Source organism: Methanospirillum hungatei JF-1, from assembly GCF_000013445.1.
Lineage (GTDB): Archaea > Halobacteriota > Methanomicrobia > Methanomicrobiales > Methanospirillaceae > Methanospirillum > Methanospirillum hungatei.
The window spans coordinates 1,208,724-1,324,066 of sequence record NC_007796.1 but is presented as its reverse complement, the minus strand read 5'-3'; the positions used below and the strand labels follow the sequence as shown (position 1 = coordinate 1,324,066).

101 protein-coding genes, 1 tRNA gene, 3 rRNA genes and 3 riboswitches (1 of these 108 only partly in view) are annotated in these 115,343 nt (G+C 45.7%); of the genes, 66 read left to right on the top strand and 39 right to left on the bottom strand.

All coding sequences use genetic code 11. The features are described from left to right. Together MHUN_RS18180 and MHUN_RS17295 are read left to right on the top strand one after the other, a co-directional pair. Window positions 1–1,748: the 3' portion of a PKD domain-containing protein gene (locus MHUN_RS18180; protein ID WP_011448190.1), read on the top strand. It extends 1,288 nt beyond the left edge of the window; the window shows 1,748 of its 3,036 coding nt (coding positions 1,289–3,036); the start codon falls outside the window, past its left edge; the stop codon is at window positions 1,746–1,748. A gap of 262 nt (window positions 1,749–2,010) precedes the next feature. Next, window positions 2,011–5,580, top strand: a complete 3,570-nt coding sequence (locus MHUN_RS17295) for a PKD domain-containing protein (RefSeq protein ID WP_011448189.1) — start codon at window positions 2,011–2,013, stop codon at window positions 5,578–5,580. Between the two features lie 14 nt (window positions 5,581–5,594). Here MHUN_RS17295 and uvrB read toward each other — a convergent pair whose 3' ends face one another. The 4 genes from uvrB to MHUN_RS06080 form a co-directional block, all read right to left on the bottom strand. After that, window positions 5,595–7,523: an excinuclease ABC subunit UvrB gene (gene uvrB / locus MHUN_RS06095; RefSeq protein ID WP_011448188.1), complete on the bottom strand. Its 1,929-nt coding sequence runs from the start codon at window positions 7,521–7,523 to the stop codon at window positions 5,595–5,597. After that, entirely contained in the window at window positions 7,520–9,082 is a 1,563-nt protein-coding gene (gene uvrC, locus MHUN_RS06090; RefSeq protein WP_011448187.1) for an excinuclease ABC subunit UvrC, read from the bottom strand. Before uvrC ends, uvrB begins: the two co-directional genes overlap by 4 nt. 1 nt (window position 9,083) lies before the next feature. Next, window positions 9,084–11,945, bottom strand: a complete 2,862-nt coding sequence (gene uvrA / locus MHUN_RS06085) for an excinuclease ABC subunit UvrA (protein ID WP_011448186.1) — start codon at window positions 11,943–11,945, stop codon at window positions 9,084–9,086. A gap of 212 nt (window positions 11,946–12,157) precedes the next feature. Next, a complete protein-coding gene (locus MHUN_RS06080; protein WP_011448185.1) occupies window positions 12,158–12,784 on the bottom strand; it encodes a hypothetical protein in 627 nt (208 codons plus the stop codon). Between the two features lie 92 nt (window positions 12,785–12,876). On the opposite strand from MHUN_RS06080, the gene MHUN_RS06075 reads away from it, so the two are divergent. After that, complete coding sequence (locus MHUN_RS06075; protein ID WP_011448184.1) at window positions 12,877–14,502, top strand: putative manganese-dependent inorganic diphosphatase; 1,626 nt, start codon at window positions 12,877–12,879, stop codon at window positions 14,500–14,502. A 3-nt stretch (window positions 14,503–14,505) separates the two neighbouring features. Here MHUN_RS06075 and MHUN_RS06070 read toward each other — a convergent pair whose 3' ends face one another. From MHUN_RS06070 to MHUN_RS06060, 3 genes are read right to left on the bottom strand one after another with little or no spacing between them, the layout of a single operon-like run. Further along, window positions 14,506–15,858, bottom strand: a complete 1,353-nt coding sequence (locus MHUN_RS06070) for a cobyrinate a,c-diamide synthase (protein ID WP_011448183.1) — start codon at window positions 15,856–15,858, stop codon at window positions 14,506–14,508. Window positions 15,859–15,865: 7 nt separating this feature from the next. After that, the gene (locus tag MHUN_RS06065) at window positions 15,866–18,322 is read right to left on the bottom strand and encodes a DNA-directed DNA polymerase (protein WP_011448182.1); all 2,457 of its coding nucleotides are present in this window, start codon (window positions 18,320–18,322) and stop codon (window positions 15,866–15,868) included. A 10-nt stretch (window positions 18,323–18,332) separates the two neighbouring features. Continuing rightward, window positions 18,333–19,205 carry a malate dehydrogenase gene (locus MHUN_RS06060; RefSeq protein WP_011448181.1) on the bottom strand — a complete coding sequence of 291 codons (873 nt, stop codon included), beginning with the start codon at window positions 19,203–19,205 and terminating at the stop codon, window positions 18,333–18,335. A gap of 56 nt (window positions 19,206–19,261) precedes the next feature. On the opposite strand from MHUN_RS06060, the gene MHUN_RS06055 reads away from it, so the two are divergent. The 10 genes from MHUN_RS06055 to MHUN_RS06010 all read left to right on the top strand — a co-directional run bounded on the left by MHUN_RS06055 (window position 19,262) and on the right by MHUN_RS06010 (window position 29,050). Continuing rightward, entirely contained in the window at window positions 19,262–20,149 is an 888-nt protein-coding gene (locus MHUN_RS06055) for a dihydroorotate dehydrogenase (RefSeq protein ID WP_011448180.1), read from the top strand. Continuing rightward, entirely contained in the window at window positions 20,142–20,903 is a 762-nt protein-coding gene (locus MHUN_RS06050; RefSeq protein ID WP_011448179.1) for a dihydroorotate dehydrogenase electron transfer subunit, read from the top strand. Before MHUN_RS06055 ends, MHUN_RS06050 begins: the two co-directional genes overlap by 8 nt. Before the next feature lie 619 nt (window positions 20,904–21,522). Beyond that, window positions 21,523–22,988, top strand: a 16S ribosomal RNA gene (locus MHUN_RS06045). Between the two features lie 68 nt (window positions 22,989–23,056). After that, window positions 23,057–23,129: transfer RNA gene (locus MHUN_RS06040), tRNA-Ala, on the top strand. A 150-nt stretch (window positions 23,130–23,279) separates the two neighbouring features. Further along, window positions 23,280–26,202, top strand: a 23S ribosomal RNA gene (locus MHUN_RS06035). Window positions 26,203–26,351: 149 nt separating this feature from the next. Further along, window positions 26,352–26,473 (top strand): 5S ribosomal RNA (gene rrf / locus MHUN_RS06030). The 16S, 23S and 5S rRNA genes sit together here with 1 tRNA gene alongside, the layout of an rRNA operon. Before the next feature lie 83 nt (window positions 26,474–26,556). Then, a complete protein-coding gene (locus MHUN_RS06025) occupies window positions 26,557–26,787 on the top strand; it encodes a hypothetical protein (protein ID WP_048067322.1) in 231 nt (76 codons plus the stop codon). Between the two features lie 74 nt (window positions 26,788–26,861). Then, complete coding sequence (locus MHUN_RS06020; protein ID WP_011448178.1) at window positions 26,862–27,302, top strand: phosphate-starvation-inducible PsiE family protein; 441 nt, start codon at window positions 26,862–26,864, stop codon at window positions 27,300–27,302. Between the two features lie 77 nt (window positions 27,303–27,379). Next, entirely contained in the window at window positions 27,380–28,030 is a 651-nt protein-coding gene (locus MHUN_RS06015) for a chemotaxis protein CheC (RefSeq protein ID WP_158498175.1), read from the top strand. A 288-nt stretch (window positions 28,031–28,318) separates the two neighbouring features. Further along, entirely contained in the window at window positions 28,319–29,050 is a 732-nt protein-coding gene (locus tag MHUN_RS06010) for a nucleoside 2-deoxyribosyltransferase (RefSeq protein ID WP_239441574.1), read from the top strand. A 115-nt stretch (window positions 29,051–29,165) separates the two neighbouring features. On the opposite strand, the gene thiC is transcribed toward MHUN_RS06010, so the two are convergent. Next, entirely contained in the window at window positions 29,166–30,377 is a 1,212-nt protein-coding gene (thiC, locus tag MHUN_RS06005) for a phosphomethylpyrimidine synthase ThiC (RefSeq protein WP_011448175.1), read from the bottom strand. A gap of 459 nt (window positions 30,378–30,836) precedes the next feature. Here thiC and MHUN_RS06000 point away from each other — a divergent pair, with 459 nt between their 5' ends. Beyond that, window positions 30,837–32,396, top strand: coding sequence for a beta-ribofuranosylaminobenzene 5'-phosphate synthase (locus tag MHUN_RS06000; protein ID WP_011448174.1), 1,560 nt, complete (start codon window positions 30,837–30,839; stop codon window positions 32,394–32,396). Window positions 32,397–32,405: 9 nt separating this feature from the next. Here MHUN_RS06000 and MHUN_RS05995 read toward each other — a convergent pair whose 3' ends face one another. Then, window positions 32,406–33,428, bottom strand: coding sequence for a PAS domain S-box protein (locus MHUN_RS05995; RefSeq protein ID WP_011448173.1), 1,023 nt, complete (start codon window positions 33,426–33,428; stop codon window positions 32,406–32,408). Window positions 33,429–33,560: 132 nt separating this feature from the next. On the opposite strand from MHUN_RS05995, the gene MHUN_RS17290 reads away from it, so the two are divergent. Further along, window positions 33,561–33,965: an STAS domain-containing protein gene (locus MHUN_RS17290; RefSeq protein WP_011448172.1), complete on the top strand. Its 405-nt coding sequence runs from the start codon at window positions 33,561–33,563 to the stop codon at window positions 33,963–33,965. A 24-nt stretch (window positions 33,966–33,989) separates the two neighbouring features. Here MHUN_RS17290 and MHUN_RS05985 read toward each other — a convergent pair whose 3' ends face one another. Next, window positions 33,990–35,468 (bottom strand): RNB domain-containing ribonuclease, encoded by a 1,479-nt coding sequence (locus MHUN_RS05985; RefSeq protein ID WP_011448171.1) that lies wholly within the window; start codon window positions 35,466–35,468, stop codon window positions 33,990–33,992. A 97-nt stretch (window positions 35,469–35,565) separates the two neighbouring features. Between MHUN_RS05985 and MHUN_RS05980 the strand changes: the two genes are divergently transcribed. Next, window positions 35,566–36,135, top strand: a complete 570-nt coding sequence (locus tag MHUN_RS05980) for a flavin reductase family protein (RefSeq protein ID WP_011448170.1) — start codon at window positions 35,566–35,568, stop codon at window positions 36,133–36,135. A gap of 44 nt (window positions 36,136–36,179) precedes the next feature. Here MHUN_RS05980 and MHUN_RS19870 read toward each other — a convergent pair whose 3' ends face one another. After that, window positions 36,180–37,184, bottom strand: a complete 1,005-nt coding sequence (locus MHUN_RS19870) for an adenine deaminase C-terminal domain-containing protein (protein ID WP_338040843.1) — start codon at window positions 37,182–37,184, stop codon at window positions 36,180–36,182. Beyond that, a complete protein-coding gene (locus MHUN_RS19865; RefSeq protein WP_338040842.1) occupies window positions 37,121–37,849 on the bottom strand; it encodes an amidohydrolase family protein in 729 nt (242 codons plus the stop codon). Before MHUN_RS19865 ends, MHUN_RS19870 begins: the two co-directional genes overlap by 64 nt. Before the next feature lie 415 nt (window positions 37,850–38,264). Between MHUN_RS19865 and MHUN_RS05970 the strand changes: the two genes are divergently transcribed. After that, window positions 38,265–38,714 carry a hypothetical protein gene (locus MHUN_RS05970; RefSeq protein WP_011448169.1) on the top strand — a complete coding sequence of 150 codons (450 nt, stop codon included), beginning with the start codon at window positions 38,265–38,267 and terminating at the stop codon, window positions 38,712–38,714. A 16-nt stretch (window positions 38,715–38,730) separates the two neighbouring features. Here the strand turns inward: MHUN_RS05970 and ppdK are convergent, their stop codons facing one another. From ppdK to MHUN_RS05945, 5 genes are all read right to left on the bottom strand, one after another. After that, window positions 38,731–41,481 carry a pyruvate, phosphate dikinase gene (ppdK, locus tag MHUN_RS05965; RefSeq protein ID WP_011448168.1) on the bottom strand — a complete coding sequence of 917 codons (2,751 nt, stop codon included), beginning with the start codon at window positions 41,479–41,481 and terminating at the stop codon, window positions 38,731–38,733. Window positions 41,482–41,738: 257 nt separating this feature from the next. Further along, entirely contained in the window at window positions 41,739–42,512 is a 774-nt protein-coding gene (gene thiD, locus MHUN_RS05960; RefSeq protein ID WP_011448167.1) for a bifunctional hydroxymethylpyrimidine kinase/phosphomethylpyrimidine kinase, read from the bottom strand. A 47-nt stretch (window positions 42,513–42,559) separates the two neighbouring features. Continuing rightward, entirely contained in the window at window positions 42,560–43,996 is a 1,437-nt protein-coding gene (proS, locus tag MHUN_RS05955; protein WP_011448166.1) for a proline--tRNA ligase, read from the bottom strand. 10 nt (window positions 43,997–44,006) lie between these two features. Beyond that, a complete protein-coding gene (locus MHUN_RS05950) occupies window positions 44,007–44,576 on the bottom strand; it encodes a stage II sporulation protein M (RefSeq protein ID WP_011448165.1) in 570 nt (189 codons plus the stop codon). Beyond that, window positions 44,569–45,414 (bottom strand): DUF63 family protein, encoded by an 846-nt coding sequence (locus MHUN_RS05945; RefSeq protein WP_011448164.1) that lies wholly within the window; start codon window positions 45,412–45,414, stop codon window positions 44,569–44,571. Before MHUN_RS05945 ends, MHUN_RS05950 begins: the two co-directional genes overlap by 8 nt. Window positions 45,415–45,428: 14 nt before the next feature. Here MHUN_RS05945 and MHUN_RS05940 point away from each other — a divergent pair, with 14 nt between their 5' ends. The 15 genes from MHUN_RS05940 (at window position 45,429) to MHUN_RS05875 (ending at window position 56,288) form a co-directional block, all read left to right on the top strand. Then, window positions 45,429–46,508: an NAD(P)-dependent glycerol-1-phosphate dehydrogenase gene (locus tag MHUN_RS05940; RefSeq protein WP_011448163.1), complete on the top strand. Its 1,080-nt coding sequence runs from the start codon at window positions 45,429–45,431 to the stop codon at window positions 46,506–46,508. A gap of 4 nt (window positions 46,509–46,512) precedes the next feature. Continuing rightward, window positions 46,513–46,986: a UPF0179 family protein gene (locus MHUN_RS05935; protein ID WP_011448162.1), complete on the top strand. Its 474-nt coding sequence runs from the start codon at window positions 46,513–46,515 to the stop codon at window positions 46,984–46,986. A gap of 163 nt (window positions 46,987–47,149) precedes the next feature. After that, window positions 47,150–47,416, top strand: coding sequence for a UPF0058 family protein (locus tag MHUN_RS05930; RefSeq protein ID WP_143709381.1), 267 nt, complete (start codon window positions 47,150–47,152; stop codon window positions 47,414–47,416). A gap of 4 nt (window positions 47,417–47,420) precedes the next feature. Further along, on the top strand, window positions 47,421–48,989 hold the full coding sequence (locus MHUN_RS05925) for a tRNA uridine(34) 5-carboxymethylaminomethyl modification radical SAM/GNAT enzyme Elp3 (protein WP_011448160.1): 1,569 nt from the start codon (window positions 47,421–47,423) through the stop codon (window positions 48,987–48,989). 3 nt (window positions 48,990–48,992) lie between these two features. Then, window positions 48,993–50,159, top strand: a complete 1,167-nt coding sequence (gene priS, locus MHUN_RS05920; RefSeq protein ID WP_011448159.1) for a DNA primase catalytic subunit PriS — start codon at window positions 48,993–48,995, stop codon at window positions 50,157–50,159. Then, a complete protein-coding gene (locus MHUN_RS05915; RefSeq protein ID WP_011448158.1) occupies window positions 50,149–50,829 on the top strand; it encodes a hypothetical protein in 681 nt (226 codons plus the stop codon). Before priS ends, MHUN_RS05915 begins: the two co-directional genes overlap by 11 nt. Before the next feature lie 38 nt (window positions 50,830–50,867). Continuing rightward, window positions 50,868–51,146 (top strand): 50S ribosomal protein L44e, encoded by a 279-nt coding sequence (locus tag MHUN_RS05910; RefSeq protein ID WP_011448157.1) that lies wholly within the window; start codon window positions 50,868–50,870, stop codon window positions 51,144–51,146. Window positions 51,147–51,151: 5 nt separating this feature from the next. Continuing rightward, a complete protein-coding gene (locus tag MHUN_RS05905) occupies window positions 51,152–51,340 on the top strand; it encodes a 30S ribosomal protein S27e (protein ID WP_011448156.1) in 189 nt (62 codons plus the stop codon). A 7-nt stretch (window positions 51,341–51,347) separates the two neighbouring features. Beyond that, entirely contained in the window at window positions 51,348–52,142 is a 795-nt protein-coding gene (locus tag MHUN_RS05900; RefSeq protein WP_011448155.1) for a translation initiation factor IF-2 subunit alpha, read from the top strand. Continuing rightward, window positions 52,139–52,288, top strand: a complete 150-nt coding sequence (locus MHUN_RS18175) for an RNA-protein complex protein Nop10 (RefSeq protein WP_011448154.1) — start codon at window positions 52,139–52,141, stop codon at window positions 52,286–52,288. Before MHUN_RS05900 ends, MHUN_RS18175 begins: the two co-directional genes overlap by 4 nt. A 66-nt stretch (window positions 52,289–52,354) precedes the next feature. Next, a complete protein-coding gene (locus MHUN_RS05895) occupies window positions 52,355–53,110 on the top strand; it encodes a proteasome assembly chaperone family protein (RefSeq protein ID WP_011448153.1) in 756 nt (251 codons plus the stop codon). Between the two features lie 44 nt (window positions 53,111–53,154). After that, on the top strand, window positions 53,155–54,255 hold the full coding sequence (locus MHUN_RS05890; RefSeq protein ID WP_239441573.1) for an endonuclease Q family protein: 1,101 nt from the start codon (window positions 53,155–53,157) through the stop codon (window positions 54,253–54,255). Between the two features lie 26 nt (window positions 54,256–54,281). After that, window positions 54,282–54,455, top strand: a complete 174-nt coding sequence (locus MHUN_RS05885) for a 4Fe-4S binding protein (protein WP_011448151.1) — start codon at window positions 54,282–54,284, stop codon at window positions 54,453–54,455. Continuing rightward, window positions 54,452–55,660, top strand: a complete 1,209-nt coding sequence (locus MHUN_RS05880; protein ID WP_011448150.1) for an NAD(P)/FAD-dependent oxidoreductase — start codon at window positions 54,452–54,454, stop codon at window positions 55,658–55,660. Before MHUN_RS05885 ends, MHUN_RS05880 begins: the two co-directional genes overlap by 4 nt. A 52-nt stretch (window positions 55,661–55,712) precedes the next feature. Next, window positions 55,713–56,288 (top strand): TIGR00296 family protein, encoded by a 576-nt coding sequence (locus MHUN_RS05875; protein WP_011448149.1) that lies wholly within the window; start codon window positions 55,713–55,715, stop codon window positions 56,286–56,288. 186 nt (window positions 56,289–56,474) lie between these two features. On the opposite strand, the gene MHUN_RS05870 is transcribed toward MHUN_RS05875, so the two are convergent. Beyond that, on the bottom strand, window positions 56,475–58,178 hold the full coding sequence (locus MHUN_RS05870) for an ATP-binding protein (RefSeq protein ID WP_011448148.1): 1,704 nt from the start codon (window positions 58,176–58,178) through the stop codon (window positions 56,475–56,477). A 311-nt stretch (window positions 58,179–58,489) separates the two neighbouring features. Here MHUN_RS05870 and tgtA point away from each other — a divergent pair, with 311 nt between their 5' ends. The 6 genes from tgtA to MHUN_RS05840 all read left to right on the top strand — a co-directional run bounded on the left by tgtA (window position 58,490) and on the right by MHUN_RS05840 (window position 65,347). Further along, window positions 58,490–59,959 (top strand): tRNA guanosine(15) transglycosylase TgtA, encoded by a 1,470-nt coding sequence (tgtA, locus tag MHUN_RS05865; protein ID WP_011448147.1) that lies wholly within the window; start codon window positions 58,490–58,492, stop codon window positions 59,957–59,959. Next, the gene (gene arcS / locus MHUN_RS05860; protein ID WP_011448146.1) at window positions 59,946–61,586 is read left to right on the top strand and encodes an archaeosine synthase subunit alpha; all 1,641 of its coding nucleotides are present in this window, start codon (window positions 59,946–59,948) and stop codon (window positions 61,584–61,586) included. Before tgtA ends, arcS begins: the two co-directional genes overlap by 14 nt. A gap of 38 nt (window positions 61,587–61,624) precedes the next feature. Then, window positions 61,625–62,464 (top strand): sulfide/dihydroorotate dehydrogenase-like FAD/NAD-binding protein, encoded by an 840-nt coding sequence (locus MHUN_RS05855; protein ID WP_011448145.1) that lies wholly within the window; start codon window positions 61,625–61,627, stop codon window positions 62,462–62,464. After that, entirely contained in the window at window positions 62,465–63,808 is a 1,344-nt protein-coding gene (gene gltA / locus MHUN_RS05850; RefSeq protein ID WP_011448144.1) for an NADPH-dependent glutamate synthase, read from the top strand. Between the two features lie 3 nt (window positions 63,809–63,811). Continuing rightward, window positions 63,812–64,267 (top strand): ribonuclease III domain-containing protein, encoded by a 456-nt coding sequence (locus MHUN_RS05845; RefSeq protein WP_011448143.1) that lies wholly within the window; start codon window positions 63,812–63,814, stop codon window positions 64,265–64,267. Window positions 64,268–64,333: 66 nt separating this feature from the next. Further along, window positions 64,334–65,347, top strand: coding sequence for a lysylphosphatidylglycerol synthase transmembrane domain-containing protein (locus tag MHUN_RS05840; protein ID WP_011448142.1), 1,014 nt, complete (start codon window positions 64,334–64,336; stop codon window positions 65,345–65,347). 74 nt (window positions 65,348–65,421) lie between these two features. On the opposite strand, the gene MHUN_RS05835 is transcribed toward MHUN_RS05840, so the two are convergent. The 3 genes from MHUN_RS05835 to purD all read right to left on the bottom strand — a co-directional run bounded on the left by MHUN_RS05835 (window position 65,422) and on the right by purD (window position 68,132). After that, the gene (locus tag MHUN_RS05835) at window positions 65,422–65,739 is read right to left on the bottom strand and encodes a nucleotidyltransferase domain-containing protein (RefSeq protein WP_011448141.1); all 318 of its coding nucleotides are present in this window, start codon (window positions 65,737–65,739) and stop codon (window positions 65,422–65,424) included. 189 nt (window positions 65,740–65,928) lie between these two features. Further along, window positions 65,929–66,837, bottom strand: coding sequence for an ornithine carbamoyltransferase (argF, locus tag MHUN_RS05830; protein WP_011448140.1), 909 nt, complete (start codon window positions 66,835–66,837; stop codon window positions 65,929–65,931). After that, window positions 66,834–68,132, bottom strand: coding sequence for a phosphoribosylamine--glycine ligase (gene purD, locus MHUN_RS05825; RefSeq protein ID WP_011448139.1), 1,299 nt, complete (start codon window positions 68,130–68,132; stop codon window positions 66,834–66,836). Before purD ends, argF begins: the two co-directional genes overlap by 4 nt. 346 nt (window positions 68,133–68,478) lie before the next feature. Between purD and MHUN_RS05820 the strand changes: the two genes are divergently transcribed. Together MHUN_RS05820 and MHUN_RS17285 are read left to right on the top strand one after the other, a co-directional pair. After that, window positions 68,479–70,032: an ATP-binding protein gene (locus MHUN_RS05820; RefSeq protein WP_011448138.1), complete on the top strand. Its 1,554-nt coding sequence runs from the start codon at window positions 68,479–68,481 to the stop codon at window positions 70,030–70,032. A gap of 40 nt (window positions 70,033–70,072) precedes the next feature. After that, window positions 70,073–70,876 carry a class I SAM-dependent methyltransferase gene (locus tag MHUN_RS17285; protein WP_011448137.1) on the top strand — a complete coding sequence of 268 codons (804 nt, stop codon included), beginning with the start codon at window positions 70,073–70,075 and terminating at the stop codon, window positions 70,874–70,876. Window positions 70,877–70,891: 15 nt separating this feature from the next. Here the strand turns inward: MHUN_RS17285 and MHUN_RS05810 are convergent, their stop codons facing one another. The 3 genes from MHUN_RS05810 to MHUN_RS05800 are packed head-to-tail and all read right to left on the bottom strand — an operon-like array spanning window position 70,892 to window position 73,519. Beyond that, entirely contained in the window at window positions 70,892–72,457 is a 1,566-nt protein-coding gene (locus MHUN_RS05810; protein ID WP_011448136.1) for an NHL repeat-containing protein, read from the bottom strand. Between the two features lie 49 nt (window positions 72,458–72,506). After that, window positions 72,507–73,025 carry an orotate phosphoribosyltransferase gene (pyrE, locus tag MHUN_RS05805; protein WP_011448135.1) on the bottom strand — a complete coding sequence of 173 codons (519 nt, stop codon included), beginning with the start codon at window positions 73,023–73,025 and terminating at the stop codon, window positions 72,507–72,509. Then, window positions 73,019–73,519 (bottom strand): CDP-2,3-bis-(O-geranylgeranyl)-sn-glycerol synthase, encoded by a 501-nt coding sequence (locus tag MHUN_RS05800; protein ID WP_048067819.1) that lies wholly within the window; start codon window positions 73,517–73,519, stop codon window positions 73,019–73,021. Before MHUN_RS05800 ends, pyrE begins: the two co-directional genes overlap by 7 nt. 113 nt (window positions 73,520–73,632) lie before the next feature. Between MHUN_RS05800 and tes the strand changes: the two genes are divergently transcribed. Next, the gene (gene tes, locus MHUN_RS05795) at window positions 73,633–75,120 is read left to right on the top strand and encodes a tetraether lipid synthase Tes (RefSeq protein WP_011448133.1); all 1,488 of its coding nucleotides are present in this window, start codon (window positions 73,633–73,635) and stop codon (window positions 75,118–75,120) included. 20 nt (window positions 75,121–75,140) lie between these two features. Further along, entirely contained in the window at window positions 75,141–75,929 is a 789-nt protein-coding gene (locus tag MHUN_RS05790; protein WP_011448132.1) for an ATP-grasp domain-containing protein, read from the top strand. Between the two features lie 6 nt (window positions 75,930–75,935). Here MHUN_RS05790 and MHUN_RS05785 read toward each other — a convergent pair whose 3' ends face one another. From MHUN_RS05785 to MHUN_RS05775, 3 genes are all read right to left on the bottom strand, one after another. After that, window positions 75,936–76,220, bottom strand: a complete 285-nt coding sequence (locus MHUN_RS05785; protein ID WP_011448131.1) for a UPF0058 family protein — start codon at window positions 76,218–76,220, stop codon at window positions 75,936–75,938. Window positions 76,221–76,277: 57 nt separating this feature from the next. Next, on the bottom strand, window positions 76,278–77,600 hold the full coding sequence (gene dnaG, locus MHUN_RS05780) for a DNA primase DnaG (protein ID WP_011448130.1): 1,323 nt from the start codon (window positions 77,598–77,600) through the stop codon (window positions 76,278–76,280). Window positions 77,601–77,702: 102 nt separating this feature from the next. Next, window positions 77,703–78,056, bottom strand: a complete 354-nt coding sequence (locus tag MHUN_RS05775) for a DUF167 domain-containing protein (protein WP_011448129.1) — start codon at window positions 78,054–78,056, stop codon at window positions 77,703–77,705. A gap of 223 nt (window positions 78,057–78,279) precedes the next feature. Between MHUN_RS05775 and eno the strand changes: the two genes are divergently transcribed. Next, the gene (gene eno, locus MHUN_RS05770) at window positions 78,280–79,560 is read left to right on the top strand and encodes a phosphopyruvate hydratase (protein WP_011448128.1); all 1,281 of its coding nucleotides are present in this window, start codon (window positions 78,280–78,282) and stop codon (window positions 79,558–79,560) included. Between the two features lies 1 nt (window position 79,561). Then, window positions 79,562–79,624, top strand: a riboswitch (Fluoride riboswitch). Between the two features lie 10 nt (window positions 79,625–79,634). Here the strand turns inward: eno and MHUN_RS05765 are convergent. The 3 genes from MHUN_RS05765 to MHUN_RS05755 are packed head-to-tail and all read right to left on the bottom strand — an operon-like array spanning window position 79,635 to window position 80,731. Continuing rightward, a complete protein-coding gene (locus MHUN_RS05765; RefSeq protein ID WP_011448127.1) occupies window positions 79,635–79,958 on the bottom strand; it encodes a DUF190 domain-containing protein in 324 nt (107 codons plus the stop codon). Next, the gene (gene crcB, locus MHUN_RS05760; protein WP_011448126.1) at window positions 79,959–80,321 is read right to left on the bottom strand and encodes a fluoride efflux transporter CrcB; all 363 of its coding nucleotides are present in this window, start codon (window positions 80,319–80,321) and stop codon (window positions 79,959–79,961) included. Further along, entirely contained in the window at window positions 80,309–80,731 is a 423-nt protein-coding gene (locus MHUN_RS05755; RefSeq protein ID WP_011448125.1) for a CrcB family protein, read from the bottom strand. The genes crcB and MHUN_RS05755 overlap by 13 nt, the downstream gene beginning before the upstream one ends. Window positions 80,732–80,761: 30 nt before the next feature. On the opposite strand from MHUN_RS05755, the gene MHUN_RS05750 reads away from it, so the two are divergent. Beyond that, a complete protein-coding gene (locus tag MHUN_RS05750; RefSeq protein WP_011448124.1) occupies window positions 80,762–81,220 on the top strand; it encodes a hypothetical protein in 459 nt (152 codons plus the stop codon). 94 nt (window positions 81,221–81,314) lie between these two features. Next, window positions 81,315–83,309, top strand: coding sequence for a dynamin family protein (locus MHUN_RS05745; RefSeq protein WP_011448123.1), 1,995 nt, complete (start codon window positions 81,315–81,317; stop codon window positions 83,307–83,309). A gap of 378 nt (window positions 83,310–83,687) precedes the next feature. Here the strand turns inward: MHUN_RS05745 and MHUN_RS18955 are convergent, their stop codons facing one another. The 4 genes from MHUN_RS18955 to MHUN_RS05725 form a co-directional block, all read right to left on the bottom strand. Then, window positions 83,688–83,858: a hypothetical protein gene (locus MHUN_RS18955; RefSeq protein ID WP_158498173.1), complete on the bottom strand. Its 171-nt coding sequence runs from the start codon at window positions 83,856–83,858 to the stop codon at window positions 83,688–83,690. Further along, window positions 83,855–85,621 carry a dynamin family protein gene (locus tag MHUN_RS05740; protein ID WP_011448122.1) on the bottom strand — a complete coding sequence of 589 codons (1,767 nt, stop codon included), beginning with the start codon at window positions 85,619–85,621 and terminating at the stop codon, window positions 83,855–83,857. Before MHUN_RS05740 ends, MHUN_RS18955 begins: the two co-directional genes overlap by 4 nt. A gap of 47 nt (window positions 85,622–85,668) precedes the next feature. Continuing rightward, a riboswitch (Fluoride riboswitch) is annotated at window positions 85,669–85,729 on the bottom strand. Between the two features lie 436 nt (window positions 85,730–86,165). After that, window positions 86,166–87,008, bottom strand: a complete 843-nt coding sequence (locus MHUN_RS05730; RefSeq protein WP_011448120.1) for a prenyltransferase/squalene oxidase repeat-containing protein — start codon at window positions 87,006–87,008, stop codon at window positions 86,166–86,168. A 5-nt stretch (window positions 87,009–87,013) separates the two neighbouring features. Further along, window positions 87,014–87,073: riboswitch (Fluoride riboswitch) on the bottom strand. Window positions 87,074–87,172: 99 nt separating this feature from the next. After that, a complete protein-coding gene (locus MHUN_RS05725) occupies window positions 87,173–88,357 on the bottom strand; it encodes an MFS transporter (RefSeq protein ID WP_011448119.1) in 1,185 nt (394 codons plus the stop codon). 374 nt (window positions 88,358–88,731) lie between these two features. Between MHUN_RS05725 and MHUN_RS05720 the strand changes: the two genes are divergently transcribed. The 19 genes from MHUN_RS05720 to MHUN_RS05630 all read left to right on the top strand — a co-directional run bounded on the left by MHUN_RS05720 (window position 88,732) and on the right by MHUN_RS05630 (window position 111,306). Next, window positions 88,732–88,959 (top strand): hypothetical protein, encoded by a 228-nt coding sequence (locus tag MHUN_RS05720; protein WP_048067320.1) that lies wholly within the window; start codon window positions 88,732–88,734, stop codon window positions 88,957–88,959. Then, entirely contained in the window at window positions 88,956–89,300 is a 345-nt protein-coding gene (locus MHUN_RS05715) for a hypothetical protein (RefSeq protein WP_011448118.1), read from the top strand. Before MHUN_RS05720 ends, MHUN_RS05715 begins: the two co-directional genes overlap by 4 nt. Then, window positions 89,297–92,515, top strand: a complete 3,219-nt coding sequence (locus tag MHUN_RS05710) for a hypothetical protein (protein ID WP_011448117.1) — start codon at window positions 89,297–89,299, stop codon at window positions 92,513–92,515. Before MHUN_RS05715 ends, MHUN_RS05710 begins: the two co-directional genes overlap by 4 nt. Then, complete coding sequence (locus MHUN_RS05705; protein WP_011448116.1) at window positions 92,512–93,075, top strand: hypothetical protein; 564 nt, start codon at window positions 92,512–92,514, stop codon at window positions 93,073–93,075. Before MHUN_RS05710 ends, MHUN_RS05705 begins: the two co-directional genes overlap by 4 nt. 107 nt (window positions 93,076–93,182) lie before the next feature. After that, window positions 93,183–93,686 carry a hypothetical protein gene (locus MHUN_RS05700; protein WP_011448115.1) on the top strand — a complete coding sequence of 168 codons (504 nt, stop codon included), beginning with the start codon at window positions 93,183–93,185 and terminating at the stop codon, window positions 93,684–93,686. A gap of 25 nt (window positions 93,687–93,711) precedes the next feature. After that, window positions 93,712–94,272 carry a hypothetical protein gene (locus MHUN_RS05695; RefSeq protein WP_011448114.1) on the top strand — a complete coding sequence of 187 codons (561 nt, stop codon included), beginning with the start codon at window positions 93,712–93,714 and terminating at the stop codon, window positions 94,270–94,272. Beyond that, window positions 94,262–94,447: a hypothetical protein gene (locus tag MHUN_RS05690; protein WP_048067318.1), complete on the top strand. Its 186-nt coding sequence runs from the start codon at window positions 94,262–94,264 to the stop codon at window positions 94,445–94,447. Before MHUN_RS05695 ends, MHUN_RS05690 begins: the two co-directional genes overlap by 11 nt. Beyond that, entirely contained in the window at window positions 94,447–94,737 is a 291-nt protein-coding gene (locus tag MHUN_RS05685; protein ID WP_011448113.1) for a hypothetical protein, read from the top strand. Before MHUN_RS05690 ends, MHUN_RS05685 begins: the two co-directional genes overlap by 1 nt. An 811-nt stretch (window positions 94,738–95,548) precedes the next feature. Further along, window positions 95,549–96,229 carry a hypothetical protein gene (locus MHUN_RS05675; RefSeq protein ID WP_048067316.1) on the top strand — a complete coding sequence of 227 codons (681 nt, stop codon included), beginning with the start codon at window positions 95,549–95,551 and terminating at the stop codon, window positions 96,227–96,229. Further along, on the top strand, window positions 96,226–96,780 hold the full coding sequence (locus MHUN_RS05670) for a BREX protein BrxB domain-containing protein (RefSeq protein WP_011448111.1): 555 nt from the start codon (window positions 96,226–96,228) through the stop codon (window positions 96,778–96,780). The genes MHUN_RS05675 and MHUN_RS05670 overlap by 4 nt, the downstream gene beginning before the upstream one ends. Before the next feature lie 7 nt (window positions 96,781–96,787). Then, window positions 96,788–100,267 carry a BREX system P-loop protein BrxC gene (gene brxC, locus MHUN_RS05665; RefSeq protein ID WP_052288823.1) on the top strand — a complete coding sequence of 1,160 codons (3,480 nt, stop codon included), beginning with the start codon at window positions 96,788–96,790 and terminating at the stop codon, window positions 100,265–100,267. A gap of 75 nt (window positions 100,268–100,342) precedes the next feature. Continuing rightward, the gene (locus MHUN_RS05660) at window positions 100,343–100,609 is read left to right on the top strand and encodes a UPF0175 family protein (protein ID WP_011448109.1); all 267 of its coding nucleotides are present in this window, start codon (window positions 100,343–100,345) and stop codon (window positions 100,607–100,609) included. Next, window positions 100,575–100,718, top strand: a complete 144-nt coding sequence (locus MHUN_RS18950) for a hypothetical protein (protein ID WP_158498172.1) — start codon at window positions 100,575–100,577, stop codon at window positions 100,716–100,718. The genes MHUN_RS05660 and MHUN_RS18950 overlap by 35 nt, the downstream gene beginning before the upstream one ends. Before the next feature lie 57 nt (window positions 100,719–100,775). Further along, window positions 100,776–104,099: an Eco57I restriction-modification methylase domain-containing protein gene (locus MHUN_RS05655; RefSeq protein ID WP_011448108.1), complete on the top strand. Its 3,324-nt coding sequence runs from the start codon at window positions 100,776–100,778 to the stop codon at window positions 104,097–104,099. After that, window positions 104,096–105,205 carry an AAA family ATPase gene (locus tag MHUN_RS05650; protein ID WP_011448107.1) on the top strand — a complete coding sequence of 370 codons (1,110 nt, stop codon included), beginning with the start codon at window positions 104,096–104,098 and terminating at the stop codon, window positions 105,203–105,205. The genes MHUN_RS05655 and MHUN_RS05650 overlap by 4 nt, the downstream gene beginning before the upstream one ends. A 4-nt stretch (window positions 105,206–105,209) precedes the next feature. Next, entirely contained in the window at window positions 105,210–105,890 is a 681-nt protein-coding gene (locus MHUN_RS05645; protein WP_011448106.1) for a DUF4276 family protein, read from the top strand. A 1-nt stretch (window position 105,891) separates the two neighbouring features. Further along, window positions 105,892–108,201 carry a BREX-1 system phosphatase PglZ type B gene (gene pglZ, locus MHUN_RS05640; RefSeq protein WP_011448105.1) on the top strand — a complete coding sequence of 770 codons (2,310 nt, stop codon included), beginning with the start codon at window positions 105,892–105,894 and terminating at the stop codon, window positions 108,199–108,201. Window positions 108,202–108,206: 5 nt separating this feature from the next. Beyond that, entirely contained in the window at window positions 108,207–110,252 is a 2,046-nt protein-coding gene (brxL, locus tag MHUN_RS05635; RefSeq protein WP_011448104.1) for a BREX system Lon protease-like protein BrxL, read from the top strand. 502 nt (window positions 110,253–110,754) lie between these two features. Next, complete coding sequence (locus MHUN_RS05630; RefSeq protein WP_011448103.1) at window positions 110,755–111,306, top strand: hypothetical protein; 552 nt, start codon at window positions 110,755–110,757, stop codon at window positions 111,304–111,306. Window positions 111,307–111,493: 187 nt separating this feature from the next. Here the strand turns inward: MHUN_RS05630 and MHUN_RS18615 are convergent, their stop codons facing one another. Continuing rightward, window positions 111,494–111,682 (bottom strand): hypothetical protein, encoded by a 189-nt coding sequence (locus MHUN_RS18615; protein ID WP_143709377.1) that lies wholly within the window; start codon window positions 111,680–111,682, stop codon window positions 111,494–111,496. Between the two features lie 263 nt (window positions 111,683–111,945). Between MHUN_RS18615 and MHUN_RS05625 the strand changes: the two genes are divergently transcribed. Then, on the top strand, window positions 111,946–112,698 hold the full coding sequence (locus MHUN_RS05625; protein ID WP_011448102.1) for a class I SAM-dependent methyltransferase: 753 nt from the start codon (window positions 111,946–111,948) through the stop codon (window positions 112,696–112,698). Between the two features lie 208 nt (window positions 112,699–112,906). Here the strand turns inward: MHUN_RS05625 and MHUN_RS05620 are convergent, their stop codons facing one another. After that, entirely contained in the window at window positions 112,907–113,149 is a 243-nt protein-coding gene (locus MHUN_RS05620; RefSeq protein ID WP_011448101.1) for an MTH865 family protein, read from the bottom strand. A 5-nt stretch (window positions 113,150–113,154) separates the two neighbouring features. Further along, a complete protein-coding gene (locus tag MHUN_RS18945) occupies window positions 113,155–113,313 on the bottom strand; it encodes a hypothetical protein (protein WP_158498171.1) in 159 nt (52 codons plus the stop codon). 130 nt (window positions 113,314–113,443) lie between these two features. Between MHUN_RS18945 and MHUN_RS05615 the strand changes: the two genes are divergently transcribed. Next, window positions 113,444–114,202 carry a winged helix-turn-helix domain-containing protein gene (locus MHUN_RS05615; RefSeq protein ID WP_011448100.1) on the top strand — a complete coding sequence of 253 codons (759 nt, stop codon included), beginning with the start codon at window positions 113,444–113,446 and terminating at the stop codon, window positions 114,200–114,202. Window positions 114,203–114,243: 41 nt separating this feature from the next. Here MHUN_RS05615 and MHUN_RS19860 read toward each other — a convergent pair whose 3' ends face one another. Then, window positions 114,244–114,669 carry a serine hydrolase gene (locus MHUN_RS19860; RefSeq protein WP_052288821.1) on the bottom strand — a complete coding sequence of 142 codons (426 nt, stop codon included), beginning with the start codon at window positions 114,667–114,669 and terminating at the stop codon, window positions 114,244–114,246. Further along, window positions 114,641–115,228: a serine hydrolase domain-containing protein gene (locus MHUN_RS19855; protein WP_324435218.1), complete on the bottom strand. Its 588-nt coding sequence runs from the start codon at window positions 115,226–115,228 to the stop codon at window positions 114,641–114,643. Before MHUN_RS19855 ends, MHUN_RS19860 begins: the two co-directional genes overlap by 29 nt. Between the last annotated feature and the right edge of the window lie 115 nt (window positions 115,229–115,343).

The following is a 115,343-nucleotide window of genomic DNA, read 5'->3' as shown; positions in this document are numbered from 1 at the left end:
ACACAACCGGTGAATCAATTCCAGTAAATTTCACATCAAATTCAACCGATGTATTTGGTGCAACGTATTACCACTGGGACTTTGGTAATGGTGGCAGTTCAATCCAGCCAAATGCAAAGACAACCTACAATAGTCCTGGTAATTATACGGTTAATTTTACCGTAGGGAATAGTTGTAATCAATATAATTCAACACAAAAAATTATTACAATAATTGAAAGACCAATTGCAAATTTTGATTATTCACCAAAATATGGAACCTTCCCATTACAAGTCCAATTTACCGATCTTACGACCGATTCTCCTGACCAGTATGAATGGAATTTTGGTGATGGATCATCAACAGTGACTGATAAAAACCCTGTTCATACCTTTAACAATCCTGGAACATATCTAATTACTCAGGTTGTAAGAAACACTACAGTGTATCCAATCTGGACGAATACTCTAACAAAGAACATTATACTATCTGAAGGGTTTAATGTTTCTTTTAGTACAAACAAATCCAGGGGAGTGTCTCCGTTCACAGTTCAATTCACTGATTTATCACAACCTTCAGCCTGGATTACGAACTGGTCATGGAACTTTGGTGATAATACACCCGTAAGTACTCAGAAAAATCCTATTCACACCTTTTATGGGGCTAATAATTATACAATTAACCTTACAGTCTGGAATACAACAACTGGGGCAAGAGGTTCAGCAGAAAACACTATTGAGGTTGTAGAACCAATTTACCCTGACTTTATGCCAAACAGGACTGCTAGAATGAATATTTATGAGGGTGTCCAATTTACTGATCTTTCTATGGGTAATGTGTCTGATTGGTTCTGGGACTTTGGTGATGGGAACACCTCTGATCAGCAGAATCCTGTAAATATTTTCCCTGAATTTAAAGAGTACCTGGTGAACCTCACGGTTTACAACTGGTACTATGAAGATATTCAAAGTGTTAACTATACGCTAAATGTTACTGAGATGCGGGCACCGGTGGCAGATTTCTGTGCTGATCCAACAACGGTTAATACACAGGATTATGTTTACTTTACCTCTCATGTTCAGGGACCTGACATTTCGTCATATTTCTGGGACTTTGGTGATGGTCAGACTTCGAATGGCACAAATCCATCTCATCAGTATCAGTTACCAGGAAAATACACTGTGTCTTTAAAAGTAACAAATCCATTTGGAGAAGATACTGCTGTAAAAACTGATTATATTAGTGTCAGAGGGTTGATACCCAGTTTCATCTCTATTCCATCCGGATGGGCAGTTGTTAATACTCCAGTCACTTTTATTGACACTTCAAAAGGCAGTCCCGTACAATGGCATTGGAACTTTGGTGATGGTACACTTGAAAATTTACCGACGAATATGACAACTCATACATATCAGGATATTGGAACTTTTACGGTAAATCTCACTGTGACTAACTGGCAACCAGTAACTGCATCGACCTCACAACAGATTACCATCGTTAATAAAACCGTCCCGCAGGGTGTTGATTTCGAAGTTCCTGAATTACAATACAGTGGCAAAGCTCCATTTGACGTTCAGTTTGAAGACAAGACTCCGGCCCAGTCAAATGTTATCGAATGGTTCTGGGAATTCGGAGATGGCACGAACTCATTTGAGCAGGCACCAACTCACCGGTACGAGAAACCCGGACAATATACAGTCACTCTCACCGTGCGCAATGAAAATGGAACGAATGAGAAACGTCGTGTTGCATACGTCGTCGTTTTATAATCGTCCAAACTCTATCTTTTTTAAAATAATTTAATAAATCTGTTTTTTTATACTTCGTCGGTAATATTTTTTCAATTGAGAAATGAGTTTTTATTCCCGAGGCGAATGAAAAATTGAATGTATATAGGACGTATTTCCATACCTATATATATGATGAACAATATAACCCTGATTAATTCCTGTTGCGAGGTGCACCCGTATGGGGAATGCGTTTTAAAAAAACAGGGCATTCACGTATGGAAGGGAAGGGGACGATCAAATTATGGGAAAGGTTCAGATAATTCCGTTCATTGCAGTGGCATGTATATTCATGCTTCTCGTGACCGGATCTATGGCCGCTCCATCAAAGGGGGTTATCTATGTTGATTCTCATCCGGATGGGGCTGAGATTTATCTCACCAATACTTCAGTATCGCCTGATAATCTGACAGTTCACGATACTGCTGGTATTACACCGCGGGAGTTTTTTGTTGACCCAGGGACCTACCGGCTGTTTCTGAAGAAATATGGGTATATTACCTGGTGGAATGAATCATTCACTGTTACTCCGGGATCCTATCAGGATTTCAATGTAACACTTACTGAAACCAATCCACAATACGGGGCAATACATATTGACACCCATCCACCAGGGGCAAATCTTGTTCTTCAGCGGTTTATTCCAAATGTTACCAGTGTGATATACAGTTCCACACCGGCATCGGTTGAGTCTCTTCCACCTGGAACTTATAATTATACGGTGACAAAGGATGGGTACTATCCATATTCGAATACAACTGAAGTCACAGCTGGTGATGTGACTGAAATTTATGTCCCTCTCGTACCGATTCCAGACTCTGGAATTGTAACGTTTAAGAGTGAGCCTAACAGTGCAAGGGTCATTATTGCCGGCGGTAATTTCTCTGATATGGAAGCAGGTCTTGAAACCGAGATCGAGGAATATCTTGAATCATATGAAGGGACTGCTGATGAGGCTTCTGTACAAATCAAGAGTATGGTCGGGGCAGAGACCATTCCGCCAATAAAATTTGTTGCAGGTCTTGTGGGAACCACTCCATTTGAAATGGAGCTTCATGAGGGTGAATATCTGTATAAATACTTCCTTGATGGGTACTCCATGAAAGAGGAGGTTGGTTTCTTCAATATCTCGGTAGGCGAGAAAAAAACCGTAGTGGAGACGTTAATCCCAGACCAGGAATTTGTTCAGGTATACTTTGAGACAAACGTGGATGATGAGGGGGGAGCAAATGTTCGTGTCGATGGTGAACTGGTTAACACCACTCCATGCTGGGTATACCTCCCGTCACAGCAGATCGTGAATGTTTCCTTTGATCAGATGCCTCTGTATGCAGCAAAGAATGTTACTGTTGATACAACTCTGTTTGAAGGCAGACCTTCAAAATGGGGAGATATCATTCAGCTTGAGCTGATGACATACTATCTTACTGCAACAGCTGATGCTCATAGTACAATCACTCCCTCTGGTGTTATTGCGGTAAAAGCAGGAAATACTCAGCCATTTAATCTGACTGGAGAAAAGCCGGCATGGCTGGTTGGAAATCTTACGGTCGTAAGAGATGGCTATGACCCGATCACCTATCCATACAGTCAGTATGAGGTAGAGTATCTGCATTCCAAAGTGTTAGAGAATGCAACGCTTACCGTTACATCTGAAAAGAAGAAAGTTGCGGTAAATGCAACTGCAGGAAAAGGAGGATCCGTAAACTATCCGGGCATTACTCTGTATGAATTTGAAACTCCAAGTTACCAGTATAATTTCACTGCAGATGAGGGCTATGTGTTTAAAGAACTCTGGGTCGACGGGGAGAAAAAATACAATGATAAATGGGATTTCCCTGCATCACAGATGATCCATAACCATACTCTGCTTGGTCTCTTCAGACCTACCCACGTCCTTATTACACCGGTTGCAACAACCGGGGGTAGTATTCTTGATGGAGCATCAGAGGCAACACCATACTGGATAGAATACCTTGGATGTTCACATCAGCATGAAGTAGTTGCAGATCCGGGGTATCGGTTTACTCATGCAAACTTTACTTCTACCGATGCAGAAGAGATCCTCTCGTCTGAATCAGACAAGATTTATATCGGTTCGGTCTGTGACATTGACAAAAACACTACCATTACAGCACACTTTGAACCATTGAACTACAGTGTGAACTCGCGATCTGAAGATGAGACAAAAGGAATAATTGTTCCTGCCCTGTCTAATTACACTGCCGGATATGGAGAGGAACTTTCTTTTACTTCCAATCCGTTTGCAGGATATCAATTATCAGATATCACTGATAATGGAATTTCAAAAGGAGCGGTGAACCCGTACAATATAACTGTCACAGAGGATCACGATATTGTTGCACATTTTCAGTCTGACGTCCTGACCATCGAGGCGGTCGCTGGTGAGGGCGGTATAATTGAGCCTGAAGGCATCGTGAATGTCACCTTTGGCGATAGCCAGTGCTTCAACATCACCGCACATACGAACTACTATATCTCATCAGTAGTAATAGACGGGGAGGATACCGGAAACCAGACCAGTCCCTATCAGTACTGCTTTAACAATGTAACCAAGGACCACAACATCTCTGCATACTTTACACAGTATGCATATACCATCACACCGTCTGCAGGGGTAGGGGGCACTATTGATCCATCCACTCCGCAGGTGGTTCCAATTGGCGATTCAGCTACCTTCACCATTACTCCGAACGGATGTTACACCATCAAGGATGTTTTGGTAGATGGTGAGAGTCAGGGTGCAATTTCTACCTATACCTTTGAAAATGTGACTGAGGATCATACCATTCATGCAGATTTCCAAATAAAAACCTATGAGATTCTGGTGAATCAGAGTGAAGGCGGAGTGATTGATCCTGCCGGTGATGATGGAATTGTTACGGTCAATTGTGGCAGCACTCAGTGCTTTAACATCACACCTGATGAAGGAAATGTTGTCTATGATGTGATTGTTGACAACAGTTCAGTCGGAGTGTATGATCAGTACTGCTTTACTAACATTACTGATAATCACACGATAGAGGCAGTATTTGTCATTCCACCTGAACCTGACTTTGAAGCTGACCGGACCCGTGTTCCTCCAAAGTATCCCGTAACTTTCAAGGACTTTACCAGAAATAATCCAACAGACTGGCTCTGGGACTTTGGCGATGGTGAAATTACCACCACACGTGAACCTGTGCATTATTTCGCAGAGGTTGGCAATTACACCGTTACGCTGACCGCTTACAATGCCGCTGCCAAGGATGGAGTGAATAAGACGAAAGAGCATTACATCGAGGTCACTACAAACCCGATAGCCGGATTTACAGCAAAATCCAAGGGAGGTATCGTACCACCGGGTGTTGAGATCGAGTTTATCGATACCTCATTGAATACCAATGGAGTAGCGTATGGATGGATCTTTGGAGATGGTCCGAAAGGAGCGATTTCTAAGAATGCAACCCATGTATACAACGCACCGGGTGTTTATCAGGTAACTCACCAGGTTGAAAAACCGTTTATCGCTAAGGACTATGCATATGAGACCATAACTATATTGCAAAAACCAGAGGCTGACTTTATCGCTCATCCGGTTTCAGGAAAACCACCTCTCACGGTCCAGTTCGAGGATCGCTCACTGGGATTCCCGACCTCATGGCTCTGGGACTTTGGTGACTCAGTTAAGTCATATGATCAGAACCCGGTCCATATATACTCAGAATCTGGAAATTACACCGTGAGCCTGAGTGTCTTTAGTGATGAAGGAAGTTCGGTAAAAACAAAAGACGGATTTATTACCGTCCAGTAATTTTTTTATCGTCCCTATTCCATTTCTTTTCTAAGAGCAGTTAATTGGTCCCTCAGTCGTATTGCTTCTTCAAAATCAAGTCTCTGGGCTGCAGATCTCATCTGCGACTCCAGATTGATTATGAGATTTGGCAGGGCTGATTTTGGAACCTTCTTCTTCTTTCCGAGATCAATCTCCTGATCACGAACCGGCTTTTGAATGGTCTTCGGGGTTATTCCATGAGATGTATTATATTCAATCTGAAGTGCCCGTCTCCGCTCAGTCTCATCTATTGCCTTTTGCATGGATCCGGTAACCGTATCGGCATACAGGACAACAAAAGCATCGGAGTTTCGTGCCGCACGCCCGATAATCTGGATGAGACTACGCGCATCTCGTAAAAACCCTTCCTTGTCAGCATCAAGAATTCCGATAAATCCGACTTCTGGAATATCAAGCCCCTCACGAAGTAGATTAATTCCGACCAGAACATCAAAGCTGCCGAGCCTGAGTTCTCGTATGATCTCTGTTCGTTCCAGGGTATCAATATCAGAATGGAGATACCGGGTCTTTACTCCATGTGACAGGAGATATTCGGTTAGTTCCTCTGCAAGCCGCTTTGTCAGGGTTGTTATCAGGATACGATCTCCTCGTTCGATAGTCCTTTGGATCTCGAATTTAATATTCTCCATCTGTCCCTGAATTGGTCTGACTTCTACAACCGGATCAACCAGTCCGGTTGGCCTGATAATCTGTTCGACTACCTGTGTTGAATGATCAAGTTCATAATCACCAGGCGTTGCAGATACACAGATGACATTCTTCAGGTATTGTTCAAACTCGAAAAACCTAAGTGGCCGGTTATCAAATGCAGATGGGAGCCTGAATCCATACTCTACAAGAGGAGTCTTTCTTGACCGATCACCGTGAAACATGGCCCTGACCTGGGGAAGTGTCTGGTGACTCTCATCAATGAATATTAAAAACCGTTCCGGGAAATAATCCAAAAGACAATATGGTTTCTCTCCGGGTTTTCTCCCGTCAAAGAAACGAGAATAATTTTCAATTCCTTTGCATGATCCTGTCTCACGGATCATCTCGATATCATACATGGTCCGCTGACGGAGCCGGTGTGATTCAAGCATCCCCAGATGGGGAAGTCTCTCATTCAATTCCTTTTCTATCTCAAGAAGTGCCTTCTCCTTTTGCGATTCATCAATGACATAGTGACTGGCAGGATAGACATAGACATGTCTCAATCGCTCGACCGGGTTTCCGGTGGTTCTGTTTATTTCGGTGATTCGTTCTACTTCGTCTCCAAAGAGTTCAATCCTGATGATGTTATTGTAATAACTGGGGACAAGGTCGATAATGTCCCCTTTTACTCTGAACCTTCCCGGGATGATCTCTATCTCATTTCGTTCGTACAGATTGTCAACGAGGCGGCTGATAATCTCCCGCCTGCTAATTTTCTGGCCTACACCAAGATCAAAACCCATTCGTTTATAGGTATCTGGCCGCCCAAGACCGTAGATACAGGATACTGATGCGATAACAATCACATCATTCCGGCTCAGAAGAGATGCAGTCGCTGAGAGCCGCATCATCTCTATCTTTGGATTTATCTGGGCATCCTTCTCAATATACTGGTCTTTCTTGGGTATGTATGACTCAGGCTGGTAATAATCATAGTAGGAAACAAAATATTCTACACGGTTATTCGGAAAAAAATCCCGAAATTCGTGGTACAACTGGGCTGCCAGTGTTTTATTATGAGCGATGACAAGGGTAGGGATTTGGAGTTGTTCGATGACATTTGCCATCGTGAATGTCTTCCCAGACCCGGTTACTCCAAGTAAGGTCTGAAATGAGGATCCAGATTTAAAACCTTCTACCAGCTGTCTGATGGCATCCGGTTGGGAACCGGTAGGTTTAAAATTTGAAACCAGTTGAAATTCTGTCATTCCTTTATACTCTTTTGTCTGAGTTTTTTCTGGTAGGTAATCGCAAACCGGTGTGCCTCATCCCTGATCTCCTGGATGAGGAGTGATGCAGGGCTTTTCTTTTGTATCGAAAGGGGAGTATTTCTTCCTGGAATATAGATCTCCTCTTCACGTTTTGCTATGGATATGATGGGTATGGGAAGGGAGAGTTCTTCAAGGATGGCATGTGCAGATTTTAATTGTCCCGGTCCCCCGTCTACAACAATGAGATCAGGCATCGGGCTCTTCTCACGAAGGAGCCGGGAGTATCGCCGCTTCACCACTTCAGCCATGGCAGCATAATCATCAGAAGGACCAGCACTATTTATTTTATATCGTCGATAATTTCTTTTATCCGGTTTTCCATCCCTGAATGAGACCATGGATGCAACCGTTCCGGTACCCCGGAGATGGGAGATGTCAAAACATTCAATGACCTCCGGAGCTGTATCCATGTGCAACGCTTCGCCCAGTTCTGCAAGTCTCATCTTCCCGGTGAAGAAGGAGACTTCCAGGTTTTTATAGGCAAGATCCAGAAGATGTTTTTTTTCCCCCTGTTTCGGGATAGTAAGAGTAACATGGCTTCCCCTGATGTGTGTCAGATATTCCTCCATCCCTGATCCGGGAAGTGAGGGGAGTATCAGTTCGTTGGGTGGTTTTGTTGATGAGTAATACTGGAGAATAAATTCATCAAGGAAATCTTCTGTTTCCGGGAAAACAAACTCTTCTTTACTGGTCAGTGATCCGCGTTCAACATGAAAGAGGATGAGGTATACGGTATCTCCGGATACGAGGTAATTGATGATATGTTCATCAGATTTTTTCTGCCGTTGAACATACTGTCGTTCTGAAAGATTCTCAATCGCAGCAATCCGGTCTCTGATAACAAGCGCTTTTTCATACTCTTCTGCAGCTGCAAAAGTTTCCATTTCTTTCCGGAGATCATAGATGAGATCCTGGCTCTTTCCTTTCAGGAGATAATCTGCACTCTTCACCAGGTATTGATATTCAGGTTCTGATATTTTTCCGGTACATGGGGCAGCACAGGTTCCAAGGTGAGAACGGAGACATGCCCGCTTTGTCATCTTTTTACAGGTCCGGAGGTGAAATGTCTGCTTGACAAATTTCAGAATCTGATCGCGTTCTGCGGCAGAGACAAATGGTCCGTATAACGTCCCGGTTTTCTTAACTGTTCTGTCCCTGGCAATACCGATTCGGGGAAAAGGATCATTTGATATCTGGATAAATGCGTAACTTTTCGCATCTTTCAGGTCGATGTTGTATTTCGGCTGGTATTTTTTTATCAGATTGTTTTCAAGAATGAGTGCTTCGACTTCAGATGAGGTGACGATAACATCGATGTCCCTGATGAGAGAGACAAGAATATCAATACGGGGCGTAATACTTTTTTTCTGAAAATAACTTGATACCCGTTTCTTCAGGTTCTTCGCTTTCCCGACGTACAGGATAGTCCCTGTCTCATCTTTAAATTGGTAACATCCCGGTTCTTCAGGGATGGTGGTAAGATCAATACTCACCATATCATCCACTTGTCTGCTCAGATTTTTTACGTGGGGTTCGTTTCTTCTTATCTGGAGGTGATGAAGGGAGGAGTTTGGCAAGGAACATGCCGGTATAACTGGCTGGGTTGCCTGCTACCTCTTCAGGTGTCCCGGTTGCGATGATCTCTCCACCGGCATCTCCCCCTTCAGGACCAAGATCGATGATATAATCTGCAGATTTGATAACATCGAGGTTATGTTCGATTACAATTACCGTGTTTCCTTTTGCAACCAGTTCTGAAAAGACCTGGATGAGTTTTCTGACATCATGGAAATGCAGGCCGGTTGTCGGTTCGTCAAGAAGATAGACCGTCTGCCCGGTTGCCCGTTTTGAAAGCTCCCTGGTAAGTTTGATACGCTGCGCCTCACCACCGGAGAGGGTTGTAGCACTCTGTCCAAGCTTGATGTATCCCAGTCCTACGTCAATAAGAGTCTGCAATTTATTTCTGATCTTCGGGATGGCTGAGAAGAGTTCGATTGCCTCATCCACACTCATCGCCAGGACGTCGGCAATGGATTTGTCTTTATATTTGACCTCAAGGGTCTCCCGGTTATACCTGGTCCCTTTACACTCTTCACATTCAATATAGACATCAGGAAGAAAGTTCATCTCAATTTTTATGAGGCCGTCTCCCTGACATGCCTCACACCTGCCTCCCTTGACATTAAATGAGAATCGTCCGGATTTGTATCCCCTCATCTTTGCTTCTTTTGTCTCTGCAAAGATATTCCGAATCTCATCGAAGACCTTCGTATAGGTGGCCGGGTTTGACCGGGGAGTTCTCCCGATGGGTGACTGGTCGATGACAATAACCTTGTCGATGGGTTCATCACAGGTGACAGATGTATGTTTTCCTGCTTCAACTCTGGAATGATAGACCATCTTTTGCAGGGCCGGATAGAGCGTGTCATAAATGAGAGATGATTTCCCTGATCCGGATACACCGGTGATGAGGGTTAAGGTACCCATTGGTATTCGGGCGGTGATGTTCTTCAGGTTATTTTCCTGACACCCGGTGATGGATATATACCGATCATGAATCCTCCTCTTCTCCGGGATTTCGATCTGCATCCGTCCGGAGAGGTACGCACCGGTAAGTGACCGCTCATTCTGTTCGATCTCGTGGGGTGTCCCTTCGGCGATGATCTCACCACCATTAAGGCCGGCACCGGGCCCCATATCGATAACCCAGTCTGCCGCCCGTATGGTATCTTCATCATGTTCGACTACAATCAGAGTGTTTCCAAGATCGCGGAGTTGCCTGAGGGTGTCGATGAGCCGGTTATTATCCCGTTGATGCAGTCCGATGGATGGTTCATCAAGCACATAGAGCACCCCCATGAGGTTGGCACCAATCTGGGTAGCAAGACGTATCCGCTGTGCTTCACCACCAGAGAGTGTGCCTGCACTTCGTGAAAGAGTCAGGTATCCAAGACCAACCCGTTCGAGGAAGGTAAGTCTGGAAAGTATCTCTTTCAGTATCTGCCTGGCAATTTCTGTCTCTTTCTCTGACAGTTCCAGGTTGTTGAAGAATGCAATACTTGCAGTAATAGAGAGATCGGTCAGGTCGATGATGGATTTGTCTTTTATTCTGACCGCGAGAATTTTATCCTTCAGTCTTTTTCCCTTGCACGTCTGACAGGGAGTAATTTTCATGAACTTTTCAAGTTCACGTTTCCGGTATTCTGAATTGGTCTGACTGTACAGACGTTCTGCCTGGGGGAGCAGCCCTTCCCAGGTTCCCTTATGCGACCACTCTCCTTCACCCTGTTTGTAACTCATATGAAACGAGATCTTTTCATTGGAACCGTACATCAGAGCATTGTATTGTTTTTCGTTCAGATCTTTAATCGGGGTATTGACCGTAAAGCCAAAATGTTTTGCAACGGCTCCGACAAATTGGGACCGGTATCCATCAAGGAAATTCCGGTAGGTTGCGATTGCACCTTCGGCTATGGATTTTTCTTTTTCAGGGATAATGAGATCAGGATCAAAGTCCATTCTGATCCCAAGCCCCTTACAGTCCGGACAGGCACCAAATGGGCTGTTAAAGGAGAACATTCGTGGCTGGAGTTCTTCAAAGGTGATGCCACAGATCGGACAGGCCATTTTAGATGAATACGTCCGATCTTCCCCGTCTTCACAGGTGATGATGATAAGTCCCTCGGATCTGGCAGATGCCTGTTCACATGCCTCAACAAGCCGTGAGTGATCTGATACATCGAGCCGGTCGATAACGAGATCGATGTCATGCATCTTGTACCGTTCCAGGGTGATCTCATCATCCGTCCGGTATATCTCTCCATTCACCCTGACCCGTGCAAATCCTTCCTTATTCAGATCCTTGAAGAGCTGCTGGTATGTCCCCTTTTTTTTCCTGATAAGGGGTGCAAGGATGGTTATCTGCCCGGTGCATTCCTCTTCAATCCGTTCGGCTATACGCTCAGGTGACTGTCCCATGATGGGAAGGTTATGTTCAGGACAATAGGGGATACCAATCCGTGCGTAGAGTAACCGCAGATAGTCATAGATCTCGGTTACCGTTCCGACCGTTGACCGGGGATTTTTCGAGGTTGATTTCTGTTCAATTGATATGGCCGGTGACAATCCTTCAATTGCTTCCACATCCGGCTTATTCATGAGGCCTAGGAACTGGCGGGCATATGAGGAGAGTGATTCAACATACCGCCGTTGTCCTTCAGCATAGAGGGTGTCAAATGCGAGGGTTGATTTTCCTGAACCGGATAATCCAGTGATGACGATAAACTGGTCACGGGGAATAGTGACAGAGATGTTCTTCAGGTTATGTTCCCTGGCACCTTTGATGATGATATTTTTCATGATTCGAGTAAATTAGGAGAAATTTTAGTATACCGTTCAATGAGAGAATGACCTGAAATGCTTGAGTGTGATCGCATATATGTTACCATTCGATCACTCAAATGGCTTACCTGTCTTTCTGATGGAAAGAGCAACCAAATATAAATCCAGGTTAGATTCAGGTGAAGAAGTACCGTAAGGTTACTAAAAAAAAGAAAATTTGGTGCAGGATGTCATTTCTCTTTTGTAGTTCCCAATATCTCTTCTTTCAGATGACTAAACTCCTGCTTTGAAATATCTCCTTCTTTATACATCTTCACTATTTTATCTAGCTCCTGTATTCTTTCCTGAAGGTGTGCTTCTCGTGGATTTATGGACGTTTTTTCATCCTTTTTTGCCTCAATCTGGGGAGACATGACCATGAGCAGTGCTCCAAGGCCGATGAGAATCCAGGCAATAGGAATAGAGAGTTCGGTATTCTGCATCATCTGGGACATAACCGGGTCCATCTGTCCTCCCATTGATGGTGCAAGCCCTCCGGAGAGAAGCATCTGAACGGCATATCCAATTGTTGTTGCAGAATATGCATCATATGCTAAAAGAAGAAAAGCAAGCCCGCCGGTCAGGTATAAGAATTTTATTTTTTCGGCATATATCAGAAAGCCTGCTACAATCGCAAGAACGATATACAGATAGCCTGATGGTGTCGGGCAATAGAGGCATGTCACTCTCCCGATAATGGGAAGATCAACATACATCGTAATCCCACCAATCAAAAGGGCTATGGCACCGATATATCCGATAAGTTTCTGAATGACTCCTGTGGCCCTGGTAATATCAATCTCTTCATTCAGGTTCATGATTATGCCTTGTAAGGAATATTCATTCAGGGCAATTTAAAGGATCGGTAATTGATATCTAACGTTAGCACGCATCTCTCTACATATATTTTATGAGCCCTACGTATATTATCGGCCATCGGCAACCGGATACGGACAGCATTGCCAGTTCTGTTGCGTATGCGTCATTGCTCAATCAGATTCATTCAGGCACGTATGTAGCTGCACGATGCGGTGACCTGAATGCTGAAACTCAATACGCTCTCGATATTGCAGGAGTTGAGCCCCCGGTTCTTATTGAAAATGTTGAACCATCAGTCGGAGATATTCCGTTTTTGTATACACAAAAAGCACCCATGAATATTCCGGCAATCGATGTTGCATTGCTCATGGATGATTATGATATCAGGAACATTCCGATAGTTGATGATGAAAACCGGTTTTTAGGTCTGGTAAGTGAACACGGTCTGGCGCGAGCATATGTCAGTCCTCATGCAAGCCTTCCACTAAAAGTCGGGCCCATTACCCTTGAAGCACTTGCAAGAATCCTCAAGGCCGAGATAGTTCATGCAGCACATGACGAGATACATGGAAATGCCTCAATTGTTATAGATGCGCTTCATATCTCTCTTGCCAGACTAGGCCCTCATGATGTTGCCATCATTGGTGATAATGAACCTTCCCAGATTGCGCTTGTAGCAGAGGGGATTTGTGCACTCATCATTGCAGAAGGTGCACACCTGGGAGAACGCGTCAGGGAGAGCGCAAAAAAAATGGGAGTATCTCTTCTGAAAACATCTCTGGATGCGTTCAGTGTGGGAAGATTGCTCCATCTCTCCGGACCGGTTGAGACCATCATGGCAACTGATGCAGAAACTCTTCACAAAGATGATCTCCTCTCAACCGCTGCTCATATAGTCTCGAACTCACCATATCGTACTGCCTGCGTTACTGATGAAGATGGACATTTCATTGGTATGCTCTCCAGGAATTCTTTTCTTGAAGACGTTCATAAATCGGTTATCCTGGTTGATCACAATGAGTATACTCAGGCGGTTGAAGGTATAGAGACTGCAGAGATCATTGAGATAATTGATCATCACCGGCTTGGAACGATTGCAACCCTTCAGCCCATCAGGTTCAGGAATGAACCGGTGGGGTCGACCTCAACGATAATCGCCATGAGGTACCGGGAAGAACAGGTAGTCCCGGACAAAGCCATTGCAACCATGCTCCTTGCCGGTATCCTCTCAGACACTCTTGTTTTGAAGATGTCCACAACGACCGACCGTGACCGGGAAGCAGTTGCGTATCTCTCAGAGATTGCTCATATTGACCCTGAAGAATTTGGGACTGAGCTCATCAATAAGGGAATGAACCTTGATGGATTTCCAATTGAAGATCTGATTGTCCGGGATATCAAAGATTTCACTCTTCAGGATCGGACTGTATCGATTGCACAGATTATGACGGGATCTCGTGAATTTGCTGATTCGAACGCAAAAAATATCCAGAATGCTCTTACTCAGTACCAGACCAGCCACGGGTATGATATCAGCATTGTCCTGGTTACGGATGTCATCGGTCAGAGAAGTTTCCTCTTTGCTGCAGGTGATTATGGTCTCTTAACAAAACTCGGATATCATAATCAGCCGGTGATTCTTGAAGGGGTTATGTCCAGAAAAAAGGATTTCTTCCCTTCATTCGGGCAACGGTTCAGACAGGTAATGCAGAGTTGATCTCTAACTTTTTCTCCAGGCCATAGCTGCCTTTACTATCGCATCTGAAAACCGTTTTGAGAACCAGCTGTGGGTATAACAACCGACAGTTTCATGCACATACATCCCATCGTGTCCATTCTGGATTCCTTTCCCCCTGGTCAGACTGATAGCATATTGTGCATCTCTATCCGGGGTGACAAATGAGTAATGAAACTCATGTCCTCGTATCTCAATTCCCTCTGGCGTGAGTGATGTGCCACCTGTCGTTTTTCCTTCGCTATACCCTAATGCCTGAAATCGCTGTGCCATCTCCGCCTGGGCTGGAAGCACTCCGGCCCAGCGATATGTTCGCTCTCCGTCAAGTCCTTCAGTGAGGTACAAGAGCCCCCCACACTCTCCATAGACCGGAAGTCCGTTGTCACAGGCAACACGAATTTCCTCACGAGCCGGACCGGTTTCAAGCTGATCTGCATGAAGTTCCGGGTATCCTCCACCTAAATAGAGAGCATCCACATCAGGCAGATGTTCTTGCATCGGGCTGAAATATGTGAGTCTTGCACCTGAACATTCCAGCATTTCGAGGTTATGCTGATAGTAGAAACAAAATGCAGGATCCCGGGCAACTCCGATTATTACCTGGCCGGACGTTATATCCAGTTCTTTCGCCTGAGTGGTAAGCGGGGGAGCAGAGGATGCAAGTGCGATGATCTCAGGAATATTGCAGGAATCCTCAATGATGGATACTGGTTCTTCTGTCGTGGTTTCATCACCCATAACAAGACCCAGGTGACGGCTCCGGGTATGGAATGAAGGATCCTTGGGGACAAACCCAAATTGTGAAATCTTCGCTCCGGCTTTGAGCAGTTCGGCATGACGTGGACTACCGACCTTGTTGAGAATGACCCCTGCAAGTGTTGAATCCGGTTCATAATTCTGAAAGCCGGATGCAATGGCATGAACACTATGTGCCATACCATCCACCGGGATTACCAGGAGGAGGGGGGCTTTGAGGAGCTTTGCTATATGCGCAGTACTTCCGAATGTAGAGTCTAGTCCGTCATACATCCCCATGACCCCTTCTATGACTGCGATATCTGCACCAGCACATCCTGAGTAGAAAGATTCAATCACTCCGTCCTCCCCGGCCATTACGACATCGAGATTTCTCGAAACTCTGTCACAGATTCGGGTATGATGACTGGGATCGATAAAGTCAGGTCCGATTTTATACGGTTGTACAACAAGTCCGCGTTTTTTCAATGCTGCCATCAGGCCACGGGTGATTGTCGTCTTTCCACAACCGCTCTGGATTCCTGCGATAACAATACGGGGAATGTTAAACCGGATCTCCTCTCCATCCTGGTAATACTGCATAGTCCTCCTAAAAAAAATCAGAAAGGGTGGTCCGGGTTGGATCCACGTCTGACCAGCTCCATCCTATTGGTTCGAGAATCCGGGATATTGGTGACTTGATGGTCTTTTCCAGCATCAGTTCAAGGTCTGGGACAAAAGCATCAGGAACCTGATCGCCATATTCAAAACAGAGGACATCAGTCTTTGGATAGCCACCGTTCACGGATTTAATATAAATCCTCTTTGGTTTGCTCCCCTTGCCAAAGTTGGTTCCCAGGTAAGTATTCGAATATGTAGCCCCCCGGACATGCGCATCGTCCGTCCCGTAGTCTTTCAGTTCTTTGCCAAGACCTCCGGGAATTCCGATCTCATCAAGTGAATATCCTCCGGAACGGTATGTTTTGATGATATCTCCAAGGTATTTTTTAATCTCTGGTAAGTCTGCACCTTGCAATATCTTGTTCATGACCTCTTTCATGACTTTTCTGGTAAGGAGCGGGGAATCTGATCGTTTCGCTTCAAATCCGACCATATCTGTCTCATCAACAGACTTTCCTTCTTTCCAGATGAGATTGCCTGCATATCGCTTCTTCTTTCCTCCCTGGAAGAACCTGCGATAGACTTTTTCAAATTTTATTGAGAAATAATGTTTTTCTGCATGCAGAACTTCCCGGGCAAAGGTATTGTAACTCTCATTTAACACCGCTTCAATCTCCCTGGCTTTGGTGATCGTCTCTTCAAGAGATGTTGCCGGTATTTGGATCATGCAGGAGTCGGTATCGCCATATATGACACTATATCCCATATTTTCGATAGTGTTCCGGGTATGTTCGATGATCGCCCTGCCCACTGAAGTAACTGCAGATCCAATCTCCCGATCATAGAGCCTGAATCGTGAATACCCGCTCACTCCATAATACGTATTCATGATGACCTTGATAACATTCTGCTGCATGTCATAGAGCTGGTATTCCTGTGAGCCAAAGGGGTATTCATTCCTTTTGTTCTTCTTTAGATCCCGTTCCTGCAAAAGCTCACTGATGATACTCCGGGTAAGGCCATCAGGTTTTGAACGAAATTTAATTCCGTTTGGTGCGATGAGATCACCATTCGGGTCTTTTGTCTCAGGCGAGGCATTGATGGTCATCATCGCCATCGGATACAGGGATTTCAGATCAAGGACCACCACGTTCTCCCGTATACCTGAACTTGGTTCAAAAACCGTAGCACCTTCGAATTCATCTCCCGGGCTATAGCCTTTTGATGGCAGGATGAATTTTCCATGTGCTTTACGGAGAATATAGATGTCTATGACATTTGAGGAGTTTAATGTCCGGTCAAGAGGACATCCGACATATCGTGCAATCTCCTGGTAAAACTCAATAATGTTATTCTTCTGGTTAATTTTAACACAGAGCTCTACATCTTTGAAGTTGTATTCGACCAGTTCATGTGGAGCCTCATTCCACATCCGGGCTGTCATGCCTGGCTGGTAATGGAATGCTTTGACATCACCAACTTCACGCTCTCCGACAGCATCCAGACGATATGAGTCCAGTTTTGATGACTGCATCTTCTTATATCCGGCAAGCAGGTCAAAATCTACTCTCCCTCTGACTCCTGAACGCTCACTCATGCCAGGTAACCGGGCCATGCTGTCAGGGGGGAGATTCAGAGCACGGATTCTGCCAAAGATAAAAGGGAGATCAAAATCGGTAAAGTTCCAGCCGGAAAGGATATCCGGGTTGTTTTCTCTGATGTATGAGGAAAAACCTGTGAGAAGCGACTTTTCATCATCAAAAACTCTGATGGTATGAATATCACCACGAAAGCATCCGTTATGTAGCGTGTTTCTGCAGAGATTCTCTTCATTGATTGATCTTTCAGAATTCTGGAGAAGAAATGTTGTGTAGTGATCGGAAAATGAGTCCCAGGCAGTAATGCATATGATGCGATCACGATCAGGGTTTGGAAGACCTCCTTTATCGTCTTCACATTCGATATCAAGAAGGCAGTATCTGGTTGGTGCATGGACTTCCGCCGGTTTTACATCGGTATATGGGACGATGGATGCACCGGCCGGGACGGATATTCCTCCGGTAATTCCTGCATCAATAAGATAACGGGTAGCAAAAGGGATGTCTGCTTCAAAATGGGTGTAATTCCCTCTTACCTCTCTGACATCGGTGGGTCTTCGGGTGTAAAGTCTGCGCAGTTCTTCACCATGGATTGATGTGTATGGGGTAGGATCAATCTTGATAACCTGGTCAGGATGATTTCTAGTAACTTGCGATGCGAGGATGTATAAATATGGAAAAAATCCGGTAACCTGTATCTCCTTGAAATCCCCTGTTTCAGTACGACCGAATATATGTATGATGGGTCCGTCTGCTGCGGTTGAGTATTCAACCTGGCATATACTGAGTAATATCCTCTTATTCTGATCTTTTTCTGCCGGCGATTGTTGTTCACCCGGAGATATCATGTGCTGAGAATCAGGAGTCAATTGCTATCCTCCTGCAAAGATCTGATACAAAAGTAGCTGCATCCTGAAAATGTTCTTTTTCCCAAAGATCGAGATCCCACTCTTCTATTGAAAGAATACCCTCTCTTCCGATTATTACGGGAACCCCCAGAGAACAACCGGTAACATCATATTCTCCCTCAAGAATGGCAGAGCATATAAGGTTAGTTTTTGCATCTGTAATTATTGATTCAATAAGATGCCATATGTGATATACCGGGGCATATTCAGTCGCGCCCTTTCCTTTTATGATCTCCATACTTGCATTCCGAAGCGTTACTAAAATGTCATCTCTTATGGGAATCTCTACATCAAGTCCGGTTTTACTGAATATTGGAACCTGATGTTCACCATGTTCACCAAGGATTATCCCGTCATCTCTGATGGATCGAAGTGAAAGCTCATATTGGAATCGTGCGCTGTCCAACTGGCCTCCAAATCCTATGATGCGGTTTTTCAAAATCCCAAGGGACTTCCAGAGATAATATGTCAGAATGTCTGCCGGGTTGGTTACGACGATTATTATCCCTTTATAGTCAGGAATGAGTGTTGCTAGTTCTGATGCAACCGGTACATTACAATCCAGCAATGCAGCTCTTGTTTTGATATTCTGGTTTCTTGGAAGGCCGGCAGCATAGAGAATGATATCACATGCGACAATGTCTTCCGGGCGAATCGATGTCGTCACCGGACATCGCATATGTTCGATGTCAAGTCGTTGCGCCTCGAGGAGTGCCTGATTACAATCATACAAAACAAGATGATTAATAAGGCCACTGGATACGGCTCGGGCAGCAACTCCGCCTCCAATGCGCCCGGTACCGAATACTGCAAGGCTGGTCATCCCATACTCGTAGGAACGAAGAATAGATAATTACCATCATCCCCATCTCTCTCATCATGATTAGGCTGAGTCAGGAACCTGTAAAGCTCGCAGGTGTGCCTGTCAGAAATCACCTGGTTCTCGCAGCTGGCGTACTAGGGACCTGTGCTTCCTCTCTTCGCAGGATATTACGCCAGGGGGCAGGAGCAGTTGTGACGAAATCAATTGGTCCAGAGCCGAGGTATGGGCATGCGGGGCCATGTGTTGTCGTTCTGGAAGACGGGATTATGAATGCAATGGGTCTTCCAAATCCCTCCAGAGAATTCATACAGGAACTGTCTTCATTTGATGGTGATCCTGTCATTGTGAGTATATTTGGAGGTAATCCTGAGGAATTTCATGAGGTGGCCGGTTGGTTTGCAGAGAAGGCTCAGGCGTTTGAACTGAATGTGAGTTGCCCGCATGCTGCCGGATTTGGTGCACAGATTGGGACTAATCCAGATGTGGTGAAAGCCTGCACTGAAGCAGTAAAGGTGTGGAAAAAACCAGTCTGGGTCAAATTAACACCAAATGTAACTGATATTACTGCTATTGGCAGGGCGGCAGAAGAAGGGGGAGCTGATGCAATTGTTGCCATTAATACCGTTCGCGCTATGCGGATCTCTACAGGTCTTAAAAGACCGGTTCTTGGGAATAAATATGGGGGCCTCTCCGGAAAAGCGGTTTTTCCCATTGCTGTCCGTTGTGTGTATGAGCTCTATGAGGCCTGTTCTATTCCGATTATCGGGTGTGGTGGTGTTTCCTGCGCTGAGGATGTCATTGAGATGATGATGGCCGGTGCAGAAGGTGTTGAGATAGGAAGTGCTGTTGTTCAGGATCCTGAAATTTTCAGGCATATCTGCGAGGAATTATATGCTCCTGACGGTATTTCTTCAAGTGAAATTGTGGGGTGCGCCCATGAGTGATGGTCTTCCGGTCCCGGTGACGATCACCCGTGTGGTACAGGAGAGTCCTGGAGTCAGTACTATCTTTTTCGATCATATTTTCTCTGCTAATCCCGGCCAGTTTGTCATGGTCTGGGTTGTGGGCACCGATGAGATTCCAATGGCTTTGTCATACCCCAATGCAGTTACCGTTCAGCGCGTAGGTGAGGCAACATCAGCGTTAGTATCCATGAAACCTGGAGACAAAATCGGCATACGGGGGCCATTTGGGAATGGGTTTGCCCTTCAGGGAAGAATTCTTGCCATTGCAGGGGGAGTTGGGACAGCTCCCCTTCTCCGGATCGGGCTTGAGTATCCTGATGTTACCTTCCTTCTTGGTGCCAGAACAGCTGATGAACTGATCTTCCTGAGTATTCTTTCATCTGCGTGTGATGTCCGTGTTGCGACCGATGATGGATCTGCCGGTTTTCATGGGTATGTTGCTGGTTTGCTTGATGAAATCGATCTTGATGAATATGAGACCATTGTAGTCTGTGGTCCTGATCCGATGATGCGTTCTGTGTTGTCTGTTCTTGATAACCGGAATGCCATTGGAAAATCACAGTTCAGCATGCATCGGTATATGAAATGCGGGGTTGGATTATGTGGGTCATGTTGTATCGACCCGGATGGTGTATGCGTTTGTAAAGACGGACCGGTTTTTTCAGGACGAATGCTGCTAAAGAGTGAGCTTGGGAATTATCATAGAAATGCAGCCGGTTTAAAAGAAAAATAAGAATTTGTAGATTATTTTCAATTCTGATTTTTTGTTCTGCATGAATACAGGGTTTTGTTTAAAGCAAAAATGTTTAAATATCACTCCGATGCTTTATTTCTCCAAAATCTGTCTATTAATTTTCAATTACGAATAAGAAACCTTATACGTTCACTGATACAAAAGGAGTATGTAATACCACAAAGAGAGGTATGGTGTAATCTACACCAAGCTGATATGTTAGTATTCATGTCTGCTACTCCTCGCATCAACACAACGCCATACCTTCTTTGTAGGTCTTTTTTGAGAATGTTTAGTATTGTTATACGGTTGTATTAGTTTCTGACGGCCTGTTATCATCATCAGAATCATTTCGACAACTACAAATACTCATGATTACAACTTTGTTATCCCACACGCTTCCTGAAACATCAGGAGTCGGCGGCCTGGGAATGATTGTTCGGGAAGGGCGATACGAAAGTATATAACCTTCAGCGAGCAACGTAAGAGGCCGTTTTAATGGAGACCCGACGAATGCACTGTGGTGCAGTATCGGTTCTGACATAGGAATACTGGTAATGTGGATATCTGTCTGCATCTGCCAATACTTTAAGAGATACAGTGTGCGAGAAAAATAGAAATTCTGGTTGATCCTGCCAGAGGCCACTGCTATCGGGGTTTGACTAAGCCATGCGAGTCGAGAGGTGCAAGACCTCGGCGTACTGCTCAGTAACACGTGGACAATCTGCCCTGAAGAGGAGGATAATCCCGGGAAACTGGGGGTAATACTCCATAGTTCGTGCTGACTGGAATGTTATGCGAACGAAAGATCCGTCGCTTCAGGATGAGTCTGCGGCCGATTAGGTAGTTGTTGGGGTAACGGCCCAACAAGCCTGTCATCGGTACGGGTTGTGGGAGCAAGAGCCCGGAGATGGATTCTGAGACACGAATCCAGGCCCTACGGGGCGCAGCAGGCGCGAAAACTTTACCATGCGGGCAACCGTGATAAGGAAACCCCGAGTGCCAGCACAGGCTGGCTGTCCACCAGTGTAAATAACTGGTGAAGAAAGGGCCGGGCAAGACCGGTGCCAGCCGCCGCGGTAATACCGGCGGCTCGAGTGGTGGCCGCTATTACTGGGCTTAAAGGGTCCGTAGCTGGATATACAAGTCCCTTGAGAAATCCGCCGGCTTAACCGGTGGGCGTTCAGGGGAAACTGTATTTCTAGGGACCGGGAGAGGTGAGAGGTACTGCCGGGGTAGGAGTGAAATCCTGTAATCCCGGTGGGACCACCTATGGCGAAGGCATCTCACCAGAACGGGTCCGACAGTGAGGGACGAAAGCTGGGGGAGCAAACCGGATTAGATACCCGGGTAGTCCCAGCTGTAAACGATGCGCGTTAGGTGTGTCAGTGACCACGTGTCACTGAGGTGCCGAAGGGAAACCGTGAAACGCGCCGCCTGGGGAGTACGGTCGCAAGGCTGAAACTTAAAGGAATTGGCGGGGGAGCACCACAACGGGTGGAGCCTGCGGTTTAATCGGACTCAACGCCGGAAATCTCACCGGATAAGACAGCTGCATGATAGTCGGGATGAAGACTCTACTTGACTAGCTGAGAGGAGGTGCATGGCCGTCGTCAGTTCGTACTGTGAAGCATCCTGTTTAGTCAGGCAACGAGCGAGACCCACGCGAGCAGTTGCCAGCTTGACCTTCGGGTTGATGGGGACACTGCTCGGACCGCCTCTGCTAAAGGGGAGGAAGGAATGGGCAACGGTAGGTCAGCATGCCCCGAATTATCCGGGCTACACGCGGGCTACAATGGACAGGACAATGGGTTTCGACACCGAGAGGTGAGGATAATCTCCTAAACCTGTCCGAAGTTCGGATTGCGGGTTGTAACTCACCCGCATGAAGCTGGAATCCGTAGTAATCGCGTTTCAACATAGCGCGGTGAATATGTCCCTGCTCCTTGCACACACCGCCCGTCAAACCACCCGAGTGAGGTCTTGATGAGGATGTATCAGTGATATGTTCGAATCTGGGTTTTGCAAGGGGGGTTAAGTCGTAACAAGGTAGCCGTAGGGGAATCTGCGGCTGGATCACCTCCTAACGAAATGAAAGTTGTGGCAGATGGAGACAGACCATAGAGTTATCAGTGTTCCGGAATGGAATCAGAGGGCTCGTAGCTCAGCTGGAAGAGCGCGGCGTTTGCAACGCCGAGGCCTGGGGTTCAAATCCCCACGGGTCCACTGGTATTTTTCGATGCACCCGGTCTGGCGACAGAACCGGGGAAGGGCTTGAGACCCCGTGAAACCGGGGCGATGATACGCTGTGTAGAGGAGATGCGTAGAGAAAATCACTAGGCGTTTCTGGACGTTACATGGGTTTGAAGAAACTACAAAAAGACGTTCTTACGCCTGTCAGTGGATGGCTCGGTTCGGGTGCCGACGAAGGGCGTGCCAAGCTGCGATAAGCTCCGGGTAGACGCATGGAGTCATTGAACCGGAGATCCCCGAATAGGACATCCAGATGCATAAAGCATCATTCCGCCATCGGAAAGGGAACGCCCCGAATTGAAACATCTTAGTAGGGGCAGGAGAAGAAACCAACCGGGATGTCGTTAGTAGAGGCGATCGAACACGACAGAGTTCAAACCGAATCCTTCGGGAGATGTGGTGTATGGACCGCGGCATAAGATTTGCATTCAGAACTGAAGTTGCCTGGAACGGTATACCAGAGAGGGTGACAGTCCCGTATGTGTATGCATGCAGACTTTAGCGGTATCCTGAGTAGCGTGGGTCGGAATTCCCGCGTGAATGTGGGGGTCATCAACCTCCAAAACTAAATACTCCCCGAAACCGATAGCGTAGTAGTAGCGTGAGCGAAAGCTGAAAAGCAACCCTGGAAAGGTGTTGAAAAGTGCCTGAAACTGACAGGTTATCGCGTGATACGGCACGAAAGGATCTTCAAAGCGAAGGAACGAGTTGCGAGACTCAAGTACGGGTTTTGTTGCCGGTGTCGTATCGTACGTTTTGAAGAACGGGCCAGAGAGTTTATTCTGTTGGCGACGGTTAATTTCTATGAAAGAAGCCAGAGGGAAACCAACAAGTCCGCAGCCGTAAGGTCAGGGACGACGTACTACCAGTGCGTGGAGTCAGCAGGATAAGACCCGAATCCCGGCGATCTATGCGTGGGCAGGTTGAAGCGTGCCGAAAGGTGCGTGGAGGACCGCAAGCGGTTTTGATATGCAAATCATTCGCGTGACCTGCGTATAGGAGTGAAAGATTAATCGAGCCGGGCATCAGCTGGTTCCTCTCGAAACATGCCGTAGCATGACCTGATCTGAGATCGACAGTGAGGTAGAGCACTGATTGGGGAAGCTGGGGAAGAAATTCCTCACTCTCCTGTCAAACTCCAAATTCCCTGTCATCAGAGACGATCGGAAGTCCGCATTACGGGGTAAGCTTGTAATGCGTAAGGGAGACAACCCAGACCGTGGTTAATGTCCCTCAGTGCAGGCTCAGTGTAAACACTGAAAGTAGTCCTGGGTCAAAGACAACTGGGAGGTGAGCTTAGAAGCAGCTACCCTTTAAAAAGTGCGTAACAGCTTACCAGTCAAGATTCAGGGCGCTGAAAATGGACGGGGCTTAAGCCTGCCACAGATACCACGGACCATACGCAAGTATGATGGCGTAGAGAGGCGTCCTGCATGGGCGGAAGCAGGGTTGCAAGATCCTGTGGACCGTGCAGGAATGAAAATTCTGGCAGTAGTAGAAGCTTAAGATTGGTGAGAATCCAATCCGCCGCAGGGGCTAGGTTTCCTCGACAATGTTCGTCAGTCGAGGGTTAGTCGGTCCTAAGACGTACCGTAATTCGAGTACGCCGAAAGGGAAACAGGTTAATATTCCTGTACCTGTATCAAACAATCCTGACGCTTTCGGATAGGCATTGCGGAGTCATCGCTCCGTCTAAGCCGGATATGAAATTGGAGTACCGTAATGGTGAGAATTTTTCAAAACGGTGATGGGGTAACAATGCTGATTCCAGGAGCCCGTGAAAAGGGTGATACGGTCCGTACCGAGAACTGACACAGGTGCCCCTCGCTGAGAAGGCGAAGGCGTGTCGGGAGTAAATGTGTTAAGGGAACTCGGCAAATTAGCCCTGTAACTTTGGGATAAGGGGTGCCTGCCCAGCGATTGGGCAGGTCGCAGTGACAAGATCGCTCCGACTGTCTAATAACAACATAGCAGACTGCAACTCCGAAAGGACTCGTATAGTCTGTGATTCCTGCCCAGTGCGAGTATCTGAACACCGGGTTCAACCGGACGAAGGACTCGTAAACGGCGGGGGTAACTATGACCCTCTTAAGGTAGCGTAGTACCTTGTCGCTTAATTGGCGACTTGCATGAATGGAATAACGAGAGCGATACTGTCCCTAACACATACCCGTTGAACCTTTTGTACTAGTGCAGAGACTAGTGACTCCTTATGGGAAGTGAAGACCCCGTGGAGCTTTACTGCAGCCTGTCGTTGGGTTACGGTATTACCTGCGCAGGGTAGATGGGAGACGTCGATCCAACCCTTGTGGGGGTTGGTTAGTCACCGATGAGACACCATCCTGGTTTTATTGTAATTCTAACTGATTTATCAGGACATCGATAGGTAGGCAGTTTGGGTGGGGCGCCACACCCTCGAAAAAATATCAAGGGTGCCCTAAGGTCAACTCAAGCGGGTCAGAAACCCGCTGAAGAGTGTCAAGAGCAAAAGTTGGCCTGACGCGATTTCGCATAGCAAGAAATCGCGAGAGGAAACTCGGGTCTAACGAACCAATACGCCCTGTTGATGAGGGCTATTGACTACAGAAAAGCTACCCCGGGGATAACAGAGTCGTCGCCGGCAAGAGCACATATCGACCCGGCGGCTTGCTACCTCGATGTCGGTTCTTTCCATCCTGGCTGTGCAGCAGCAGCCAAGGGTGAGGTTGTTCGCCTATTAAAGGGGATCGTGAGCTGGGTTTAGACCGTCGTGAGACAGGTCGGTTACTATCTATAAGGAGTGTTGGAAGTCTGAAGGCAAGAATGAAATAGTACGAGAGGAACTTTCATTCGGCGCCACTGGTCTACCGGTTGTCTGACAAGGCAACGCCGGGCAGCTACGCGCCAAGAGATAAAAGCTGAAAGCATCTAAGCTTGAAACTCAGCCTGAACAAGAGACTTCATTAAAGACACGGGTAAAAGACCCGGTTGATAGGTTCGGGATGTACGCACGAAGGCAACGACGTGTTCAGTCCGCGAATACTAATCGTCTTAATAACGTCAATTCATGTTTCTCAAACCCAGACGAAATCCTTAAACGCTGGTGTAATTATATCTCGCATCTTCCACACATCCAAGCCAGGCCAAGTGGCTGAGCAGTCACGCGGTTGACAGCAGGTCAACTCAATTCCGGTTCGAACCCGGAGTTTGGCTATCAATAGCGGCCACAGCAGGTGTGTCACACCCGTTCCCATTCCGAACACGGAAGTTAAGACACCTCACGTGGATGACGGTACTGAGGTACGCGAGTCCTCGGGAAATCATCCTCGCTGCTATTGTTCAACGAGAGACTCTTTTGTATAAATTAAAAAATTATTCAGATAGTTTTTTTTGAAAAGATAATCCATTGTACCGATATTACATGGTTGCCATCAGAAATGTTGAAGAATATGAATGGCTTGTGTATCTTTTTGATGGTGTAACCCTAGTTTTCGTTGGATTATTTCTTATTGGTACATTACTTGGTTCCGCCAGTGATGAGAGAACCTTACCAACAATGGTTGCCTCTTTAGCTTGTATTGTTATGTCAATATATTTCTTTGCGGAGGCGATATTTGCACGTAATAAGAAAAAATTCACTTTACAGGTATAAAATGGTTCGGGATTTCTTCTCCTTATAATATATTTATCAAAAGATATTTCTTATATTATAATTCATTATGTGATATGCCTGAATTGTCAGAAGAACGTGCAAATCAGTTAGTCAATACCTTTTCTACGATTTCTATTGCAGTATATGTAGGTGTAGCGATATTACTTTCAATAATCGCAATATTATCATTGATTGAATCCTTTCTGGAAGTTTTAGTAATTTTGGCAACTATGCATTGGGAAGAAGGGATCATACAGGTGATTTATTCGATTCTTTTTACTATCATTATCATTGAATTATTTGAAACTGTAACTGTTTATTTAAAGACAAAAAGAGTTCCAGTACGGGCTCTTCTCATTGTTGCATTAACTGCCTTAATAAGGCATATAATTGTCATAAACATAAGTGAAACGGAAGTATACCACTATCTTGGATTATCAGTAATAATGGCCGTTCTCATTGCAGGGGTTTATTTGTTAAAAGAAGATATTCACTCAGGTAATTTAATAAATTAGAAAATTAATGGATTACTTTCATTTTTACGGTCAATCAGATATACTAAGAGCAATAAAGTTTCAGTATTGAGATGAAAATGAGTTCAAAAATAATTACTGATGGAACAGAAATCCTGACCACTGAACAGGCAGATGAATTATGGGAATTGGGAGACAGCGGAGCACAAAATGCTGCAATTGCTCTCTCTTCTCTTATAGGAGTACCTGTTTCAATTTCAGTTCAGAAAATTATCATGGTAAAGTTGGAAAATCTTCAGAATTATCTTGATGATTCCGTTGCTTCTATGGTTGTTTTCCAGGTTCGTGGTCAGGTTTCAGGAAATGGCTCGATAATTCTTCATGTTCCAAAAAAGTCCATACTCCGGTTATCATCGATAATGCTTGGAGCTCCAGATGAAGATCGGGAAATAAATGAAATGGATATGAGTATGCTTCATGAAATTGGAAATATTATGACTTCTTCCTACCTTGATGCATGTGCAAATCTCTTATCTCTCATGCTCATTCCCTCACCTCCATCTATGGTAATTGACATGCCTCATGCAGTAATTCAGTCTGTTATTGCTGGTCAGGAATTTGATGAAGAACTGGATCAGATTCTTTTGTTCAAAACGGACATGCATTGCGCGGAGTTTGATCTGGAAGCGGGTTTACTTCTTTTGCCTTCAAAGTCACTTCTCCATGAATTACTCGAACGTTTTAGAAAAATGCGAACCACCAATACATAAGGCTCTTAATTTTTTTGTAAAACTCTCAAATAAAGGGTATAAAATGCCAGAAAGATAAGAACTGTCCCTGAATACTGATGTAATAATTAATTTCACCATCAATTTTTTCTCATATGTGCACAGGGATTATATCTATTCATTTGTGATGATTAGTACAGGATGTATCTTCTTTTATGTCCCTGCATAAAAAATCCAGAACTTCGTGCACGAGGAATCACTCATCAAAAAGATTTAGATGCATTTTCTCAGGTTTTATTCCGATGTGAAACGTTTAAAATACCTGTGAAAATGCTTCCTTGTGCAGAGACGATGTACCTGGGGCCTGATCATGAGCCAGGGCATTATCTTGGTCGATTGGATAATCCGGATTTTTCAGATCTTATATGCAGACTTGAAACCAATGTCCGCGAAGATTGGAAAAGTGATGGTCGTCCATATGCGATCATTGGAGTTGATTCATCTCCGGTTTGTGGGGTGCGAAATACCTGGTATGGATCGGTTCATGGCTCTAACGGAAAGATACCTGGTAGAGGGTTCTTTCTAAAACGTTTTTCAGATATAATGGCCTTTGATGTCTTTGAAGCAGCCTGTTGGAAAGTTTATCTTGCTGCACCTTTATTTTCCGAAGCTGAGTGTGATTTCAATAGAAAAGTAGCGGATATATTAACTGGTTATGCTATGCAGGTTCATCTTCCCCAGGATTGTGGAGATTCGGAACATTCACGGGAATTATCTATTCAAAGAGAAATATTTGAAAAAAATGTACAAGCTATTCACAATGCTGATATTGTTGTTGCTGTGATAGACGGTGCTGATGCAGATTCTGGAACTTCCTGGGAGATTGGATATGCATTTGGACTTGGGAAAAAAATAATTGCACTTCGGACAGATTTCAGACATGTAGGTCACAATGAGATGGTAAATTTAATGCTTGAGCAGTCATCTGTAGTTGTGAATAATATACCATCGCTCATTCAAGCCTTACCCTGTCCCATTCCAATTCGACCCTTAAAAGAATAGAATGTATGAGATTTTATATACCTGTTCATTCGAAAAAAATAAAATGACAGAGTTTTGGATTGTGTGAATTGATTGTAGACTTCATCAGGATATTGTTGACGATTTGAACTCATGTCTATTCATCAGTTCTTCTACAATAGGTCTGAATCATTTTTAGTGCACAGAAAGATCCACACATGGAACAATTTGTATCCATAGGAATACCCCGTCCTGCTTCCTCCGGGTCCAGAGCAAATGCTGCCTGTTCCTCAAAATTCATTTGCGCTCTTTTCTCAGCGATATGTTTGTCCTTTTCAGACAATCCATATTTCATTGAATCTCCAATATGAGCAGCAATCCGGAATGCAATAAGTCCTTCTTTGACCTCATCAGGAGTCGGAAGACTTTTATGTTCTGCCCTAGTGATGTAACAGAGATAATCTGCTCCGGCTCCTGCTGCGAATGTTGCGCCAATCGCACCGGTAATATGATCATATCCCATGCCAACATCCGCTGGAAGTGGTCCTGCTACAAAGAGTGGAAAATCTGTCTTATCTTTGTAGTACCTTATATTTTCTGCGATTTTATCGGCTCTGATATGTCCTCCGGCTCCTTCAATAATTACCTGAACTCCTTTCTCATGAGCCTGCTGTGCCAGCAGGATATTCTCGTTTATCTCCAGAACCTGTGCACTATCCCGGTTATCATGGATACAACCTGTTCTCATGGTATTTCCGAGTGAAAGGACGACATCTTTCGATTTTAGTATAGTGAGAATCTCATCAAAATGTGTAATATAGGGATTTTCCTGATTATTTTTTAGCATAAATGAACTCATCATTGCGCCTCCTTTGGAAACAACTCCCATTATGCGGGAACTCTGTTTCATTGCCTTTATGGTCTGTCTAGAGGGACAATGAAGGACCATTGATGAAATATCTTCTTTGATTTGTTCTTTCAGGTTCTCTATTATGAGATCATCAGTGAGATAATCAAGGGTATTTTCTGCAACCGCCTGGTAGAGAGGGACTGTGGTCATGGGGAGTGATGTGACATCACGTATTGATTGTCTGATTTCTGGTATGTCTCCAGCGGTTGACAAGTCCGTAATAGTGTCTGCACCATAAAGTTCAGCAATTTTCGCTTTTTGAATCTCTTCTTCTGGGACACAATGACCAGATGAGGTACCAAGGTTTACATTTATTTTTGTCCTGAGTCCTGTTCCGATTGCAATTCCCATATTACCACGGTACATGATTGCAATGGATCCGGTTTCTATTCCTTTCCGGATTAATTCATAAGGCTGATGTTCAATTTCGGCTATATTTTTAATTATTGTGTTATTCATTTTTTTATCTGGAGTTTGTTTAGATTCATCATCATACAGAGCTTATAGGTGAACCATATCTATTTGTTGTTGGTGCACATAATGTTCCTGTTATCCTTTTGACCATTCTTCTATTCAGGATCGATGACAAATATTGAAATCTTATGATGAACCCCCCATGATGATAATATGATTCTAATGAGCCTTTTCTACTGATGAAAATTGTAATTACATTTTCATATGAAAGAGCCGAAACACTTATGGTGCACCAGGTTACAATTCTATTGGTGCACTATCTGTCTCACAGCGAAACATGCATCTAGGATAGTCTCTTCTGTACAGATCTGTTCTGGTAACCCCGGAATAATCGTACAGATTTCGGATGCAGTTTGATGAGTCTATTTTTATGAAACTTTTTTATTCTTATCATAGGAATCTGATACATTTTTCTATACACATCACTCTGATATTGGTGTAATAATGACACAGGGATCGGTCCTGGAACTTATCCAGCAGATAGAAAATGAATCATGCGTACTGACAAAACCTGAACGTGCTCTTCTCATAACAGATGGATCTGTCACCCGGCTTTTAGAGGCATTTATAAATGCGCCTGTTGGTGTTAAAACTATTCAGCAGAACATTGTTCCAGCATCAGAAAAAATTGCAGAGTATCTTGAGATTCTACCCGGTGAAGATGTGAATTTTCGGGAAGTCTATCTCTATAATAAAAATAATGACCGTCTGTTGATACGTGCCATTTCATATGCACCATTGAAACATCTTCCACCCGGGGCAATGACCCGGCTTATGAACGAAGATGAGCCAATTGGTTTCATCATGCGTGATGAAAAGATGGAGTCACGGAGAGAAATCCTGTCAATACAAAAGAAATTACTTCCTTCTGAATGCCAGATCCCAAATAAAAGAACCTGTCATTGTCTGAGTAGATCATACCGGATAATTCATAATTCACGTCCTATATTTTATATTGAGGAACAAATTCCCTCCTCCCTTTTTATTGATGATTCTACTGTCAGAGTGGTCACACCTTCCCGCCTTCATATCGGACTTCTTGACATGAATGGTTCCGGAGGCAGGGTTGATGGTGGTGCAGGAATTACTCTGAAAGATCCCGGTTTTATCATTGAAATATCAGAGTCAGATACATTTTCTCTGACATCACAAGAACCAGGGGTATCATATCAGGTGCAGCCAATCCTTGAAAAATTAATCGCCAATGGATTATCAATACCTCCAGTACATATTGATATTCAGCAATCCATTCCCTTTCACTATGGTCTTGGGAGCGGGACCCAGGCAGCACTTGGAATAGCGGCAGGAATAGGAGTATTTTCTGAACAAAATATGAGTGCAGATGAACTGATTGCTATTTCTGGAAGAGGGGGAACATCTGGGATTGGAACAAGAGCTTTTTTCATGGGAGGATTCCTTGTTGATGCCGGTCACCGGTTTGGGCCAGGTAGAAAAAAGGATTCGTTTGCACCATCAGCCTTATCTTCTGGTGCAGGTCCTGCTCCCCTGGTCGGCCGGTATGATATTCCGAACGATTGGAATTTTGTACTGGCAATACCAGAAGGATTCGCAGAAATCCATGGCCAGTTTGAACATGATGTATTTCAGACCTTCTGTCCTGTCCCACAACATGAGGTCCAGGCTCTTTCTCACATTCTTCTCATGAAACTGATCCCTTCAGTGGTTGAAGAAGATTTGGAACAGTTTGGGGAGGCAATAAATGAATTTCAGAATTATGGCTTTAAGAAATGTGAACTACGTCTTCAGCCCCCGGTAATCAGGGAAATTATGGATGCCATGATTGATGCCGGTGCAGCCGGGGCTGGTATGAGTTCATTTGGACCGGTTGTGTATGGGGTATGTGATTCGCATATGAATGCAGTTCGGTCAGCTGCTCAGAAGATCATGAACCAAGAGAATGGTGGAAGAACAATATGCACCAAAGGAAAAAATAATGGGGCAGAAATAGAAAGAAACGGATACAAATTACAGATAAATCATTGATTCTCAATTTCATGTATCTGCCTGAAAATATCGGACAAGAAATTTCCTGACTTTTTCTGATTCAATAAATCCTTTATCAAGTTCATCAACCAGAGAATCAATGATATGTACCTGTTCAGCAATTCTGGTGCTTTCAGGAGTTTCAGAGAATGATGCAAGTGTCAGGATAACACTTAATGGATTACGAATCCGATCATTTAAAATTGCAAACTGTTCAATATTCCTATTGATCTGTTCAAATGCATTCATCTGGAGTTGCCTGATTTTAACCCGATCTGAAATATCCCTTGAGATCTGAATTATGAATTCTTCGTTTCGGATTTTTACAACAAGAGCTGTTATCTCGACAGGAATGATCGTTCCATCTTTTGTAACTTCTGAAAATTCTGCGGTCTGAACTGGTGAAATTCTAAAATTTTTAATGAATGATAAAAAACGTCCAAACTCTTCAGGGGGGAGAATGTCTGCAGGCGATAGCCTCATAAGTTCCGCCTGGGTGTATCCCAGCCTTTTTACCGATGATGAATTAGCTTCAATAAAGTGCCCCGGATAAAATGATTCATCAACTGGATACATGGCGACAGAGTCAAAAAGATTTTCAAAAATAATTCTGAATCGCTCCTCTATCCTGATTAAGAGTTCTTCAGTCTTTTTCCATCTGGTGATTCTCCGGAAATACCCCATTTTCCAATGGTAATCAGAATCATTCTTCTCCAGAATGGAAAATTCTACAGACTGTCCCTTTCCAGGTCCGGAAAAAATATAAAGATCTTGGTCTTTCAGGGTGGAAGAAATAAGGTGATATCCATTCGGTGAGATACTATCTGCGTTTTTTATCACCGGAAGAACAACTTCCTCAATGAATTCATCAAATTGTCTGCCGACATAATTCTCTCTGGTGACTGGAAATAACTGAGAAATACCTTTGTTCAGGTGACAGATGATATCTAATGTGTTTAGAATTACAATACCATCCTCTATCCCGGAGGTGAGCTCATACCAGATCTGATATAAACTCTCTGATGAATCCATATGTGATCAACCATTTGTGACTGAATCTATTTATGGAATATCTATTCCATCCTTCGATATATAATACGATTCCATGATTTCTCATACCTGCATCTTTATATCTCCATTCTCGTATATGGGTACGGATATAATATGGCATCACCTGACGTCGAGACAGATCTTATCTATACATTAAAAAAGGAAGCAGGTTCTGCTCTCCCCATTGATATCTGGTATGAGGGAGAAATGTGGATTTTTCATCCGATAGGTTCTATCGATACCACGACATCATCTGACCTTGAAGGAACATTGATAGAAGGAATTAATCAGGGAATGCGTTGGATTATTCTGGATCTGACCGACGTGCGATATATATCAAGTGCAGGTATTCGTGTTTTTATTGCTGCAGCCAAGACTCTGAAGGAAAAGAAAGGTGAGCTTCTGTTTTCTACCCCAAATAAAAATGTATCTGATATACTCCGGTTATCAGGGTTGTTCAAAATTTTTAAAGTTTATCCGGATAATGCAGCAGCAATTCGGTCATTCACCGTCAAATAAAAAATGGTCGAAAATATTTTTTCTCTATACTTTTCCAGCATCATGCAGGTATTCAAAATCGATATGGCCATTATACGGATCGGTCTTTAATAATTTCACCATCACTTTCTGCCCCACTTTAAGACCAGATTCTCTTCGCATTACTCTTCCTTCTGCCGGGGGGCGGATAAGTCTGACATATGTTCCTTTTTCTGATGCACCGGTTACAAATCCCTCAAAAGTCTCTCCAATCCTTGGTTTTAAAAGAACTGCCGCGGCAGATTTTCTCATAAACCGTTCAACCTTATTTGCTGCCTTTTCCCGACCGGAGAGCCATTCTGCTTTTTCCTCAAGTTCCCTGACATGATAAGGGGATTTGGTTCCCAGAAGAACAGACTTGATTAGCCGCTGGATGATAAGATCAACATATCTCCGGTTTGGAGCGGTGCCATGCGTGTAATCGGTGACTGCAAGAGCAAAGTGTCCGATAGGAGTCTTACCAGGAATAAAAGGGACATATTCTCCTGAACCCATGAGTTTTACAACCGTAAGAGAGAGATCTGGAAATCGCTCAGGATCTACTTCACGCTGTTTTATCAGGAAAGATGAGAGTGATTTTGCATCCGGATTGAATGGAAGTTTCTCTCCGAATTTCGCAGCAACAAGCCGAATCTCCTCCCAGTACTTGGGAACCCTGACGACCCTTTGTATCATGGGCAGACCGGCGTTCTCAAGAAAAGCCACCATCGTTCCATTTGCTGCGACCATAAACTCTTCAATAAGACAACGGGCAGCATTTTGTTCCTGGATTACCAGGTCAGTAACTGTTTCACCATCAGAGACCACGTGAGCCTCAAGAGTTTCAAGGTCCAGGGCGCCTTGTCTTCTTCGATGAGATCGAAGGCGTACTGCAACTTCATTTTGTAGTTCCAGTTGCTTTTTCAAACCATCTGTCTCTGCAACCCGTGATGGAACCGAAATCTTACCTTCCAGCCAGTCTCCGATCTCTTCATACACGAGTTTCGCCTTATTCCGAACCACTCCCCGGTAAATATCTCCTGGTCTGACTTCTCCATCTGGAAGAACCATGTATTCAATAATAATTGCATAACAGTCCTGACCTGGAAGAAGTGAGGTAATCCCTTTACAAAGCCGGTCGGGGAGCATATGAAAGGTTACAATCCCTGGATAAACCGATGTTCCATTATGTCCTGCATGGTTATCGATTGAGGAATTCTTGGTCACATAATGATCAACATCTGAAATGGCCACTTTCACATGAATCTCACCATGTTCTCCTTCTTTCACAAACTCAATCTGATCAAGGTCTTCTGAATCCGCATTATCAATAGAGCTCCAGAGAAGCCCTCGGAGGTCTTTGACTCCTTTTTTGATTTTTATATGATGTTCTGGGGATAAGTGATTCGTGTCATGGATGACTTCACGGGGAAACCGGGGAGTAAACCCATACCTCTCCATAGTTTCCCATGCGATAGATTTCAGATCAACATGTTGATGTTTCATGGTATAGTCCTGATAGAGGAATCATACCCGGCCGTTAATATCTGTTCGCATTTATACCAGGGTATCAGTTTTCTGTATTCACATCCCATTATCTGGTATGAAACAATCAATCGGGAAGAAACCTGCAATCATTCCAACTCCTGTTCTCATTATCGGAACGTATGATACCACCGGAAAAGCAAATGGTATGACTGCAGCATGGGGCGGAGTCTGTAGTTCAGATCCCCTAAGCATCTCATTTTCCGTACAGCGGACCCGCCATACTTATCAGGCTCTGATAGAAAAGAAAGATTGTACTATCTGCATACCTTCAACAGCCCATGTAAAAGAGGCTGATTATTTTGGTGTATCATCAGGAAGAGACCGGGATAAATTTTCTGATACCGGTCTTACTCCGGTTCGTGCCCCTTCGGTAAATGCCCCTTATGTTGATGAATTTCCCCTCGTTATCGAATGTCGGATCACACACGTAGTTGATGTCGGAGTACATGATCTCTTTGTTGCTGAGGTTGTGGATGTTCTTATTGATGACTCATATCTGACAGCAGATGGGAAGCCTGATCTGCAGGAAGCACCTTTCTTCTTTTATAACCCCCTTGACCGGTCATATTATAAAACCGGTGATTATTTGATGAAGGGATTTTCAACCGGTAATCTCTTCAAATAACGTTTTCTGAAAAATTTGGAGCACTCGACTTCGTAATAAAGTGATCAGGGTTTTCCTGATTCTTCTTCATCAATAAAGACAGGTACAGTGGAAAACCGGTTTACATCAAAAACTCCCCTGGTTGTTACCCGTAATTCTGGAATTACTGATAATGCCAGAAATGAGAGGTACATGAAGGGATCTCGTATCGCACCACAGGCTGTTGTAAGGTGATGAATACTCTCTAAAGCACTACATACATCTTCATACGGCAATTCTGACATTAATCCAGCCAAAGAGAGAGGTAAACATGCCTCCTCATCTCCATCCCGTACAACCATAGCTCCCGTATTCTTTATCACGGAAGCAATCGCTGAGATGATTTCACTATCACTTGTACCAACTGCGATGATATTATGGGAATCATGTGAAACACTTGATGCCATTGCTCCCCGGGTAAGTCTAAGACCTTGAACCAGACCCACGCCGATAATATCCGGATAATAGCGTGAAACAACGACAATTTTTAATATGTCTCTTTTCAGATCAGGAATGTCTTCACTTGACAGATGAAGGTACTCTGCCTTCGTTCCAATCTGTCCTTCCTGTATCCGGACAACCCGTGCGATGCCTGTTCCGGTTATCCTGATATCCTCCATAGAGGGGGTTTTTGCATGGAATGGCCAGTTTTTTATCGTATGATTTTTTTCAGATCTGAATTGTTCTGGCAATACGAGTTTCCCGTTTTTATATGTGGAATGGACAGTGCATTTCTTTAAATCTTCAATAACACAGAAATCAGCAATACGACCTGGACTTATGGCACCTCTGTCATACAAACGAAACCGTTCTGCGGGTGAGAGCGTTGCCATTCTGTATGCAAGTTCCGGTTCACATCCAAATTCAATTGCTTTTCTGATACAATCGTCAATATGGCCGGATGTTACCAACATATCAGCATGGCGATCATCGGTGCAGAAACTACAGCGTGATGATGAACATCCGTTTACCAGAGGGATGAGCGTCTGCAGATTTCGTTCAGTCGAGCCTTCCCTGATAAAGAGGAACATCCCTTTTGTAGTTTTTCTTTCCCTTCGTTCAATACCGTGGTTTCATGATCGCTTTGAAGTCCGGTGGTAATATACTGATCCAGCATTGGCCCGGTCAGAAAAGGTGCATGTCCGTCACGGATGGGAGTCATAGTAAGTTTATCCATAACAAGGGGATCTTTTGACAAAACGCCGGGTACGTTCATCATTTCTCCAAGGCCCAGTACCTCATTTTTACCGATAAAGGGCCGAAGCAGATCAGCCGTGAGTGTCATTGCACATTCGTCAAGTGGGGTGGCGGGTACACAGGACGGCAGCATAACCATGATATCCAATGGCTGATCTGCATGTGCCTGAAGCATATATTCAATCCCTGCAGTTCCACTTACATTCGCAATTTCATGAGGATCTGCAATAACCGTGGTTGTTCCGTGCTTCATAACCAGCCGTGCATATTCATACGGGGTAAGCAATGAACTTTCAATATGGACATGAGCATCGATAAAACCAGGGCAGACATAGGAGGATTTGAGGTCTACCTCTTCTTTTCCTGTATATCCCGGACCTGTACCGATTATTATCCCATTTCTGACAGCAAAATCCTCATATACCCATTCACAGGTATATGGGTTGAACATAATCCCATTTTTAAATACTACGTCTGCTGATTCTTCCCATGTGGTCATAGAATAAGTAGTTCCCCCTGGATAGAAATACTGGTCATTACGTGGAATTAGATATTGCGATGTTTTTGTCATTAAGAATTCAGTGTGATCCCGACAATCATGGAATATGCGTAACTTTCAGAAATAATTCATAACGTTTGCTTATTACTGTGAGCTCATTGATGTTCATGCCTTGGAATAATCCTTTTTTATTTCGGTTTTTCCAAAATATTTTTATGCCACAATTCGCAGCAGATTTTCATTATGAGATAATCCCCTGAGTTATTGCCAGGTATTGGTTCTGAAGATATGTTGTATTGTGCAGATACAATTGATTTAACACTACTATTGACTGCGATTCTCTGTTTGGCTCTTTGAATAGTGATCTGGAAAAGATAAGCAGACTTTATTAAGGAAAAAAACAGAAACCCATATCATGAGTTATCTCCGACATTTATTTCTGATTCCGATTCTCCTCATTTGTTTCTTATATACAGCAGGATGTACAGGGGCCACTCATGATGAAGATTACAAGACCCTGGTTATTGAAGCCATAGAAAAATTGGACCCCCAAAATGAAAAGATTATCAATCCCTACAAGGGCATGACGATCGATGATCTCTCGGCAATGAAGACCTTTGCAGAGCAGGCGAAGAGTTCAGCAGAACAGATGACCCTTTCTGACACGTATAAAAAATCACGGGAGTTCTTCCTTCGGGCAATGGATGCAACGATAGCAGGAGTTGACAGTCTGCAGGGAGATATTGATACAGCGACCGGGAAGGTAGAGAGCACCGCTCCGGCAACGAATTATTTCATCCAGGTACAGTCTGACCTTGGAAGTGCAGCAGATATCATCAAGGTACCGAAGAAAAAGACGTATTAAAAAAGATGAAAACCAATTATCTTGATTTTATTGCTGCATGTGCAGCCGCAAGTCTGGCAATCGGAACCCGTGGACTAGAACAAGAGACATAGGTCAGCCCTATCTGATGACAGAACTCTATTGAAGCCGGATGACCGCCATGTTCTCCACAGATACCTACTTTCATACCCGGTCGTGTTGTCCTCCCCCATTGAACGGCCAGTTCCATCAGTTTTCCAACACCTTTCACATCAAGTACCTCAAAGGGATTATCCTGAAGGATGTGATTCATGTTGTACATCGGCAGAAACTTATTCTCTGCATCTTCCCGTGAGAATGAGAAGGTCGCCTGGGTAAGGTCATTTGTTCCGAATGAGAAGAACTCAGCTTCTTCGGCAAGGTTTTCTGCACGCATACAGGCTCTGACCACCTCCAGCATCGATCCAAAGGAACAGGAGATTTTCAGACCATATGCGTCCTCTACCTGCTTGTGAATCTCAGCAACCCATTCCTTTACCCTGTTTAACTCCTGGGCAGTACATACCTGGGGGATCATAATCTCCGGATGGACATCGATCCCCTCTTTTCTGCACTCTGCTGCAGCCTCAAGGATTGCACGAATCTGCATGGAATAAATCTCCGGGAAGGTAAGCCCGAGCCGGACTCCCCGGTGACCAAGCATCGGATTTACCTCATGCAGAGATCGGACTTTACTCAGCATCATCTCTTTCTTTAATATGACTGCATCAAGAAGTTCCGGATCTGCAGGAGTCAGGACCTTTGGATGGGCAGGATCATTCTGATACATGAATGAGACCGTATCTGAAAGAACACGAAGACCCCGGAGATTCTTACGCAGATTACGTAAAATATCTATTTCATCGATGAGTTGCTGCTCCTGGGGTAAAAATTCATGTATCGGAGGATCAAGCAGCCGGATAGTAACTGGTCGTGGTGCCATGATGGAAAAAATATTTTTGAAGTCCTCCCGCTGGATGGGAAGTAATTTATCAAGTGCTTTTTCCCGTTCTTCCTTTGTATCTGCAATGATCATGTCAATGACGATGGGAAGCCTGGCTGGATCATTAAACATCCGTTCCGTTCTACAAAGACCAATACCCATTGCTCCGAATTTTAATGCACGCTTTGCATCGGCGGGGGTATCTGCATTTGCCATGACCAGAAGTCTGGCTTTCTCATCAGCCCAGGAGAGAAGAGTAACAAGATCAGAGGAAAATTCCGCTTCAATAAGGGGCACTTCTCCTAGGTACACTGCACCGGTTGATCCATCAATGGTTATGATATCTCCTTCTGATATCCTGACTTCCCCGATGATAGCTTGACGTAATTTAACGTCAACAGTGATCCCTTCTGCTCCTGCAACACAGGGCTTTCCCATACCTCTTGCAACGACTGCCGCATGTGATGTTTTCCCTCCCCGGCTTGTGAGTATTCCCTGGGATGCGAAAAATCCGTGAATGTCCTCCGGTTTTGTCTCTTCTCTGACCAATATGACTTTATGGCCATTATGCCCCATCTTCTCCGCCCGATCAGCATCAAAAATCGCAATCCCTGATGCCCCACCTGGAGAGGCTGCAAGCCCTTTTGCAACCGGCTGCATATCAGTATGAGGGTCCAGTCTTGGGAAGAGCAGTTGTTCAAGCATATCCGGTTTTATCCGAAGGAGTGCCTGATTTTTATCTATAAGTCCCTCATGCACCATCTCAACCGATGTTCTGACCATGGCGGTTGCATTCATCTTCCCGTTTCTTGTCTGAAGACAATAGAGTACTCCTTCCTCAATAGTAAATTCAAAGTCCTGGACCTCCTTGAAATGTGATTCCAGCGAATTACGGAGTTCCATTAACTCCTTGAAAATCCCAGGCATCTCATCGGCCATTGCCGCCAGGGGTTTAGGTGTCCTGATTCCTGCGACAACATCCTCACCCTGGGCATTTACCAGGTATTCACCAAAGATGACATTCTCCCCGGTCCCTGGATCACGGGTAAATCCTACCCCGGTTGCAGAATTATTACTCATATTTCCAAAGACCATGGCGACAATATTTACTGCAGTCCCGTTCGCCATCTCCGGAGTTATCTTAAATTCCCTTCGGTAGTCAACCGCCCGTTTCCCCATCCAGGAATTAAATACTGCTTTTATTGCGATCTCCAGTTGTTCATTGGGATCATGAGGGAAGGGTTTTGCGGTGTAACGCTCGACAACCTGCAGAAATTTCTTACAGATATCCTTAAGATCACGGGCTGACAGATCAATATCCTGGGTAACTTGTGCCTGTTTTTTTATCTGTTCAAATGCTTCGTCAAATAATTCATCTGGAACTCCAAGAGCAACTTTCCCAAATAACTGGATAAACCGGCGATATGCATCATAACAAAATCGTTCATTCCCGGTATCATGAATAAGCCCCTCCAAAGTGTCCTGATTTAACCCGAGATTTAAAATGGTATCCATCATTCCTGGCATGGACATGGCTGAGCCAGAACGGACAGATACCAGAAGAGGTTTTTTCTTCTCTCCGAATCTGCGGTGCATCGCCTCTTCAACAGAGCGAAGATGGGTTTTGACCTGTTCCATCAGATCATGAGGTAGTGTGCGATGAGGGTCATTCAGATATGACAGACAGGCTTCGGTAGTTATAACAAATCCGGGAGGTACCCTGATCCCTGATTGTGTTAGTTCACACAGATTTGCCCCTTTTCCACCGAGTAACTGTTTATTTTTTCCATCCCCTTCTGCAAATGAATATACCCATTTTTTTTCCATGATAACCCCTGGATGTATAAATCATACGTTCATATGAGTGGATCAGATCAGGTTCCTGAACCAGTATGTCGTCTATATGTGAAACAGCTATAAATAGTCTCATCCGAGGTGGAGATCCTTTATATATTGAGACGTATGGTGTAATTCGGGGTATGATTACCCACTCATTATAGCCATGAGCAACAGTTCATTGATATATGATTCATTGCCGGCTCATGCATGCAGATCGGCTATCATTATCTTGGTTTTTGAATATTCTAAGGATTAATCATTTTATGTTTGTTTTTTCCCTCATATGCATGCCGGATTCCAAAAGTAACCAGGTCCTTTGCTTTTTTGCAGCATGATATATCATCAAACCCTTGTGCAATATATCCGGTTATCGCTGCTGAAAGACAACACCCGGATCCATGAACATCATATGGTAATCTGGTATGACGAAAGGATATGTTTCCCTCTTTCATGATAAGGTAGTCAATCGCATCATCTCCCTTACCATGACCTCCTTTTATCAAAACCTGTTTTGCTCCAAGATCCATAATTTTACTCCCAGCAAGAATCACATCTTCATCAGACGCGATCTTCATTTGGGAGATGATTTCTGCTTCAGGAATATTTGGGGTTATGAGATGTGCCAGGGGTATCAGACGCTCACAGATATCACAGATAGCATCATCATTCAGGAGCCGGTATCCTGACGTTGAGATCATCACCGGATCAATGACCAGGGGAACATCTTTGGGAACGGTTTCTTCAACTGCCTTTATAATTTCTGTATTTGCAAGCATCCCGGTTTTTATCGCTCCCGGTGTCAGGTCCTCAAGAACGGCAATTATCTGCTCCCTTACCATTTCCGGGTCCATCGGCCATGAGCCGGTCACCTGTGCTGCATTCTGGGCGGTGAGTGCAGTGATGACTGCCATCCCCCATACTCCCGTCTTTGCAAAGGTCTTCAGATCCATCTGAATCCCTGCACCACCAGAAGGGTCAGATCCGGCAATAGTGAGTGCAGCAGGGAATTGGAATGTCATTATACAGGAAATAGGTATTACGAGTCTATACGGGTATCGAAAAAAGATTAGTAGGATCTGCCGATAAGGGTGACCACTGATTCAGGCTTTTTGCAGATGATACAGGTACCGGGAGTCTGATCGATAAGATCGGTCCTGACTTCAGTTCCCAGAACGCTTGCATCAGCGATCTCTTCAAGCCGGTCGGCACATTCACGGTTCCCGCACCAGTGAACAGCGACAACACCTTTTGAAACCATCTCATTCACAAGAGATTCCTCTTTTACCATGACCAGATGATCTTTGATATGGGTTTTTGCCCGCTCCTGAAGGATTGCCGTGAACTCAGTCATCTTCCTGTTCACCTCAGCAATGATATCTGCCCGTGGAAGTGACTCTTTACCGCCAGACCGGAGAACTCCCATAACAACACCATTGTCAAGGTCACGTGGTCCGATTTCAAGCCTGAGAGGAACTCCCCTCATCTCCCAGTAGTAATATTTTGCACCAGGTCTGAGATCACGGGTGTCAATCTTCACCCGGTATCCTGCATTCTGTAACTCCTTCTCAAGCAGTTCTGCAGCCTGCATGATCTCTTCCTCCCGCTTTTTCATAATAACCGGGACGATTACGATCTGCACCGGGGCAACTTCGGGTGGGAGCATAAGGCCACGGTCATCACCATGCATACTGATAAGGGCTGCAATTGATCGCTCTGATATGCCATAACAGGTCTGGTGACAGTACTGCTGCTGGCCTTTTGTATCCTCATACTGGATGCTGAATGTTTTTGAGAAGTGATCGCCAAGATGATGGACGGTTCCGATCTGAAGCGTTCTCCCATCCGGCATGATGGTATCCACGGCGATGGTATAATCTGCACCCGGGAACTTATCCCAGTCAGGACGTTTTGATATCAGGACCGGAATATTCAGCCGATCGTAAAATTCCCGGTATCGTGCAATGGCATCCTCAACCTGACGTTCAGCATCTTCCCAGGTAGCATGGACCGTGTGAGCCTCCTTAAATGAGGTTATCTCACGGAGTCTGATAAGCGGGCGTGTATGCTTCGTCTCGTACCTGAATGTATTGACAATCTGGTACACTTTTATCGGAAGATCAGCATGTGATCTTACCCAGAGAGCATACATCGGGTAAATAGCCGTCTCACTGGTCGGGCGAAGGGCGAGTTTGATATCAAGGGGAGTCGTTCCTCCGTGGGTGACCCAGTATACTTCATTTTCAAAACCCTTGATATGTTCAGCCTCTTTCATGAATTCCGGTTCAGGTATCAGAAGCGGAAACAATGTCTCCTCATGGTCCCGGTCAAGTAATTCCCGAAGAATACCATATACCCGTTTCCGGATACCAAATCCAAACGGGAACCACACATACAGTCCTTTTACCGGGTAGCGGACATCCATAATCTCCGCACGCCAGAGGATATCATTGTACCAGCCTGAGAAATCTGCCTTTTGAGGGAGCGTTCCTTCCTGTTCCTCCATTCATGAGCTCCTATGTCACCAGTTGTAAGACGGCCGGTGTGATAAATGCCTCGATTACGGCTGCGATGGCAACGAACGGGATTATATATTTCACAAAATACCCCCCAAGACGCCATGCCTCAAAAGATGCATCTGAAATTCCTGACAACTCATTTTTCACTGCCCGCCCCATCATCAGTCCAAGTGCTCCGGATGCAATAACAGCGGGAAGTTCAAAGATCCCATGGGGAACAATAGCTGCAAAAAGGGCGATATACCCTGCTTCTTTTCTGACAACTTCCAGAACTGCACCGATGATCACACCATTCAGCATCAGTATTGCAACAGAGATAAACCCGAAGAATGCACCGCCGATAAAGATGACGACACATGCCTCAAGGTTATTTAGAAATAACTGGAGAGCCAGCACTGGTGGATCATCACCCATTATCTGACCTGCTACCATCTCCTGAAACAGGTTGACTAGTGACTCACCAAATGCCGGATCAAAATATGATAATACAAATCCTGCTGCAAATCCGGCTATAAGAATTATTCCTGAAATAGCCAGGTAATGAGAAATTTTAAACGTTTCAGACATAAAGCACCATTCGCATCATATCCCTGATGCCTGGGGCAAGACCGACCATGATCATGGCGAGCAGAATCAGGTACCAGATACCTGAGGCGCCTTCACGGCGGTAGAGTTCGAGGATATAAATACCGGGAATCAGCACAAGCAGTTTCAGTGGAAACATAACGAACGCAGTACCGGTCAGGTCAATCAGAGCAGATCCTACCACATGTTGTTCAATGTAGGGAACTGAATGCAGGTCAATACCAAATGAGGTGGCGCTGGCATCCAGCATATGACCAAATATCAGCATCTGATAGAGACGGTCCTGCATATAGTGCCACCCGAATCCATACCTGATGAGAGTATATAAAAGACCGGTTGTAACGGTTGCCATGGTAAGGATTGCCAGACCGACCAGTGTATCAATATGGGCGTTTGTGAGACCAAACCAGGTGAGAAACCCAAGTGTTACCAGAGTAAGTGCTATCCCGGTCCACTGAAAAAGCTTTTTCCAGGACTGAACCATCCCTCTCTTCTCACAAATATTTGCAATAAAGAGAACCGGCATTGCCAGTGCGAATATCAGGAAGAAGATCAGCGGCGTTGTAAATATCACATGCAGGTCAGAGGTAATATACCCGGTGTCCTCGACAACCCGCAGACAACCGCCAAATACCACCCACGGAATCAGGGAGTATACAAACTCCCGATCAATAGAGATATGGTTTGCTTCAAGCCATCGGTAAATCAGCCAGATACATACCAGCAGGATGAGTGCATAAGTAAGGGTATCAACCAGAGTATATGGCTGACCATAACGGATGGGATCTATGTAATATTTGTAGATGAATTCCCTAATCATGTGTTGAGAACTCCATGAGCACAGACCCGGTACAGGTATTGCAGCCGGATGGCTTCAATAAATCGAGATGGACCCAGCTTCCACGGGACGTTCTGATTGGTCATCAGGCGATAATGCAACTTCCTGACATCATCGCGGATATAAAACCCGGCCGATCAGTTCTTCTCATATCCGGCGGGACCACCCGTGAAGTTGCGGGAAATACCGTCGCGGATATTCTGAAAGATCAGTACGAAGTCAGACGTTTTGTTGCAGGAAAACTGGATGCTGATACTCTCGAAGCTTGTAGTCAGGCCTCATCTTCAGCGGATTTCCTTATTGGTGTTGGCGGGGGAAGAGTTATTGATTGTGCCAAGATTGTCTCGTACAAACAGGGTAAGCCGTTCATCAGCGTCCCGACCGCGGCATCGCATGATGGAATTATCTCAGGAAGGGCAACCCTTCCCACCGAGACTGGCAGTGTTTCAGTTGGTGCCCATCCCCCGATAGCAGTAGTCGCTGACACGGGGATTATTTCCCAGGCGCCCCACCGGCTTATGGCATCCGGATGTGCAGACGTCATCTCCAATTACACCGCCATTCTTGATTGGGAGTTGGCTCACCGGCTGAGGGGAGAACAGATCAGCGAATATGCTATTGCCTTGTCAAAGATGACCGCTGAGATACTGGTCAAGGACGCGAATCTGATAAAACCAGGTCAGGAAGAGGCAGCCTGGATTGTAGTCAAGGCCCTTGTTTCATCAGGGGTGTCGATGGCAATCGCCGGTTCATCACGGCCGGCATCAGGAGGAGAACATAAATTTGGTCATGCACTGGAACGGTTGATGCCAGGGGCAGCATTGCATGGCGAGGCATGTGGAATCGGATCAATAATGACTATGTATCTGCATGGCGGGGACTGGCGGGAGATTAGATCCTCCCTTGCCAGGATAGGTGCCCCAACCACTCCCCGGGAACTGAACATTCCTGATGAGGTGATCGTAGAGGCACTCATGAAAGCACGGGATATAAGACCTGAGCGGTTCACTATCCTTGACATGGGACTGACACGGGAATCAGCAGAGCATCTGGTGCAGATGTTATACGAGGAGTAAGGGTATGGAGCAGAAAAAAACACGGGTAACCATTGTCGGGTCAGTATATGCACAGCCAGGGACCCAGTTTGTCTACATGGGCCGGGCAGATCAATGTGAGTCATGCACTATTGCACGGGTCTGTCATAACCTTGAATCAGGCCGCCGGTATGAAGTGGTAGCTATACGTGCAGCCTCACACCGGTGTCCTGTTCACCATGGGGGGGCTGTCACGGTTGATGTAGCGGAAGCCCCGGTTGAAATGCGTGTATCTCCTGATATAGCCAGAAAAAATACCACGATTGTAGTGAAGTTTCCTGAATGTGATGAAGCATGTGAAACTTTTGCGGCATGTCATCCGATTGGAGTCGTAGAGGGACAAAAATACATCATTACTGATGTGCTGGAAGGTGAAGCTGCTCCGTGCAGAACAGGGCCGTCTCCTGTTTTGGTGAGGGTTGTTCCCCTTCCGGAAGGTTTGCCACGATATACACCCTGAATAAGATCTGGAGCATGTTCTCTCTCTGGTGCGCAGAAAAACAGGTTCAGTTCATGGAGCTAGAGGTTTATGCGCCCCTCTGCATCTTCCCTTTAATAAAAGATTCCCATAACCTATATGTTATCCCCGGTGAAGATGCCAAGTGACTGTTCTAGGTGATAGAGTGCAGAAAGAGGAGCTGCTACATTTACATATGCTGTTTATTCATGTCAGGAAGTACTACGAAACCATCACCAATGAGGAAATCCCAACAGAGCGGTATAATAGTTTGCATATTTCACCGGTGCACATACATAAAAACAAAAAGTCTCATAAAGAGGCTATTCTTGTTCTTGGTCAGGAGATTGTCGATCACATCGGGCGTAAGCCGGCGATGCTAAGTTTTTCCCATGAAATGTCCACACCTTCTGAGATAGCTGTTGAGAACTAATTTCATGGACATCACCCCCGCCTGCCGGGAGATAATCTCTCTCATTCTCTCCACTCCTCCCGGTGAGCGAGAACTTCGAAAGATAGTCAAGACTATCTGCAAAAAATATCATCTGCCGGTTGTTCCCCGGAACTCAGATATTCTATCCTGCGCTACCCCTGAGGAGTATCCGCTGCTTCGTCCTGTTCTTCTGGTAAAACCATCACGAACTCTGTCTGGTGTGGCCCCGGTCGCGGTCATGACATCACCGGCCCCCTGTCCGCATGGTATCTGTCTTCCCTGTCCGGGTGGCCCGGATTCGCTTTTTCAATCTCCCCAGAGTTATACCGGTGGCGAACCTGCCGCAAAACGTGCCTTTGCACACAATTTCATCCCCTATGATCAGGTGCATGCACGATTATCCCAGTTTGAGGAGCTCGGGCATCACGTGGATAAGGCTGAACTCATCGTCATGGGAGGGACCATGACCGCCCGGGAGCCATCATACCAGGAATGGTTTGTGACCGAATGCATCAGGGCAATGAATGAATACCCAGATAACCCGTTACCCGACACCAGCCGGGAGGAGATATTTGCCAGAAATGAAACCGCCAAAGTACGGTGTGTGGCGATAACCTTTGAAACCCGGCCAGACTGGTGCCGGAAGGAGCATATTGACCGGATGCTTGATCTTGGCGTGACAAAGGTGGAGCTTGGGGTCCAGCACCTTGACGACGAAATCCTGACCCTGAACCTGAGGGGATGCACCGTTGCAGATACCGTGGAAGCAAATACCTTTCTTCGTGATGCCGGTCTCAAAGTCGGGTTTCACATGATGCCCAATCTCCCAGGAAGCACCTTCGCATCTGACCGGCAGATGTTCCATGATCTCTTTGCGGATCCACGATTCAGACCTGATTTTCTGAAAATATATCCGTGCCTTGTGACACCGGGATCAAAGATCGAAGAGCTCTATGAATCGGGGGCTTATGCACCATATGATGAAGACGACCTCATCGATCTGGTGGCCGATGCAAAGATGGAGATAGCACCATATTGCCGGCTTCAGCGAATCCAGCGGGACATTCCTGCAGATAAGATCGTGGCAGGGTCTCCTCATTCAAACTTCCGGGAACTGGCCAAACAACGTCTGCACAAGAGAGGTGGCAGGTGCTCATGTATCAGGTGCAGGGAGATAGGCAGGAGACGATCACAGGCTGAGCCGGTCCTGAATATTCTGCCCTATGAGTGCTGCGGGGGTATGGAACGGTTTATCTCATTTGAATCTGATGACTCGCTGGTCGGATTCGCACGGCTGCGGTTCCCCAAAGAACCCTGGCGACCGGAGACTGAGAATGCTGCGTTTGTCCGTGAACTTCATGTCTATGGGATGGTGGTCCCGATCGGGCAGGAAGGAAGAGGTGAGGATCAGCAACACAGACGGTTCGGGACACGACTTCTCTCTGAAGCAGAGACGCTCGCAGCGGATGCCGGATACAGCCATGTTGCGATCATGGCAGGGATCGGGGTCAGACCCTACTATCAGAAACTTGGGTATTTCAGGAAAGGCCCCTATATGATTAAGGATCTGTGAGGAATGAGACCTGCTACCCGGATATTTATTAAACAACGGTTTACCGATTACTATGATAAAGCCAGAATATCCCCTCCTTCATCAGTAAAGGAGAGGGAGTTTGGTTTTATCTTCTTTGATGACCGGTACCCTGATGATATCAGGATGAGGCGTCATATCGGGTTTTCATCCGGGGATGAGATGCAGGAGTATGTGAAAAGTCTGGTCCCTGCCCATGCGTACTACTCAACAGCATATTACCGGACTCCGCAGGCTCCGACAATGGGCGACAAAGAATGGCTGGGGGCTGATCTCATCTTTGATCTTGATGCGGATCACATCATGCGGGGATCGTATGAAGCGATGCTTGAGCGGATCAAGGGAGAGGCTGAGAAATTACTGGATGTCCTTGACAATGAGCTGGGAATTGACATGCGGACGATAAAGCTGGTCTTTTCAGGGGGACGAGGGTATCATGTTCATGTTCAGGAACTGGCATTCCGTGATTTTGAACCGGCTGAACGGCGGGAGCTGGTTGATTATGTCTGCGGGACCGGTATCAGTCCTTCTCTTCTCCTTCATGACTGGAAACCGGGGAGACGTGGATGGCATGACCGTTTCAGACTCGTTCTCACCAGGTATCTTCAGGATCTCAGCACCAGGCCCATAAAAGAAGTGAAAGCAGAATTATCTTCCTTACGAGGTGTCGGGCAGGTCATGGCAGAACGGTTTGCCGGAATGATACCGGAACTCATCACGCTGCTGAATACCAATCCCTCATCGATCCTTCTCCGTGACCAGACGGTAAGGACCGTTTTTGGAGCCCTGACTTCGGAGCGGGAGAGTACCCTTCTCCCTCATATCAGGGAGGCTGCAGTACAGGCTGATGAACCGGTTACTACGGATACCCGGCGGCTTATCCGACTACCTGGTTCCCTTCATGCAAAATCCGGTTTTAAAGTGGTTCCGATGGAGGTGAAGGAACTTCATGATTTTGATCCGCTTATCGATGCAGTTGCTTTTGGAGAGCGTGAGGTCATCATCGAATCAGAGCGGGAGTACTCCTTCTCCCTTCTTGGATCATCATACGATATCCCGAAAGGCCGGTTAAAAGTCCCGGAAGCCGTTGGAGTATTTCTCTGCTGCAGAGGGATGGCAGAGATCGGGGGGGTTTTGGATCATGCATCTTGATGAACTCCGCACCATTCTTCTTGAAGAGCGTGATACCGGTGAACTGACGATGATATCTCCGGACCTGTTCCTGAAAACCTCCGAGCACATCCGGTCCCTTCAGCAGGAGGTCTACAGTCATGAGGATCCGTTTTCAGATGAGGCCCGTCTGCTCATCGAGAAGGTATCCAGCGTCAGGGCAACGGTTGAAGAACTGTTCAAGATCCGGACGGACAAGATCGTGGGGCTTGCGCTCAGCCAGGCCGAGGGATCCTATATAGAGCGGGAGGAGCTTCGTTCACTCATTCCTGCCGAACTTGAGATGTTTAACCGGATAGTTGATGCGATCCGGCAGAGCAAAAGCCAGCTCATTGAATGGAAGGCAACTCCTGGACGGCAGGTCCGCGTGGTACATGATGAGGAGAACTTGTGCGTTGAGGTCTCTGAACCTGCCGCTCTTGAGGATATTAACCGCGCAGAAGAGTCCGATTATCCTGAACCCGTGATAAAAACCTCATCAGACGCTCCTTTTGCAAATGATATCGTGTTAGCGCTTTCCAGCATGGAACCTTTTATGGGTATTGACGGACGGACATATGAGATGGAAGCAGGAGATATTCTCACGCTCCCCTCAAGAAATGCACAAGTCCTGGTTGAACGCGACATAGTCTTAAATATACATCCGGGCTAATGATGTAGGTATTCTATACACGAGGAGTGGCCAAAATCATGAAGATGCCAGCAAAATTCCGCACATATTGTCCCTTCTGTCACAAACATGAGGAGCATGAGGTAGAGAAGGTAAAGAAAGGTAAAACCACCGGACTCCACTGGATTGATCGCCAGAAAGCACGGAGAGGACAGGTTGGGAATATGGGTAAATTCTCCAAAGTTCCCGGAGGCGACAAGCCGACCAAGAAAGTAAATATCCGGTACCGCTGCACTGCATGCAAGAAAGCACACCTGAGAGCAGGATTCAGGGTTGGAAAGTTCGAACTTACGGAGTAATTATAATGGTACAATTAACACGAGAGAATCGGAGCAAGTTTGTCAAGGTAAAATGCCCGGACTGTGAGAATGAACAGACTATCTTTGACCGTGCATGCACGCCGGTTGACTGCATTGTTTGTGGCTCAAACCTTGCCACCCCGACCGGTGGAAAAGCACAAATCAAAGCAGAGATTATAACTGCATTTGAGTGAGAGCCTGATGCAGGAGAGAGAGTGGCCTGAACAGGGAGAACTTGTCGTCTGTTCAGTTCAGAATGTTAAAGATTTCGTGGCATTTGTCACGCTTGACGAGTATAACAACCGGGAGGGACTGATCCCTATTGCTGAAGTGGCCCGTGGATGGATTAAGTATATCCGTGACCACATCAGGGAGGGACAGAAGGTTGTATGCAAGGTACTGAATGTCGACCCCCAGAAAGGTCACATCGATCTCTCTTTAAAGGATGTCAACGAGCACCAGCGCCGTGAGAAGATCCGTGTCTGGAAGAATGAATCCAAGGCAAAAAAATGGATCGGTTTTGCGGCTGAAGCAGCTGGCAAAGCTGATAGTGCCCAGGATATTGCAAGTGCACTCTATCGTGAATATGGTGAGTTGTACGCAGCCTTTGAGGACTTTGTCACCGAAGGCCGTGATGCCCTGAATAAACTTAAAATAGACTCCGGGCTTGCTGATGCCCTGTATACCATTGCAACCGAAAATGTAAAACTACCATCGGTTACCATCTCCGGAGACCTGTTCCTGCGGTCTACCAAGTCAGATGGGGTAAATATCATCAGACGTGCCCTTCGTAGTGCAGAGCCGAAGGTAGACGGAGCAGAGATAGAGATAACCTATCTTGGAGCGCCTAATTACCGTATAAAGGTTATTGCAACGAATTATAAGGATGCTGAGAAGGCTCTTGAGAAGGCCTCAAGTGCAGCCATCGGTGTTCTGAAACGAGCCGGTGGAGAAGGAAAATTCAGCCGGAAATCGAAGTCCGGGAAGCATGTATGAAAGGGCGTATCAGATACTGCCCCTCGGATAATCTTTACACTCTTTCTGAAACTTGTTCCAGTTGTGGGAAACCCACAATAACTCCCCATCCTGCCAGGTATTCTCCTGATGATCGATATGGAAAATACCGGAGGATGATTCGCTGATTTTTACAAAAGAATCAGAACACTATCAGATAACACACATTCATTGAACACCCAAGGATTACTGCAATGATGGAAGATATTACCATACGATTTGAGGAATCAATAGCTCCTGAAGACAGGACTGCTCCGATCATGATTGAAGGTCTCCCTGGAATCGGGCATGTGGGAAAACTTGTCGCAGAGCACATGATCCAGGAGCTTGGGGCTGTCCGGATTGCAGAAATCAACTCCATATATTTCCCTCCCCAGGTTATCATCCAGGAAGGAGGAACAGTCCGTCTCTGTAATAATGAGATATACCGGTATTCGGGTGAGAAAGGTACGTATCTCTTCCTAGTCGGCGATTTTCAGAGTACTTCCGGTGAAGGTCATTATCTTTTATCCCAGGTCTATGTTGATATCTGTCACCAGCTTGGAGTCAGACGAATTTACACCATTGGCGGGTATGGTATTGGTCATTTCAACGAGGTTACCCGGGTTATTGCGGCTGTGAACCGTGAGGATCTCAGACAGCAGGTTGAGGATGCCGGAGGGATTTTTAGCGAAGGAGAGCCTGGTGGCGGCATTATTGGTGCAGCAGGACTCATGCTTGGTCTTTCAATACCACTTGGTATAGAGGGAATCTGTCTGATGGGCGAGACATCCGGATACCTTGTCGATCCCAGGAGTGCCACGACGGTTCTCTCAGTTCTGACAAAACTCCTGGGGATTGAGATAGATGATGCAAAGCTGACCGAACGGGCAGGTGAGATGGAAGTAGCCCTCCAACGGCTTTTAGAGCAGGAGAGAAAGTCCGAGGAAGAACTTTCATACATCGGCTGAATATGCAGGCAGCAGCAGATCTTCATATTCATTCCTGTTTTTCCATGGCATCATCACCCCGGATGGTGCCGGAAGAGATCATCAAAGGCTGCAGAGTCAAAGGAATCTCTGTTATTGGAACCGGTGATGTTCTCCATCCTGAATGGAGACGGATGTGGCAGGATGTTCCTATTGATGATGATATCATCGTTGTTCCCACTACGGAAATTGAAGGAGCAGGCCGGGTCCATCATGTGATTCTGCTCCCTGATTTTGATGCAGCAGCAGAGCTTGCAAAAAGGCTCGGGCCACATAGCAAGGACATGGATTCAAATGGCCGCCCCCGTGTACCCCTGTCCGGAGAAGAGATCCTCTTCCATGTCCATGCAGTCGGAGGTATTGGTGGCCCGGCCCATGCATTTACTCCCTACACGTCAGTATATGCTATGCATCCGTCACTCTCATCCTGCTATGCTCATGAACAGGTCGATCTCCTTGAACTTGGTCTGTCGGCTGACAGCAGGTATGGAGCAGGCATAGCTGAGCTTGCAAAAGTGCCCTTCCTGACCAACTCTGATGCTCACAGTCCTGAACCATCAAAGCTGGGAAGAGAGTTCACCGTCCTGGAACTGAAAAGATCAGATGCCATCGGTGTGCTCACTGCCGTTCAGCAGGCGAATATCGTGATGAATGTCGGATTTTTCCCAGAGGAAGGAAAATATAACCGGACCGCATGTAGCAGATGTTTTCGCCAGTTCTCCTTTGAAGAAGCAGCAGCGACCTCATGGAAATGCCCTGATGATGGCGGGAGGATAAAAAAAGGCGTTCAGGAGCGTGCACAATCCCTTTCATCAGGTCCTGTATCAGAGCGGCCGCCTTATCTTCATATTATCCCCCTTTCTGAAATTATTCAGCGTGTCCTTGACACGAAAAGCCCGACAACCCGGCGCTGCAGAGATCTCTATTGTCAGTGTATTGACCGGTTCGGTGACGAAATTACTACTCTTATGAAAACTCCTCCTGAAGAGATTGCAGCAATAAATATCCGCCTTTCAAAAGCAATCCGGTCATTTCGCGAGGGGCATATCATTCTTCATCCCGGTGGCGGTGGGAAGTATGGATCATTTGAGATCCCTGATCTGTATGATCCATACCCGAATCATTAAAGGATTTCGCGTCAACCATGTAAGGAATGATCGAGGTTCATCGGGAAATCTGTGCCTATTGCGGCTGTTGTGTCTCGGTTTGTCCGGAAGGGGCACTGGAACTTGTCGATGCCTATCTGGATATCGATACGAATACTTGTAAGAATTGTGGGATCTGTGTCCGTGTCTGTCCGCTTGGGGCTTTGGAGGCGAAGAAATGAAGCGCGAGTATGATGTTCTCGTAGTGGGAGGAGGTCCTGGCGGAGCATTTGCTGCAAAGACCTTTGCCGAGAAGGGGTATTCTGTCCTGCTCACTGAGAAACGCCCTGCCATTGGTGCTCCGGTCAGATGTGCCGAAGGAGTCGGAAAAGCCCTGATGCATGAGTTCTTCAAGCCTGAAGACCGGTGGGTTGCAGCAGAGATTGAGAAGGCCAATATCATAGCACCTGACGGGTTTAAGATGGAACTTGAACCGGAAAAGGCAGGAGCAGAGGTCGGCTATGTTCTGCACCGCAAGGTATTTGATCGGGACCTTGTCTGGATGGCAGCCGGAGCAGGAGCAGACATCCAGGTTAAGACCCGTGCAGTTACCCCAATCATGGAGGATGGAGCGGTAAAGGGTGCTATTCTTAATCAGGGAGGCATTGCTCAAGAAGTAAGGGCAGGACTTACCATTGCAGCAGACGGTGTTGAGTCAAAGTTTGCACGCTGGTGCGGTGTTGACACAACGGTCCCTCTTCGTGAGATGGAGACCTGTGCCCAGTATCTGATGACCGGGATTGACATCGATGCTCATGCAACCGAGTTCTACGTGGGTAACAACATCGCTCCAGGTGGCTATGTATGGATATTTCCAAAAGGTGACAAAACCGCTAACGTGGGTATTGGTGTCGGTGGAGACCGGTGCAAACCAGGAAATCGGCCGATTGACTACCTGAATCGTTTCGTCGCCAGGAATTTTCCCAATGGTAAGACCATCGAGCTGATAGCCGGCGGTGTCTCTATCTGTCAGCCACTCCCATGCACAGTTGCAAACAACCTCATGATCGTCGGTGATGCAGCCCGTGTGTCTGATCCTCTCACCGGTGGTGGTATCTATGCCGCTCTCTATACCGGAAAACTTGCCGGAGATGTTGGATCCAAGGCTATTGAAAAAGGCGATACATCTACTCAGGCACTCATGCCCTATGACGAGACATGGAGAGCATCGTATCTTGGAAAGGCGCTTGAGAGAAATTACCAGATTAAAGAGGTATTCGTCAAATTGAATGATGATGACCTGAATGCAATTGTGCACTCAGTCTCAAAAATGAACCTTTCAGATTTCAATACCTTAAATCTTATAAAAAATATCATCGCAGCAAATCCCAAGCTTGCAATAAAACTTGGGAAAGCAGGTCTGAAGTCACTTCTTGACTCATTCTGATCTTCCTTTTTTGTCCTGACAGATAAATACTGTCAGGGACTATCAATCATACATGGAGCTTCTTACACCAGCAGAAGGGAAACTTGCTCTCTCTCATGCCCGCCATGTACTGCATGAACATGTAGCACAGGAACCCTACACAGAACCGGAATTTCCACCGGTCTTCTCAAAAAAACGCGGGGTATTTGTAACGCTGACCAAGCATGGCGATCTTCGGGGCTGCATCGGATTTCCCCATGCCATAATGCCACTCCGGGATGCCATCCGTGAAGCTGCCTGCTCTGCAGCAACCGGCGATCCTCGGTTCCCACCGGTTACACCAAAAGAACTTTCGGATATTTCGGTTGAAGTGACAGTCCTGACCGAACCTGAACTATTGGATGTCGTTCCTGCTGATAGACCGGCTGCGATCACAGTTGGAAAACATGGTCTTATTGTCAGAGGGTATGGCCGGTCCGGTCTTCTACTCCCCCAGGTTCCAGTGGAGTGGGGATGGAATGTGACTGAGTTTCTCGACCATACGTGTATGAAGGCAGGACTTCCCAGAGGATGCTGGCAGGAATCGTCGGTTCAGATATTCACATTTGAAGGGCAGATATTTTCAGAAAAGGATGGGTCACATAAATAAGTGCTGCCCAAATCTGGAATGTAAAAACGTTATGTTCGGTTTTGAATACCGGGATAATTGGCTATTGGGTAATACGATTAAAAAAAAGATATCTGCAGGAGAAGATACCACGTGTAGTATTTCTGATAAGTGGGGTTTGAATTAAATTAACTGAAATATTGACCTGTATTACCTGTTCTAATTTGATTAGGTATCAAACCACTCCTTTACCATTACGCTTTTACCCTGAACCACGACCGCAAGATATCGGATTATATTAGGTTCTATCCCTCCGGATATGAATGAACTATCATACTTTCTCTCCCGAATCTGCGTTAATGCCTCCTGTGCCGATTTCTCGATATCATCATTCGGATATATTGATTTAAATTCTATCACATATCCGGTCTGATACCTGGTTGTTTTTGGGATCATCAGGATATCAGCTCTCCCAAGTCCGGATTCTGCATTTGATCTGACATCATAGACTGATATCAGATTTGCGAGAAGACCGAGAACAAAAGCATGAAAAACTGCTTCAGGGAGTCGTGCAAGATCATAGAAACTTACAAGACTGATGGTTAGGTTTTGTAAAGTCTGCTCAAGTATCTCTGCTTTTTTGTTCTCCAGAAATACTGAGAGAAATGAGGTTATACCAGATGACGGATCTCCTTTCTCAAATTGGCTGTTTACAAATTGTTTATATGCTGCCGAAATCTCCTTGTTTGGAATACTCAATGCATATGTGAGGAGGTTCGGATCATAATCTGCAAATTTCGGATCTCCTGCCCTGAGGTATCCTGAAAAGTACAGAAAACTCCATATATTTGCAGGGTTTCTTCCGATATCCCTGAAGGTAATTGTTTCTGTAATCGGGTACCTAATCTCTTCTCCGGAAAGGAGTTTCTCCAGATCACGCTTTATTTCAATTCCTCCGCGACCAAGTTCCTCATACACAAGAGTATTAGCAGAGGTGTTGAGCCAGTGAGGGCCGGGTGGATTAGGTAGATTATCTATGTAATTCGTTACAGACCAGGGGTTATAGATCACCTGATCTCCAAAGGAGTATCCATTATACCACTCGCGAATGACTTTTCCGTGATCCGGAATCGAGAAATCAGACAGGATTGTATCGATGTCATGTTCGGTAAATCCGAACATCTGTGATACCTTGTGGGACTGAAGAGTGGAGATAACTTTGAGATTATTGAGGTCAGAAAATATCGACTCTTTTGCAATCCGAAGTATTCCGGTGATGACTGCCCGGTAGAGAGCATGGGCGTTCTCATGTTTGAGTCCACCGCCAAGCCATGATCGCATGAACTCTGTCATCTCATGATAGTAGTCATGAGTCCATGCTTCGATCATAGGGCTGTCATATTCGTCAATGAGGACAATGACGGGTTTCTGATGATAATTGTAAAGCCATGTTATGAGGTTTTTAAGACTGGCTTTCATAGAGGCATCATCGGGGTTTCCAGAAAGGATAGCGTGAAACCCGTCCTGGTAGATTGGATCCAGTGTCGGTTCGATATATTTGAACTGTGCGAGAAGTTCACCGATTTTCTCAACCAATCGTCTTCTACTCTCAACCCAAGATACACCCTTCACATCCTTCAGACTGATGAATATTACCGGGTATTGTCCCTGGTGTTTCTGGTATTCAGAATAATGTGATATGGCTAATCCTTCAAAAAGGTAATTTTGGTCATTCTCCGTCTTTTCAAAGAAGTATCTGAGCATGGTCATGTTCAGGGTTTTTCCAAACCGACGAGGACGGGGAAGAAGAACTACTTTATTTCCATCAATAATTTCACGGATAAACAGAGATTTATCTACGAAATAGCCTCCTTCATCGATGAGTTCTTTAAAGTCATCGGTTCCTATTCGGAAAACCGGTTTTCTGTTCATCCCTAACTTCTATGTATGCGGACATTGGATATCTGTTTTTGCAGTCTCTAAGAAAAAAAGGATACAAAACATTTTAAGAGAAAATTGAAGGTTTTATAAATGGTGTATTCCATATGTACCCCTCCTATTCTGGTTTGACATTGTGGGTAATTTCCGAATGAGTTTATCCTACTCCCCACTCCTATACGAAAAACCAATCAGTGAACCCTCACAAATAATACGTACCTGATCGTTTAGCTAACCAATACCTCTCACACAAGCGATCGCGAGCATAATCTGGAGACTACAATAATGCGAAACAATTTTCATATATGACCCTCTCCTTTGAAATTTTAGAAAAAGACATAGCCGGACGAATCGGAAAACTCTCCGGACAAGGCAAGATCGTCAAAACCCCGACCCTGCTTCCGGTTATCAACCCGCACCTGAACCTGATACCCCCAAAAGAGATGCAGGAGATGGGCGTTGAAGCGGTCATCACCAATGCATATATCTTCTCCCGGTCTGAAGAGTATCGTGAGCGTGCCCTTACTGATGGTCTTGCAAAGACCCTGGATTTTGACGGGGTCATTATGACCGACTCTGGATCTTTTCAGCTCTCGGTCTATGGCGAAGTTGAGATAACCAATGCCCAGACCATCGCATTCCAGCAGGCTATAAAATCCGATATCATCGTCCCGCTGGATATTCCGACTCATCCTGACTCTCCCCGGGAACAAGTGGAACAGGAACTATCGGTGACGATGGACCGGATCATGGAGGCAAAAGATATTGCAGACCATGAGCACCACACCCTTGCCGGACCGGTTCAGGGTGGTCTGTTTCCAGACCTTCGTGAAGAAACCGGGAGGAGACTGTCTGAGGCAGGATTTCGGTTCTGTCCCATTGGTGCTGTCGTCCCTCTCATGGAATCCTACCGGTATGCTGAACTTGTAAAGGTGGTGATGGCTGCAAAACGCGGTCTTTCTCCAGCCGTCTGTGTCCATCTCTTTGGAGCCGGTCACCCGTCCATGTTTGCCCTGGCGGTAGCGATGGGATGCGATCTCTTTGATTCTGCAGCCTATGCCCTCTATGCTAAGGACGGACGGTACATGACCACCCATGGGAGTTATCACCTGAACGAACTCTCCTACCTTCCCTGCCCCTGTCCGGTCTGTGTCGGTCATACCGCAAAGGAACTGAATGAATCACCTGACCGGGAGCGACTCCTTGCCATGCATAACCTGCGAGTCTCTCTTGCCGAGATCAACCGTGTCAGGCAGGCAATCCGTGACGGTGTGCTCTGGGAACTGGTGGATGAACGATGCCGTTCTCATCCAGCCCTGCTCCGGGGATACCGGACGTTACTTGGGTATAATGAAGAACTCACCGCACTTGACCGTGAGACCAAACGCCGGTTCTTTTACCGGGGCGATGAGAGCTGCAAACGGACCGAGGTCGTGCGGTATCACCAGATGGTTGGGCGGCTAACCGCCGGAGAGCGGACTCTCATCAGCTTCAGCCGGCATATCAAGAAAAAACAGACCGAGGAGTATGATTCCGTATTTTACTTCAAGCCTCCCTTCGGTCCCTTCCCGGCAGAACTCACCGAAACATTCCCCATCGGGCAGAGTGAGATCCCTGATTTTGACGAGGAAATGATTAAAACCGGATGTATCGGAATTGCCAGACTCATGGAGACGAACCCGGACTCTCATTTCACCATCAGGTGTCGTCCGGTCTGGAAAGACCTGATAACACAGATTCTCCCCACCGTGGAGGTGCAAGATGAAGGGAGTTGAGATCCTCAGCCGTGACGGAACAGCCCGGTATGGTCGCCTGACCGTGGACGATACTATTCTCAACTTCCCGTCTGCTACCGATACGACCAGGCTCTTTCCTGCCCTGAATACCCGGTCCGGAACAAACATCCCGCCGATCGAGGATCCGGATTTTGTATCCCGGTTCCTGATCCGTGACGGAGAACAACCAATACCGCTCCATATTCATGCACCAGTCAATATTCAGTCAGGAGATACGGTCATCACCCCGAACTGGCATACCCTGCTCTCCCGTCCCCGAGACTTCTGTCAGCTCCTGGATCAACTGAAAGCCTCCACACCGCCGGACACCTGCTGGTATCTCCCCGGTGCAGCACTACCGGAAAATGCGGCAATTCTGGTTCATGCTGGTTTTGATCTCTTTGATTACATCGCAACCGACCTAGCAACGACCCAGGAGAAATTCTGTCTCCCCGACGGACAGTATCCGGAAAAAGTGATGGAAGAAGGACTCTGTTCCTGCCAGGGATGCCTGAGTGGAGATCTCCTCCTGCATAACCGGATCGCACTCGACCAGGAACTGGCGAGAATCGGGCGCAGGATCCGCGACGGGACATTTCGTGAGTTTCTTGAGGGAAGATGCAGGACAAAACCAGAATTTGTCTCGATCATGCGTCATATTGATAAGTCAGACCGGATGGAGCAGTATTGTCCGGTATCCCGTACTGTGCCCTTCCTTGCAACATCCGGAGACAGCATTCACCGGGTGGAAGTCAGACGGTTTGCAGACCGGCTGGTTGAGCGGTATATCCCACCGGTAGCAGATGTGGCGGTTCTGATTCCCTGTTCAGCAAAAAAACCCTACAGCCTCTCCCAGTCTCATCGCAAATTCAGCCAGGCCATCGGAAGACGGGCACATGAACTGATCATGACCTCTCCCCTGGGACTTGTTCCCCGTGATCTTGAGCTCTGTTATCCTGCCGCAGCATATGATGTGCCGGTCACCGGGTATTGGGATCATGAGGAGCGGTACCAGATCACAAATACTCTTGTCAGGTACTTTACCAGACATCCCTACCGTCGGGTCATTGCTCATCTGGATGGGGATGCACGAATCATTGCACAGGATGCTGCAGATCAGGCAGGATTTGAGATAGAATTCACCTGCGAGACAGACCGGCTGACTGATCCCGCATCACTTCAGGCATTAAGCGAGGCCCTTTCCGGTGAGCGAAAGGTTAAATCGCACCTGGTCAGGGGGATGATCTCATTCCAGTTCGGGTATGATCTCAAGGCGCCAAACCTGGAAGTAAAAGGTTCATATCCGGAGCAGGTGGTAAAGCGGGGCAGAAATCTCTACTTCTCAACCGACCCCGCTCACGGTCTGATAAGACCCACCTTTGAAGGCTGGTCGCTCATTGAAACCGGGTACCGGGTATATATCGATGAGTTCGTGCCCCAGGGTGATATCCTGGCGCCAGGTGTCATTGATGCCGACCCGGTCATCCGCCCTGGTGATGAAGTGCTGGTCATCGGAGATAAGGCCATGACAACCGGACGGGCAGTCATGAGTGCTGATGAAATGATCCGATCCTCCCGCGGTGTTGCTGTCCGGGTGCGTAAAGTAAAGAAGCTGGACGGGCAATAAATAAGGGCCCGAATAATTTTTTCCGGATGTGACATCTGGTGTATATAATCGAAAAATCTCTCAAATTATCCGAAAATGTCTATGAGATATGGGTAAACGCTCCCCATGTGACCCGGAATGCAAAGGCCGGCCAGTTTGTTATCATACGGACTGATGAGACCGGTGAGCGGATTCCCCTGACAATCTCAAAGATTTCCGGAGATCTGGTTCGAATCATCTTCATGGCGGTTGGGAAAACCACGCATGCCCTTGCTGCGGTTCCTGCCGGAGGTGCCATCAGCGATATCGCCGGACCATTGGGATGCCCGAGTGAAATAAAGAAATATGGGACCTGTGTGCTGGTTGGCGGTGGTGTTGGTATTGCATCAACGCCCGTCATCGCACAAGCATTAAAAGATGCCGGTAACCGGGTTATTGGTATTCTTGGAGCACGGAATGCAGATTTTCTTATCCTTGAGGATGAGATGGCAGAGATATGTGACAAACTTCTCATAGCAACAGATGACGGTTCAAAAGGTCATCACGGATTTGCAGCTGACCTTCTGAAACAGGTTATCGGTGAAGAGAAGGTTGATGCGGTCTGGATCATCGGCCCAACCATCATGATGAAAGTCACATCCAATGTGACCCGTGAGCAGGGGATTAAGACCTTTGTCTCGCTCAACCCCATTATGGTCGACGGAACCGGCATGTGTGGGTCCTGCAGATGCGTTGTTGATGGAAAGACAAAGTTTGCCTGCGTAGACGGACCAGAATTCGATGCTCACCAGGTCGACTTTGACAACCTGATGCAACGCCAGCGATATTACATGGAGCATGAGAAGGAAGCCCTGGCATTATGGAAAGAACACCAGTGTACCTGCGGAGGGCAGCATTAAATGGGAGATAGAAGCGTTGCTGACCGCCTGAAGGATTTTGGAGAGGTAGATAACGGGCTCTCTCCTAAAGAGGCCATAGAAGAAGCAGGCCGGTGTCTTCAGTGCAAAAAACCCGGATGCGTTGACGGATGTCCGGTCAATATAGACATCCCCGCCTTTGTTGCCCTCATCGCGAAAGGTAAATTCTTAGAGGCGGCAGAGAGTATCAGGCAGCAGAACCTTCTTCCGGCTATATGCGGGCGTGTCTGTCCGCAGGAGACCCAGTGTGAGGCATTGTGTATTCTTGGAAAGAAAGATACTCCCATCCGGATCGGTCAGCTTGAGCGGTTTGCAGCCGACCAGGAACGGGCAAAGGGTCTTACTGTCCCTGCACGAAAGACTGCAACCGGAAAGCGGGTCGCTGTCATAGGTTCAGGACCGGCAGGCATTGTTGCAGCTGGAGAACTTGCAAAGGACGGTCATGATGTCGTTCTCTATGAGTCGCTCCATGCACCGGGCGGTGTTCTGACCTATGGTATTCCTTCATTCCGTCTGCCTAAAGACGTGGTAAAAGCAGAGATTGACCTTATCCTTGCGATGGGTGTTGATCTCCGCCTGAACCATCTGGTCGGAAGAACCGTCTCATTTGAAGAACTGGAAGAGTATGATGCCATACTTCTTGGAACCGGTGCAGGTCTTCCATACTTTATGGGAATTCCTGGCGAGAACCTGAGCGGTGTCTATTCTGCAAATGAGTTTCTGACCAGGGTCAATCTCATGCATGCTGAGCGGTTCCCTGAATATGACACCCCGGTTGCAAAAATGAACAGAGTTGTCGTCGTTGGTGGCGGGAATGTTGCCATGGATGCGGCCCGTACCGCACGACGGATGGGTGCACAGGTAACCCTTGTCTACCGGAGACGTGAAGAAGACCTTCCGGCCCGTGCAGCAGAGGTCCATCATGCAAAAGAAGAGGGTATTGAGTTTATTACCTGTGCAAATCCGATCCGGATCCTTGGTGAACAGGCGGTAACCGGTATTGAATGTATCCGGATGCAGATGTGTAATCTTGATAAAAGTGGCCGGCCGATCCCAGAACCAATCGATAATGACACCTTTACCCTTGACTGTGATGTCGTCATTCAGGCGATCGGGCAGGGTCCGAACCCGGTCCTTGTGAGTCAGATCCCTGGTCTTGATAAAGGCAGAGCAGGAAATGTGGTCACCGAAGAAGATGGCAGAACCTCTCATCCGAAGATTTTTGCTGCCGGAGATGTCACAACCGGAGCAGCAACGGTCATCATGGCGATGGGAGGGGCAAAACAGGCAGCCCGTTCAATCTGCGAGATGCTTGGATCCCGGTAACTGATGACTGCCGAATTATTTCCCGAACAGCTTGAGCGGATTACCGGTTATACCTTCAGGGACAAGTCCCTCCTGCTCAGGGCACTGACCAGACTTGCCTACAGTAAGGAGCAGGGCCTTTCTGAAGATTCCCATCTTGATGCCCTGGCAACGCTCGGTGATGCCGTTATTGAGCTTATTATCCTGACCAGGCTCGTCAAGGGGGGTGAGCATGACAAAGGAGCGGTATCCCTCAAGAAGATGGATCTCGTCAATATGTCAGTACTCCGTGATGCAGCCCGTTCTATTCATCTTGAGCAGTATGTCAGATGGGGAAAGGGTGAAGCACGGATGCATGTCTGGACATCAGGCAGAGTGCTTGCAGAGTGTATGGAAGCATTTGCCGGTGCTCTGTACCTGGACGGGGGTATTGATGCGGCCGAAGAGGTGCTGGAGCGACTTTCCCTCCTCCCAGAATAGATAACGCGAAAGAAGATATAGTACTAAATTTAATATCTGCAGGAATTTTTGCCACGGAGAGAAAACATGGACAAAACACAGAAGAAATGGTTCTATCTGTCTCTGGCATTCTCCATGGCAATCCTCGTCTTTATTCTTGCATCAACATTTAACGAGGATACCCTTCAATATCTCACCCATATCAATATCTGGTTTTTACTCATCGCAATCGGACTTCGGTTCGTCTCATTCTCCCTCTGGGCGGCCAGAATAAAGGTCATGGCAGCATCCCTCTGCTACCAGGTAAAGTACAGTCACTGTTACAATATGGTGGTTGCAAACCTGCTTATCGGTGCAATAACCCCTGGTCAGGCCGGAGGTGAACCGGTTCGGATCCACGAGCTTTACAAAGCTGATATGTCGCTTGGTGATGCAACCGCGGTTGTTATCATGGAACGGGTGCTCGATGCAGTTATCCTCGTTGCACTCACAGTCTTCAGTCTCCTGGTAATGGGCAAGGTCATCTGGGACATGGGAGAAGGTATTGTTTTTGTTATATTCTTCTCCCTGGCAGTGCTTATTCTGTTTGTTGTAGTTCTGTTCTTTGCAGCACGAAAACCGGAGTCAGCGAAAGACAAGGTGATGCGTCTTTTGCACTGGATTGAGGCAAAGATGAAGACTCCGGGTATTCACCGGATCATTGCCAGCACTGATGTCGAGTTTGATAATTTCTGCTCTGGCATTACGGCTTTCACCAGCCATGGAAAGAAGGGAATTATTCAGGGGGCGGTTTTCTCCGTTCTTTTCTGGTTTTCAGAATTCATTGTAGCATCAGTAATTCTTATGGGACTTGGTCTTCCCCCGTCCATATCGGAATCCATGTTAAGTCAGATCATCATCGCTCTTATCAGTATGATTCCTTTAACTCCCGGTGCATCAGGGATAGCAGAAATCTCGGCAACCTCGCTTTATGCGTTGTTTGTCCCGACCGCCGTCCTTGGAGTGTTTATTATTCTCTGGAGGCTGATAATGTTTTATCTGAATATCGTGTTTGGCGTTATCGCAACGGTTTTAATATTTAAAAGGGAAATCTCGGCTTGAGAATTCGCCAGTGTATCTTAAACGGATTGTTTCTCTAATTTATTCAAGAACCTTTTTAATAACCATTGGATATTTCATGGTTTTCTATACCTGCCTGGTATCTTCACAAAAAAAAGTCCCATCCCAATTCTTATTTTATGTTTCTCAAGATAAATCTTCAGACCTGAGTGATCAAGAAGGCCGGCATCATCGCTGAAATCGACCAGAATGTCTTTGTCACTTCCCGGCCCTGCTTCGTCTCGTATAACCGAGCCAAAGATGCCAATCCGGGTGATATGATATTTCTTTTCATCCCTTTTATTACTGGGGTAAAGCTTCAATGCTTTTTCAAAACAAAAAAATGCATTGTCAAATTGACCTAATTTTAAAAGACATATTCCGAAGCATTCCAAGCTTTATGGTTATTCTCATCAGTTTTTGTTATCGCAGCAAATTGTTCGAATCATGCCTTGTAATGAGCAGATTTAAAAAGCCTCAATCCCTCATCAAATAACATTGTATTTTTCTGAATCTCGCATAAAAATATAGATTTTCCAATTCTGGAATCAGTTAAATTCCAGAAAAAAGAAATTGATATTCTTTTATGCCAATAACCTGACCAGAAGAGCTTTCTGTGCATGCAGCCTGTTTTCTGCCTGATCCCACACCGCACTAGCCTTACTATCCAAAACCTCGTCGGTGATCTCCCAGTTCCGGTGTGCCGGGAGACAATGCATCACAATAGCCCCTGGTTTTGCACAGGCCATCAGTTCAGCGTTCACCTGGTAGGGCATGAAGATCTGTCTTCTCCGGTCAATCTCCTCTTCCTGCCCCATTGAGATCCAGGTGTCCGTCATGACCACATCAGCACCAGTGGCCGCTTCCCGTGGATCGGTCACAATCCTGACCTTTGCTCCCATCCGGAGTGCTTCAGAAACAACATCTTCTCCTGGAGCAAATTCGGAAGGTGAAGCCACAATGACCTCCATACCGGTAAGAATAGTACTCAGAATAAGTGACGTACAGACATTATTCCCATCACCTATCCAGGCAACCTTCACTCCTTCGGTCCGAAAGAGTCGTTCCTCAATGGTCATGATATCGGCCAGGATCTGACACGGGTGCTCCCGATCTGACAGCCCGTTAATAACCGGAATATCGGCATGGGCGGCAAGTTCCAGAACCTCATCATGACGGTTCGCCCGGATCATAATTGCCGATACAAACCTGGACATAACCCGGGCAGTATCACGAATTGCCTCTCCCCTCCCAAGTTGCATGTCCTTCGGATTCAGGAACAGGGCATGACCTCCCAGCTCAAACATCCCGGCCTCAAACGATATCCGGGTTCTGGTCGATGATTTCTCAAAGATCATCCCCAGGGTTTTATGGGCAAGAACAGGGGTCTGTATGCCGACTCTACGCTCTTCCTTTAATTTTCTGGCATGTGCGATAAGATTTGCCAGTTCTTCCCGGGAGATGTCAAGAATGGATATGAAATCTTTCTTCATCTGATCTCCTTCATATGGGAAATTCTCTTCTCCAGAACTTCTCTGGTCCCAATATCAGAACGGTGACGGACAGGGCCCTGAACAGCAGATGCGGCCTCTTCTGCAATCCTCTCTGCCTCTTCCAGGGTATCGCCGATACCAACATAGGCCATGGTCCGTGAACTCTGGGTCACCAGGAATTCCCCCTCCCGGACAACGCTGGCATAATAACAGAGTGCCTTGTTATCTGGTCCGGGAATCAGTTTGCCGCCTGAAACGGGGTTGTCCGGGTATCCTTCCGGCACAAGATACTTACAAACGGTTGCTTTTTTCGCAAACGAAACCTCCGCCTTGTCAAGTGTTCCTGTCGTAATCGCCTGAACAAGGGTAGAAAAGTCACTGGTCAATAATGACAGGACATTCATGGCTTCAGGGTCACCAAATCTGGCATTGAATTCAATAACCATCGGACCCTGTGCCGTATTCATGAACTGACCATACAGAATTCCCACATACGGTGTCCCTTCAGCAGCAAGTGAAGCAATGGTCTGCTTCATGATGGCAAACGCCGAATTGTAATCCTCTTCGGTGACAAATGGAAACCGGTGATCAGGAAGAGTATAGGATCCCATACCACCGGTATTGGGCCCGACATCTCCTTCAAAGGCCCGTTTATGATCCTGCACAAGAGGCATCGGGACAAGATGGGTGCCATCGACGAATGCCTGCAGGGTGAACTCCTCTCCGATAAGCCGTTCCTCAATGACAACATTCCCTTTGAGTTCATGAACATATCTGCAGGCTTCCTCATGAGTCAGATGTTCACCCATAATCCTGACTCCCTTGCCCCCGGTCAAACCGGATGGTTTTATTGCATATTCTTTTGTTGTGGTTTTCAGGAATGCTTCGGCATCAGTGCCGGAGTGGAAGATATGGTATTCAGGAAGACCGGGGATATTATATTTCTTCATCAGGTTTCTGCAAAATGATTTGTCGGTCTCTATTCTCGCTGCCATTTTTGCAGGACCAACACATTTTACACCGGCTGCGGTAAGTGCATCAACAACGCCGGTTTCCAGGGGTGCCTCAGGACCGATACACGCAAACTGAATCTGATGCTCGATGCAGAACTTTTTCACCACTTCAGGGTCAGTTTCTGAAGCAATCAGGACCTTATATGCCAGTTCAGCAATCCCTGGATTCATCCTGTTCATTACCGCAAATATTCTCGTCTGTGGATTTTTGGAAAGGGCCTTTGCAATGGCATGTTCTCTGCCTCCGCTTCCGACAACAAGGATGTTTGTATGTGTATTCATTCCTGATAACTCCGATGAATTTGTATCATTCTATCAATTTTAAAAAAATTCAGAAAGTGCTTAAAAGGGGCACTCTCTCATGTGAATGGATAAAGATCCTGGTCGCTCTGCGAATGAAAATCTCTGCACTCGTGCAGAGGGGATGAGAAATAATCAGGTGGAGGAGTGAAAAATTGCCTCCTCTGGTACTAATTGCCATAGATATCGGATCTTAGATTAATATTCTCGTACCAATATGCGGTACACACCATTAAACCTATCATTAAAAATCCATGGTACGACCCTGTCAGAATAGGAAAGAAAGACCATCCTTAATTACTCATTATCACAAGTACGTACTATTCATATGCCCTCTCTTCAACTTCCTATCGGGATTCAGTCATTTGAGAAGATCAGGAACGAAGGGTATTACTACGTGGATAAAACTCCATACATCGCTGAGTTAGCTCAAAAAGGTTCATATTATTTTCTCTCCAGACCACGCAGGTTTGGCAAAAGCCTTTTTATCGACACTCTCTCCTGTGCATTTACAGGGAAAAAAGAATTGTTCTCAGGCCTTTATCTTGAACGTCCTGAATCAGGCTGGGATTTTGAGAAAAAATATCCTGTTATAAAAATCAGCTTTGCACAACGGGTGAACCGTTCATCTGCAGAATTATCTGAATATCTGACCAGAATAATTTCCCAGGAGGCAGCACAATATGGGCTTTCCATTGATCATTCCATCTCGTCCGGATTTCAACTGGAAGATCTGATACGTGAACTATTCAAAAAAACTGGAAATAAGGTTGTTCTTCTGGTTGATGAATATGATAAGCCGATTCTTGATAACCTTCATAATCAGAAGGTTGCCTTAGACCTTCGTGAAGATCTCAAGAGTTTTTATAGTATAATTAAAGATCTTGATCCATTTCTTACCTTTGTCATGCTCACCGGTGTTTCAAAATTTGCAAAAACCGGGATATTTTCTGGTCTGAACAATCTCAAGGACATTACCCTTGATTCCCGATACTCTGCGATATGCGGGTATACTCAGACAGATCTTGAGCAGATTTTTACAGAGCACCTCTCCAGATTTGATAAAGATGAGGTGAAACGATGGTACAATGGGTATTCCTGGACCGGTGAGTCGGTTTATAACCCGTTTGATATCCTCCTGCTTTTTGATGAAGGGACGTTCAAACCATATTGGTTCGAGACCGGAACGCCGACCTTTCTCATCAAACTCTGGGAGTCAAACCCACGACTTCCGGCTGACTACGAAGATCTTATTGCGGGGACCGATCTCCTCGGGTCATTTGATCCGGAACATATCAGGATAGAGACTCTGCTTTTTCAGGCAGGGTATCTTACGATTAAAAAATGGTCTGCAGATCCCATTCGGGGATTTACATGCTGGCTTGGATACCCTAATGTCGAAGTCAGAACCTCTTTAAATACCTTGTTCGCGGAAATCCTTTCAAAACAGGAGATTTCGAAAAATCGTGAAATGCTCTATGATATTCTTGAACGGGAAGACCCCAGTCAGGTGCATACCATTTTTTCTTCATTTTTTGCTTCAATACCTCACGATTGGTATAGGAAGAACCAGTTGTCGCAATTTGAAGGGTATTATGCGAGTATCGTGTACACGTATTTTGCAAGTCTTGGGTATGAGGTTATACCGGAAGATACTACCAATAAAGGCAGAATTGATCTTACCGTAAAAACCAAAACCGGTATCTGGATATTTGAATTTAAAGTTTCAGATTCTCCTTCGCCTGGAGTTGACAGCCCTCTCAACCAGATCAGGGAAAAAAAATACCGGGAGAAATATGAAAGCGATGGCAGGAAGATCTTTGAGATAGGTATCATTTTTAATCCTATGACACGGAACATCGATCACTGGGAAGTTCAATGATCCCTTCACATTATATGAAACCACACTCTTCTCTAACATTATGACCTTCCTTGCAACCGGATTTCGGCAGGTGGACCATTCAGAAGATCAGGAAAAACTAGTCCGGTGCCTGTCAGATATCAGAAACCATCCCTTCTTTCGGTCGGTAAAAGAAGAATCATTCGAGCTTTTGCAGATATCACCCGGAGATATCATCCTTGAGATCGGGTGCGGCCCTCTTGATGATGTCCATATCCTTGCCGGACGGTGCAGCCCCGAAGGACTGGTAATCGGATCGGATATCAGTTCTTCCCTTGTAACCCTTGCAAAAAAAGCCTTCAATATTCCGAACCTCTCCTACATCCGGATGGACGGGCAATACTCGGCAGTCCGTGACGGTGTATGTGATGCGGTCAGGGAAGACCGGGTTCTTCAGCATGTGCAAGATCCCCAGCATGTCATTGACGAGATGTATCGTGTCTTAAAACCGGGGGGAAGATGTGTCCTGTTTGAACCGGATTGGGAAAATTTCATCATCGACGGGGTTGATGAAGGGGTAACACGGGCTATTCTGAACTTCTGGTCAGATCAATTTGCCTGCGGTCATATCGGACGAAAACTTAGTCGGTTGTGTCAGAACGCAGGATTTACCGATGTAACGGTCTATCCACGGACGATGATCATGACCACGCTTAAAGAAGCGGAAACAATCTTCACCGTTACAGAAAATGCGAATCGGGCGGCAGTTGCCGGGTGCGTATCACAAAAGGAGGCTGATGCGTTTCTTGCTCACCTCACCGAAATGGACCGGAAAGGATTATTCTTTGGTTCCTTCACCGGCTACCTGGTTTCCGGGAAAAAATAAGGGCTGGATAGAATTCTACACGATAATATCATTTACCTTTGAATTTTTAATTCTCATGTAGGCAATCTCGGTGTTCCAGGGATTTTTCTCGATAAAGTCAAGAACACTTTTTATCTTCTGGTAATTCTCCCGGATCTTCCGTGCCTCATCACTCTTTACATCCTTCTCCTTATTTACCAGAAATTGATACTTTTCAGAGAGGGAAAAGATACTCTGCACGACATAGGTTGAATACAGATGATCTGCAGAGATGGACTTCTTCTCTTTTCCACTTCCTGTTCTCGTTCCTATATCTTTCCCTTTCTCTTCAAGATGGATCACAAACGGATCACTCTTCCGGTATTTCTGGGCAATTCCCCCGATAAATGATGGCCCATCCGGATTGATATACATGTATATACTGCCATTGCTATCCCGGTATGTGGCTACTGCCGTACTCTGCAGGGGATCGGTGAGACGGATACCAACCGCTGCATGAGAAAGACCCGGGTATGCGAGATAAACGACATCATACCCTGCCTCACTCAGAAGACCATATAAAAACAGGGCTTTGTCATACGTATTCCCCATTTTATCATGCAATATCTCTATCGGGTACCGGTTCTCTGCATTCTCAGTCAGAGGAATCTGCTGAATAAAATGGACAATACATTCCGATTTCGCCCGATCACTAATTCTTTTGATATTTGCCTGGCGTCTGAGTTCTTCCAATGTTGTCTTCAGGGTCTCCTGAGTTGTTTTATCTGCAAGGATAGCAGAAAGCTCCGGAATCCATTCCTCCGGATTTTTCGTTGAGACATCTGATGATTGGAATGACACTTTTTGTGCACCCAGATGAACCGACCGGTTGATGTCAAACGTCAGCGATAGGGTATTTCCTGACGACTGAATGGAAAATGTGCGCTCTACAAATGCAGGATTTGCTCCTTTTTGCGGAGTAACTATGAATTTCTCCAGGTCGGTAGTATTGAGTGATTCCTGGGGTTTTATTATCCTGACTTTTTTCGTTTCATCGGTTGGGATCTGCAGGCTCTGGAGGTACTGCCCCTGCGGGGTAAAGACCTGGATTCGTGCATTACCTGAATCACAAACATATATTAATTCTTCACCTGATGCATTAACAACACTGATCCCTGCCGGCGTGTCAAATGTACCATCCACATCTCCAAAACCTCCCCAGCTGGTAAGAAGAGATCCTTTATCACTGAGTTTTAATACCCGGTGGGTTGCTGAATCAGAAATGTATATATTCCCCTTATTATCATGGGTGAAACCGGCGATATCCCAGTATCCATAGGGTTTGGCGACATCCCTGGTTATAACCCTCTGCATCGTCCCGTTTGCCTGAACCAGAAAAAGGGCCTTGTCATCCAGATCACTGACTAAAAATGACTCATTGGAAAGGGGCAGGATATGTGAAGGCCGTATCAGGTCGGACTGACTGACTGGTGCCTGCCTTGCCCATGATGTATTATTCTGGATTTGTCCTGGTGCATCTCCATGATAAATATATCCAAGGAGAATACCGCCCAGAATACCGGCTATGAGAAGTATGACGATGCCAGCCGTATGCCGGTTCATAGACTAACCTTAGCCATACGGGTATAATGGCATGTCTGTCACCCGTCGATCACCCATTTATAAGATCCTGCATCCTGACCAGGGGGGTCAGTGTGATGTCAAGGCCCTGCAGTGTTTTTCCAGCACCTTCATTCCGGTCAACTACTGCTATGACATCGGTTACGACTGCACCGGCAGAGCGGAGCTGTTCAATCCCGAATACTGCAGACCCACCGGAAGTGGTGACATCTTCAACGAGCAGAATCCTCTTTCCAGCTACATCACCGATGATAAGGCTGGCAAGACCATGTCCTTTCTGCTCTTTCCTTATGATCACATACGGTTTATCAGAGGCAAGGGAGACTGACACCGCAAGGGGGACCCCTCCGACGGCAACACCTGCGACTGCATCGAAGTCCGTGCTGTGGGTAAGAACCTCTGCTGCAATCTTTTTCAGAATGGCCGGGCTTGTGATCGCTTTTTTGATATCAATATATACCGTGCTTTTTTTCCCGGACGCAAGGGTAAAATCTCCAAATCGTATGGCTTCAGCTGATATGAGCATCTCACGCAATGTAGCGGTTACCATGGTACCTTCTTCAATCCCAGTTTATACCCGATAATATTCACGGTCCGGTGGAGCAGGGGTGTCAGCACCAGAATGACGATCAGGAGTGGAATGGTCATGGTGTTTAGCATCCATATCGGATCAAACAGCAGGGTTAGAAGCAACGCCCCCACGACAAAGTCCAGCTGATCCACCAAAAACCACTCTCCTCCCCGGTCTATCCCCTGACGTCGTTTGAAAAAACTCTTAACCATATCTCCAAGAAGTGAACCGATGGCAAGCAGAATAACTGCAGTCAGGGTATGGGGGGGAAACCAGGGAACAAGTCCTGATATCTCTGCGTACATCTGGACTGCCCCGATAAGAATCCCGGCTGTTACCCCGCCGACGAACCCCCGGATGGTCTTCCCGTCCCCCAGGATACGCCTCCCGTCTGTCCAGTTCCTCCCCATATCAATGGGCATACCCCCACCGGTCAGTGCTGCAAAATTATTTGGCAGGTATGCGGGGAGCATCACCCATATCGCAGAGCCGATGAATATGAGTCCATTACTGAGTATTGTTGCAGAATCCGGCATACCTATAAGGTTAGGTTTTCGCATACATATGAGCAGAAGTAAAATCCGGTATGGGAATACCCGCTGGTGGTGATAGTATACTCCTCAAAAAAACGAAAAGTCTCTGTCCAATATGTAAAAAAGTACTAGAAGCAGAGATTATAGAGAACGAAGGAAAGGTGTATATAAACAGGACCTGTCCTGATCATGGTGATTTTTCATACCTGTACTGGGATGATGCAGACGCATGGCGCAGATATGAGGCGTTCGGGGTGAAGGGATCAGGCCTTGCAAACCCCCAGGTCGTGAAAGATATAAGCAGTTGTCCGTATGATTGTGGAATCTGTAACAATCATAAATCAACGACCCTCCTTGCTAATGTGGATCTGACAAACCGGTGTAATCTGAATTGTTCTTTCTGTTTTGCAAATGCACGGGCATGCGGGTACATCTATGAGCCCAGCTATGACCAGATCAAGGATATGCTGACGATCCTGCGCTCTGAAAAACCAACTCCTGCGCCGGCAGTTCAGTTTGCCGGAGGAGAGCCGACGCTCCGTGAAGATCTGTTTGAGATCATACAACTTGCAAAAAGTCTGGGGTTCATGCAGGTGCAGCTGGCAACGAACGGACTGATTCTTGCGCAGGATCCTGATTATGCACTCAGGCTCAAAGATGCCGGCCTTTCCACGGTATACCTGCACTTTGACGGGGTATCAAAAGAGACGAATTTCAAACTGGTGCATGATCTGAAAGCAATTGAAAACCTCAGAAAAGCAAAGCAGGGTGTGGTACTGGTACCAACCATCATCAAAGGCCATAATGATCATGAGATCGGTGATATTGTCCGGTTTGCTGCAGAAAATATTGATGTAATCCGTGGAGTGAACTTCCAACCGGTCTCATTTACCGGAGCGGCGTCACCGGAAGATATCGAACAGCAGCGGATAACAATCCCTGAGATACTAAACCGTATTGAAGAGCAGACCGAAGGGTCGGTTGAGAAAGAGGACTTTTATCCGGTTCCCTGTGTAGTCCCTATCAGTGACTTTGTAGAGGCATATACTGGTAAACCCCAACTCCGGTTTACGGCACACCAGCATTGTGGTGCAGCAACCTATGTCTTTGTCAGGAATAAGAAGATCGTCCCGATCAACCGCATGATCGATGTTGATGCGTTTTTTGATTCTATCGAGCGGCTCACGACCCAGCTCTCATCGGCAGGGCCTATCAGCAAGAAGATGGTTGCCATTAATGGGATTAAGGAACTCTATGCATCGGTGAAGAAGAGCGAGGAAGGGGGCCGTGAACTCTGGACCAGCCTTGGAAAAGCCCTTATCACCCATAACTTTGATTCCCTACGTGAGTTCCACTGGAATGCCCTCTTTATCGGGATGATGCATTTCATGGACAACTATAATTATGATGTCGAGCGGGTCAGCCAGTGCTGTATTCATTATGCTACACCGGACGGGACTCTCATTCCCTTCTGCACCTATAACAGTGGTCCGGTCTTCCGTGAACAGATCTGGAAGAAGTACAGCAGACCCTTTGAATAACCTCCCTTTTTTGATGTGCCATGCTAACCATTATTCCAAAACCAACCGATATTCCATCTGACAATTCAACCCGGATGGTCATGGATGAACTTGACCGGATGGGGTATCCGTACCAGGTCAGGTTTTTAGAAGCAATCGATCCGTTTTCAGATGATCTGTCCGGAGCGACCATCTGGGCCTGCGGAATCAGACAGAATGGTCATAATTTTGAATCACTCCAGGCCCTCTCACTGAAAAACAGGATTATTAACTCACCGGAGAGTATTGTCACCTGTGCAAGTAAGGTGATGACATCGGCCCTTCTGGTGCAGCACGGGGTCCCGACTCCTGCAACATTCTTTACCGAATCACGGACGCTGGCAGGGAAGTTTATACAAAAGCATACCAAGGCCGTGTCAAAACCGGTGTACGGGTTTGACGGGGTTGGGATTCATCTGGTTGAGAGTGAGGCAGAGCTTGGTGATCCACCATTTTACCTGCAGGAGTATGTGCCAAATGACCGCGACTTCCGGGTTTTTGTCATTGGAGACAAGGCAGTCGGGGCTATTATGAGGGTATCTGATCACCTGACCCATAACATCCACCAGGGAGGGTGCGGGAGTGCAATTGAAATTCCACAGGAGATGGCAGATATTGCAGTCAGGGCAGCACAGGTCGTCGGAGTAGATTACGCAGGCGTTGACCTGCTGTCCTGTAATGGATCATACGTCGTATTAGAAGTAAACGGCACACCCAACTGGCATTGTATGCAGGCCCCGATCCCCCGGCTCCTTGCAGAGTACCTGGTTTCCCAGGATCAAAAAAAGTAGAAGGTATTACCCTTCCATTTCTATCTCTTTTAGTGTCCTCTCAGCCAGTTCATGCATGCGGTCAGCCATTCGTGCTGCTGATGGATTGTCTACCTCCCTCATTGCCTTTGCGATGGCATTTCCAAGGACAAATATCGCATATTTATGCTCTATTTTGCTTCTGTGGGTTTGTGAAGGGGTAATTTCCAGGGCATCATACTCGGTAAAGTCTGCATCAGGGTTCTGCTCCTGAAGATACTCGCGGACATTGGTGAGCATGGTATGGAGGGATATCAATTCTTCTTTATGCACACTGGATCTCCATTATCTGATTAGTGAGAAAAATATAAAAAAATAGCCTGAAACCGGCTATCTGAATGGAATGAGGCGTATTGTAGCCGGAAGCCGCACTATGCCGGTAAATGAGGGTGCGGCAAGATACCTGATACCATGCATGGAGAACTGGTCAAGAAGCTGCTGGTTGATCTCCTGATCAATGACAATCCCCTCAAGGCCCTGTTCCAATGCCCCGAGTTTCTCCTCAACTTCTCCGGCAGGGAGTTCATTCTTCATCTCACCGCCAACTCCGATAAACCGTGCAGTTCCACGGTTTTTTACCTCCCTGATATGGGTAAACACGGTTCTTGGCCGGTTATCTTCCTCCTCATCCGGGAGATACGCCTGATACTCAGTGACGCTCTCTTCTTCAGAGACGGCATCCGGTATCTCTTCCGTGCATTCACAGGAGATTACTGCATCACTGGCAGGGGCTGGTTGTTGATATCGTGCCGGTTCACTTCCCCTCTCTGGTTCAGGCTCACGAATTGATGAAGTCTGTTGTTCAGATTTTTGTGATGCCAGGTACTCTGCGACCCGGTCTTCCAGGACATACTCAACCGGCACCTTGTTTCGAAGCGCTTTAATTATCTCCTTACGACTCAGGTCTTCAACCGACTCGCCCCGTGTAGGATACGCGACAAAATCCACATCGGTGACTTCAAGAAGTTCACGCAATATGAGATCCCCTCCCCGGTCCCCGTCAAAGAAAGCGGTTGTGGTCTTTTTCCGGCACAGGTCGATGATGGTCTTTGGAATACTGGTCCCTTCAACAGCCACAGCGTTTTTAATTCCGGCCCGGAGGAGGTTGATGACATCTGCCCTCCCTTCTACCACGATGATGGCGTCAGATGCGAGGACGTTTGGTCCGGCAGGGACGTTATCGACTCCGATGGTTGCTATCTTCTCGATCCGCTGGCTTTCACGTACAGCATCTATGAGTGAATCAGGATCAATCCCTGGTTCTTCAAACTCAAGGAGGAGAGCTTTTGCCCGTTCGATGATCTGGGTCCGTTTGGTAATCCTGACATCTTCAATCGATTGAACATGGATTTCTGAGACACAGGGACCGACGCGGTTGATAGTCTCCATGGAAGCGGCAAGTATTGCCGTCTCTGCCCGATCTACCGAGGTCGGGATGGTTATCTCACCATATGATTTTCCCAGTTTGCTCTGGATCTTGACATCAATCCGGCCAAGTTTGCCCTGTCTCTGGAGCTCACGAAGTTCAAGTTCTGACCCGAGGAGTCCTTCAATCTGACCAAAAATGGCCCCGACTACATCAGATCGGTCGACCACCCCGTCAGCCTGGACAACCAGGTGAATTCGATACTTCGTTGTGTCCTGTTCATACACGTAAGAACCCCTGTTCATAATAATGTGAATCATATCTACGGAGATTCATCTACCAGAAAGTATATAAGAATTAGGGTAGGGTCATATCAGTCTGAAGGTTTTCTACTCGTTGATGATGTCAATTATCTGCTGACGCGAGATACCATGAATTCTAACCTTCTTCACCGAAGAGGTCTGCCCTGACAGAATGGTGACGGCATGGACCGGCAGGTGAAAATATCCGGCGATGAGTTCCATGATCGCCTTGTTTGCTTTTCCCTCAACCGGGGGAGCTTTTACCGCAATACCAAATGCTTTCCGCCAGGGATTATATCCGTCAGGGAATAGAGACTTTTTACTCCCGGCTGATACTTCTATGGTGATGATAATACCTTCCGGAGTTTCCTGAAAAATATTTTTATAGTCTTTCCCGGATGCTTCCTTGTGATTATCCTGTCCTGGGTTTAATTTTTTCATGGTATATGGTACGTATAGTTTATTCTGCTATCGGGAGAGTCCAAGAATTTTAATGTAGAATCCGCATATTAAGACATGAGTCCGGGAACTCCCCCTGGGGACGCCGGACAGCAGATGGAACATCACATATATTGTCTGTATCACCATTTTTATTTCGCTCTCCAATTCTCACATGAGTTTTCCCTTTATTATATCCCGACCAATCTCTTTATGGTGAACCCCGATGGACACCAGAATTAAGAGAATAATAGCCCGTGAAATTCTTGATTCACGAGGAAATCCTACAGTAGAGGTCGATATCACCCTGAATAACGGGATACGAGGCCGGGCGGCATGTCCCTCCGGAGCATCAACCGGGATCCATGAAGCGGTTGAACGTCGAGATGGTGAAAAACGGTTTGGAGGCAAGGGAGTTCAGGGTGCCGTTCAGGCCGTTATGGACATCATCTCACCCAAACTTCTGGGAAGGGATGCTCTTGAGCAGAAAAGTATCGACTCGGTGATGATTGAGCTTGACGGGACCCCGAACAAGGCAAAACTTGGAGCAAATGCCATTCTTACGGTCTCAATGGCAGTTGCACGGGCTGCTGCAAACTCCGAAGACGTTCTGCTCTCAGAGTATCTCGGGCCCAAATCTACTCTCATGCCCGTTCCCTGTATGAATATTATGAACGGGGGCGCTCATGCCAACTGGCAGGGATCAGACTTTCAGGAGTACATGATAGCCCCGGTCGGAGCTCCTGACTATCCCGAAGCGGTTCGGTGGGGATGCGAAGTCTATCACTCCCTGAAATCAGTTCTGAAAAAGAAAGGACTTTCAACCGGTGTCGGTGATGAAGGAGGATTTGCTCCGATTGTGCCGTCAAATCTTGAACCTGCGTCGCTCATCGTCCACGCAATAGAAGAGGCCGGTTATATACCAGGAAAAGATATCGCTCTGGTCCTTGATCCAGCATCAAGCGGATTTTATAAGGATGGAAAATACACGCTGAAGACTGAGAAAAAGGTCCTCACATCAGAAGAAATGACTGATTATTATGAAGACATGATCCGGACCTACCCGATCATCTCTATTGAAGACGGACTTGCCGAGGATGACTGGGAAGGGTTTGCATTCATGACAAAACGTCTTGGAAATACCATCCAGATCGTCGGAGATGACATCTTTGTTACCAATCCTGAACGAATACACCGCGGTCTGAAAGAAAAGACTGCAAATGCGGTTCTTATAAAGCTCAACCAGATCGGTACGGTAACCGAAACCATAGATGCCATTCGTCTTGCTCAAAAAGCCGGCTGGGGAACGATGGTCTCTCACCGGAGTGGTGAGACCTGTGATTCATTCATTGCAGATCTGACGGTTGCACTTGGATGTGGTCAGCTCAAGACCGGTGCGCCCTGTCGTGGAGAGCGGGTTGAGAAGTATAATCAGCTCCTCCGTATTAACGAGTTCCTTGGAGATAAGGCCAGATACGCAGGAAGACAAGCATTCAATTCTGCATAATGTAAACCAGGGTGATGGGGTTCACCTGTAACCGCTTTTTCCAGCTGATGACTCCTCTTCCTGTTTACCAGGATTTACTTCTGTTTTCTTCCCATCTTCACATCATGGGTGATGACAAGCCCGTGTTCGACCAGTTCTTCCACTTCATCAACTATGCTCATAACCCGTTCCTTTGTATCAACGACATCGATGACCACCGGAAGGTCCATTGAGAAGTTCAGGACATCAACGGTGTGAATAACCTGTTCATGTCCATATCCAACCATACCCCGGAATACCGTACACCCGGGAAATCCTCTCTTCTGGAACATCTCAACAAGATGTCGATACGCCGGCTTTTTTCCGATTTTTGCTGATTCCGCGATATATATTCGTAATAACATGCCATCCGATAACATTTATCCTCCTGTTAAAATCAGCGTCACAAGAATGAAACTTAAAAGTACTCCAATCAGGCTTCCTATAAGATTTATTGAGATATTCAGAACCATAGTCTGATAATCCTGTTCCTCAAACATCCTGAACGTCTCAAAGGAGAAGGTTGAAAAGGTGGTAAACCCTCCCAGAATTCCGACATCCACCAGGTAAAAGATATCTCCGGGAGACCTGGAAAAAACGACGCATCCAAAGAGAGAACTGCCGATAATATTAACCAGGGCCGTTCCCAGAGGAATGCTCCTGACTGGACGGAGTTTTGAGAGCTCAAAGCGAAGCATGGCCCCGACCGCTCCTCCAATCCCGACAAGGATCAGATGTTCCATGATCTCCTACCCCGAAGTATGATCTGGCGTCCAATGAATACTCCCATAAGTCCGCACAGTATGTTTGCAGCGATAAAGATTATTCCATAAAAAAGTCCTGCTTCTATTGTCTGGGTTGCAAAGGCTGAAAAGGTCGTAAATGATCCGATCAATCCTGCACCAAGGAAGAGACGAGAGTTCCGGCTGAACGCTCCAAAGTAGATGGATTCGTACATCAGAAACCCGATAGCAATGCACCCCAGAACATTGACAATAAATGTCCCTAAAAGAGACGGAATCCATTCATTGATCTGATACCGGGCAACAGATCCGATACATCCGCCAATACCAACGAGTGCTGATTCTTTGGGTACAAAAGTGATATTGCATCCGAAATAGGATTTAAAAGTCCGAAAAATATTCAGGCACATCTTGACTACCTGTCACGTTCAGGATATATTATGCCAATACCCGGCCATATGTCTGATCCTGCATATGAGATGAATCGGAATGTTGATCGGATGTTACATCTGTATCATAACCGGCACTATAGGATTATCCATGAGGAGATCCGGTCCATGAAGTGGTTTATTGAGGATCTTACCTCCTCATACCGGTCAGTTCCATCCCCGCTGTATGACGTTATCATTGATATGGGGCAGAAATCACCGTCATTTTTTGATAACTTAATTCAATCCAGAACTCCAGCTGATCTGCTGGAGCGGTTCAGATTAAGCCTGTATCCTTTCTCTTTTATCCCTGATATGCAAGATGACTGGAGACTTCTTATCCTCATTCACCAGCTTTATGCTGATGCACTCGCCCGTGATATGAAAGGAGGCAGGCTTGCTGAGGGATTTTGTAATCCGTTAAAGGAGATCCGTCTTATGCTCAAAAATACACTTTCATCCAGGAATTGAGGGGTTATGACATACGTATGGAAACAGACATATGAGAATGATCTGACACTCTCCTTTCATCCGGTACTATCGGATATTGTCCAGGGTGATGGATATGTCTGAAAAGAGACCGGAACCTGAAAAAAATGGGATTTTCTCTCCAAGTCATGCAAACAGGATACGAATCGGATGTCAGCACCTGGATCATCTCCTTGATGAGATTGAACGGATAATGGATGAAGGTTCATCAAACACTTCATTTCCACAGTATGTGCCTGATATAACTCCTGCCCAGAAGACCTGCATTGAAGACTATATCTCCCATATGAGAAACAGGCTTTCCCGGGTTCTTGATAGTGCAGGTATCCCAAAGACCTCTCCGGATATTCCGGCATCCAGGGCCGTTCGTGTCAGGCTGGCATCGATGCAGATATCAGTCGATGAAATGCGTCCCTCTGCGATGCGGGGGTATGGAATGATGACCACTGAGGGCGAGACCTGTTTGTCAGGGGCGGTAAGTGAGCTTCGGGTTCTTATTCGTCAGGTTGAACAGTTCCTCTCCGGGACCGGTGGACAGAATATTAAAGAGCGACTCTCAAAACTGGAGAGTACATCCCATGATCTGGATCTTCTTCGCACCATTGAGCAGCGGGTATCAGATTATGGGCTTGTGGAATTCCGTGGTCAGATATCCTCTATTCTTGACAGTGCCGATGATCAGGTATTTGAGATTGCCGTATTTGGCAGAGTCAGTTCAGGAAAATCATCCCTATTAAATGCGATTCTTGGAGAAGATCTTCTTCCTGTCGGAGTAACTCCGGTCACTGCTCTCCCTATTCATATCCGCTGGAGCGACAAACGGGAAATTCTGGTCACATTTGTTGATAAAAATCCTATTGTCTGCCCTCCTGAAGATCTCTTTTTATATGCAACCGAGCAGCACAACCCTTCTAATTCACGGCATGTTACCCGGATAATTGCGCGGCTTCCTGCTCACAGACTTCTGGAAGGGGTAGGATTTGCAGACACCCCCGGTCTTGGGTCTCTTGCTACAAGCGGAGCTGCACTTACCCGTGCATACCTTCCCAGCTGTGATCTTGGTATTGTGCTCATCGATGCCGGATCAACGTTGACTGCAGAGGATATTCAGACGGTGTATTCACTTCAGAGTGCAGGAATTCCCGTTCAGATTCTGGTAAGTAAAGGAGATCTTCTCTCTGATGAAGAGAGTCTTTCTCTGTGCGAATATATCTCCTCACAGATAACGGTGCGATGTGATGTTCATTATCCGGTTCATCTGGTCAGTACCCGGAAATCTCACCGCCATCTCCTGGATACCTGGTTTGAATTAGCAATTCTCCCGCTCGTGAAAGATGCACGGGATATGAAAACCCGGTCTCTCCAGCGAAAGATCGGTCTGTTATGGGAGGCGGTTCAACATGCACTGTCAGAGGAGGAGAAAGATCCTGAATTATTAACTCCCGAACATGAACAGGAACTCTTGTCTATTGAAACAGCACTCCGAAATGGGTCTGCTCATATAGAAGAGACCCGAAATTATGCCCTCCATCAAAGCAGGAATCTCTTCTCTGATCTTTCTCCATTATGGGAGATGATGACAGAGCATGTAATTCAATCCATGAATGGTACTGATGCACAGGGGGAGGTGCATTCTCTTATCAGAGATGATATCGTGGGATATGTTCACCAAGAGAACACTCCGGTGCAGGACAAACTTATAGAACTTGCATCACAGCTGGATCTCATCCTGGAAAAGAGTGCTGCCATCCTTTCCATACCTGGTATCAGGGATAGTGAAGATCTCCGGTCAAAGATTCATGATATGCCACGATATGATCCCGGTTCTCTCAATATCTCGTTCTCACTTCCGGTCTATTCTACATTCCTGGGCCGGGCGTTTCTAGAAAATACCATCAGATCAAAATTAAAAGAACTCATGAAAAAAGAACTGAAGAAAAGTTTTGAGGTATATAAACGAATTTTGGTCCGGTGGACTGAACAGACATTAGGGTTGATTGAAAAGTCATATGAAAATACTGCCGGTCAATATCGGGCGGGAATAACAAGAATACTAAAAAATAACCGGTAAATTAAAAAATCATGCATTTTTTCGATATAATCCGTATGGTAATCATAATCGTAAACCGAAAAAATGATTATATGAGTTTTTTTGACGTAGATGATGATGTCCTCTTTTTCGAATTACCATCCATACATTTTCCATGTATGATCTCATCAATATAAGAAATCCTCTGATAAAATATCTCAATTCACAGAGATACCTGTATGTACTATTCATAGAATTTTTTTGATGCATGAGGTTATGAGTTCATGAAATTTTAGTGGTTATGGGTCTCTCTTATCGCAACAATTCTGGTGGAGATATCTATTCCATCCGTATTTTCACCACCATCTCCATATCCAGTCCGTCACCTGAGTTCTAAAATAAAAAATAAGAGGTATTCGTTCAATATGGAATTTTCACGTCATCATCATCCAGATCGCGGTACTGTTCACCAGTCCCGGTCCATTTACACCACGGACAACAGGCAACTCCGATAACCTTTCCCCGGTTTAACCGGTCATAGGGCTTTTCGTACCCAAATAAATCAGATCCGCAACACGGACATTTTGTCATGAATTATCACTCTGATACAGTTGTTCCCGCTCTTCTATATACTGGAGAACCATTTTGCATTCAGCAAGACGATCAGCAGTCTTTTCAGCATGTTCTGTTCTGAATCTGATAGCAGTCTCTATTGCCCCCTCTGTTGCTTCAATAATCCGGTTCATATCAGAATCAAATTCACTATGGAACCGGAGGAAGGTCATATTGATATTCTGCAGGGTGGCCCACCGGATATTTTCCGAATTATGCAGGATGAGCTGCATTATATTATCTGAAACTTCTGAGACGATCTTTCCTTTCCGAATTGAAAGGGGAAGCAGTTTTCCCGTAATTCCTTCAGTCAGGATACCCATCATGGTCTGCCATCCCTTTCGAGCAACCCAGTATGGCTCATGTTCAAGGGCCCAGACTTTCTTCTCTCCGGTCTCATGCAGAGGGATATCAAAATAACTGGAGGCAGCCATTCTGATCGAACGGATTAATTCGTCCACATCACGCTGGTGTTCATTTAACACAAGACTTACGGTCTGCTCGGTCGTATGCGAAATAATCCGAAGTTCATGCTCAAAAAAGTCCGGAATCTCTTCAGCAATCACATCATGGACCTCATCCGGTTTATACCCGTTCTGTTCCAGAATTGCGACTGCTTTTTCCGTGAAATATGACGCTGCTTTTTTCCGGAGTTTGGCCACAGCTTCTTCAAGCCACGTAATGATCCGTGTCTGATCCCCTGCAAGAATGTCCTTTGTCCTGACCTGACGAAGACGTGTTTCCTCTACTTTTGCCCGGAAGAGTTCGAGTTGCCGCTGCAGGTCACTCATCGGAAGTTCTAAGGATCGTACCTCGAGAGCCTTTCTCATCATCACATCCCGAATAACTACCGCTGCCTTCTTCCTGATTGCCGTTGCGAGAACTGATGTCTTCTCTTCAGCAAGGAAAGAAACCAGATGATCAGATACTTCGGAAAGCCCGCTTCTCTCCCAGAGGACCGGATCCTTCTCCATACGAGCAGTAAGACCCTGTTTTGCGGACACCGGGTATATCTGAACATCCCCGGAGATGCTGCCCTTTTCAATGAGGATTTTTCGGATAAATTCACTGACAACGGCGATATCTTCCTCGTTCAGATAATCTATCTTATTCAGGAGGAAAAAGATCCTGGGGATGGCATCCGTTATCTGGTGAAGGAATTCCAGTTCTATCTCGGTGATCGGTGGATCTGATGAAACGAGAAACAGCGCAGCATCACACTGAGAGAGAAAATTTACCGTCATTTCGGTGTTATGTTTATGGGTTGAACCTACACCGGGGGTATCGATAAGAACGACCCCTTTTGCCAGTATCTCTGCCGGCCAGGTCAGTTCAACCTGGAGTACCTGAAGTTTGTTCTTTGGATTTGACTCTTCAGATACATAGGCCTCAACAAATTTCCTGATGAGGGTCGTGTCATCAGATGTAAAAACTCCATCATCTTTCCCGTTAATATACTTTACTCTGACGTTTTTTTCCTGGTTATAGGTAATCAGAGTCGGAACTGCTGTCAGTGGGATGACTGAACTTGGGAGAACTGCATCACCAAGAAGGGCGTTTAAAAATGTGCTCTTCCCCCGTTTGAACTGACCAAGGATAGCAAGATGAAATCGTCCGCTTTCCAGTCGCGAGATAAGACCGGATACTTGTTCCTTGTATGATGTATAATCAGGACCAAGTGATTGCAGGAGTTCATAATCCTGTGCTAGCAGGGATCCGGTATCGTGTCCGTCTTTGTGCATGTAGTATACTCCACATCTGTAATGATGGCCATGAAGCCAATAATATACATCCTGTAGGAGTTATCAGCCCGAACGGCGGTTTTGGTGAACTCCATCACCAGTATGACATATATGTTTGTATAATGGGTGTATTGACATCTTCCCTATTCACGGAAAGGTACTATCTGACTTTTATGGAAGTGTGTATCTTGGTTCTCCTGATCAATCCCTTGCTGGTACATATGTATCCTTTTTATTGATTCAACTGCTGCCTCTCTCATCTCCATACCCTGTTCTGACTGAACGATAGAGGTAAGATATGGCTGCCCGGTTCATATCGGATATTTCCGAGTGACTCAACAGCGATGAGCCGGTACTCCCGGACCGGGTGAGAAAGGCAGGTTATGAGAGTGTCCGCAAACCTCTCTTCTGAACAAAGGTTAGTACCTTTACAATTCGGACAGAATGATACTTCTCCTTCGATTTCATGCCAGCATGATGAACAATAATATGGTGTCATTTATTTATCACAATAGGTTTAATTAAAAATTTGAAACAAGCCATGTTACCAGTTCCAGCCGGTTTTGTTATGTAACCCACACAGACTCCGGATTGCATACCAGGTATATTCAAGTGTTGAATTCCCTCCAAATCCGGACCGTGCATATCCGCCATTAGTATTTCTACATTTATCGAGATACAGGAGGCATTGGTAACGGTTTGGAACCGGACGGCTTAGTAATTTGGCAAGGGCGATTCCGGCATCCAGATGTTCAAGATAACCAGGATGAGAGGAGGGAACATTTACGAATCCTGATTGTTCGTCGATACACCTGGTAAGAAATGAATAGATCCTCTCTGCATCCGTCTCTATATGGAATCCCTGCAGAATCGCGACTGCATGCCTTGTCTCAATAAGGGTTGCCTTATCACGACCAAACCCTCCGGATGGGTGCTGCCACCTTAACACTTCTTCCTGAATTTTTTTCCTTTCTGATTCGGAATGCTGTATGCCTGCCTCCTCACAGAGAATAACATAACAGTAGAGTGGCTCAAATAATGATGCAGATTCAATCGTTCCGGAGTGGAATATCGTCGGCACAGGACAGGCTAACAGGTGAGCAATAAGTTGTTCTGGAATTGTTCTTTTTAGATACCGGAATGACCAGAAAAGATACCACAGCCGGTATAACCCTGATAATCCCCGGGTTTGATTAACAAAGCGGGATAGATACTCCTGTGTCAGATTGTCTGAAAAAGCCGCTTGCAGAACCTCTAAGCAGCCCAGGGCATACCAGGTATCAGACAGATTTGGCTCATCGAGCTGATAAAAACAATATCCGCCACTTTGACATCGACGATCAGAGATATAGCGAATCGTTTTTTCCTTTTCACCTTCGGATAACATACGTCTTCCGGGTAGAAGTCATTAGCAGCGGGCGGTTTACGGTGGATCTCATCACCGGCAGGATTTCTTGAAGGGAGGACCTGCTGTATGTACCTATTGGAGTAATTTCATAATAAAAGGTAAGGGTTTGATTTTACCAATGCCAGAAAAGGTATGAAAGAATTTTACGATTCCTGGTGGTCTGAAGATCGCCATACCCTGATAAAGACGATGCAGGCGGCAAGTGACACCATTGCCGGGACAGCCGGTGCAAATGCCGTGTAATTCTCATACATCCAGCCGACAAGTATTCCACCGATAAAAAACCCTGCTCCATAGATGGTATTGAATATGCCATAGGCGGTTCCCCGCTTTGAGATATGAATCCGGTCTGCAATAGCAGCACGAAGAACAGTCTCCTGGATTCCCATTGATATACCAAAGAGGATTGCTGAGAGGAAGATGAGTTCCCTGCCCATACCAAATCCCAGGAACGGGAGGATGATACCGATGAGGGGAATTGGGAGGAGGAGGATAATCCCTTTTGTATCATAGAGTCTTCCGGCAATGGGAGCAATAGCTGCATCCACCAACATAGCACCGGCATAGAGAAGAGGTATTTCATATGCAACCATGAGACCGGTCTGTAATGCATGAAAGGATATGAGCGGGAAGGAGAGAAACCCGGCTGTGCAGAGGAGGGTGAAGACTGAGAACATGATGAATTCCCGACCGATCCCAGTAGCCTCACTGTAGAGAGCGATATGACCTTTCTCAAATGACACGGGGTCAGGGAGGAGTCTCCATGCAACCAGGACAAGTCCGATGAGGATGATGAATGGAATGAAGAGGAGAAGAAATCCCTCCTTATAGGTCCCGGTTCCGGCAAGAGCAACTGCAAGAATGACTGGGCCTGCAACAGCTCCTATCTGGTCCAGGAGTTCATGAATGCCAAATCCCATACCCCGACCGATGGGTGCTGTTGCATGGGAGAGGATGGTATCTTTTGGCGGGGAACGGATTCCTTTTCCAATTCGCTCAAGTATGAAGAGGACTGCTGCCATCTCCCATGAACCGGTGAAGGCAAGAAGTGGCACCGTGATCAGCATCCCATACCCGAGAGCGGTCAAAGCCCAGTACATCCTGGTAGAGTCTGCAACTCTGCCGGATATGAGCCGGACTGCATATCCAAGAAACTCACCGGCGCCGGTTATCGTCCCAACAAGGACCGCAGATGCCCCAAGGGTCAGCAGGTAAGGGCCACTGATACTCCTGGCACCCTCATATATGATATCTCCTAAAAGGGCGACTATCCCGAGGATAATAATAATCCGGTATGCTATATGATGAGCAGTCCTGTCCAGGTGCATGAGTGATACTCTGCTTTGGTAAAATAATACCGTATCGTTGTCATGGGTTCACCTATGAACCCCCTTTCTGTTCATCCTTCGATGAATGATACGTACCCTTTCTGAAATACTAGCAGTAGCTGCACCAGATGAACGGAGGACTTCCCCTCTGCCCTCTCTCAGATGTATGAACGATAAATATCTCTCAACAAGGACCCTTTCCTATCCGCACCCTCATGGTTGATCTGATTTCTATGCATAATATATCCTATTTATGGATCATAAATCGCTAAATTTTAATCCATGCCGGATGCATGCTCTTCTCCCTTCCGGAAGAGGACTGACCCCTGTTAAAACCCCTGTGGTCTTTCCATTCCGGCAGGAGAGGTAACAGCATGAACGAAACATCCGTGCGTATACACCGGGATATCCACACCGAAGAAGAACCGGTGAGATACAACCCAGGACAAACACGAGAAGAGAAGAAGAATGCCCAGTCCCCAACCGATGACCTAGCTTGGCGGCGGATCACAGAAGGGGACTATTCATACATTATTTTGGCATTAGAAAAACCTACCTACGTTTCTTCAGGTTCAAGGCAGCGGTCTGGGTGGGTTGCATGACCGGTATACCTCAATACCAGACCATGCGAACCGCTCCTCATGCAGCCAGGTCATTTCTGGAGGCTCATGGGTATTGCACGATGCATCTTACCAATCGTCACTACCCGGTTGATTTTATTGCCTGGAAAGGACGGGAGGACATTCTTTTCGTCAGGGCATTCTCCGTTCGCGGCATGAAACCAAAGAAGAAATATACTGCCCATCTTGACCGGCTTCGCTCCTTTGTCAGCAGTATCCTCTGCCCAGGCAGGGTTGAACTCTGGATTGGAGGAGGTCTGGACTGGAAACGGTATCATGTCATGGCCGGAGGATTTCGTGCCTTATCCGGGGGTCTCATATGACCGAAGCAGACCCCATCCTCTCATCCCTTTTAACACTTACCAGAAAGGATCAGGTTGTAGAGGTCAGGATTATCACCCAGGATGGAATCGGATCAGGATACTACAACAATCCGGCAAAACTTGCACAAGCGGTGAAGATCCTAGACTCAAATCCGCAGATAAAAGGGATATACATCACCTTAAACGAAATCAACCCGGCACTCCTTGCACGGCGGGAGAACCGGATAATCATGCGTCTAACAAAAAAGGATGCTACAACCGCAGATCACGATATCACCCGCAGAGTCTGGCTTCCGATAGACATCGATCCTAAGCGTCCATCCGGTGTCTCCTCCTCTGACGAGGAACATGCAGCAGCATTCAGAAAGGCGGATGAAATTGCTGCATATCTCACCTCTCTTGGCTGGCCCGCTCCTCTCCGAGCAGATTCAGGAAACGGGGCCCATCTCTTGTACCGGATAGACCTGCCAAATGATGATGACAGCCGGGAACTTATCAAATCCTGCCTGCATACCCTGCATCTCCTCTTCTCTGATGAAGTCTGCACAGTTGATTGTGCCAACTTTAACGCAGCCCGGATATGGAAACTCTATGGCACTACATCACGGAAAGGTGATAATACAACCGAGCGTCCTCATCGAAAAGCCTGTCTTTTTGCAGGGCCTGAACGGCTTACACTGGTTCCTGATTCTGACCTTCACCGACTTGGCAAAATCTTTCCAAAAGAACCGGAGAAGATGACCAAAACCGGAAAAGAAGAACCCGTGACAGACCTTGCCTCCTGGCTTAAAAGTCATGACCTTGGCTATGTGGCAAAACCCTACGCTGACGGGACACTCTACATCCTGGACCAGTGTCCGTTCTCTGACGCCCATCAGGACGGAGCGTATGCCATCCAGTTCAGTTCAGGTGCCATCTTTGCCGGATGTCATCATGATTCATGCGGAGGAGGAACCCAGCGGTGGCAGGACCTGAAACGGAAGTATGACGGGACCTCTGATATAGAAGACCGACTGAAAAAACTCCGAGGAGATCGGATTCGGGATAAGGCGGTCTATGAAGGGAGAGTTCCGGCATCACTATCTGATCCTGGAATAGAGGAGAAAGCAGAACGGATTCTCACCACGGCAGACCCCATCCCGTACATGCTTGACACCTTCTCCCATGACCATGAAGGAGACCGGGTCGTTGCCGAGTGCCTCATCATGTCTCTTGCGTCCCGGTCGGTGATCAACTCCAAGGGACTTCATGTCTCGATAACCGGAGAGTCAGGGAAGGGCAAGTCTCATGCTATTGATACCATGATGAATCTTGTCCCGCCGGAAGTCAGGCTCAGTGGCCGGATGAGTGATAAGGCACTCTTTTACATCAAGGATCTTCAGCCTGGGACGGTCATTGCCCTTGACGATGTAACACTTTCAGATCAGATGCAGGAGATTTTAAAGGGCGTAACTACATCATTTCAGCGTCCGTTTACCTACCGTACGGTAAGTAAAGACCGGAATGCTGTTACCTGTACAATCCCGGAGCGATGTGTTTGGTGGATAGCCAAGGTGGAAGGTGCCGGGGATGACCAGGTTTTTAACAGGATGCTAACTGCCTGGATTGATGATAGTGAGGAGCAGGATAAACGGGTATTATCCCGGATGCTGGCTGAAGCTGCTCACCTTCCTGATACCAGAGGAGACGACCGGGAGGATGTGCTGGTTGTCAGGGAGATGTGGCGAAAACTTGAGCCTGCCTTTGTTCTGATCCCCTATGCAGAGCGTATTCAGTTCCAGTCTGCGTCGAACCGGAGAAACCCGGATATGTTGCTTGATCTGATAAAGACTCATGCAATCCTCATGCAGTTTCAACGGGAGCGGACGATCCGGGATGGGATGGTTTGTATCTCTGCGACCATTGATGATTTTTCTGAAGCGGTACGGCTGTATGATGCTCTCAATGGTGAGACCGGTGGCCAGTCCACGAAACTGACGAGGAGGGAGGCTACCCTCATCAATTCTATTGAGAAAATGGGGCTTGTTGAGATGACGGTTCCTGAGCTGCAGAGGATTACCGGGTGGGCAAGTTCATCGATCTACAAACTCCTCAACGGGTATAATTCCCGTGGAAATACGTATTCAGGCCTTCTTGAGAAGTGTCCTGCTATATCGGTGTATGAGCGGGCGGTGACGACCGGTGAAGATGGTCGGACGATTCAGCGGAGAACGAAGGTCTATGCCTGGGATGCCTCCCTGTATGCAGCATGGGTAAAGGGTGGAGCGGTCAGTCTCCGGGATGAGTCCGGGTGTTCAGGGCGTGATCCTGATGACGGTGATGAATCAAGTGATTCTGATTCAGATCTTCCTATCGATCCGGATGATCCCATTGACTCTTTTGATCCCCATGCCTCTTCTGATTCTGATGATGGAGATGAGTATGATCCATCTAAATGTGGTGCTCTCTCTGGTTGCTCTGATGTTGTGGAGATCTTCGAGTGTGCAGAGGGTCAAACGACTCACATGGCTCAGAATGGTCCGGAGAAATCAGTCAGTGAAGCAGTGCGGAAAAATAAGGATGATTGCTGCACGAGTGAAGCAAGTGCTTCACAATCAAAAACCGCGGATATTACTCAGAATAGTACATATACATATGTACATAGTAGTACTCCCTTATGTGAAGCAGAACATACACTCACACAAAACGGATTAGATGAGCATCTGGAACCTCGTCCACCGGTGTGTGGTTCCGCCTCTGCAGAACACAACACTCAAAAACTTCTGAATGCCGGTGAAAATGAACTTTCCCAGGCAGATAGGGAGCGGATCTTTTCCGCATCCTGCAGTAATCCTGCTTCAATACCGATTTCACAGATCCGTCCCTCTGACTTTACCCGTATATCGGGCTGGCCGTCAAAAGTCAGGTGTGCAGTCTGTGGCAGGGCTCATACGGTGTATTCCTGCACGAAATCAGATCTGAAGAATCAGAAAGAGCCGGTCATGCTCTGTGAGGAGTGTTATTCCCGGGCAGCGAGCAGGCATGTAGCACGTTTGGTGATGCTACCAACGCTTGATCTGCATATGATGAAACGGGTAGATCGGGACCTTGGCCGGTGTCAGGTGTGCAACACGTTTGCAGTTGCATGGCACGATTCATCTGCACAGACCGGTCTATGTGAGTCCTGTTATTCCCGTGAACTATCCAGGCTCAATAAGGAGAGAGGTGTGTTATGAGCCGGCCGGTTACCTGGCAATGTGTCATGGACAGGTGCCCGTTCCTTGTCTGGCAGGTGTATAAGGGTCTGAAGAATCCAATATCTGTGAGACGTCGCCGGTTCTGCTCATTAGCCGGCTGTATACCTGCATATCTTTCCGTATGTCCCCGTGAGACTAAGGCAGCAGGATTGTGCTATGCTCTCATGAATACCAGTCATAAACGGACTGAAACCAGCTGGTTTCATTGTGGACGGATATCTATCAATGATGGTCATCTTGTGGTTATTCTCCATGACGCAGGGGAATTTGTAATAGATGTGAAGCAAGCCATGATGATGTTTTTCGGGTTTGGATTCTGTCCGGTATATGCAAGGATAGGTGAGGAAAGGGTGATGAGAGGATACCTGTTCAGATCACCAGGCAGATGGGGGTGTGGACTGTGTATCGATGGTGAGGAGTATGTGACTCCCATCCTTCTGATCTGCAGGATTTTGTCCGGAGGAGAGGGTACTACTCCGGTGTTCCGGGCTGTCAGGTATGAGGGTACATCAACGTGTTCATCTCATTTGATATTTTAAAAATTGAACGCAAATTTCTGTCAGATTCAAAAAAGGAATGAATTCATATATATAGTCCGGTTTCTATCATAAGAGGCCGGTGTGCACACGGCAGGGGTAGTTCGAACATGGCAGATTTTGTATCAAAATCGGTGGTGAAGAGTGCAGAACGGATTCTTACAACTCCGTTTGCCAGTAAGGATGCAATGAACACGATCATCGGGAATATTCTTGCTGACAATCCGTGGGGTTGTACGCCGTATGTATCCGGAGGGGAGACTTTTCCGGCGGTTCAGAAGAGTTCTGAGTACTATACCGGGACGGTTATCTATGAGAATGATGATGGGAAGCAGGTTGGGAGAGTTTCGGTCAGATGTCCGGGGGCAGCTGGGTTTGACAGCAATATTGCAACCATTCTCGCGAATAACGCGATAAGTACTGCAATGGGGGGTGTTTCATCTCACGACAGTTCTGAAGACGGGTTTACCGTTGTGCTGAAATGTCATGCTGCGAATGGAGAGCTCTTTAACGTGACCTTCAAACGGGACAAAATCAGTGTGTCCAGTTATGAGTCTGATAGTATTCTGAACACCGTTGAGGCATGGGCAGATACCATTGGTGCCCTTGCATAATCCCTCCCTTTTTTTGGGAGATGAGATGGTCCGGGTTTTGCTCATTCCCGGTCTTGTGGTGCTGATCCTGGGGTTTGGTGCCTGTCATGCCGATTCGGTGACATCATCGATTGTGTGTGATGGAGCAGCATGGGTATCGTCATCGGTGCTTGGTCAGGGTCAGTCCTATGCTTCGCATCTGTTCACAACCGACCTGGCATCTCTTATGCGGTCGCTGGTCATTCATGACGGGGTTGTGGTGTCTACACGGGGTCAATCAGCAGGGCCGATGGGGATTGATGAGTATTCAGGTCAGGTGGTGAACGGGTCGGATGAGGATTCAGAGTGTCTGTTTGGAGAGGATAACGGGGTGAAGGCACGTGTGGATGAGGTCAGGTTATCTGGTCTCTTTTCCAGGGGAGAGTATGTTTCCAGCCGGGTGCTTGATGATGAGACAATTGCCAGGTACGTGGTGAATGGGAGCGGTATTCTGCTTACCAGGGCGTATTCTGATGACGGGAATCGGTCAGTTGCGTTCGGGTCAGATGTTGCCGGGGCGATGAATGGTTCCGAGCAGGTGGTGTTTGGTGATGAATATGGGATTTGAATTGATTCTTGCCGGTGTGTCCTGTCTTGTTTCGGTGATGAGCGGTATCGGGACCGCCGGGTTGTGGGTGTCGTATGTTCGAAGGTCAAAGAGGGTGTTTCCGTTGGTGATCGTGGATAAAACCGGGAATGTGCAGGTTTCAGATCCGATCTCCGATCTGATGGAGAGGTCCTGATGTCCTGTTCTGATCTTCCGTCCGGATTTTATCGGGCTGAGGCTGCATGGCTTTCCCCGCCGGAGGATAGTGATGATATTTCTTCGCTGATTGAGGATCTGTTTGAGATTAAGACGGAGATTTTAGATATTCTCTACTCGTTTGAGGAGATGTTCTGTGGGATGTCCCCTGAAGATTCGAGGCCTGAAGTGGTGTACAGGGGAGCTCAGCTTCTGGTTCGTGATATCGGGGAGTGTCTTTGTGAATGGGACCGGGTAGAAGAGGAGATTCAGCGGAGGAGTATGGGATAAATTAATTTTTTTTGGGTTTTTGGGGATGTTTTAGGGTGAATCGTGAGTGGTGGGTTTATTCTGCGAAATCATACCTCCACAAAAGGATCTATACTCACGTATTGTTTTTCTTAGAGGGATAGACTGAATTGAAATGAATGGGGGAAAATTGAATTTTTGAGGTCATTTGGAGTTACAATGTAATTATCCTTTTTATTCCGACAAAGAAGAGTTAAAAAATTTTAGAATGTTTGTAGATAGAACTGAAGGTTTTTTAATTCCTGCTTATTCTCTTGCATATATCTCATTTCACAGGTATCCCATCTTGAATGGCATAATACGATATTCTCCCTATATCCTTACTGGCAGATGGACCGTCATCTTTTGGTAGAACAAGCAAATCTGAGTCAAAACCATATTTGTAAATAAACCGCTTTCTAATGTAAGTTAATATCTTCCTTTTTGATGTTCTCTCGACCTTTTGATCAGTAATTATCAAAAATCCCAGTCACTATCCGGCCTGGAGGTCTGGGTTTAAAAATCTTACAGAATCGGAATTAAGGCTAATATCCTTTCTGAAGAGTTGAAAAATAAAACGATTTTTATTTATCTCAAACCGAATTTTGAAATTGTTGTTGATAATCTAAATTCGGACATTTCTCACATGAATTACATGTTTTAAACCACTCAATACATATAGATAATAATATATTTAAATAAATGAAATATTCTCGTTGTGTGGTCTTTTTCAACAATAATTAACTATCCAATACAATACGGCTTTTGTGAATCAATCGGTTCACATTCTTCTCGTACTATCATGCTCCAGGAGATGGAGTTGCTTTTTCAAAATATTTCACCAGATGCTCCTTTCGATACCATAAAAGATGCAATCATTAATGAAAATATTTTAAATAAAAAGAGTATTTCCGGCAGAAATAAAACCTTTTCATTCCTGAAACGAATGTATGGACTGGATGATTCCATCCCGCTGTACCGGGTCTTTCGATACCTTTTTACTCACTATGAGAAAGAACACCCGACATTAACACTACTCTACGCATTGGCTCGTGATAAGTCACTCAGGATTTCAGCGGATTATATATTATCTCTCGATTGTGGGACACAAGCAAGAAAGGATGATTTGATTCAAACTTTAACCCAGAATCTGGATGGCTCCTTTACTGATAAAACTCTCAAATCGATGGCAGAGAACCTTCTTTCTTCCTGGACCCAATCAGGCCATCTCATTGGAAAAGGGAAAAAAAATCGTACTAAATCCACATCTGGTCCGGCTTCATTCACGTTTGCTCTTTATTTAGGAACATTAATCGGATTCGGAGGAGTTATGCTTATGAGATCTCCTTTTATAAGTATTCTGGATTTGAGTGATACCGAACGGGATGAACTGTTCCATTCCGCTTCTGTGATGGGGCTTATCTCATATAAATCAGCGGGAGGGGTGATTGAAATCACCATTTCAGACTTGATTCGTTCTCTGGGGGGAGTATGACTAATATTGAAAAGTTACTAGACGTCTTTGGTAAGCAGGTTTCAATTCCCTGGGATCCCCGAGCTGCACCTGAAGAGAAGGTGTGGTTTTGTGTCTATGATCCTTCAGATGAACGTCGGTTACTGAGAAGGATAGATGAATTTGGCCTGGCAACTGAAAGAGCAGGCCATAGCTGGCTTCTTATTGATATGTTCACATTTTTTGATGAATGGTGTACTGTCCACCCCTACAGGGAAGAATTTTTCAAAAATCCGACACGTCTAAAATCTGCAGAAAAAATGTTCCTTCAATTCATCATCGAACGGTTATCACATCAGTGGGATAAAGACGACAATTCAAAGATAATCGCTATTTCAGGGACGGGGGCACTTTTTGGGATAATTCGGTTGAGTAAATTGATTGAGGAGATAGTGAAGAAACTTCCTATTCCTGGCAGATTATTAGTTTTTTTCCCAGGGAGTCATCGGGGGTATTGCTACCAGTTTATGAATGATCATGATGGGTGGAATTATAAGGCATTTCCAATTGAAGTAAAGGATGAAGACGAGTAAGAGAGATATGATATTAAATAAGGATGTTTTTCAGAATGATCCGACAGCCTATGAAATTCCCAATGATGGGTATACCAAGGTTGCCCCCATTACAACAGAGCAGGAGTGGGAGGTTGCACGGTGGGAACTTCAGCATTTTGTTTGTGAGGGATCATATTATACTGGTCTTAAAAAGATTTTAGATTCGTTTCTTGATCATTTAGATCAACCAAAGCAACCAGCGGTCTGGGTCAGTGGATTTTTTGGGTCTGGAAAATCACACCTCGTTCGCATTCTTGACTTCCTTTGGGCTGACATTACATTCTCTGATGGCGCTACGGCAAGGACTCTTGCCCGTCTACCTGATGATATTCAGGACTCATTAAAGCGACTTGATACTGAAACCAGAAGAGCAGGCGGTATATGGTCTGCTGCCGGGACACTTTCCGGAGGGGATTCACATGATCCCAGAGAGGCAGTGTTACAAGTAATTTTACGGGCTGCAGGTTATCCGGATCATGATCTCCAGCTTGCCCGAATTCATCTATGGCTTGCACAGCAAGGCATCCTTGATACTATTCGCTCGGACCTGAAATCGATGGGAAAGGAAGACGATCTTCAATATTGTCTCATCTCCCCGGCATTTGCCCAGGTTGCACTCAAATATCTTCCTGATCTTGGAGCCACTCCTCAGGACCTGTTTACCAGGCTTGATCGTCAATTCCCTGAAGAGACGAATATGACAACTGACCTGATGGTTAGTTTAATTGATGAGATATTAAAAACAAAAATTCAAAATAAGAAAAAACCGGGACTTGTTCTTATCGTGCTTGATGAAGTCCAGCAATATCTCGCGGTAGAGCAGGATAGTACAAAACTTGTTCTCTTCCAGGAGATAGTTGAGGCATTGACCAGTAAGTTTGAGAGTCGGTGTCTCCTTGTTGCGACCGGTCAGGAGGCACTTCATGCAAACCCATACTTACAGAAACTAATGGGAAAATTCTCTCTTTATGTTCCCCTGGAGAGTAAGGATGTTGATACTGTTCTTCGGCAGACTATCCTTCGAAAGAAAGAGAGTGAGAAACCAAAATTATCCGCTCTTTTAGAGAGTGTTCACGGTGAAATTACCCGTCAGATTGAAGGTTCGAAGATTGCTCATAGTCAGGATGATAATGAATCCCTCGTTCCAGACTATCCCCTCTTACCTTCCAGAAAACGGCTTTGGGACCATATATTACGGTCTATTGACCGGGGAGGGCTGTCAACCCAGCTTCGAAACCAGTTGCGCCTTACCTTTTCGGGAATTAAGACCTATGCTGAGTCTCCTCTCGGATATGTTATTCCGGTTGATTATATCTACAGCCAACAGCGGCCATATCTTATAAATAATGGGATTCTCCCCCAGGAAACAGATGAAATGATTCGGGGGGAGGATGATTCGTCTTCTTCAGGGCAACTTAAATCACGTATTTGTGCTCTTCTTTTCCTTATTCAACAAGTAGATACATCATTAGGGGTTCGTGCCACTCCGGAGACCATTACCGATCTGCTCTTGTCAGGTCTTGAGTATGAAGGAGTTGATCTCCGTCGTGAGGTTCCTCTTCTTATTGATGACCTGAAAGATCGTGGTATTATCAGCGATGCAGGAGATGGGACACTCAGGATTCAGACCAGGGAAGGGAAGAGATGGGACCAGGAGTATCGGAAAAATCTCAATGCATGGAAGGATGATATCAATCGGATATCGTTTGACCGTGATCAGGCATTGATGAAATCTGTGCAAGCCCTTCTGAAACAGATATCGTATAAGGATGGCGATACGAAGACCGTCAGGGAGATTGATGCCAGGATTTTTACCGAAGATAAGCCCCCGGTGAGTAAAAAGATCCCGGTATGGGTGAGAAATGGATGGGGGAGTTCGGAAGAGGAGGTTCGAAAAACCTCACTTGAAGAAGGCCCGGAGAGTCCGCTAATTCAGATATTTCTGCCAAAGCACCATCATCAGGATCTGATCGATCATATTGCAGGGAGTATTGCAGCCCAGCAGACTATGGATTCGATTGGTGTCCCGAATACGAATGAAGGTATTCAGGCGAAGAAGAATATTGAAACGAAGAAGGTTGCTCATGATACAAAAGTGCAAGCCTATCTGGATGATATCATCAGCCAGGCGGTTGTGTATCTTGGTGGCGGGGATAAGAAAGAGGGTGGATCACCAAAAGAGGTTCTCTTGAATGCGGTGAAAATCGCATCAGAAAAGAAATTTTACCGGTTCAAGGATGCAGATAATCCTCGTTGGGCGGATGTTTTTACAAGAATCAAATCGGGTCATGCAAATCCGCTTTCAGTTATCGGTCATTCAGGGAATACTGAAGAACATAATGTCTGTAAAGAGATTTTACGGTTCCTGAATGCAAATTCAAAGAAGGGTTCTGAAATCGTAAAATACTATGAGGATGCTCCTTTTGGATGGCCCAAGGATGCAATTGAAGGGGCGATTATTGCTCTGTGTGCCTCCGGACATCTCCATGCTACTAATGATAGTCATAAAACCGTCTCTTTAAGTGACCTTGATAATCGTCGGACTCTTGAGAAGAGTTTCTTTACGTGTGAGAGTGAATCTCCCCCGACTGCAGAGGAAAAACTGAAAGCCAAAGCAGTGTATCAAAAGGTTGGAATTCAGGCCAAGGCGGGGTCTGAAGGGGAAGATGCTTCTCTTTGTATTGAAAAACTCAGAGAGCTTCTGGAAAAGACCGGAGGAGATCCACCGTTACCAGAAGTTATGATTCCTTCATATCTGGCGGAGATGGATGGGCTCTCTGGTGTGTCTCTTCTCAAGCGGATTGCAGCACAGAAGGATATAATTATTTCAGATATTGAGAAATGGAAAAGTATTGTTGATGTAATTGCTGTCCGTCAGCAGGAGTGGTCACGGCTATGTAAACTACTTGACCATGGTGAGGGACTTTCTGGCCTGGATGTGATTATTCATGAGGCTGCAGCCATCAAGGAGCACAGAAGTCTTCTCTCTGATCCTGATCCGGTCACCGACCTTCTTTTCAAGGTTCAGGAACGATTACGGGAAGAGATATCTCATGGTATCAGCCAGGTGTCAGAGGCATATCAGAATCTCATCTCATCACTGGAGGGAGATCCAAACTGGCATGAGCTTGAGTCTCATGAGCAGGAGAAGATTCTTTCTTCTCATCATATCAGGGAGATTCCCCAGATGCCTCTTGGGACGGATGAGGAGATAATCCACGCCCTGAAGCGGTATCCTCTTTCAGATTATCAGAAAGCGTTAGAACTCATTAATTTGTCACGGGGGCCAATTGTTTCAGATGCTGCTCATTTGTATGCTGCAAAACATAAGAAGGTTCTGACTTCAGTTTCTCTGAAACGAGGAGTAAAAATTACAAATGAAGAAGAGCTGGAAATATATATTGATGATATCAGAAAGCGGGTGAATGAGTTATTACAGCAGAAGCAGGAGGTACTTATCCAATGATCATGTGGGAACTCTGGGAGAAACGTTGAATTTTGCTCTCTATAGCGGAGGGGAACGAACAATAGAGGAATTACCATGACCGAGATACGAATTACTATACCTGATGATATGTTTGTGGCAATAAATACTCATCCATCCTGTATTGGGGATGAGATACGGTTACTTGCTGCTGTGAAATTGTATGAGATGGGGCGTCTCTCTTCAGGAGCTGCAGCAAAAATGGCAGGGATCTCTCGTGTTCTTTTTATCTCTAAATTAAAAGAGTTCCAGTTCCCCGTTCTGACACGTACCGAAGAGGAGTTTTCTCGTGAAGCTGAAATACTCGGGATTGATCATCTGTAATACAACCCCATTGTTGTATCTTCACCAGTTAAACCTCCTCACCATAATCAAGGAGATTTGTGGAGATATTGTTGTTCCTCCTGCTATCATCAGCCTTGCCAGGGAATGAGTTTTTTATGATTCGCAATATCGTTCTTTCACATCAGAAACAGGAGGTTTTGATACAGTGACCACCCTTTCAAAATCTGACCGGAACGCTCTAGATAAAGCAGTTCAAAAAGCCCGTGATATCTCGGAGGAAGGAGCACGGAAAGCTCTTATCTCACTTGGGGTATCGGATGAGAAGAAACCAGAACACCTGAGTGATGAGCAGGCTGAACTTCGTCGCCGGGTACGGGTGGTATTGCGTCGGCTTGGTACGGAAGAGGAATTTATCCGGTCGGTTGCGTATGAACAATGGCACCGGATGCTGTTTGCCCGGTTTCTTATCGAGAATGATCTCCTCATCCATCCTGAACATCAGGTATCGGTTAGTTTTGAAGATCTGGTTGAACTCGCCCATGATGAGCAGGTTGACCCCTGGGAACTTGCTGCCCGGTATGCTTCGGACATGCTCCCCGGGATATTCAAGCAGGATGATCCGCTCCTGAAGATAACCTATGCCCCGGAGGATAGGAATGCTCTTCGTGATATCCTTGCACAGATTCCGGGAGATACGTTCAGAACTTCAGATGCCCTCGGGTGGACATACCAGTTCTGGCAGACGAAGAAGAAAGATGAGGTGAATAAGTCAGGTGTCAAGATAGGAGCTGCGGAATTGCCTTCCCAAACCCAGCTCTTTACTGAACCATACATGGTCCATTTTCTCCTTGATAATTCACTTGGAGCCTGGTGGGCAGGGAAGAGGTTGAAAGAAGAGGATCTCAAGACTGCCACTTCTGAAGAGGAATTGAGACAAAAGGCGTCTCTCCCCGGTGTTCCCCTGACCTATCTCCGGTTTGTACAGGATGAAAATGGAGTCTGGACTCCTGCTTCCGGGACATTCTCCGAGTGGCCTGACCAGCTTTCTGAACTCAAGATGCTTGATCCCTGTTGTGGTTCAGGGCATTTTCTCGTGGCTACGCTTCTCATGCTGGTCCCGATGCGGATGGAGATGGAAGGGTTATCAGCAGGAAAAGCGGTAGATGCCGTTCTATCAGAAAACCTCCATGGACTTGAGATTGATGAGCGGTGTGTCGAGATTGCGGCATTTGCTCTTGCTCTGGCTGCCTGGACCTATCCGGATGCCGGGGGATACCATCTGCTCCCGGATATGCCGGTTGCCTGTTCAGGTCTTGCGATAACGTCGAAGAAAGAGGAGTGGGTGGCTCTTGCCGGTGATAATCAGGATCTTGCTTTTGCCCTGGATCTCCTGTATGATGAGTTTGCCCAGGCTCCGGTCCTTGGGAGTTTAATTGACCCGATGCGACGGTTTGGAGAAGGGAAAATCATTCCGATTACTTGGGATCAGATTGCTCCGATGCTCGATAAAGTCCTAGCGACAAAGAGGGATGAGGAACGAGAGGGAATCGGAGTTGTAGCTCATGGATTGGCACGGGCTGCAGGAATGCTGGCAGGGAGATACCATCTGATTGCGACGAATGTGCCATATTTAGTACGGCTGAAACAGCATGAAGGCATTAAGGATTTCTGTGCAAATTATTATCCACTCTCTAAAAACGATCTAGCAACAGTATTTTTAGAGAAAGGTTTGGAATTTTGTAAAAAGGGAGGGACAACAACCATTGTAATTCCACAAAATTGGTTATTTCTTTCTACATATTCCAAATTGCGGATAAATTTGTTGAATAATTCGGTTTGGAATATGATTGCACGTCTTGGGCCTAAGGGGTTTCATACTCCAATGTGGGATTTTAATATTCAATTACTAATAATTAGTAAATTTCATAAAAAAAACCATTATATAGAAGGATTAGATGTTTCTAAATTAAATAATCCAATGGAAAAAGAGCAAAAATTAATAACAGGAAAAATTACAAAAATCTCTCAAAGAAGCCAGATTGATAATCCCGATGCAAGAATATCTTTTGATAATATTCAAGGAATATTATTAGAGAAATTCGGATTTGCATATATGGGTCAGAGAACTGGGGATGGATTACGCTTTATTCAAAATTTTTGGGAGCAAAATGAAAAAGGTAAAGAGTGGGTCTATTTTGGATCTACAGTAGAAAAAACCTCTCTTTATTCAGGGAATAGTCAAATTTTACTTTGGGAAAATGGAGAAGGCCAACTAGCTGAATATCAAAGAATATTAGCTGAAAAACAATACGCAAGTGGTGGATGGAAACAAGGTTGGCAAGCATGGGATAAAATAGGTGTTCGTATATCTCAAATGAACAATCTTCCAGTGACTATTCATTGTGGGCCACATTATGATAACAATACTGCCACATTTATTCCCTATAATCCAGATCATCTAACTGCAATCTGGTGTTTCTGTTCATCTTCTGAATATCACGATGCGGTTCGAAAAATCGATCAAAAACTCAACGTCACAAATGCAACCCTTGTGAAAGTCCCTTTCGATCTCGAATACTGGACCAAAGTAGCCGCCGAGAAATACCCCAACGGCTTGCCAAAACCCTACTCCTCCGACCCTACCCAGTGGATCTTTCACGGCCACCCGGCCAACTCCGATGATCCGATTCAGGTAGCCGTCGCAAAACTTCTCAAATACCAGTGGCCGGCAGAACTAGACCCGGAGATGGAACTCTCTGATGAACAACGGGAATGGGTCGAAAAAGCAAAGGAACTTCAGCCATACGTTGACGACGACGGCATTCTCTGTCTTCCCCCGGTGAAAGGAGAAACAAAACTGGTCGAATATGTCAGGGCTATGCTTGCTGCAGCATTTCCAGACTGGTCAATTCAGAAGGAGCAGGAACTCCTCATCAAATCCGGATATACCACAAAAGAGGGAGCGGTAAAGGGAGACCTGGAACTCTATCTCCGGGATGAATTCTTTACTGCTCACTGTAAACTTTTCCACCAGCGACCATTCATCTGGCAGATCTGGGACGGGAGAAAAGACGGATTCTCGGTCCTCGTCAATTACCATCTCCTTGACCGGAAAGCATTAGAAAAACTCATCTATTCATACCTCGGTGCCTGGATTGCCCAGCAGAGGGAAGAGGTTGCAGCTGAAAAGACCGGAGCGGAACTCCGGCTCAAGGCTGCTGAAGACCTCAAGAAAAAACTCATCCTCATCCTGAACGGAGAGTCTCCCTATGATATCTATGTGAGATGGAAACCGCTCCATGAGCAGCCGATTGGATGGGAACCTGATTTAAACGATGGAGTTCGGATGAATATCAGGCCGTTTGTTACTGCTGGAGTGCTCCGGAGTCAGCCGAAGATCAACTGGAACAAGGACCGGGGAAAAGATCCGGTGCCGAACTGTTCCGGGACCACGGATCGGCTCAATGATCTGCACTTCACACTGGCAGAGAAGCTGAAGGCGAGAGAAGAGGCAGGGGAACACGGATGAAATTAAAAAATATCTGCATCAAGGGATTTAAATCACTGGAATATGTTGATCTTCCCCTTAACCACCTCACGGTATGTATCGGTGCAAATGGATCAGGAAAATCAAACCTTCTCTCCGCTTTTTATTTTCTACATAGGATAGCAGAAGGTCGGTTTTCATATGCAATAGCCAAGGCTGGTGGTGCACATAGTCTTCTCTATAATGGTCCTGATACCACTAAAAAAATTGAATTTACTCTTACCTTTGAAGAGTTTGTGTACCATGCTGCCTGTGAGCCTTCGAGTGATGATAACCTCGTGTTTATTCAGGAGGATATAAAAAGACCTCAAACCTTTCCTGGAGGAGTCAGGGAAGTCTCACATGCGAAAAATCCACCCGGGTACCGGGAAAGCATCCTAATCAGGTTGAATTATGATCTCCTTGACGGAAAAAAGATAAAAAAATTCCTTTCAGACACCTCTGTGTATCATTTTCATGACACCAGTGACACCTCTGGTGCACGTCTTATTGGGCCAATATCTGATAATTTCTCCCTGAAACCTGATGCCTCCAATCTTGCAGCATACCTGTACCTTATAATGAACCAGTATCCTCAACACTTTGAGTTAATTCAAGAGACCGTCCGGCTCGCAGCCCCGTTCTTTCATACATTTATACTACGTCCCACAGCAGAGAACCAGGAGATGATTCGCCTTGCATGGCAGGAAGAAGGAAGTGATACTATCTTCCAGGGACATCAGATGTCAGATGGTCTCCTTCGGTTTACTTCACTCGTAACCCTTCTCATGCAACCGGTAGAGTTGCGACCTTCAATAATAATAATTGATGAACCTGAATTAGGATTGCACCCGGTTGCAATTGATATCCTCGCTGGACTTATGAAAAGTGCTTCTGCACATAATCAGGTTCTTATCACAACTCAGTCCCCATTACTCTTAAACCAGTTCACTCTTGATGAAATCCGAATTATTGAAAGAAAACACGGGTATTCTACCATCAGAACTCCGGATCAGGAAGCCCTCAAAGAATGGCTGGAGGATTATAGTCCTGCAGAATTATGGCAAAGTGGCTTATTGGGTGGCGATCCTTCAGTCATCCTACGGTGAATTCATGAGTATTCATCTCCACTTTATAGTCGAAGGTCAAACTGAAAGACAATTTATTCATGAGATCATCATTCCTCATCTCTATTCATTTGGCATTCAGGGAATTGTACAAATTATAACAACATCAATCCACTCAAAGACCTTCAGGGGCGGTGTTGGAACCTATACTCAAATACAAAAAAATATTAGAAATGGACTCAGCCGTAAGGATTGTTATGTCACTACTATGTTCGATCTCTATGGTCTCCCTCATGATACGCCAGGAAATCAAATGATAACTGATTCAATGAGTGGTAAAGAGAAAGTGATCGTATTAGAAGCATCAATCAGTGAAGATATATCCAACCGACGGTTTATTCCTCATATTCAACTCTATGAATATGAAACCCTCCTATTTTCTGATATTTATGCAATCGACAATGTAATTGGCATAAATAGTCCATCACAAAAAGAAAAACTGCAGGAAATTATTAGAATCGCCGGCGAACCCGAGAAAATTAATGATAATCCAAATACGGCTCCATCTAAAAGACTTCATCATGTTTACCCATCGTACCAGAAAAATCCCCATAATATTTTAATAATCAAAAAAATTCCACTGGATCATATTCGTTCAACATGTCCTCATTTTAATTCCTGGTTGACAACGTTAGAACAGCTCCCTCCACTTTTAGGAGAACCATGATATGACAAAAAAACTTGATGAGGTTATTTGTGCTTCTCTTCAAAAAGTCTCACGAGAATATGCGCAAAAAGACGTAGTTGCTCCTCTCTCTGTATTCTGGTTTGATAAAACCGGAGAATGGCAACCAGTCATTGATCGCCTGAAGAAGAGATTTACCATCTACACGTATGGGTCTTATAATAAAGAGACACTGACCGGCCCGGCAATTTACATCAGAACTTCTGTTATGCACCATGAAGATAACAGTCGGAACATACCCATTCTCTATCTCCCCGGTTATAGTCGGGAAGAACTACGTGACCCCACAACTGTCCCAGGAGAACTAAAACCCTTGATGGGGCTATATCACCGAAGCGTATCATGGACATCGAAAACAAAAAAAGACTGGACCCTTGTTACATTTCTACAATCATCAGATCCAGGACCTGGAATTGCCATCAAACAGGATGGAGAAACAAAAGAAGCACTACGGACGAGTATTGGACTTCTTCTTGACGAGCCAATCGAAAGGTTATCACATCACGCTCCATTACATGCGACATATCTGCATCAAATCCAATTACCAGACCCACGAAAACAGATACTTACCTGGATTCATGATCCCGTTGAAACAGAAAAGCAGATGAAAGAATCAGGGCAATGGAAGCCATTCTGTGGAATATCTATAAAAGAATATAACCTCAATCCGGAAAGAGACGGATCACTCGCCGGGGCAACCAAGCTTGCGACCCAGGAAGGGAAATGGAATGAGATATGGGATAGATTTACTGAAAATCCAGAGAGATATCCAAACATTCCCGCTATTCTTTCTACAATAAAAGTTCCTGCTTTCACCCCGTATCAGGAATCCTGGCCACAGATAAATGAGAAGGAAGAGACTGAGCTCTTGAAAGAATTGGAATCGCTCCTCTCTTTGCCACTCGCACAGGCACAAGATCTCATCCTTGAAATGGAAGAAAAACACAAAAAGCGAAGAGATTGGGTATGGGCACGGATCGGGAAGGCAGATCTCGCCCATTCTCTCAAGTACCTGTCGATTCTGGTAGAAAATTCAAGACAGATAAAGACTGGCGGAGATTTGAAAGCACAAATCGAACGATATGCTGATGAAACATGGAAGATTGATGACGCAGTCCTCTCCGCGATAGCATCGGTTCACACCTCATCGCATCTCGCCCTCTTACAAAAAGTCATTGCTCATGTATACAAACCCTGGCTGAACACAACTATTGACGCATTTCAAAAAACCTGGATACAAGCCCCTCCAGAGCAGAAGAAAAAAGAAATCCCTGCACAAGCTGGAGTTCTCTACTTTTTCATTGATGGTCTACGGATGGACCTCGGTCATCGGTTACAATCCCTCCTGTCTGCTGCTGGATATCAGACTACCCTTACCCCTCAATTATCAGTCATCCCAAGCATTACAGAGACGGCTAAACCGGCGGTAATGCCCGTCGCTTCCAAACTATATGCAGGAGATGAACTCACTCCAAAGACAGGTTCAGGAGCTTTTGCACGTATCGAATCACTCCGTTCACTCCTCAAAGAACAAGGATACCAGGTCATTAAAAATGATGAATTGGGCGACCCAACAGGAGGAGGATGGACAGAATTTGGCAATATCGATCATGAAGGACATGATAAGGGATTGACTCTTGCTCATACTGTTGATCGGGAATTGTCCAGAATAGAAGCACGAATTATTGAATTAATCCAAACTGGATGGGAAAAGATCAATATTGTCACTGACCATGGCTTTATCTATCTCCCGGGTGGCATGGAAAAAGCAGAACTTCCCGTGGGAAATACAGAGATAAAAAAGGGACGTTGTGCTCTGTTACGTGATAACGCCCAGGTATCATATCCGGTTCTCCCATGGTTCTGGGACAGATCGAAGAATATTGCATGTGCCCCCAAGGGTGCCTGCTTTGAGGAGAATACGGTCTTCGATCATGGTGGCTTGTCTCCTCAGGAGATGGTAATTCCAGAAATTACTATTATAAAAGGGAGGAGTCTTAAGACTGGTGTGGTCATCGATGAGATAAAATGGAAGGGAATGCGTTGTAAAATTACCGCCACAACTGGTCCTGGATATATCATAGATATTCGGGAACAGCCCGGAGATGCTACCTCAACGTTCCTAAAAGATAAGGATGGAAATTCACTAGACCAAATAAAAATTCCGATTGATGGCGTAATCTCCATCGCAATCTGGGATGACACACACGAAGGAAAAAAGGCCTGGTTGGTGATTACTGATCAAACTGGAAAGATCATCACTCAGGAAGAGACCACTATTGGAGGGATGTAAGTAAAATGGCCGAATTAGATAACCTGGACGAACAAGTAACCAAGATATTTGATGGATACGTTGTCCGGAAAGATCTGGCACAGCAATTCAGAGGAAGTTATCCGGTCCCTACCTATGTAGCTGAATTCCTTATCGGACGATATTGCGCAACAACTGATGACGAAGAGATCAAAGAAGGACTTGAGATCGTTCAAAGACAACTTCAGGAACGGATAGTTCGGGCAGGTGAACAGGAGTTATTTAAAGCCCGTGCCAGGGAGAAAGGATCAGTCAAAATAATAGATCTCGTTACCGCACGGCTGGATACGAAAACTGATACTTTTGAAGCTAGTCTTCCCTCTTTGATCCTTGATGATGTATACATCCCTGCGGAAATGGTCTATGATAATGAACGGATGCTCACCGGGGGGTTTTATGCTGAAGTCGAGATCGAATATGGAAGCGGAATAGAGGGGAAAGGGGGCCGACCATTCTCTATCACAAACTTAAAACCGATTCAACTCTCGAAAAGAAATGTCCTTTCCGATCTTGCTGAAGGTCGGAAGCAGATGAGCACCGAAGACTGGCGTTCATTTCTTATCAGAAGTATTGGACTTGAACCAGAAACCCTCTCAAAAAGAGCACAGGATGTTATTTTCCTCCGGATGATCCCCTATGTAGAAAAGAACTACAATTGTGTTGAACTAGGTCCAAGAGGAACGGGTAAAAGTTACATCTACCAGGAAATCAGTCCATATTCACATCTCGTTAGTGGAGGAAAAGCAACCGTTGCAAAGATGTTCGTCAATAATGCAACGGGCCAGAGAGGACTTGTCTGTCAATATGATCTTGTTTGTTTTGATGAAGTAGCGGGAATAAAATTTGACACGAAAGAGGGGGTCAATATCATGAAAGGCTATATGGCCTCCGGTCAATTCAGCCGTGGAAGAGAAAATATCCGGGCTGAGGGGGGGCTTGTAATGGTGGGAAATTTCGATGTCGATGTTGAACATCAACAACGGATCGGTCATCTTTTTGGCCCCCTCCCTCCGGAGATGAGAGATGATACTGCTTTCATGGACCGGATTCACAGTTACATACCAGGATGGGATTTCCCGAAATATCACCCGACACAACTTACCACTCATTTCGGTCTTGTATCTGATTTCCTGTCTGAATGCTTTAGACAACTCAGAAATGATTCCCGCTTACCGAAGATAATGGATCGGGTATCATTTGGGGATGCTCTATCAGGAAGAGACCGGACAGGTGTCTTAAAAACCCTTGATGGATTACTAAAACTTCTATATCCTGCTCATGACTCGGATATTTCGGATGAAGATCTTGAATGGGCTGTCCGCCTTGCTCTTGAATGTAGAAGAAGAGTAAAGGAACAACAAAAACGGATCGGTTCCGCAGAATTCCGAAATACTATGTTTAGTTACCGGCTCGGAATAGAAGGGATTGAGCAATATGTATCAACACCAGAACTCCATCGCGAGAATACAATTTCACCTGAGCCTCTCCCTCCCGGCCAAGTCTGGGCTTTAGGTCCTGGAGAAGGAAATGAAGGGAACGGACTTTATAAACTCGAGATTACTGTTACTCCCGGATCTTCTATCCGGCTGATAAATGTAAAAGCTGCTGCTGGACTTCGGGAAAGTTTAAGATCTGCTGAACAAGTTCTCTATACTCGTGCAAAATCTCTTGTCGGGGATCATGATCCTACTTCTGTTGAATTCTCAGTTCAGGTCCGGGCAATGACCCCGGTCAGTGGAGGATCTTCATTGTCTGTTCCTATATTAATCGCCCTTTGTTCTGCTGCTCTTAATAAAAGCACAAAAGGAGGATATGTTATTGCTGGAGGAATGAGTGTTGGTGGAACTCTTGAGCCGGTTTACAATGCACTTGATATGGCTGAACTTGCAGCAGAAAAAGGGGCTTTAGCAATAGTTCTCCCGGTTTCCTGCAGAAAACAGATGAACGAAATGTCTGATGAACTCGCTGCCAGATTGGTTGTATTGTATTATACAGAACCAAGGGATGCATTGCTGAAGATGCTGGATGAGTAAAAATTTTTCAGAAAATCCTGTTAATCTGCATGCCTGTGCAGCGGTAATTATTCTCCGCTTAAAGAGGCTGACTACCAGTTCAATCATGAGTTCTTCCTGGTGTCAGGAGGTAGTTTCATCCCCTGTGCGAGAGATGATGAGATGATCAATACGATATCTTCGGTATAATATTCTTACCAAAATACTATCTCTCCTCCTTTCTGATAGACGAATGTTCTTATGGAAAAGGTACGTCTAATACAGTCACTTTCCCATCCATGAGTATATGCAAAGTTTCATAAGCATAAGAGTCTCCTGAACCTTCTCTGGATAGTACCGTATCGACGCGTACCCTATCATTTTTCTGTTTGCTTCTACCCATCTCCCTGGACTTTTCGGTCTACTTTAGAATAATCTATTTAAGAACCTCTATTTGGAGGAATTTAGGGAGAACCTGCAATGGATATTTTACAATCTCCAAATTTTTTTATCCCTTGCCTCCTAATCATTCATCACGGGTACTATGACAGCACAAATACCGGATACGGTCATTTGGAATACTAAAACGTATGAACTTATTGGATTTGAAGGCTACGATGACGAAATCGGGCTTTTCAATCCTGAAACATATGGATTATCTCCCCAAATGATGCACACCGCATGCTATCGCGGATTTTATTGTGCCTATAAAATTGTGGAAGATGCTCTCTATCTGGATACCTTGTGTGTGAATGATGGTCGTGGCCATTATCCAAAGATTCATGGGATTGAAGCGACCCCTGGACGATATGATGCATTTGAATATGCAGGTCTTCAGATTCACATTCCCTATACCGGTTTACTCCGGATTGGAACGGATTTTAAGAGGGATCATTATGTCCATATGGGATTTCAGAAACCATCAGCATATGGGACAGTGTGGGATCTTGAATTACTGCATGGGAAAGTCGTTGGGATGAAGGATATTTCCGAAGAGGTTAAGAAAATCGAAGGGAAATTTCATGATGAATATCGGACCCGTGATATAATTGATGGGATACATGATTCATTTAAACGAGATCTCGAATTGCGGTGATCCGTATCTACTCCTTCACTTTGTTCAGGATATTGGTTTATTCCAGGTAAAGAGGAAGAGGCGGGAATCGAATACGAAAAGGAATATCGAAGGATATATGAGGAACTAACCGTTGAAGGGGGGTTTCTTGCCGATGGTCCAAACTCTGATTCTTTTGTCATAAACTCTGCCTGCTCTCTGAGTATTACTAATAAAGAGAAGAAGGAGTGATTTTTATACGACATCGCTGGCTCAGTTTATCTGTGGATAAATAATAAATTCGTGTCCGTCGATAATTATGTACTGCCCCTGCCCGGATCGTCGTGCCTGCAAGCTGGATGAGTGAGCGGGGGTATTCTTTTCGTAATCGTGCATTATATCGCATGGTCTTCTCCATGGTGGTTAAAATCTTGTTTTTCAGGATATCTTCCAGTTCTTATTTGCTCATCTATCTGGGTTTTGACTGGAGAAAATTAGCGTTTTGGTTTCCGATATGGTATTCCCAGTAGCATAATGGATTATTCTGATCCCACCATCTCCTCATATTACGGCTAGTCTCGATTCAGATCAGAATAACTGATACAGACTGTTTTAAAGAAAACAAACGTTCCTCTGCCGAAAGGAACAGAAACTACTTAAAATGTTAAGATTTAAAAAAATATGGACACCAGTTCAGTATTTAAGGTTTTTGAATCTCTCCCCAGACTGGGTGGGGGCGATGATGAGCACACCAAAAAGGCATTTTTATTTATCACAGACCTCCCTCCAGGAGGTGGTGAGATTCTTGATGTCGGGTGTGGGAAGGGTGCACAGACGATGGCCCTTGCCCGCCTGTGTCAGTCCTGTAGGATCCGGGCGGTAGATATCCACCAGCCATATATCGATACGTTGGAAGAAAAAATAATTGTCGAAGGGTTTTCAGGACGGATTAAAACGGTCTGTGCATCTATGGATAATCTTCCCTTTGAAGAGGAGTCTTTTGACATTATTTGGGCAGAAGGATGTGCATCCATCATCGGTATCGAACAAGCTGTCAGATACTGGAAAAAATTCCTGAAACTGGGTGGATATATCATGATCTCGGATATATTCTGGTTTACAAAAACCCCCTCCGAAGAGCCACGGGAATTCTTCGCCGAATTCCATCCCACCATGATAACCGAAGATGAAGGATTTGAGATAGTCCGGAATGCCGGGTTAGAACTGGTTGGTTCCTTCCGGCTCCCTTCACAAGTATGGGAGGAAAGTTTCTACGGACAATTGAGGGAGAGGTTTGGAGGTCTTGAAGAAGAATATGCAGACGATAAGGACGCTCTGATGGTAATTGATGGGTTGAAAAAGCAAACCGACATCTTTGACAGATACTCAGATGAGTTTGGGAATACGTACCTGATTATGAGAAAATCCTTGTAAAAATCACCCCTTTTTCTATTTTTCTCGATTGAACCATAAAATTAAAAATATTTCCGATTCTTATCAGGGCGGATTTCCATTGATCATCAAAGATAAGGTGAGATGTAATAATACCGCTTCTTCATCAGATGTAAGCGGTTGATGAAACGTGAGTAAAAATCCAGTAGATTTTAGACAAAAATAAATAAACATGGAGGAATTTCGGGATCTATAACCCCGCACGCTCAACAATAATGTCTGCTACCTGTTTTGCACTGGTAAAGGGGAAATCAGTGGCAATAAGGAGTTTTCCTGCTTCTCCGGCGGTCATCTTCAGATCTCCCACCTGACAGGTGGTATCCGCTCCTGCGGGAAACGCTGCAAGTAATGCTTCTGGCGTATCTATCGGAAAGGAGGCGTTTGCAAGTGCTCCTGATATCTGTGCATGGATCTGGTCTTTTACTGTTGTCATTCTTCTCACTCCTCAATCATGCATGCAATTTCCTGGGCAGCATGAGAAATTGGGCAGTCATTGCTATGGATCTGACATCCGAAGCAGGCAGACTTGATGTTATCTAGAGATTCCTGTGCTTTCTCTGCCGTAACTTCTGTACCGGTACATTTCCATGTTGGCATCTGTCTCACCAATACTACATCATCAGTTGAATAAATATACTTGAGCGTTATTAAAATGACTAATATGGCTGGTGGTATATTTTCCTAACTCGAAAAGTTATCTCCTCATCAGTCTAACAGGATGGTAGGTATGGAAAATCCATCGGACACTCATCTTCCTCTTGATTCTATTAAACAGGAGATTCATTCACTCCGTGAAGATCTTCATCGGTTTATGGAACGGACCAATCAGATTCATGTAAACGCCATTATTTCAGATATCAGGAATGAATACTCCGGATTACTGGCACATCATCAGGTTGAACGAGCAGGAGACTGTCTTTCTCATGCCATGGTTCATGAATGCAAGATGCATGATACCTGTTTTCAGATCTTTCTTGACTTTCTCACTACCACCTCGCAGCATATCAAAAATGGGGAAATCACCGAAGAGATTGTCCAATCCTACGAAAACCAACTTGTTGAGTTGAAAAAGAAAGGACCATTTGACAAATGTGATATCTGTTTTACCGAAGTTTTTCGATTATTCAATAAACAGATTGATCTTATGAGATCCTTAGGGATCCTGGATAAAAAAGAAAACGAACCTACACTGGTTCAGATTACTGATGAAGAGATCGTTTCACAGATGATCGAACCGTTTGCGAGTCCTACCCGGTTTCAAATAATCCAGGCAGTTTCAAAGCAGACAAAAACATTCTCAGAACTTTCTCACCTGACCAGACTCAGGGGTGGAAATTTATTATTCCATGTAAGAAAGTTACAGCAAGCCGGTATGATCATTCAAAGGCATGAACGGGGAGATTATATTATTACGGAAAGAGGATTCCGGATACTCACATCATTCATCGATACATACACCGCAGTTAAAAGAATGCATGAACAGTAACGGCTAATTTCTTAAAAAAATCCGGTAGGAACTCTCTCCAATTACTGCTTTTTATTTTTATCCGGAATGGTCCCTTTCAGATATTGCAGGATAGAGGATCGGATCGTCTTCATCGCATTCGGGTCTGTTCCAATAGAGTTCAGGTCAGAGATAAGGTATGTATCCTTTTCAGGCAGATAATACCAGAAGGAGAATGATCCTGAATATCCCTCGGTATGTCCCTGAATGGTAATATCCAGTGGAGAAACCTGGGTCGTGGTATACCCAAGACCATATCCGGTTTTACCATATTGTGGCGTTGGTTTTTCCATATCTGCAATAGATTCATTCCTTAACAGGTCCCCCTGCCGGAGAGCTTTATGAAGACGGTTCATGTCACTCACTGTGCTGACAATATCACCTGCTCCCCGGTCAAACAGAATATAGAGGTCGGTAAAATCATTTATCGTCCCGTTTTCTTTTGGCATTGTCGCCCGGATGTGTGGGCCGGGTGTATGATTGGTATGCTGAATAAACGTGTTTGAGTCCGGCGGGTATGATGATGTTTCGTGTGACATAATCCTCGTATGGAATCCCTGAAGCAGCATCGATAATGAGCGTGAGAAGAATATAATTTACATTCGAGTAGGTATAATTCGTACCAGGGCTGAAGAGTGGGCTGGCACTGAGACCTTGTTCAATGCTTACCTGGCAGGGTATTGGAACGTCGGGATTATGAAGTTCTTCAAGATTAATTAATTCTTTATCATAGTCAGCGATCCCACTGGTATGATCAAGAAGTTGGCGGATGGTCATTTCTTTTCCGTTTGGGATTCTATCCATCAAGTATGCTGGCAGCCATCTTTCGATCGGGTCAGCAAGAGATAATTTTCCTTCTTCGGCCAGTTTGAGAATTACAATACTTGTAACCAATTTTGTAACGCTGGCAATCAAAAAACGCATATCTGAGTCTAGAGATTCACTGGATAGGGGAGAACAATATCCTGCTGCACTCATCCATGTCCATTCTGGTGTAACGACTTCGATAAGGATCCCTGGAATGCCTGCATTCTCAATCTCATCTTCAACAAGAGTCTACATTCCCTCTGAAAATGATACAGGGGGAGAATTCGGAAGATCGATTACTTGTCCGGCAGAAAGA

What these genes read in the sequence shown, in the direction of transcription:
- MHUN_RS17295 (WP_011448189.1), top strand. Translation starts at nt 2,011, where the DNA reads ATGGGAAAGGTTCAGATAATTCCGTTCATTGCAGTGGCATGTATATTC.
- uvrB (WP_011448188.1), bottom strand. Translation starts at nt 7,523, where the DNA reads ATGACAGAATTTCAACTGGTTTCAAATTTTAAACCTACCGGTTCCCAA.
- uvrC (WP_011448187.1), bottom strand. Translation starts at nt 9,082, where the DNA reads ATGGTGAGTATTGATCTTACCACCATCCCTGAAGAACCGGGATGTTAC.
- uvrA (WP_011448186.1), bottom strand. Translation starts at nt 11,945, where the DNA reads ATGAAAAATATCATCATCAAAGGTGCCAGGGAACATAACCTGAAGAAC.
- MHUN_RS06080 (WP_011448185.1), bottom strand. Translation starts at nt 12,784, where the DNA reads ATGAACCTGAATGAAGAGATTGATATTACCAGGGCCACAGGAGTCATT.
- MHUN_RS06075 (WP_011448184.1), top strand. Translation starts at nt 12,877, where the DNA reads ATGAGCCCTACGTATATTATCGGCCATCGGCAACCGGATACGGACAGC.
- MHUN_RS06070 (WP_011448183.1), bottom strand. Translation starts at nt 15,858, where the DNA reads ATGCAGTATTACCAGGATGGAGAGGAGATCCGGTTTAACATTCCCCGT.
- MHUN_RS06065 (WP_011448182.1), bottom strand. Translation starts at nt 18,322, where the DNA reads ATGATATCTCCGGGTGAACAACAATCGCCGGCAGAAAAAGATCAGAAT.
- MHUN_RS06060 (WP_011448181.1), bottom strand. Translation starts at nt 19,205, where the DNA reads ATGACCAGCCTTGCAGTATTCGGTACCGGGCGCATTGGAGGCGGAGTT.
- MHUN_RS06055 (WP_011448180.1), top strand. Translation starts at nt 19,262, where the DNA reads ATGATTAGGCTGAGTCAGGAACCTGTAAAGCTCGCAGGTGTGCCTGTC.
- MHUN_RS06050 (WP_011448179.1), top strand. Translation starts at nt 20,142, where the DNA reads ATGAGTGATGGTCTTCCGGTCCCGGTGACGATCACCCGTGTGGTACAG.
- MHUN_RS06025 (WP_048067322.1), top strand. Translation starts at nt 26,557, where the DNA reads ATGGTTGCCATCAGAAATGTTGAAGAATATGAATGGCTTGTGTATCTT.
- MHUN_RS06020 (WP_011448178.1), top strand. Translation starts at nt 26,862, where the DNA reads ATGCCTGAATTGTCAGAAGAACGTGCAAATCAGTTAGTCAATACCTTT.
- MHUN_RS06015 (WP_158498175.1), top strand. Translation starts at nt 27,380, where the DNA reads ATGAGTTCAAAAATAATTACTGATGGAACAGAAATCCTGACCACTGAA.
- MHUN_RS06010 (WP_239441574.1), top strand. Translation starts at nt 28,319, where the DNA reads ATGCTTCCTTGTGCAGAGACGATGTACCTGGGGCCTGATCATGAGCCA.
- thiC (WP_011448175.1), bottom strand. Translation starts at nt 30,377, where the DNA reads ATGAATAACACAATAATTAAAAATATAGCCGAAATTGAACATCAGCCT.
- MHUN_RS06000 (WP_011448174.1), top strand. Translation starts at nt 30,837, where the DNA reads ATGACACAGGGATCGGTCCTGGAACTTATCCAGCAGATAGAAAATGAA.
- MHUN_RS05995 (WP_011448173.1), bottom strand. Translation starts at nt 33,428, where the DNA reads ATGGATTCATCAGAGAGTTTATATCAGATCTGGTATGAGCTCACCTCC.
- MHUN_RS17290 (WP_011448172.1), top strand. Translation starts at nt 33,561, where the DNA reads ATGGCATCACCTGACGTCGAGACAGATCTTATCTATACATTAAAAAAG.
- MHUN_RS05985 (WP_011448171.1), bottom strand. Translation starts at nt 35,468, where the DNA reads ATGAAACATCAACATGTTGATCTGAAATCTATCGCATGGGAAACTATG.
- MHUN_RS05980 (WP_011448170.1), top strand. Translation starts at nt 35,566, where the DNA reads ATGAAACAATCAATCGGGAAGAAACCTGCAATCATTCCAACTCCTGTT.
- MHUN_RS19870 (WP_338040843.1), bottom strand. Translation starts at nt 37,184, where the DNA reads ATGTTCCTCTTTATCAGGGAAGGCTCGACTGAACGAAATCTGCAGACG.
- MHUN_RS19865 (WP_338040842.1), bottom strand. Translation starts at nt 37,849, where the DNA reads ATGACCACATGGGAAGAATCAGCAGACGTAGTATTTAAAAATGGGATT.
- MHUN_RS05970 (WP_011448169.1), top strand. Translation starts at nt 38,265, where the DNA reads ATGAGTTATCTCCGACATTTATTTCTGATTCCGATTCTCCTCATTTGT.
- ppdK (WP_011448168.1), bottom strand. Translation starts at nt 41,481, where the DNA reads ATGGAAAAAAAATGGGTATATTCATTTGCAGAAGGGGATGGAAAAAAT.
- thiD (WP_011448167.1), bottom strand. Translation starts at nt 42,512, where the DNA reads ATGACATTCCAATTCCCTGCTGCACTCACTATTGCCGGATCTGACCCT.
- proS (WP_011448166.1), bottom strand. Translation starts at nt 43,996, where the DNA reads ATGGAGGAACAGGAAGGAACGCTCCCTCAAAAGGCAGATTTCTCAGGC.
- MHUN_RS05950 (WP_011448165.1), bottom strand. Translation starts at nt 44,576, where the DNA reads ATGTCTGAAACGTTTAAAATTTCTCATTACCTGGCTATTTCAGGAATA.
- MHUN_RS05945 (WP_011448164.1), bottom strand. Translation starts at nt 45,414, where the DNA reads ATGATTAGGGAATTCATCTACAAATATTACATAGATCCCATCCGTTAT.
- MHUN_RS05940 (WP_011448163.1), top strand. Translation starts at nt 45,429, where the DNA reads ATGAGCACAGACCCGGTACAGGTATTGCAGCCGGATGGCTTCAATAAA.
- MHUN_RS05935 (WP_011448162.1), top strand. Translation starts at nt 46,513, where the DNA reads ATGGAGCAGAAAAAAACACGGGTAACCATTGTCGGGTCAGTATATGCA.
- MHUN_RS05925 (WP_011448160.1), top strand. Translation starts at nt 47,421, where the DNA reads ATGGACATCACCCCCGCCTGCCGGGAGATAATCTCTCTCATTCTCTCC.
- priS (WP_011448159.1), top strand. Translation starts at nt 48,993, where the DNA reads ATGAGACCTGCTACCCGGATATTTATTAAACAACGGTTTACCGATTAC.
- MHUN_RS05915 (WP_011448158.1), top strand. Translation starts at nt 50,149, where the DNA reads ATGCATCTTGATGAACTCCGCACCATTCTTCTTGAAGAGCGTGATACC.
- MHUN_RS05910 (WP_011448157.1), top strand. Translation starts at nt 50,868, where the DNA reads ATGAAGATGCCAGCAAAATTCCGCACATATTGTCCCTTCTGTCACAAA.
- MHUN_RS05905 (WP_011448156.1), top strand. Translation starts at nt 51,152, where the DNA reads ATGGTACAATTAACACGAGAGAATCGGAGCAAGTTTGTCAAGGTAAAA.
- MHUN_RS05900 (WP_011448155.1), top strand. Translation starts at nt 51,348, where the DNA reads ATGCAGGAGAGAGAGTGGCCTGAACAGGGAGAACTTGTCGTCTGTTCA.
- MHUN_RS18175 (WP_011448154.1), top strand. Translation starts at nt 52,139, where the DNA reads ATGAAAGGGCGTATCAGATACTGCCCCTCGGATAATCTTTACACTCTT.
- MHUN_RS05895 (WP_011448153.1), top strand. Translation starts at nt 52,355, where the DNA reads ATGATGGAAGATATTACCATACGATTTGAGGAATCAATAGCTCCTGAA.
- MHUN_RS05890 (WP_239441573.1), top strand. Translation starts at nt 53,155, where the DNA reads ATGGCATCATCACCCCGGATGGTGCCGGAAGAGATCATCAAAGGCTGC.
- MHUN_RS05885 (WP_011448151.1), top strand. Translation starts at nt 54,282, where the DNA reads ATGATCGAGGTTCATCGGGAAATCTGTGCCTATTGCGGCTGTTGTGTC.
- MHUN_RS05880 (WP_011448150.1), top strand. Translation starts at nt 54,452, where the DNA reads ATGAAGCGCGAGTATGATGTTCTCGTAGTGGGAGGAGGTCCTGGCGGA.
- MHUN_RS05875 (WP_011448149.1), top strand. Translation starts at nt 55,713, where the DNA reads ATGGAGCTTCTTACACCAGCAGAAGGGAAACTTGCTCTCTCTCATGCC.
- MHUN_RS05870 (WP_011448148.1), bottom strand. Translation starts at nt 58,178, where the DNA reads ATGAACAGAAAACCGGTTTTCCGAATAGGAACCGATGACTTTAAAGAA.
- tgtA (WP_011448147.1), top strand. Translation starts at nt 58,490, where the DNA reads ATGACCCTCTCCTTTGAAATTTTAGAAAAAGACATAGCCGGACGAATC.
- arcS (WP_011448146.1), top strand. Translation starts at nt 59,946, where the DNA reads ATGAAGGGAGTTGAGATCCTCAGCCGTGACGGAACAGCCCGGTATGGT.
- gltA (WP_011448144.1), top strand. Translation starts at nt 62,465, where the DNA reads ATGGGAGATAGAAGCGTTGCTGACCGCCTGAAGGATTTTGGAGAGGTA.
- MHUN_RS05845 (WP_011448143.1), top strand. Translation starts at nt 63,812, where the DNA reads ATGACTGCCGAATTATTTCCCGAACAGCTTGAGCGGATTACCGGTTAT.
- MHUN_RS05840 (WP_011448142.1), top strand. Translation starts at nt 64,334, where the DNA reads ATGGACAAAACACAGAAGAAATGGTTCTATCTGTCTCTGGCATTCTCC.
- argF (WP_011448140.1), bottom strand. Translation starts at nt 66,837, where the DNA reads ATGAAGAAAGATTTCATATCCATTCTTGACATCTCCCGGGAAGAACTG.
- purD (WP_011448139.1), bottom strand. Translation starts at nt 68,132, where the DNA reads ATGAATACACATACAAACATCCTTGTTGTCGGAAGCGGAGGCAGAGAA.
- MHUN_RS05820 (WP_011448138.1), top strand. Translation starts at nt 68,479, where the DNA reads ATGCCCTCTCTTCAACTTCCTATCGGGATTCAGTCATTTGAGAAGATC.
- MHUN_RS17285 (WP_011448137.1), top strand. Translation starts at nt 70,073, where the DNA reads ATGACCTTCCTTGCAACCGGATTTCGGCAGGTGGACCATTCAGAAGAT.
- MHUN_RS05810 (WP_011448136.1), bottom strand. Translation starts at nt 72,457, where the DNA reads ATGAACCGGCATACGGCTGGCATCGTCATACTTCTCATAGCCGGTATT.
- pyrE (WP_011448135.1), bottom strand. Translation starts at nt 73,025, where the DNA reads ATGGTAACCGCTACATTGCGTGAGATGCTCATATCAGCTGAAGCCATA.
- MHUN_RS05800 (WP_048067819.1), bottom strand. Translation starts at nt 73,519, where the DNA reads ATGCTCCCCGCATACCTGCCAAATAATTTTGCAGCACTGACCGGTGGG.
- tes (WP_011448133.1), top strand. Translation starts at nt 73,633, where the DNA reads ATGGGAATACCCGCTGGTGGTGATAGTATACTCCTCAAAAAAACGAAA.
- MHUN_RS05790 (WP_011448132.1), top strand. Translation starts at nt 75,141, where the DNA reads ATGCTAACCATTATTCCAAAACCAACCGATATTCCATCTGACAATTCA.
- MHUN_RS05775 (WP_011448129.1), bottom strand. Translation starts at nt 78,056, where the DNA reads ATGAAAAAATTAAACCCAGGACAGGATAATCACAAGGAAGCATCCGGG.
- eno (WP_011448128.1), top strand. Translation starts at nt 78,280, where the DNA reads ATGGACACCAGAATTAAGAGAATAATAGCCCGTGAAATTCTTGATTCA.
- MHUN_RS05765 (WP_011448127.1), bottom strand. Translation starts at nt 79,958, where the DNA reads ATGTTATCGGATGGCATGTTATTACGAATATATATCGCGGAATCAGCA.
- crcB (WP_011448126.1), bottom strand. Translation starts at nt 80,321, where the DNA reads ATGGAACATCTGATCCTTGTCGGGATTGGAGGAGCGGTCGGGGCCATG.
- MHUN_RS05755 (WP_011448125.1), bottom strand. Translation starts at nt 80,731, where the DNA reads ATGTGCCTGAATATTTTTCGGACTTTTAAATCCTATTTCGGATGCAAT.
- MHUN_RS05750 (WP_011448124.1), top strand. Translation starts at nt 80,762, where the DNA reads ATGCCAATACCCGGCCATATGTCTGATCCTGCATATGAGATGAATCGG.
- MHUN_RS05745 (WP_011448123.1), top strand. Translation starts at nt 81,315, where the DNA reads ATGTCTGAAAAGAGACCGGAACCTGAAAAAAATGGGATTTTCTCTCCA.
- MHUN_RS18955 (WP_158498173.1), bottom strand. Translation starts at nt 83,858, where the DNA reads ATGACAAAATGTCCGTGTTGCGGATCTGATTTATTTGGGTACGAAAAG.
- MHUN_RS05740 (WP_011448122.1), bottom strand. Translation starts at nt 85,621, where the DNA reads ATGCACAAAGACGGACACGATACCGGATCCCTGCTAGCACAGGATTAT.
- MHUN_RS05730 (WP_011448120.1), bottom strand. Translation starts at nt 87,008, where the DNA reads ATGTTATCCGAAGGTGAAAAGGAAAAAACGATTCGCTATATCTCTGAT.
- MHUN_RS05725 (WP_011448119.1), bottom strand. Translation starts at nt 88,357, where the DNA reads ATGCACCTGGACAGGACTGCTCATCATATAGCATACCGGATTATTATT.
- MHUN_RS05720 (WP_048067320.1), top strand. Translation starts at nt 88,732, where the DNA reads ATGAACGAAACATCCGTGCGTATACACCGGGATATCCACACCGAAGAA.
- MHUN_RS05715 (WP_011448118.1), top strand. Translation starts at nt 88,956, where the DNA reads ATGACCGGTATACCTCAATACCAGACCATGCGAACCGCTCCTCATGCA.
- MHUN_RS05710 (WP_011448117.1), top strand. Translation starts at nt 89,297, where the DNA reads ATGACCGAAGCAGACCCCATCCTCTCATCCCTTTTAACACTTACCAGA.
- MHUN_RS05705 (WP_011448116.1), top strand. Translation starts at nt 92,512, where the DNA reads ATGAGCCGGCCGGTTACCTGGCAATGTGTCATGGACAGGTGCCCGTTC.
- MHUN_RS05700 (WP_011448115.1), top strand. Translation starts at nt 93,183, where the DNA reads ATGGCAGATTTTGTATCAAAATCGGTGGTGAAGAGTGCAGAACGGATT.
- MHUN_RS05695 (WP_011448114.1), top strand. Translation starts at nt 93,712, where the DNA reads ATGGTCCGGGTTTTGCTCATTCCCGGTCTTGTGGTGCTGATCCTGGGG.
- MHUN_RS05690 (WP_048067318.1), top strand. Translation starts at nt 94,262, where the DNA reads ATGGGATTTGAATTGATTCTTGCCGGTGTGTCCTGTCTTGTTTCGGTG.
- MHUN_RS05685 (WP_011448113.1), top strand. Translation starts at nt 94,447, where the DNA reads ATGTCCTGTTCTGATCTTCCGTCCGGATTTTATCGGGCTGAGGCTGCA.
- MHUN_RS05675 (WP_048067316.1), top strand. Translation starts at nt 95,549, where the DNA reads ATGGAGTTGCTTTTTCAAAATATTTCACCAGATGCTCCTTTCGATACC.
- MHUN_RS05670 (WP_011448111.1), top strand. Translation starts at nt 96,226, where the DNA reads ATGACTAATATTGAAAAGTTACTAGACGTCTTTGGTAAGCAGGTTTCA.
- brxC (WP_052288823.1), top strand. Translation starts at nt 96,788, where the DNA reads ATGATATTAAATAAGGATGTTTTTCAGAATGATCCGACAGCCTATGAA.
- MHUN_RS05660 (WP_011448109.1), top strand. Translation starts at nt 100,343, where the DNA reads ATGACCGAGATACGAATTACTATACCTGATGATATGTTTGTGGCAATA.
- MHUN_RS05650 (WP_011448107.1), top strand. Translation starts at nt 104,096, where the DNA reads ATGAAATTAAAAAATATCTGCATCAAGGGATTTAAATCACTGGAATAT.
- MHUN_RS05645 (WP_011448106.1), top strand. Translation starts at nt 105,210, where the DNA reads ATGAGTATTCATCTCCACTTTATAGTCGAAGGTCAAACTGAAAGACAA.
- pglZ (WP_011448105.1), top strand. Translation starts at nt 105,892, where the DNA reads ATGACAAAAAAACTTGATGAGGTTATTTGTGCTTCTCTTCAAAAAGTC.
- brxL (WP_011448104.1), top strand. Translation starts at nt 108,207, where the DNA reads ATGGCCGAATTAGATAACCTGGACGAACAAGTAACCAAGATATTTGAT.
- MHUN_RS05630 (WP_011448103.1), top strand. Translation starts at nt 110,755, where the DNA reads ATGACAGCACAAATACCGGATACGGTCATTTGGAATACTAAAACGTAT.
- MHUN_RS18615 (WP_143709377.1), bottom strand. Translation starts at nt 111,682, where the DNA reads ATGGAGAAGACCATGCGATATAATGCACGATTACGAAAAGAATACCCC.
- MHUN_RS05625 (WP_011448102.1), top strand. Translation starts at nt 111,946, where the DNA reads ATGGACACCAGTTCAGTATTTAAGGTTTTTGAATCTCTCCCCAGACTG.
- MHUN_RS05620 (WP_011448101.1), bottom strand. Translation starts at nt 113,149, where the DNA reads ATGACAACAGTAAAAGACCAGATCCATGCACAGATATCAGGAGCACTT.
- MHUN_RS18945 (WP_158498171.1), bottom strand. Translation starts at nt 113,313, where the DNA reads ATGCCAACATGGAAATGTACCGGTACAGAAGTTACGGCAGAGAAAGCA.
- MHUN_RS05615 (WP_011448100.1), top strand. Translation starts at nt 113,444, where the DNA reads ATGGAAAATCCATCGGACACTCATCTTCCTCTTGATTCTATTAAACAG.
- MHUN_RS19860 (WP_052288821.1), bottom strand. Translation starts at nt 114,669, where the DNA reads ATGCCAAAAGAAAACGGGACGATAAATGATTTTACCGACCTCTATATT.